The sequence below is a fragment of the Agrobacterium sp. rho-8.1 genome, assembly GCF_033957725.1.
Taxonomy (GTDB): domain Bacteria; phylum Pseudomonadota; class Alphaproteobacteria; order Rhizobiales; family Rhizobiaceae; genus Agrobacterium.
In genome coordinates this window covers 1,025,289-1,134,469 of the sequence record NZ_CP192788.1, presented here as the reverse complement: position 1 = coordinate 1,134,469, position 109,181 = coordinate 1,025,289, and the positions used below count along the sequence as shown (strand labels likewise).

Sequence of the window (109,181 nt, the reverse complement as noted above, 5' to 3'; positions counted from 1 at the left end):
CATTCGGCAACGGAAAGCGGTGGAATGGCACCGTGTATCGGCTTCCACTCGGTGATCGAAAGACCTGATTCCGTCAGACGTGTCGCCCCACCGACGAGCACGAGGCAGAACAGCGTAAACAGAACGACGCGCAGCCAGATGCGCAACAGGCGGCGGTTCTTTTCCTGCGTTGTCAGTGCCGCCGGGCGGTTCTGCTCGACAGAGGTTTCACCCTTACCCATCGTGTTCGTTTGCATTCCTGACACTCCACAAGTCTTATGCCTTGGTTTGCAACAACGAAACATGCAAAACAAGCCCTTATGCCGCCCTATCAGGCCTTAAAGCTTTGCGGCATGGGGTCGCGGCTGTATAGTGACGCAACGGATTCAGCAGACGGAAAACGGAATGCCCACGCGCCTGAAATCATTCATCGGAACCATCGTCATCATCTGTCTGGTGGTTCTTTATGCCGTGGTCGCAACATCGTTTGCCACGGCCGCACTGGCAACGCAGCCGTGGTGGGTGCACCTGGCGTATTTCATCGTTTCAGGTCTGCTGTGGATATTGCCCGCCATGTTCATCATCAAATGGATGGCTGGGCCGAAACAACAAAAATAGCTCTATGACACGCTTTTTGTGGGTGCGCGATCGGTCATCACCATAACGTCGGGGTAACCGATAGCCCGAAGCTGCACCAGTGCGGGTTCGGCCAGGGCTTCGTCCGGCGATGACACAACGATGTCGGCATCCACATATTTCAACAGCGTTGTTACACCCTCGATATCCGATGCTCCGAACTCCAGCAAAAGAGTGTCGTACGTATCCGCGAGGGCATGCAGCACCATGGTCAGCCGCTCGATGATCTTCACCGCCTGGACGGGCTGGGCGATGCCTTGTGGCACGATATGGGCGTTGGACAGCCGATCGTGATGGATCGTCTCACCGAAGGCCGTATCCCCGAACAGCAGATCCGCAAGACCTGGAAGGCCGGCCTGCGGTGACATCAATCGTGATGGACCACCCGACACCGTCATATCCACAAGCACGATGGAACGGCCAAGCTCAGCCATGGAGCGCGCCAGCATAACCGTGGCTGTGGAGCCATCGTCACCGCTGGGAGACAGGAAAGCGACGGCAGGTTTTGCACCGCGCATGGAAAGGAAATCCGCGATGTCGCTGACCGGAAGGCTGAATCGTTCCCGTGGCAGGGCGTCTGTGTCATCTGCGTGAGACATGTTGTCTTCCAAGTCATTTCCTAATGTGTTGGCGCCGCGGCACATTCCGTTGGTCACCGCGACTTTACGAGGTGCGGGTAACGCAAGCGTTAAACTTCTCGAACGCGACTATGATTACTAATGATTGAAAAATGAATCGCCACCTGTTTACGGGGCATTAACCATAAGGAGGGGATAACGGCATGAAGAAATGTATTTGGAGCAAGATTGCGGATGACGTTCGCTGCCCCACGTTTGATATCCGCATTGGTCGTTGCCTTGGCGACGACACTTGCAGGTTGTTCTGCGTACAAGCCGGCACCACGCGCTTTTAACGAGGCAGCGCTTCAACCCTATCACCTCGATAGTGGCGACCGTCTGCGCGTCAATGTGTTCGATCAGGCCGGACTGACAAATACCTACATCATCGATCAGGCGGGCTATGTTGCTTTTCCGCTCGTCGGCCAGGTACCGGCGCGTGGCAAGACCGTCGCCCAGCTCGAAGCGGCGATCGCACAGAAATTGCGCCAGGGTTTTCTCAAGAACCCTGATGTGACGATCGAGATCGATCGCTATCGCCCGGTTTTCGTCATGGGTGAGGTCGGCAGACCAGGCCAGTATTCCTACGTTCCCGGCATGACGGCCCAAAATGCCATCGCCATCGCCGGCGGCTTCACACCCCGCGCCAATCAGCTCGACGTGGACGTTACCCGAAAAATCAACGCCGAGGTTCTGACAGGCCGAATCATCATCTCTGGCCCCGTCATCGCAGGCGACACGATATATGTTCGCGAACGCTTCTTCTAAAATGCATCAACGGTCGTACCCGACGGATGCCACTCACCTCAAGAAGCTTTAACACGAGAAAGTTTACAGTCTGGAATGGGACCAAGCCAAAGGTTTCCAACCGACTTACAGTTGCGGGTAAACAGGTATTGCGTATCCCGCCCCCTTATTTGCTCGTCCGGAAAGGCCGGACTGAGGAACGCATGCACCAGGACCGCGTTTTAACGACGTGAAACCATGGTGCATGTGCTAGAGCAGGTGCATTCGACACGATGATGTTGACCTAAAGGGTTTATTAGTAAATTCTTTTGTAACCTGATATTCATTCGAGGCTTTGGAAAGACACGATGGACCAAGGTGGAGGCGAAAATAATCCCATTGATCTGAACGCGCTTCGCACGCAGCTTTTGCAAAAGTCGCAGTCGGCCGATGCGGCAGCCCGCGAGCCCGTTACCCTCAATCCGCTTGCCCTTCAGGTCGCCAACCAGCTTCGCTCCACCAGTCATTCTCCCAATATCGTCATAGGACAGCTGCGCCTTTTCGAATTCGTCATTTTGTCGCTCATCGGCATCTTCATCAACGCACTGGAGGCACCGCAGGAGTTCAGCTCTCAACTTGTTCTGGTGGCGATCTGTATCTGTACCAGCGCGTTTTCATCCATCTTATTGCTGATCACGGATTGCTATCAGCTTCCCATGCTGCGTCGCCCGGTGCAGACCATACCACGGGTTCAAGGCTCGCTTCTGGCTGCCTTTGCGTTGACGTTCATCATGATGATGACGTTTCTTCCAGCCACGGTCTATTCCTGGCAGACATCGGCACTTTGGTTCACTGTCAGCGCGGTCTTCATTCTCATCGAGCGGGTGATAGTCGGCCTGGCGATTCGCCACTGGGGCCGTAACGGCGTCATGGAACGACGCGCGGTCATCGTCGGCGGCGGACAAGCGGCGAAGGATTTGATTCGCTCCCTTGAAGATCACGACAATGATATCCGCATCTGTGGCATTTTCGATGACCGAAAAAGCGCACGGTCTCCCGAGGTCGTTGCCGGTTATCCAAAACTTGGCACTTTTGCCGAGCTTGTAGAATTTGCGCGTTTGACCAAGCTGGATATGCTGATCATTTCCATTCCCATGAGCGCCGAAGCGCGCATACTGGAACTCATTCGCCAATTGTGGGTGCTTCCCGTCGATATCCGCATCGCCGCGCAAGCCAACAAGCTGCGCTTTCGCCCCCGCTCCTACTCCCACATCGGAAATGTACCGATGCTGGATGTGATGGACAAACCTTTGCGTGACTGGGACTCAGTCGCCAAGCGGGTGTTCGACGTTTTTTTCAGCATTTTTTCGATACTGTTGCTCTGGCCCGTCATGCTGGGTGCGGCCATCGCTGTGAAATCGACCTCCAAGGGGCCCGTTCTGTTCAAGCAAAAGCGACATGGATTCAACAACGAGACAATCAATGTCTGGAAGTTTCGCTCCATGTACACCGAGATGAGCGACCCGACGGCCAAGAAGGCCGTAACCAAGAACGATCCCCGCGTCACACCCGTCGGTCGATTCCTGCGAAAATCGTCAATTGATGAGTTGCCGCAGTTATTCAACGTTCTGGCAGGTGATCTGTCCCTCGTCGGCCCTCGCCCCCATGCCGTGCATGCGCAGACGGGAGACCTGAAATACACCGAAGTCGTCGAGCATTATTTTGCACGTCATAAGGTTAAACCCGGCGTGACGGGCTGGGCGCAAATAAACGGCTGGCGCGGCGAGATCGACCATGGAGACAAGATTAAAAATCGTACGGCCTATGATCTTTATTACATTGAAAACTGGTCGTTGTTGCTTGATCTTAAAATTCTGTTTCTCACACCCATCCGTTTGCTGAAATCGGAAAACGCTTATTAGAATGCGGAACTCCTTACGAATTCATGCGTTTAGCACCCGCACATTTCTGCACAGGGGAAACATATGACACGATCCAACAGTCTCTACTTCATCATTGGCGCTCTGCTCATCGCCGTGGTCGGCCTTGGCGCTTACGTCTGGTACGAGGAAAGCAAGCCAAAGGGCGTCGAAATGAAGATCGGGCCGAACGGCGTCTCTGTACAGGAGAATTAAGCGCCTCCAGCTTCGCGCAGGTTGAGAAATCTAGACCGGTTTGTGTCAGGTATATTTCACCTCACACACACCGGTCTTTTCATGAGAGTGGACCATATCAATGCTCGCTTTCCTTCTGGAAGCGACAGCTCCGGCGCAGATGCATGCGACGAGCTGAGAATGAGGGACACCACACACTATGGTCTCCGGACTCGCCAATGCCGTCAAGCTCGTGTCAACCGAGCTTGCGTTGAAAGCCATTCACTCCCACGCCGCACTAGCGGTACACGCTGCCGAAAAAGTCGTCGTTGGTCTGCCTTTGCCGATCACGACGGACAAGGCCGATGTCGATACGACCGATATCGAGTTCACCGGCAATATCACCGACATTGTCTTCTTGAAAACTCTGAAGACGACGCTCATCGAGATGTCGGAAGATCCGACAAGCGCTTTCCAAGGACAGGCCATGCTGAAGGCAGCAGATGCCAGCGCCCTCAACATATTCGACCCAATCGAAGGCGTGGTCATCACAGCATGGGGCGGCAGCGCCACACAGAACGCCGCTGGCAAGATAGACGCCATCGGCTGGAGCCCTTTCCTCAAGCAGCACATCAAACGCGCGCAGGGAACGGCCTATGCAAAAGACGACAACGGCAGCTACATTGATCTCATATCCGGCGAAAGCGCCTATTTCAGCACCGTCGGCAACAAATATTACTATTTCACCTGGCCACAGTGACCAGACTGCAAAACTTGGTCAGCCCACGGGCTGGCCAAGGATTGCCAATTTCAAAACTTGCGTAAGACGATACCGATTTGAAGAAGGTATGGGGAATACCTTTAAGATAATGGTCGGAGCGGCGGGATTCGAACCCACGACCCCTTGACCCCCAGTCAAGTGCGCTACCGGGCTGCGCTACGCTCCGACACAGGAAAGGCGTTTATATAGATGGCAGTTCATGCGCAAGTGGAAAATCGCCGATAGGGGAAAACACCGCTCAGAATCGGCTGCTTTGGTCGCGAACATCGAGCCGATTAACGATGAAACGCACCTTTTTCAGTCTACTGGCGAAATTATACGCAAATATGTGGTTACCACATTGCCATCCCTGAAAAAGCATGTTTCTCTAATATTGCCCTTACGGAGGGGTAAAGGTTGAGACCCGCCATATGCTGGGTGGGACAGCGGCGGGTCTCCCATTTTATCGTATTTTCGATATCATCATCAGTTCATTACGGTTCAGATCACCTTGGGCGGAGCCGCAGGCGTGTTCATGGTGGTATATTTCCCATGCTCTATCTCGTTCCAGCTTCTGTCCATGGCGTAAGCTGAGGAAAGGTACGGGATGGAAACATGTCCGAACCGGATGGAGAGCTGTTGCTCTGCCGTCTCTTCATCCATGCCTGCGACACGATACATATAGATCGCGGATGCGAGACCCGTCCTGTCGGAACCTGACTTGCAGTGAATGAGGATGGGTTTTGGCGCATCGCGCATGATCTGCACCAGTTGAGCCACGCGCTCGGCACCCAGTTGTTTTCGTGCCGACATGCCAAAATTGATGTGCTCGACACCCAGCATCGCGGCTGTTGCCGTCTCTTCCCTGTACCACTCGGAATTTTCGTTCTCACCGCGCAGATTGATGATCGTCTTGATCCCGTTCGATTTCACATACTCGGCAAGCTGCGTTTCGCTTGGTTGACTGGAACGATAAAGCTGACCGGCGATCACCTCGTGAAAATTTCCAGAGATCTGCAGAACTCCGATGTAGATCAAGATTGCCGCTGCAGCGGAGATGAGTGGCAGAATTCCCCGAAACCAAAAATATCTTATCATCTGTCTTCCCTGTCTGTTGAGACAGGAAATGACCGGCAATACTGACATCACGCTGAACGCGACAGTGCGCGTCAGCCAAATTCTTGCGGTATCTAATGCGCGAGAAGGTAGATCGCGTACACGGCAATGAGCGCGCCGGCAGCGATGGCGGTGATCATGCCCAACCGTTTCTCGATAAAATGGCGGATCGGCTCACCGTACCGCTGCAGAAGGCCTGCGAGAAGGAAGAAACGGGCAGCGCGGGTGACGATGGCGGACATGATAAACACGCCGAGACTGATATTCGCGGCACCGGAGAGAATCGTGACCACCTTGATCGGCGGCAGGTGGGCAAAGCCCGAGGTTATCAGCAGCAAAAGGATGGTCTTGTAGTCCACCGAGGCCTTCATGTGCTCGAAGCTTTCCAGCTTGCCGTAGAACTCCAGCACGGGTTTGGCCAGGCTCTCAAATGCATAGTGGCCGAGATACCAGCCTGCAATGCCACCCAGCACGGAGGCCACCGTCGCCACGAGCGCGTAAAACATCGCCCGTTTCGGCTTTGCAAGAACCATGGGTATGAACAGGACATCTGCGGGCACGACAAAAATCGAACTCTCAACAAAGGCGATGATTGCCAGCCACCAGACAGCCGTCTTTCTGGCGGCGAGCGCCATGGTCCAATCGTAAATCTTGTTGAGCATCACAAGCCTCTCCGAAGGCGATTTGACCACATGTGAGGCCTATAGACACTGTTGCGGCGCAACATTGAGGCTGAATAAGGCGCCATATCATGCAATGCAACAAATGAAAAAGCCAAGCTCTTCCGCACACGGAGAGAAATCAATGCTGCAATGCAACCACAGGTATATTTTTCTTTGGTAAAATTTCGAATTTCAACGTAAACTTCGCGTTGGACGAACAGAGGAGGACACACTTTGTATTATCTTGGCTTGATAACAACGCTGAACCCCTTCGTTTTAGCAACGTTGCTGCTGGTCTTGCTGGCCGGGGCCTACAACGCGTGGGTATCACACCGATAAGGTGCCGTAAGACCGCTATTTTGTGCTTTTGAAAACTGCGTCTTGCCATAGGCACGCCATGTCATGGGTGTTATCAATTCCGGCATCAAAACAAATCCGGGATTACGCATGACGCAGAATTTTACCTTTACAGATACATCGGAAAGTCTCAGCACCGTGCTGCAAAAGCTGATCGGTCAGCTAAGCGGCAAAACGACGACTCTGCGCGAACTGATGGAAGCCATCGGCGAACAGGGACTGCTGTTGATGTGCGCCATTGCCTGCCTGCCTTTTTTGATTCCCGTTTCGATTCCGGGCGTCAGCACGATTTTTGGTGCGGCTATCGTCATGATCAGTCTCGCGATCACTCTAAACAGGCTGCCTTGGCTGCCGAAGCGTATTCTCGACAAGCAGATGGAGACGGCCCGTCTGGTCCCTGCGCTGGAAAAAGGCGTGAACATTGTTTCGAAACTTGATCGCTACATGCGCCCTCGCCTACCTGCTTTGACGGCGGGCGCCATCATGAGCCGCGTCAACGGCCTTGCGATCATGGCAGCTGGCATTCTCTTGATGATGCCCCTGGGTTTCGTGCCGTTTTCCAACACCCTGCCCGGTATCGCGATTCTTCTGTTTTCTGCCGGCATGATCCAGCGTGACGGCGCGACCGTTCTGGGTGGCTATATTTTCCTGGGTCTGACCACGATTTACTTCATCGCACTCGCCTACGGTGCCTTCTGGGCCGGACAGGGCATCAGCAACTCGCTTACGGGCGCGTGATGCCACCGCGGCGCGCTGCCTTGGCGCGCTGTCGGCGTGCCCACCATACAGAAAGCCGCCGACGCTTGCGACGCACAAAGGGTAAGTCCTGCGACAGCACCAGCAGCCCTAGCGGCACCATCCAGAACCCGAGGATCGGTAGAAAGCCCAGAATGCCGCCGATAACCAGTGCGGAGCCGATTAGGATGCGTCCAACCCGGGAACGCGGCATCGCCAAGCTCCACTTTCCGAGGTGAAGACGACCTGTTTTCGGGTGAAGACCAAACGTCATCGTGAATCCTTTTGCACAGGGACGGCACACAATAAGTTTTCTGGGACCGGCATGGCCCGGAAAATGGGGACTTCGGTGGATAAAACAAGGGGAATGCACTTTTTTTGAAAAAACCGCTTGGCAAATCGTGAAAGCATTTGTATTACCCCGCTCACACCGCGCCAAGCAGCGCACGTTCCCTGGTAGCTCAGCGGTAGAGCATTCGACTGTTAATCGACAGGTCGCCGGTTCGAATCCGGCCCGGGGAGCCATTTCATCTTGCAAGCACTTGATTTGCAAGATGAATTTCATACCGCTGAACAATTCCCCGCTTTGTTCCCCGCTTTTGGTAGATACCTTGTGCCTGTGGATTAAGAGTAGCTTTGCTTGCCCCTCTCGCCCGTCTGGGGGAAAACGAGGGTCGGGTAGGTAGGGGTAGAAAATGAGAAGAAAACTACAAGTCTTCGTTTCCAGCACGTTCACTGATCTGCAATTCGAGCGGCAGGCAGCCGTTCAGGCAATATTGAAGGCTGGCCACATCCCTGCCGGCATGGAACTATTTACTGCTAGTGATAAATCCCAATGGGAAATTATCAAACGGTGGATAGACGAGTCGGATGTCTACATGCTCATCCTTGGCGGTAGGTATGGCTCGATCGATAAAGACACTGGTCTTAGTTACACTGAGATGGAATACGATTATGCGGTTGAGCAAAAGAAGCCCCTGTTTTCGGTTGTTATAAAAGAAGAAGCTCTAGAAGCGAAAATTACGAAATTTGGATCTGCCGTTTTCGAAAAAGACGACCCGCAATCTTTGAAAAGATTCCGCGGAAAAGTGCTGAACACAATGTCAGCATTTTTTGAGGATGATCGCGACATAAAGCTCGCTATCCATGAAAGCCTCGGCGAACTCGGTCATCAGACAAATCTCGTCGGATGGGTGTCAGCATCAGAGATTGTCGATGCATCGGCATTGCATGCTGAAATATCTCGTCTCCGACTTGAGCTTGATAAAGCAAAACGCGCTAAACCTGCGCCCCAAAGGTCGACGAAAGATCAGTATTCCATCGAAGAGTTGGAGGAGACGCTTGAGCTTCTAAAGCTAACCGTTCTCGATGTTCCCGAAGATGCAGTTGGCAGACCTAATGTGAAAAGGGATTTAGCTGCGCTAATGAGCGCCTTTTCATCTCAACTGGTAAACGGCATTCCCCAAAATTGGGCCACTAGCCAACCCTATAAATTCCTCTATTTCGCAGTCTTTCCTAAATTAATTATTCACGGCCTAGCATCAAGCGAAAAGCCGGCAGGCAGCTCATATCGACGAAGTTTCCTAACAGACAAAGGCAAAAAGACGCTTGCGCTTATTGAAAAGCAGCGTCTTACAAAATCTGCGACTGAAACGAGCGAAAATAGCCCGCCAACTGGTGAGGTTGGCGGGCCTTAAGGTCTCCTCGGCCATTTGATTGCCGGCCAGCGCGCCGCAGTGTGTGAGCGGTGGTGTCGGGCTTGGTGAGCCGTCTGCGCGCTGGCCTATGGTGTTGGTGGAGCCCCTGACCCGATTCGAACGGGCGTCATCCTCTACGGCTTCGCGGGGTAGAAGACCCGGACCGATACAGGGGCGAAAGTTTTACTGGCGAATCATCTGCCATTCCTCGGCGCGAAACTTGATCAGCGCATCCAGCGCGCCTGCCACCGCTGGCACTTCGTCGTTATAAATGCCGTGGGGGCACTCAATCATAAGGATCGCGTGGCGAAGCTTTCCTGCTACGTCGGCCTCACATGTGACTGGTGCATTGATGATCGCTTCCGACACGATCCAATGCGCCGAGGTTATGTGGTCCATGGCCTCATCCGGCATTTCACCGCATCGGTCGCCGATGGTGTGCAGTTCCGCGAAGAGGCGCACCATGCGATTGATGAAGCTTTCTTCGGGCATGCCTTCGGCGTTCGCCGGTAATGTGTTATTTACCATGCTAGTGGTTCCCGTTTGATATATAGCGAATTTCGATATAGATAGCGATAAACGACATCATTAACCAAAGCAAGCGAAAATCGCTATGGCTAGCTATTTTTTGAGAAGTGGTATTTTCAGGTATGTTGACATCCTCACAATGCCGCGCAGCCAGAGCGCTTCTGGACTGGTCGCAACAAAAACTTGCCGATCAGTCGAACATCGGCAACGCGACCATTCGTAACTTCGAATCTGGCAAGTCGACTCCGCAGAACGCCACGGTCGAAGTTCTTCAACGGTGCTTCGAGCAAGCCGGCGTAAAGTTTATCGACGATAACCAGACATCAGCAGCGGGTGGACCAGGGGTCCGCCTCGCCTTATCACCGAAGCCAGAAGTTCCCGGCCCAGAGACCGTGCAGTATCCAGAGAACATGCAGCCCGATGCACCAACCGGCGCTGGTGGTTGACGGGTAGTTGATCTGCCGATAGCCTTCTACGGCGACCACCAACCGCATCACCACAAAGTGGAGACATCAACCAGCTTTCGGCACTCGTGCCGGCGGTAAACGGTTTTCTAGATGCATGGTGGTAGCGGTGCGCGTAAAGCTCAAAGGGCTGATGAGAATCAAAAAGACGCTCGCAAGCGGTAAGACCATCTACTATTGCTACGCGTGGCGAGGCGGACCGCTTCTCAAGGACAAAGTCGGCGCGCCTATTCAGCCCGGTTCTTCTGGACTAGAGGCGGCATACCTATCGGCCAAGCGCGAACGTTCCAATCCCCTGGCATTAAATTTGTCCGACCTGGTGACTCGCTACAAGAACTCGACGGACTTCAAGCAAACGAGCGCCTCGAACCAGCGTGACTACAGCAGGCATTTGGACGATATCCGTGACCGGTTTGGCTCTCTCACGTTGGAAGAAATACAGCGGCCGTTGACCCGCGGTGCATTTAAGGACTGGCGCGACGGGATGGCTGACAAGCCTCGTACTGCTGATTTTGCGTGGACGGTTCTGGCACGAGTGTTGTCCTTTGCAAAAGACCGAGGGTATCTGGTTCTGAACATCGCTGAGCGTGGAGGTCGAATATATCGAGCCGACCGCAGGGAGAAGATATGGACTGACGAGCAAATTAGTGCGTTTGAACACGCAAGCTCCGTAAGCTTGTTTCTAGCCCTTCAGATGGCTTTGTGGACAGGACAACGCAAAGGCGATCTGCTGGCCATGCGGTGGTCGCAGTATGACGGGCAAAACTTTCAGTTACGCCAGTCTAAAACAAAGACGCGCGTTATCGTGCCCGTGCATCATTCACTTCAACTGCAGCTGAAGCCAACTGCGCCAGCTGAAACCATTCTTGTGAACTCTCTAGGCAGGCCGTGGACAAAAGATGGATTCAATTCCAGCTGGTCGAAGGCAAAGATCAAGGCCGGCGTCACCGACCTTACCTTTCACGATCTCCGCGGTACAGCAGTGACCAGAATGGCTCTGGCAGGATGCACCGTTGCAGAAATCGCATCGATCTCCGGCCACAGTCTTCGCGATGTCGAAACAATTCTAGACATGCATTATCTCGGTAGCAGATCCGAGCTTGCTCGCAATGCAGCGCGGAAGCTAAACCGATATTACGAGACGTAGAAATGAGATCCTTGACTCTCCCACGCACCAGAACATAATAAGAACATCGATCAGCTATGCAGCCTTCCGTGATCGATCAAACGGATCAACGAGGAGATCAAAGTATGCGTCCAAGACCAGACGAGGCTGACGTCGCCGACTACATTCTGGATTGCCACAACGGTGACGCAAAGGCCGCGGTGAAGGCGATGCAGGATGAAATAGAACACCTTCAGCATCAGTTGAGTTTGGCTGTTGTTGCGATGGGCCGCGGTTACACGCGAGGATGGGTTCCGAGCGAAGAGCGCGATGCCGTCTGAGGGCTTTCCTACGCTCTCGTCGCTCAAAGACGACCTGATCTATGTGATGTGCCTCGATTGCGAACTACTGAAGCGGTTAGATTATGACGGACTCTTCCTCATGTACGAGGATGCGGATTTGGTTTCGCTCAACGGCCGAATTGCGAAGGACATCATCGAATGCCCGAAAAACATCGAGGGGTATCATAACAGGTGTAGGCTTAGATTTTACGAAGGCTTCGGCACGAAGAAGATCAAGTATGAAAAGCCTGCCTCCCCTCGGCTGGACTATTTGTGCAGTTGGGAAATCGTCGTCGGCAAGTGCCGCTATTGTGGGCACGTTTCTAATCTGGAACCTTGGCGCGTAAACAAGGTTACAAAGCCGGGAATGACTTTAGACGACTTAAAGCAGCGGCTTCGCTGCAAGAGATGCAATCGCAAGGGTGATGTCGAACTGACCCTCGCCAAACTTCCAAGGTGACGCATGTGTAATCTGTACCAGGTCCGCACCAATCAGGAAGCCATGCGTGACATCGTGGGTGTGATGTCAGAGCGCTTGAACATGCAGCCGGAAATAGAGGTGTACCCAGATCGCCCTGCCCCGGTCGTGCGCAACAAGAACGGTGAGCGGGAATTGGCTGAACTGACATGGGGTATGCCCACGCCGCCCAACAAACTCGGTGACAAACCAGACACCGGCGTTACCAACATACGAAACGTCACATCGCCACACTGGCGTCGGTGGCTGAAAGCTGAAAACAGATGCGTCGTACCATGGACGCGCTTTTGCGAATGGGAAGATACCAAACCCCGCAAAACAAAGCGATGGTTTGCCATCGATGACGCCGAACCCCTCGCCTTCTTTGCTGGCGTCTGGACAGATTGGAGTGGGACTCGCGGTTCCATGAAGAACCCGCGAGAAGGCGATCATGAGCTGTTCGCCTTCCTCACGACCGAACCAAACGCGATCGTGAAGCCGATCCACCCGAAGGCAATGCCGGTCGTGTTGACAACGAAGGAAGAGGTCGAGGTGTGGATGGCCGCCCCGTGGGATGAAGCGAAGGAGCTTCAAAGACCGTTGCCAGATGAGAGACTGATCCTTCTACCCATCGAAGTTCAACAGTCGCAAGGCTCGCTTCTGTGAGTGACGCCGAAAAAACCAGCGACAGCCTGCACGAGAACCACTACTGCTGCGTGCCTGAATGCAATAAGTGGGGCGGCTTCGGATTCGCTCGTAGCAAGGCAGAGCCTGTGCAATGGTGGTGCTGGGAGCACTATCCGCATAAGAAAACTCCATGACCGGAAGATACAGCTTTCTCTAAAACACAACTTTAGTTACACACGTCTGGGGAACTAGGTGGGGTCACTAAACATGAATAAAGCATTTCTCATAAATGCTGTCGCTCTCGCAGCGGTATCCGGCGCACAGGCTGCCGACGCTATCGTCGCTGCGGAGCCAGAGCCACTTGAATACGTTCGCGTTTGCGACGCTTTCGGCACAGGCTTCTTCTACATTCCTGGTACCGAAACCTGCCTGAAGTTCGGCGGTTACGTTAGAACACAAATAGATTTTGAAGATGATCTAGCGATAAAGAACAGAAAGACATTCACGCGCGCTCAGTTCAACATTGACACACGCACAGAGACCGAACTCGGCGCACTGCGCGGCTTCATCGAGTTCCGCGCTGATGCAGATAACAGCGACCCTTCGTTACCTTTCGAATTACGCCAGGCGTTCATCGAGCTTGGCGGCCTGCGCGTTGGAAAGTTCTACAGCTGGTGGGACGATGGCCTCTCTGGCGAAGCTGACGAACTGTCCACAAACGCACTCTTCAACTCCATTCGCTACACTTACGACGCAGGCTCTTTCTGGGCTGGCGTTTCAGTTGATGAGTTAGAGGGGAGTAGGCCTACGCTCTATGACGTGCAGATATTTGGAAGATTTGCGGGTTTCACCATCTTTAGTGCCGAGACAAAAGCGGAAGGAAATATAGGCGTCACTGTTGGCCTAGGAGCGGAACTTAATAATTCAAAATTCCAGCTGATCGGCGGCTATGACGCTGACCAGCAAGACGGTTCCGTTCGTTTAATCGGCACCACCGATATAGGCTCAGGAACCATTGGTATAGCGGGGCTCTGGGCATCAGGCGGTAACGCTTACTACTCTGAATCCGAGTGGGCTGTTGCAGCTGAATACGCAATCAAGGCGACCGACAAGCTGACAATCACTCCAGGTGCGCAGTGGTTTGGAAATACAGCGGATAACTTCAGCTTTGTGAATTCAATTAGCACAATATTTTCGCAGCCTATCGTCGGTCGCCGTGGCGACGAATTCTCCAGTCGCGACGCATGGACAGCTGGCGTAGCTGTCAACTATGAATTCACAAAAGGGCTGAACACAAAGGTCGCACTCAACTACAACGACGAAGACGACCGCGATAAGAAGCTAAGTGGTTTCGTTCGACTTCAAAGGTCATTCTGAACAAAAAAATACCCCGCCAACCTTTCGGCCAGCGGGGTTACGTCAGGTCGATCTGGTCGGCCTTGGCTTCGAAGCCTGATTTTCCACAATGCGATCGACGCGAACGGTCATGTGATCGACGGCCGCTTTCACACCGCTGATCGCATCCATGATCTGCTCTGTCGTCTCGCGCATACCGGCCTTCGTTATATAAGTCTCTGCCACATGAAGACGGTGTGACGCGAGCTCGTCGCGCGCAAGAGCTGCGAGGGCGTGTGCGGCCGAAGCTGTGCCTGTTGCGTCGGACCGGGCCGAGCTGATCTTCGCGTCCACATATTTCCACAAGCCGAAGAAAAAGCCGAACAACGCGATGAAGAACAGCGCAACAGCCATGATTTCAGGACCGCTCATGGCTTAACCCCGCAGAGCTTTTGCAGCTTTTCATTTCCCATGAGGATCTGACGCTTCGTCTCACCTGTTAGCGTGTCGCCAACAGACGGCCTCACCGGCTTCGCGATGGAGCAGTAGCTACCGCTTGTCACGCATCCACTTATCAAGGCCAGCGTCAACGCCAGCGTCGTCCATTTTACCAACTTCATTTTCGACTTCCCCAGCCCGCTTGATGGCCTTTGCATTCGCTGCGGCCTGTTCGTCTTTTGCCGAGGAGCGCCCTGCCCGTTGGCCGTAAAAAAATACGCCCGCGAGTATCGCGAGCGCTGTTCCGATGGTGGCAAAATAACCAGAAAGGCGGGACCAAAGCCCCGCTAGAAAAAGTGGCATGCTAGCCTCCCGATCTGATGCGCTGGACGAAGTAGACGAGACCGACGATGCCGCCCGCGATCATCAGTATCGCCAGTGCCCACTGGATAGGACCAGCGCCGGCGAAGATGGCACCCGCAGCCGACAGGAAGCCGCCGAGCGGACCCCATGCTTCTGGCTTCTTGAGAACTTCTGCAAGGCCAGTGTCCTGCACGCTGGCCTTTGCTTCCGCTTCGACCGGCGCGATGGTTGGAAGCGGCGTGACGTCGTTAGCCATCTTGAGTGCATTGCCGACCACACCGGCTTGCTTCTTGAACTTGCCGAGTGGGTCAACGCCGGTGACGCGGATAGTCCATCCTCTGCCGTTTACAGGGAAGCCGGTCTTCGCGTTCGTCAGGCTGCGCAGGTAGCGCATGCGCTCTTCGCAATAGTCGACGATCAACGCCTTGACGCCACCTGGATAAAACTGGACGCCGCCGATTGTCTGCTCGCCGATGTGTCCATCGATAATACCAGCGTACACCTTCTTCGCTTGCAGGACGGTCTGGAGCTTCTTTACGGCGGTCTGCGGCCCACTGTTCACGCCAAAGTCGAAGGCTGCGTAGTCCAAGCCAGAAGGCAGCAAATCACCACCAGCCTGAGTCCAATAGGACCGACGATAGATTTCGACTGCCTCGTCTCTGGTCATGGCCTTGACCTGAGCGGCCGTAACAGAAGTAACGCCTCGCGCTGCGGCAAGCGTCTTGTGCGTGATGCCGTACTTGGTAGGGCCGCCGCGGTCTGTCTTGACGTTAACGTACCCGCCTTCATGGCCAAACATCAGGTCAAGCGAGACGGCAAGATTTTCTCTAGCCATGCTTCTGGCTCCTTTCATTCAGGCAATCATGCAGACGCACGAAAGCCCTCCCCGGCTCGGAGATTTTGATGATTGGCATTGATTTTCCTTTTAGGGCGAACGACCTACGCAGATGGAACTGTGTCCACCAGGGGCGCGTTAAAATCGATCAATTGGAGATTGGGCCATGAAATTTTTTGTCACAGCGATTTGCCTCGCCTCGGTCGGCATCCTAAGCGGATGCGTAGACGGCACTGGCTACCGTGGCGGACCAGTGACCACGCGCGACCAGTCATGCGGTAACGGCCAGGATGATGTGTCTCATCCTTATGCCGGTCGTTGCGACTGGCGCCGTGAGAACGGTAGAGACTGGGCTAACAGCGGATCCCGCGACAGCGATTCTGTTTACGTCAGAGGTAGATAACAGATCGGATCAACCGCGTTTCGACCCAAATGCCCGCCATGCTAGTTGACTGCGCGCAATCAAGCGCCGCTGTACGTCGCGTACAGTCGCCATGGTGGTCTCCTGAGGTTTTGGGTGGGGTTAGTTCAGAGGCTCAAGGCCAGACGACTTGCGCCGCGATCTGTGCCGCTTCGACGGTTTCAGCGCCGCCAATAGCCTCTTTTGCTGTCTGGCGAGCACGCTCGATGGCACTGCCGATAACCGCCCACTGCGCATCCATAGTCAGGACAAGCAAAGCGATATCCTTGATCGTTTCGCCGTCGATACCAAGAGAAGCGGAAAGCATAGGATAATCGTCTGGCAGAGGATTATCTTCAAGAACGGCGCGTTTCGCCTCTTCCACCTTGCGCTGATAGGTCATTGCCTGACCAGCGCCGCCCGTGATGTATCGAAGACGCGCCGTTTCGGCCTCTTCATCAATCTGTGTTTTAAGGAGGCGCTTTATCTCTTCGAGGTCCGGCTCTGGAATGGCAAATGGAGGGATGGTATTTATCCGTTCGCGGCGACCGACTTCGTCAGCCGGTCCCATTTCCCATTCGTCCCAGATGCGGTAGCGGTCGCGGTTCGCCATGTCGTCAGGGACGAATGTTTTATTACCGTCTAGGATGATGATGATCATGCCGGTTTCTGTGTAACCTAGAACGTCCATCTTATAGCTCTCCGTTCACTGATATAGGTACGCCTACGGCTATACTGTCGCCTGCTGCTGCGGCGGTAATCAGGAAACGGCCTCCGGTAGGTCCACCAGCGATCAAGCTTATGGTTGCGTTGGCTATCGCACCGCCTGCTAACTGAGTCAAAGAAGGTGTTGTTCGCATGGTGACGGGCCAAAAAAGAGGTGTTTCCATAATGGAAAAACCGGGTGCAGGCCAGCGAGCAGTACCAAGTACCACAGCGTAGTATCTTTGACAAAGGGCCGTTTCCTGCTGAATGTTTCGTGCAGAAAACGGCGTGACATAATCTCTTTCAAATTGAGCAAGGGATAATGTGCCCATGTTGAATTCAACCGTGACATTTGCAGACCCATCGACAGATGCCAAAACCAAACCAGAAGCTCCATATGAACCCGAATTGATGCGACCTTGTGCCGTGCCAGACCATGAGAGAACATAGCTTCCCGGCTCGCCAGCGAACGCCAACGCTTCGATGACCTGCTGTAATGAACCAGCCGTGATATTTAGGGTTGTGACTCCGTTGTTTGTCGAGAAGGAGTAGGTGCAACCACTCGCACCGGCCTTCATACGGTCATGACCATAAGCACCAGCGGCCAACGTTACTGTGCCGCTAACGGCTCGCTGATTGATATTGAAGAGAGGGGTAATCAGCTTGTTCCTGAACTGGCCCACAGGGACTTGCCCTGCACTGCGAACTTCCGCAGCTGTCAGACCAACAATCGCCTTGCCAGTTACGGATCCAAAACCAGCCACCTGTTTTACTGTCACGCCACCAGCAGGACCAGAGACATCGCCGGTACCCGTCCCGTCCGTGCCTTTGGCCGCAGCCAACTGCCACCAAGTATTCGATGTCGTCGGAAGTGTCGGTGGTGCATTGCCAGTCGTGGCGACCTTGGCAATCCAGCTCGAACCGTTATCAAGAACCAGATCGTTCTTGGCGTAGGCCGTGCCAGCCGCATACGTGCCACGAGGGTTTGCAACACCAGCTGGGCCTACAGTTCCGCTGATGTAGAACGGCACGCTCCAATCGGCAGATGTGTTGGAGAGTTTCGTATAGAACGCAGATCGACCGTCTCCGATATCTGCAACGAGGACCTTGAAGCCTTTGGGCTGGGCATCATAGGCAGCGCGACCAGCAAGCGTTGGCACCTCGGCATCAAACTTAAATGCCTGAATGAGATCATCGACATCAATCAGGGTCGCTGTAGTGGCACCGGTGAAGAGAAGAACCTTATTTGCTGAAGGCGTTACGCTCGCCGTCGCAGCCAGCGCCGGGTTATTCAGCCGAGCTATGTACTCTGCCAGCCGCTGGGCGTTGGAAACGGTCTGCTGCCCCGGCTCCGTATCGTAGGTGATCCAGTATTCCTGACCGGAAGCCGTAGCCCCCGGCCAATCGAGCGCAAGCGTAATTTGCGTATCGCTGTCGATAGAGGCAACGGGAACCGCTATGCCGTTCGCGCCAAAGATACCAGCACGCAAGCCGCTGGTCTGCCATCCTGTCCCCGTTCCGGTCACAATGGCGCTGCCAGCGGTCACGGATGCCGTGCCCTGTGTGTAGGGTGTGGTCATGTTGGGTTTGCCTTAGTTGTTGCGGAATGCCATCGCGGAGAGGACCATTGCAGTCCAGTTGACAGCGCTCTCTGATGGAAGCCTCAGTCGCAGTACCGTAGACGCTCTGTTGGTCGGAACTGCGAAGGTTCTGAAAGCTGTATAATCGTTGAAATTTTGCCCACCGACAGCCGTATCTGATCTAGACGTGTAGATATTGGTTGAGCCGCCTCCCGTAACGTCATCGATGTAATGAGCACCAATAAGAGCAGCCTGAGATTGGTTCGCCTTACCGGTAGCGGAGTATTCCACTCTGATCAAAATTGGGTTGTTCGGGTTTGCGCGAACGCCATGGTCAATCGTCAACGATAGTTCCGCAAATCCTGGGGCATTATTGATCGCGGTTGATACTGACCTTATCCGGATCATGGAGCCGGGAACCATCTGCTCATCACCGATGAAGAGATTGGCGATCTGGGCTTGGCTGACCTGAAGGTTTGGAATCTTCACGACGCCGTTCTCTACTGCGAACACAGCCAGGTTCTGATCGCCGCTGATGATGACGAACTTATCAGCAAGGAAACCGACTTCAGATTTCAGAACACCGCTCACGCTTCGAAGCTGAATATACATCCCACTTTCGACAAAACCTGAACCCAGGTTTGCCCGCAGAAGAATGGCGAAGCGAGCAGTCACACCAGACGGTGCAGCAGTCGCCTGGAACATCACCAGACCATCGGCAAACATGCCGTTGAACGTGGCAGAAACGCCCGTGATCTGTTGCGCTAGAGCACCATCACCATTCACACGGGCCGTTGTCTCGGTAGCAATGAGAGCCGTGTTGCCTGATATCCCCGCCTCGACAGTGGTGAACCGCTGGGCAAGAGCTTCCGTTTCGGAAACACGAACCCTGATTTCCTCAGTTACTGCCGCATAGGCGTCACCCAAATCGGCCCGGATGCTTTCACGCTCTACCTGGCCGACCGCGCCCTCAAGCGAGAAGGCTTCACCTAACTCTTCGATGCGCAGCATGAACTCGCGCTGTGCATCGGCAATCAGCTTGATGGTGTCTTTCACGTCCTTGCCGAGGTTCTCCAGATTGGCAATGAGATCGCCACCGGCCTGAAGCGTGCGGAAGTTGGTGATACCAGATGGAGCGACTGAACGCCCGTTGTCCACAACCAGAACAGTGCGGACCTGCCAGTCTGTTTCCTGCGTAAGACCTTCCACGATACGAACGACGCTGATGTCAGAGTCGACCGTCTTGGTGAACACCTGTGTCGGCTGCGCGGCGGGCCAGTATTCGATCCGAACGGCAACGACAGAGATATCATCTATGGCGTCCCACCGAAGCTCGACAGCAGGAAGAAGCCCGCCTGCCTCGGACTGAACAACGGTTGGCGTGGCTGTGAAGTTCTGCACCTCTGCCAGGTACTGCGGAGGCGGCACAACGATGATGATGGGCGGGTTCGTGGCATATGCCGTTGGGTCAAAGACGCCATTGCTGATTTCCTGCAAGGCAACCGTGATATCCCGAACGCCATCGCTGTTGTGCGGACCGAGCGTGCGGGTCAGAACCTGATACGTGCGCGTGCCATGTTTGGCGCTTGCCCACGTGATCCAGCGACCTTCCTTCACAACGTCCAGAAAGCGTGGGTGGATGGTGATTTCAGCCGATCCCTGAAAACGAGCGCCACGAATGGCGATGTCGGCCAGCCGGTCAACCTGCTTTACGTTGGTCACAGCGCCGTAGGGAATAGCACTGGCAAGTGTTTCACGGTCTTCGGCTAGTGCGGACTGGTCGATGCGTGTTGCAGCATCCTTGGTCTCGTAGAAGTCGTCAGGAGAGACGTAGGATGCCGCAACGGTGTTGATGAGGTCGGTACGCTTGCGCTTTGCTGTGAACCGCTTTGGGGCGCCGATCTTGATATCATCGTCGGTGATGGTTGCAACAACGGCCTGCGGTGCGCCCGCAATCGGAAACTCGCCATCAACGCGCTCAACCCAAGACGCACATGCAGCCATAAGCAACGGCTGGAGATTGGAATCGTGGTTTGCGCCGGGGCCGTCCTTCGCGATCATGTGCGAGCGGTAACGATAATAGCCGTCGATGATCTCGTCTGCGATGTTTGCGGCCTGCGTCCATTCCGACAAAGGAAGGCGCGAGGCGCGAACGCCCTTGCCGACCATCAACTGATCGCCGTTGTAGAAACCCCGCTCCAGATTGTAGGCCTGCACGAATGGATTGTCGCTGTATTCCCATGTGGACTGGTCATTCCATCGATGCGAGCCGGATCCACCGACAGAGCTATCCTTGCGCCAGTCGTAGAGCGGTGCGCCCTTGACCTCGAATAGAAGCTGGGCAGGTGCAGCAAGGCCATTGCCCTGCTTGCGAAGGCCAGAGAAAACCACCGCATAAGCCACGCCCGCGCCACGGTGTGCCGCTGTCCATCGACCGGCAGGACGCGAGTTGGCAATCAGCGTTGGCTCTGCCTGCTGGTCCATGGTGCCGAAGTAGAATTTCACCCGCACGTCGTCGTGGCTGTCGCCGCTTGTGCCTTCGTTCGGGACAAGCCAGAAGCCGTTGGAATCCTGCTCTGTCAGCGTTCGCCACTGACCGTTATAGCGAACGCGAGGAACGCCCGTAATGCGAAAGCTGGCAAGCTCGTAAACGTCTTGAATATTGCGGCCGCCTGAACCGTAGTTGTTCCGAGAGACACGGCGACCAGCAAGACCACACGTGCCGAGGACAACTGTTCGCGGGTTGTTGACGCCATATTCGGTTTCGAGCTGTGCAGACGTGCTTGGGACTTTCTGCGCGAAAATCTTGTTGATGCCGAACGACGCCGCGATGGCGAATGCGCTCTGCGCCAAGCCCGCAAGAATACAGCCACCAGCCAACCACGAGCCTACAGCCGTGATCGCGCTTGCGATAAACGTAAAGAATGCCATGGAGCTATGCGCCTATCTTGTAAGCCTGCTCGATATCGGTGATCGAGAAAATTGAGACGCCGTGGGTCATCCGCACCACGAAGCCTGCGCTGGAGACGACACCGGCGAGATACCTGCCTTCAAAGACGACCACGCCCACGTCTCCGCGAACGGCTGAGAAGCGATTGACAGGTTCAAGGCCAAGGCTTTCGAAGAGAGCTTTGGCGTCTTGTCGAGTGGAGTGCAGGGTAACCCCAAGCATGGCCTCAATGGCCTCGCAGACAGCCACGACATCGCAATGCGCCTCGTCGGTTCGCTCGCTGCTGGCGATGATGGAAACAGCATCTTCCAGGCGTCTGTCCCAGCCATCAGACCGATCTGTTAAAGACAATTGTTCAGCTGGCGTGTAGTGGTCCCAACCTGGGTGGCCTTCCGGCCAGATCCAAACGTCTTCATCAGTCATTCGCTCACCAGCGCTTTCATGAAATGGGTTTCGACGGGTGCATAGCCACGACGGGTGTAGATGCGAGACACATCGTTGATGGCGAGAGACGCCATGCAGACCACGGCGCATCCCTGCTCTTTTGCCCATGCCTCGTAGGCATCCAGCATCTTGAGGGAACTGCGACCGCGCGCGTGTTCAGCGATGAACCAGACAGTTTCGTTTGCGCAAAGACCCGCGCCAAAGGGGTGATCGAACACACCGGCCATCAGCAGGCCTGACACACCGCTCGCATCTTCCAGAACCAGAACACATGACCGCGAGCCCTGCATGTGCGCGACAAACAGGGAGTGCGCCCGCGCCGGGTCGAATGGGAATGTCCAACTGGCGGCGGCGTGGCTTTGCCTCAGTAGATCGACAACCGCACCAGCGTCACTGTTTCGGGCTGGTCGCACGTCACTTCTGGCTGAACTCGACATTGAAGAATTCATTTTTCAGCCTCGCAGCGTGTTCGAAGAACATGTCACCAGGAGAGACCAGTTGCTGGTCTTCATGGCTGGCATATCGATAGCCTTCGCGGAAATTGTCGATCGCTTCGGTTTCGATGTTGGCCTCAAGCCACGCTTCGCCGTTTTCTTCGCGGTGATCGATCGTATCGACGTAGCCGTAGAAGGTCGGCTCTGCGTGCAGGAAGGCGTTGTTGTCGGGATCAAAATAGAAGTCGTACAGCGTGACCGGACGGCCCTTGTATTCTTCCTGTTCGATCAGAAGCAGCTTGTCGGGTGTGAGGCCGAAGTCGGAGCGCGCTGGCAACCGCATGGTGACCGGATTGGCCGATGTGCCGAGCGCAAAGGCGGGTTCATCAATCTCGATGATCGAATTGCCCTTGTAGGTCAGGCCGTTGTAGTCGAGCGTGCCTTTTCCAGAGAAGAACCCGTAGGTGCCGGTGCCAAATTCAAACTTGACACCGGACCCGATCTTCACCCTGCCCTCATTGAGCAGCTGCTGCAATCTTGTTGGGAAGGCCATTAGCGCGGCACCTCGATAAGGGTGAATGTCGCCGTTGGGCGGAAGTCATCAGGGCAATCGTAGCTGTCCGGCACCAGGCGCATATTCATGACCGGGTTCTTGAAGATGACGGTCGCACCTGTGGTAATGTAGGGCGGCAGGAAAGGCTCTATCTTGATGGCGATGGCACCCGCAGCGGCGGTCGCATCCTGCACGACGCGGACAATCACGTTGTAGTCGCCCTGACCGAACCCGATGAGGTCGCCCTCCATCAGCTGCAAGCCATTGGTCACGCCGCCGATGGTGAGTTGGTTGCCGGATATTGCCGTCAGAGTGCCATTGTCCAGAATGGCGGGCGCTGTTGGGTTGCCCCAATAGGCTTGCGGCAGACACACGTGCTTTGGCGTATAGAGCACCGTCACCATGCCGTCACGGCAGCGCGAAATGAACGCCTCAAGCTTCTGCCGATCGGCATTGCTCAAGGCCAGAACGCGCATAGACACCTGCCAGAACGGGTCGCTGGTTTCCATGAAGGAAATAGCCCGCTTGCCGTATCTTGACACGCTGGTGGAGCGCATGAGTTTAGGATAGGTCGGCCCATATCTCAGGCCGACCGGTAATGTTTCTGCCATGTGGTTTGGGCCTCTTAAACCTTGATGCCGCGTGGGCCGACTTGGCTCATGACTTTCAGCGTGTTCGCCGCGAATTCGCGTTGGGACTTGGCCAAACCAGCCTCAAGTCTGGCGACCGCCGCTTGGTCCGCGCCGCGTGCGTCGATCACCGGTGAGTAGTTGATGACCGGCGCGGCATTGCTGTTTGCAGCTTTCATGGAAGGCAGAGAAGGCACAGAGACACCAACCGCACCGCCGTTCGCGTAGCCTTTGCGCATAGCCTCTACAGCGCCAACGCCACCAGCCATCGCGACATCGCGCTGCGACCAGACAACCTCGCCTTTGTGGACAATGCCCGCAGGTTGGTTCTTCCCACCTGAACCGGTGTAGCCACCATCGGCAAAGCCAAGAAGCTTGAAGAAGCCAGTCATCCATCCATTGCTGCCCGTAGCTGACTTGCCTCCGAATATGTTGTCGAACGCGCTGTTGAGCATCAAGTCGGCAAATTTACTTGCCAATCCCTTCAATGCCTCGCCCAAGCTTTCGGCGCCGGTCACAACATTGGCGAATCCAGATTTTGCTGTGTCGTAGAAATCGCGAGCACTGCTTTCCGCTTGCTGTTGGTTTTCTGCAACTTTCCTAAGCTCTTCGGACTGCTTAGCGTAAGCCGCCGCCTCGGCCTCGATTGCAGCTACCTTGTCAGGCGACAACTGGATGCTCTCGAGGTCTTTTTCGCCCTTTTTCCGAGCCTCTTCACGCAGATCGGCAAGCGCTTTTTGCTCCAAGTCCAATGCGGCACGACGCTTGGTCTGCTCCTCATTGGAAAGTCCGATGAGGTCCATCTCCTGGCGCAAAGCTTCCGTTCTATCACGGATAGCTTGCAAGTCTTCGGTGAAACGGTCAGAGGCATTTTTGGCCGGGGTCTTTGCCTTCTTTGGGGTGCCGAAGCCACGATTTTTAGCACTATCAAGATCAGAGGGACGGCGCTCTGGGGTGGGTCCAACCTCCGGCGTCATAAACCCAGGGTTCTGTATATTATCTGCCCAAGGGTCTGCGTTTGTCTCAAGCTGGCGAGTGCTGGGATTATAGCTCCGCCACGTTGTGACGTCAGTCATTCGCGACGCAGCGTCGTTCACTTTCTGCACGTTGCCGGCTGCGATAAGCGCTGAAGATGCTAGATCGTCGAAATTGGCGGCGAAATTGCTTACTGAGGTCATCCCAGTGGTGTTAATTGCGGATGCCAGAGCCGTCTGCACTCGCTCGACTTCAGCGGTTTCTAGCTTTCCAGTTTTCGCGGCCTCAGCGAAGGCATCGAACGCATCCTGAAGGTTTCTGATGACATCGTATGACAGTCCGAAATCTTGCAACCGCAATTGCATATCAAAGAAAGCGGTCTCGGTGGCTTCAACTTCTTTTCGAACGTCTGCCAGCGTATTGTCGTTTAAGAGCTGTACGCCCTTCTTCAGATCGGCACCGTCTTGTGCGCGCTTCAGTTCATCGGCATATTCCCGCAACGCAGGAACGGCTTCGCCCCAACGTTCCGCGACCGCAGAAATGAGGGCAGCCTGCTCCTTTAGAACCTCAGCAGACTTGTCGCCTTCGCTCATCACCGTGCTGAAGTATTGAAAAGCGGCTGTCCCCGCCGCTATTACACCGATGGTCACGAGCGACAATGGCGAGATCACTGATGCGAATGCAGCAGCAAGTCCCTGCCCTACGCCTTGTCCAGAATCTTTGATCTGCTGCAAGACGGCAGACAGCTGCGTGCCCTGCTGCAAGGCGATCTGGATTGGCGACATTCCCATAGCCGCAGTGACGCCAATATCTTGGAACTGTGCAGCAATGTTAGCGGTATTGAAGCTGTTACCGCTGCTCGTGGTGACAGTAGCCTTGATTGCGGAATTTCTACCCTTGATCGCCGCTGTAGATGCCAAGGCGGCTTGTCTCTCACGCTGGATAGCGGCAGTCATCTCATTGGCGGAGATGGCTCCTACTGCATGCGCCTGCCTGATCTCAGAAACCGCATTTTTGTAACTTGTGATGGTCGAAAAAAGAGGGCTGTATTTGGACCGAAGGCGATCAAGCTCTTTTTGCTGATCAGCAAGGGCTCCGTTCCATTCTTTTGCGGCGGAAATGCCTATACCCACCATGCTGTTGATGCGCTCTTGCATCGACGATGTGAGGGATGAATTGATCGACTTGCCAGCTGACGCAAATCTCTTTTCAATTCCGCTGGAAGTCTGACCGACATCGGATACCAACCTATTCAGCGCACGCTTTACGGTTGCGAGGTCGGTACTGATTGAGATAATCAGGTCATCGCTATTGTTACCGGCCAAGTCGGTTTTCCTAACGTGAAAAAGCCCGCCGAGGCGAGCTTGGAGGTGCGCGAGTGTTGAATGTTTTGGGGAGGTGTCGCGCGGTTTGGCCGGCGATCGGCTTTTACTTAGCCACGTCTTGCTTCGGCTACGCGCAAGTGCATCAGGCCCCCGACATCCCCAATCCTAGGGACGCCGAAATTGTGAAACTGGAGCGGTGCAAAGATTCACTAAGCCAGTTGTATGCGTGGCAACTGGGTGATGCCAAACGGCTGCGAGAATGGTGCCGTCAAAACGGTTACATCACCTATCGACAGCAGCTAGAGGCTGAGCGGTGAACCACCCGCCTAACCGCCGTATTTTTTAATGAGATCGTCAAGCTGGTTTTCCGAAGGAGGCTCGATCTCTTTTTTGGCTCCGTTCGCCTCTGACCACCCGTGAGCAGCCAGGATAAACTCGGTCAGGGTCGCAGACCAGAACGTCTGGGGCATCCATCCAAGACCTCCGAACGCAACCTTCTGCCAGTCACGCCATGGAAATGGCTGTTCTACGCCGCCTTTTCCACGGCTCCTTCGTTTCCCAATTCATCCTCGTCGAAATGATGGGACAAAGAATCGGAAATAGCTTTAGCTACGGCACCGAAGTGTTTGAGCTTCAGAACGCCAATTGCTTTGCCCTTGTCGCCCCTTACAGTGAGCAAATCCAGCGCCGCAACTGTGGCTGCGGGCTCGACGCCAGAGAGGCGAAGAAAAAGGTCTGACATGCTCTTGCACGAAAGCCGCGTCGAGACGGCGGCTAGGCCGCCCATCTCAGCTGCGATGACAAGCGGGACATTGCCGACCCACAATTCGACTTCGCCTCGCGCGCCGTTCACCTCTAGTGGAAATGGTTTTTCGGTCAATTAAGCCTCCGCAACAAAGGCCAGTGGACCAGCAGCAACGAATGTTGCCGAGAAGTCCATATTGCCTTCCATCTCACCGCTGAATTCGAACTCAGAAACGAACCAAGATCCAGTATAGGTGCCAAGACCTGGGACGATGACCTTTGCATTGAACTTGGTCGCGTCGTTGACGTGCACCATAAATGCAGCGGTTTGCGCACTCTTTACAAACTTACCGGAGCCCGAGAAGGTGCGGTTTTTGATACCAGGATCGGCCGTCTTTTGCGGAGTAGCAGCCGGATTGACACAGTCTGGGATCGTCGTGTCGACTTCGTTTGCCGACATGTTGAAGCTGCGGGTTGTCAGGCCGCAAAGGTTGGAGAATACTTCTGGATCGTCGCCATCACCGGTCTGGATGAGTAGCGTACGACCAATCTGTTGACCGTCGGCCATGATTGAACCTCAATGATTTTGGGATTGGATGGCCGTCAGGCCGGTGTTTCGATGCGGGCGATGAATTCAACGACGCCATGCGTCGTAACGTCATCGGGGTCTTTCATCGTGCGAGAGCCCCAGCGCGAGAGCGATATCAGGCGATGAGATGGTAGCATCAAAGGCGCTCTATCAAGTGCTTTGACGATCTCGTACATGATGTCCTTCAGCTCCTTGAAGCCTCCGGAATATTGCGACCAAACGTGGATCGTCGCGTATATCGTGTCGGACGTGACGCAACTGACATCAGCAGGTTTCACGTCACCTTCGCCATATTCAATATAGGGAAAAGGCGCGTTGGTGGGTGGTCGGTCGTAAATGCGTTGTCCGACTAGCGCGGTGAGCGTAGGACGACCCTTCAATCTGGCGACGATTACGCCTTGCAATTCTAGATCAGGGCTGGCCATTACTTTTTCATGGCCTCCCTCACGCCGCGCATCACAGCATCATTGATCCGCTTCTTTGCGCGCTCGCGAAAAGAACGCCAGATTGGAAAAATATGCGGTTGAGCCTTTGTGCCTGGGTGCATTCGCGCACCCTCTGTCTGCTTCTTACCCAAAGGTGTACCACCACCCTTGGCGGTGTTGTGCGGACGAGTGCCAAACTCCAGAAAATGCCATATCCAAGACGCAAATATCCCAGTGGCGTCAGGGTCTTTGCTAGCCGACGTGCCAACCATTGCTTTCGCGTTCGGTCGATCCGAGATGCGCGCGCCTTGAATGGATGCCGAATAATCACCTGCTGAGGTGCCGGTGCCTATCGGCGCTCGGTCGGAGATAGCCTCGGCCGCTTCATTGGCGATCTGGAGTTTCGCCTCAGCCGCGTATTGGTTGGCCTTGGGCGCAATATCATTCAGCTTTTTGGTGAGCGCTTCGCGGCCTAGTACTTTGGCTTTGATCACGACGCTTCCCCCTGCACCACGAGCAGTTCAATCCACTCGTTACGCTCATCGATGTTGACCGCAGTCTTGATTGCGTAGAGCACACCGGTGCGCTTGTTCCGCGCCCGCCATGCTGGCGTGATGGAGCGCGTGCGATCGTTGCTGCGAACAGTCATGGTGAATGGCTGCAAACCTTGCAGGCGGCTGGCTATGACCGATTCCGAGCCCACACGCGGCTCAAGTCTGGCAGCTTCCACAAACGACTCCTGCCAACCTACAATCGTGCCGCCATACCCATCGTCACCCTCGACCTCAGCCTCAAAGCCGATGCGCTCACTGAGCGATCCCGCCCCGGCTCTTTTGCGTTTTGGCATTCGGGCGATCCTCGGTGGGTTCGGCAGTATTGGCTGCTATCGCAGCCGCTGCGCATTTGCGCGTGACGTTGTAGAGTCCCACCGGGTAGGCGATGGTGAAGCCCGGTTGGCGCCAGTCAAAAGGAGCATGGAAACGTAGCCACATCATCGTCCACCGGTGCGCGCCAGACGCGCCAAGGAGCCAGAAGCATGCGCACAGCGCGTGGCAGAACGGCGTCGCCTGTCGCCTTTGGATCGGGTTCACGAACCTCGTAGAGATCGCCGGTCACAAGCAGGATTGCCGAAACAATGGCCGGTGAAGCGGCTATGCCGTCATCTGCGGTTGGCGTTGCACCGATGGCAACGACTTCGCGATCCAGATACTCGGTGATGATGCTCTCGGCGGCATCGCGGTAAATGCCAATCTCCGCGTCCTCATCGGTATGCATGACGCGGAGATGTTTCTTGACTGTTTCCAGATCGACGATTGGCATATCAGGCCGCCAGAACTGCGGCCGTCGACGAGCTCAGAACGCTGACCTTACCGGCCAAACTTTGAGCTCGCGTGCGAACGCGGACTGTTTTGCCCACATCTTGCGAGCGAGGAACGAACGTCAGTCCGAAAGCACCAGGCACCTCAAAGCCGCCGACAATCCACTGCCTGTCGATAGTCGGAGTCGGCGTGCCAGTGAATGTGCCAGAGCTGGCCGTTAAGGTTTGCCCTACCTGCGCCGTGCCTGTGATGGCCGGGGCAACGGTATTGGCTGGCGCAGCGGGGTTTGTCACCCCACCGATGTAGCTGGCAAAACGTCTTTTACGCTGTTTCGTTGTCAGCATCTGTCTTGTCCTTTTTCTTCGTCGAACGAACGGAAGAGATAGGCTCGACAGGTTCTGGGTCGGCTGGGGGCTCAACCTTCTTTGCGTCGTCAGCAAACGACACAAGGCCAAGAGCCTTCAATGAATTCGCTTCACCACGCTCAACCGGGAATGGGTCGCTGTCAGCGGTCTTCAGACCAGAGCCGTTGTCGAACGTCTTGAGCGGCTTAACTTCGATGTAATCAGTCATATTCGCCTCCTAGCGAAAGCGGGGCGTCCGAAGACGCCCCAGATTAATTAGGCGGCGGCAACAGGACCGGTCACGAAGGCTTCGGGACGATAAACCGCCAGAGCCAGACGCTCTTCAGCGCGTATTGTGAAAAGATTCCGTTCGAAGTCGTCCACGTTCTCGCTGGAGAGCAGTACTTCGATGTCCATACGGTCGAAAATCTGTGCAGCGTAGGAGAACGCACCAGTCAGGAACTGGCCGGCTGCCATTGCCTGGGTCGAAACGACCGGCAGGTTCCAGAGAGTTGGCGTCAAGGATCCCTGCGGATTACCAATGATGTAATTCTCACCAGCGTCCTTGGTCAGTTCGATTTTGGTCCAGTCGATCGGGTTCAGAACAAACGCGGTCGCAGGATACTCGGCGAGAACGACCTGCAGGATAGCGAGGCGAAGGCGGTCGATGCTTGTGACAGCTTCTGGCGTGAACGCTGGCGCGAAAGCGGTCGCCTGCGGGACCAAACCAGCGATGTTCTGGCCAGTGCCCGAACCGTTCAGCAGCTGGTTTTCTTCGGCGAAGCGAAGACCGTAGCGCGCGCGACCGTCGATGTAAGAACGAAGCGCAGGCGCGTCATCCAGAATCTGGCGGCTGGCTTTGAACAGATGTGCGATCGTGCGAACCGGCGCGGCCGCCATATCGAACGTCAAATCCGAATATGGTTTGAGGGTCGCTTCTGCCACAGGTGCTGCGGCGTTCGTAAACCCGGTTTCCTTGACATACTCGACGTTGTTGGAAGCGGTCTGGCCAGGCAGGATAAGATCGCGGATCGTCATCTGGCGCTCAGGAAGGCCAAAGATTCCAGGAACACGAGCGCCGGGTACAAGAGAGGTGCCAGGCGAGCGGCCTGCGCCGACGGTAGTATTGGCGGTCGTAATTGCAGCGCGGTCAGCTTTGACCTTGATCAGTCCTCGATACGAGGAGTCAAACGACTGAGATGCTGCGGACTCAACAACGAGATCACCCAGAGATTTTTCATCAGGGTCGCCACCGGTGCGCTCACGTGCGGCGCGCTTCTCCATGTCGGAAAGGCGGGTCGTGACGTCGCCGAGTTCAGAAAGGGCCTTGTCGGTCTTTTCCTTCAGCTCCGCCGAAACTTCGCCGTTGGCGGCAAGCTTCGTGGTAAAGTCGGTGGCGAGATTGCCGACCTGCTCCTTGATGGATGCGAGGGACGCGCCAAGTTCGCCAATTTTTTCTGCTAGTTCGGCCATGAAAGGCTCCTTACTGAATGAGGGGTGTTTTTGCTTCGGCGATAAGCCGGTTAATGGCTGCCAAAGCAGCAGCATCCGTCTCGACGTCAGGAGCCCCCTGACCATCTTTGAGGTAGAGCCGAGCGGCCCGCTCTGCCTCAGAGCCCGACAACCCCATCAGTCCCCTGATACCGTTTTCGAACTCGCGTTTTGTGATCTGTTCGCCAGCCGTCATCTTCGCGACCAGCGTTTGTGCGGCATCCGCCTTAGCGGCGTTAGCAGCCTTGATGCGCTTCACCGGCGCAGGCTCTGCGTCCGCGCCATAGCGGGCCAAGGTCTCGTCAAGTGTGGCAACACGGTCGACCATGCCTCGGTCCATGAGGGCTTCTGCGTAGAATACGCGCCCCTGACCGTAACCATCCTCGACCTTGCTGACTGTCACGCCGCGCCCTTCGGCGACGGCCGCGACAAAGCGATTGTAAGAGCGGTTCACGCCGTCCTGCACATGTGCCAGCGTGTCCTTGCCCATAGGTTCGGTTTCGTTGCCCTCGACCTTGTGCTTTCCGGCTGAAATGTACGTGCGTTTGATGCCGCGCTGCTCGAGGGCAGACGACAGATCGTCGTGCGCGGTGTAGACTCCGATCGAACCGGCACGGCCGGAAGGCGTGACGACAATTTCGGCGGTCGAAGCCGCGATCCAATAAGCCGCGCTTGCCGCAAGGCTGTTGACCTGCGCAATGATCGGCTTTTCGCCACCACGTAGCTTGCGGATTTCAGTGGCGAGCTCATCGGTGCCTGGCACAGTGCCGCCGGGGCTATCGATATCGAGCACGACAGCCTTGATGTCTTCGTTTGAAAGCGCCTTGTGCAGCGATCTCTTGATGCCGGCATAGGACGTGCCGCCGCTCATCGCGGAAAACAGGTCCATCTTGTCGGCCAAAACCCCGTATACCGGGATAATTGCCACGCTGCCGCTGGATTCTGCGATTTCCTTGGCTCGCTCCTCGTCGATAGAGGCGGCAAACTCGGACGAAAAAAGCTTTTCACCTTCGGCTCGAGCGACCAAAACATCAGCCAAAACGCCCAGTTTTTCGCGCTGAATAGCCCAAGGTTCGGCCAGAAAGGCCGAAATCAGGTGTTCAAATTTCATGATTTTCCCTTATGCAGCGCGTGCTGCTGGCGTTTGTGGCGCGTTGTCGTTGGCCTGACCAACCTTATCGAGCGGGGTCATGGTGCCGTTGACGATTGCCTTCTCGCCGCCGTCGACTGGAGCCTTGTTCTCGTAGGAACGAGCCTCGTTTGGCGTGTAAATGCCGTTGGTGACCATCTTCGACAGGAATTCTGCCCTCGCCGTGCTGTCGCCGCGAAGCAGGCCTTCCATGTTGAATTTCACGATGGTCGTCTTGCGCGTTTTCTCGTCGAGCAGGTCGCGGTACACAGCAGATTCAATGCTTTTGACCAGCGGCCCAAGGCAAGTCTTGATGAACTGCAGGATCAACTGCTCGATGCCGCTGCCCCAAGTCGTCGTGCCGTTCGAAGCATGACCGATCATTACCGGTGGAACACCAAAAATTCGGCAAATCTGCTCTACGTTGAACTGGCGCACCTCGAGCATCTGCGCGTCTTTTGGATTGATCGTCAGCTGCTGGTATTTAAGGCCAGCTTCCAGAACTGCGATCTTGCCAGCCTTGTCCGAGCCAGCAAATTGACCGAGAATTTCTCCGAGCTGAGCTCGCTGTTCTTTCTTGAGTATCTGGTCAGACGAAAGAACGCCTGCGACCTGCATGCCATTGGCAAACATCTTGCCTGCGGTCTTTTCACCCGCCAGAGCATTGCCAACGGTATTGCGAACCACGCCGATCGGAGACATGCCGCGATCACAGCCAGGCAAGACAGCGCCACGGACGTGGAACATCTTGTCTTCGGCGATCCTGCGCTTCTTGCCGTTCTCCGTTACCTCGTAGTATCGCGCATTGCGGCTATCGCGGCAGACGTTGACGGACAGCGGCGGCAGCGGATTGAGAGCCACCAACTTGCCGCCGTTCAGCTTCTTTTCGGCGAAGAAATTGCCGTCGAGGCACAAGCACAAAACGACCATGGCCCAGAAATCCGAGGCGGTGTCGTCCATGTTCGGCATGTCGTGGAGCAGATCGTAAAGCGGCGATGCCTTGTCCACCGTAACGCCGTCGTCTTTGTAGACGTTGCACGGCAGCATGATCACTGCGTTCCGGATCAGATTGACGCACGCCCACACAGCATCAAGCTGAAGCGCCGTTTCAATCGTCACGCTTTCGCCGGAGGTCGTGCCTAGGCCGAAGAACCCGCGCCAGAACTCACCGTCGGTGAGTTTGATGGGTACTCCGCGCCATCTATCGAAGAGACCCATTAGATCACCATAACCATGTTGTTGATGAAGTCGTCCATGTCGCCGGTGTCGCTGACCTCGTAGGTGCCAGCCATCGCCGTTGCCATCGTCAGTGCCACCGCGCCGTCGATGCGACGCTCGCGATTGTGCTTCACCAGTTTTCTGTTGCCCGATGGGTCTGTCTTGACGGTCGCATTCATCATGCACATCGTCAGTACCGGATGATCACCGTGAGCGAGATTACCGTTGAGGATGGTGCTTTCCAACTCGCGCAATGCTGGCGACATCGACTGGAACCCCTGCCCGAAAGGCTGGAATACGGCATCGTCGCCATCGAGCTGATCCTCTGTGAAGCCAGCCTTTTGCAGCCATGGCTTCAGATGTCGGAAGTTCCACCGGTCGAACGCAATCTTGCGGATATCCATCTCTTCGAACTGGTCGCGCAGGTAATGCGCAACGAACTCATAGTCGACTGTCTTGCCTGGCGCGGCTTCAAGGTGTCCGTCCTTGTGCCAGATGTCGTATGGCACGCGGTCGGCCTTTGCCTTGGCGCGTATGCCATCGCCTGGCAGCCAGAACGTCGGCTTCACATGCCAGATGGTCTTGCCATCCTGCTGCTTCGGAGCCATCAGCACCAGAGCAGTTAAGTCGCTCACCTCAGAAAGGTCGAGCCCGCCAAAGACAGGAAGACCATCAAAGTCCACAACTCGAGCGTTACACGCTCGCCAAATAGCCGGAGAGACAAACGGTGCATTGGCATCGATCCTTTGGTTGAGATGGAGCCAACGAAAACTGGCTTCCTCGGTCGGCATGCGTGACGCGCGCTCGGCGTCATCGCGAACCGATGAAACAGATTTGAATATTCCAAGCGCCGGGTTAGCAGCCTTCCACGCATCCTCATCGAGGACGTCGCAATCAGGATCCGCCGTGTAGAGGTGCGAAACTGTGCGCGGCGCCTTGGATGTCTCCGCGTCGTCCAGCCATCGCGAGAACAAGTCTCCGTCTGTAGCTGCCTGCGTCGAAATGGCGAAGATCATCGCCTTGTCGCCGTACGCGCCCTGCGATGTTACAATTGCCTCGACGAAATCGTCGTGCGGGCCTTTAATCTGGCCAACCTCATCAAGGATGGCGACAAGTGGCGAACCACCGTGCGCGCTCTTGGCCTCGGCCGAACTGGCTCGGTAGACGACGTTCTTGCGCAGCCCTACGATCATCTTGCCCGACGGCACGATGCGGTAAAGCCCTTTGAGCTGCGGCGACATCATCAGCATCTTGCTGGCGTAGTTGAACACCTCAGCAGCCTGGTCGCGGGATCGAGCGCCAGACATAATGCGGCTATTTGGGAACGCTTCCGGCCCAATGACGTGGCCGAGCAAAAGACAAGCGATTGTCGCTGTCTTAGAATTCTTACGCGCAATAGACAGATATGCGCGCGACGTACCGTTGGGGTTGTCGTAGACCGACAAGATGAAAGCGACTTGGAAGTTCAGCAGTTTGATCGGCTGGCCTACGAGCGCACCCTCTGGCACTACGAGATAGGTTTCGATGAAGCGGCACATCTTCTCGCCGCGGGTAAGCTCCAACGTAGGCAGCGTACGCCAATCGCGCAGAACCGGTATCGGGCCGCACTTGATGGCGCCGACCACGGCATCTGAAAGCATTACAACCTCAATCAGGCTAGCAGGTCATCATCCGTGCTCGCACCTGCCTCAATCTCTTTTGCGGTGTCGCGTCGCTTCGCTGAGTCCCTCGCCTCGCCTTGGATGGCTCTGGCGTGTAGCGCCAGCGATCGGCGGAAGGACAGGATGGACGATGCGTGCATCTGCACGATGGATTTACGCGGGTTCGCTAGCGGCGTGCCTTTCTCGCTATATGCGACGGCACCCTCGCTGCGCAGCAGGTCTTGCTCACGCACCAAGTCTGCCATCGTACGAGCCAGCATTGCTGCTATCTCAAGCTGGTGGGCGGACCATTCGGCGCGGGCGTATTCTGCGATAACGTTCTTGAAGAACGGTACGTCGCCCTCGTCGAGAGGGACGTTTTCGGGAAAGGTGATTTCCTCAATAGCCGCAGATGCAATCCTCACGGCCTCGGCCACGCTATCTACGCGGCTCTTTTTGTCAGACATTAGAAATCCCCTCGCGCGTGCTTGCGCGCACACACGCGATGCCGCCACAAAATCATCACGTTTCATTCAGCGGGCATTCACGAAAATGAGAGCTAAGTGGCTCATCACAAAGGAGTCGTTGAAATGCGCAAGTTAATCTTAGGAGCGGGTATCATTCTAACCGCGCTCATCGGCAGCGGCGCCAACGCCATGCCTGTTGGCAAGCCCTCTGCACCTGCTGCATCCGTCGTGCATGACGTAGACTATGCCTGCGGACGTGGTTTTCGTCTGTCTCCACGCGGATATTGCCGACCCGTTGGACCGCCACGGCACGTCGAACAACGGTGGGATCGTCGCGATCGCTGGCATGACCGCAGAGAGTGGCGAGATCGCCGCGATCAAAGAGAATGGCGTGGCCATCGCGATCGCCGCGACCGCTGGTAAACGCTCTAGGCCCGCTTAACGGCGGGCCTTTTTCGTTCGTCCTCATCGAAAAAACTGTGTTTGGATTAACGTTGCATTCCCCCGACGGTCCCTGGCCGGGTCGATCGTCGACTTTGCGACCACCCCCATATTATGGCTGATGTCAACTTCTACTTCATATATAAATCAATCACATCAGATACTTATCAATATATCTTCGAGCGTTAAGTCAACTCCATCGGATACCCATCAACACCAATGACCACAGTCTGCTGGCCTCGCTCAATGCGAGCCTTCAATGTGTCGTGGCATGGAGCGCACAACGATTGCAGATTGGCCGGGTCGTAGAACAAGTCCTGGTCACCCCTGTGCGGCTTGATGTGGTCACACGTCGTTGCCTCGGTCACATCCTCAATAGCTAAGCAGAAGCAACACAGCGGCTCAGCAGTAAGCTGTGCCTCCCGCAGTCGCCGCCATCTGGCAGTCTTGTACATGCGACGGTAGAGAGCGGCTTCGGCTGAGCGGCCGTAGGGTTTGGGCATTGTGTGGCACCCTCAAAGCGTGCATTCTCGCGTATTGGAATGTACATCTGGGGGAATGTGATGAACGAAGCGATGACTGCGTACGTAGCAAAGCTAACAGCGGACTTAGAGGGCTATCGAAAGATTGAAGACTCCATGCGAAGCGGCGCCATGAAATCGTTCGAACTTTCGACATCAGGAGTTAAAGTCGATCAGACGCAAGAGCGCATTGCGGACTATGAGCGCATGATAACAACTCTCGAAGACCTGATTGCAGACATCAAAGCAGGAAAGTTCGGCTGAAGCTTTGGCATATGCCTGCCCATCCGATGTTGCGTGCGTGGGTTAATATGAAGACGGCAGCGACGATTGGATCGGTCATGTGTCACAAGGCCTTAATTTAGCGATTGAATGTTCTCCTTCCCCGTGCATTGCTTGCAGACGGCAAGGGTGAAGTAGGGGTGTGGGAATGGGAACTGAAAACGATCATCTTGATAAGGAAACTGGCTTGTCAGTCGCTCTCACAGAGAGCGGTGTAGAAGCAAAAGCTAAGTCAAGAACTATCGCTGCCATTGATCGATTGGGTGGTAACCTATTGGAGCGATTGAATATTCTCCTTGAACCAAAGATCTCGCGTGAAAGAGCTAAAATTGAAGGCGAGGCAAAGATCATCTCCGCCGCCGCCGAGCGCGCTATCAAGCTTATAGGCTCGGACAACGAATTCGCCGCTCGGGCACTTGCAAGCGAATTCGGTAACGCCGTTCGCAAGCAGATCAACAAAGATGCTGTAATCGAGACCGCCCTTGAAGACCTGCGTGCTAACCCACCAACGGACAGCCAGGCCGAATCAGACCCAGAAGAATTATCTGAGGAATTCTTGTCGCGCTTTGACGACTACGCGTCTGGGGCGTCAAGCGAGCAACTTCGCGAACGATGGGGTCGCGTATTGGCTAGCGAGATCAGACATCCTGGCAATTTCTCTCGGGCCGTACTTCGTGTGATTGATGAAATCGACCCTAGAACGGCCGGGATTTTTGAGGAGGTCTGCGAAAACCGGGTCCGTGACATGCTGTTGAAGCCACTAACCGGTGAGCTTCATTTTGACGTTAACAAACGACTTGTTGAGGCGGGGTTAGTTGTTGAATCGGGGCTAGGGCACATGAACTCCTTCTCCGCAACAGAGTTACAGGACGGCAGACCTATTTGGTTTATGGCGCTGGGAAAGATGGCTGTCGCATTTGACCGCTCGAAAACTGTTTCCTCGGGTCGAGGGGGGATCATCTCAATGAATTCCGGTGCGCTTTCCGTTCCTGTGTACGTGCTAACTTCAGTCGGATTAGCAGTTAGTGCGATCCTCGAAGACAAGAGCGAACAAGCGGCTCACCGTTTTGTGGACAAGTTGAGATCAGAGCATCCCGACGTGGTGATCTTCGCCCGGCGAGAAGGATTTTCGGATTTCGAAGTGTCGGAGGGAGAATTTCCTGAAAGGACAGATACGCCTGCTGCCTAATCAAGTTGGTGAAATTGTGGGGAAGTGTTTTGCTTCGTTGTTTCCGCATCCCGAAGGTTCGCGGGAGCGACCCGCTAAGCTGAAAGCGGCAGGGAGTGTGCATAGACACTCAACCTGCCGCACGACTGCCGTGACGCTGCGGAGGAGGCGCGCATCAAGGCAATGGGGATAGTTACGCCCGGTTCATCTCTGACCGAGCGTCTGTCGCAACATCAGTGCGTCCAGAACAGTTTGGGGCCTTTCGACCCCTTCACTGTAATAGGTGGATGAGTGGAATTTTTCTTCCCCTCACATCTCAGCGGCATATGTCGCCAATGCCAGCGCACGCTCAAAATTATCGTTTGCCGCCCTCAAGAGTGAGCGTCCTGCATCAACCGCGTGACGTCCCTTGTACCCACGAGCTTCGCCGAGTTGCGTCAGGCTCTTGGCCTCCATTGCATCGGTTAGGATTTTTACGTCACCTTCAAGCATGCTCCCGAGTGCGTATTCGAACTGCTTCTTGTTCTCGCTCTCAACGGCTATGTCTTCCCACGCCTGCGAACCAGATTCCCCGTTCTTGCCTTTGCGTCCTGCAAGGAAAAGCTGCCGAAGCGCCGTTGGGCCATAAGGGAAGCCGTCAGGGCATTTCTTGATGTCTGGCATGACCGAAGTGTTCTCGATCGCTTTCGCGAGCATGGCTCGGGCTTCCGCTTTCGATGTGATGATCCGGTCCTTGGAGCGATCCTTGCGTTTCGGCCGCTTGCCAGTCTTACCTGTCACCATCCATCGATAGTGGGCATTGCTGCCGGTCTCGTCGATCTCAGCGCCTTTGTCGCGGGCCGACTTCTCATTGCATCCGAGCATCGATCCGAGGGGCATCCGGATATCCGCATCCACAGCCTCGCCGAACACAAGCTTTTGCCCTTTTTCCTTTTGCGTGCCATCACTGAAACGTAGAGACCCTATCCTCACAATGCATCGGTGCCGCTTGCCATCATCGTCGACATGCGTTCCGTATTCGACCGATCCGCCCGTGGGGATAGCGTGGATTTCTCGCTTCTTGCCTGAGGCGTCCACCATGGACGGTTCTGCGCGTTCGCGCATCTCGATTTTCGCCACCGATTCCATGATCAATGAAACACGTGGTTCGAACTGCACTTCGCGCTCATTGCCGAAGCCATCCTCTGGCGGCACGTTGTCATTGGCAGGCACGATTGACCAGTTGGTCGCCAACGCGCTGAAACCCTTCATCTTGACCCCTGCGCCTTCTGCCACGCCCGCAGGCCTGCTACGGAATGCTAGAAGACCGCTCATAGCTCCCAAGCCGCGATGCCGCGGTGCTTCCGTTTTGGGCTTCTTGCCAAAAATTTCGCTGTCATTCGCCGGCGCTGTCTTGCGCCATTTTTCCACTGCTGCGCGGTGCTCCTTTGTGCTGCGGACTGGCGCATCACTTTGCTCAACTAGGGCGGCCTCTCTGCGCTTAAAAAGTACGCCAGGAAACATCGGCGATAGGTAATGTCCTGCTGGAATTTTCATGATCGGCTCCATCGTGGCTTCGGATCAGGGATTGCCCGTACTGCTTCACTCGATGCTGTCGGCTGGCCGCCCTCATCTTCGAAGAGCATCGCCGCCTTTTCTCGAGCCCGATTGAAAGATTTCAAGCAACCGGCTTCGGCTTCTCGTAACGATATCGACGTTGGGATATTGGCCTTCAGAGTTAGGTACGCTTGCCTCAGCTTGTCGCGCTCCTTGATGGCTTCCGCCAGACGGGCATCTACGTGGCTCCGTGCGCTTAACGCTGCCGCACGCTCCTTTTCCTCAACATACGAGCTCACGCTGTCACGCTGGAACTTCAACGCTTCCCCGATCATATCTTCTCGGACGCCTGGTATGTCCGAAGCGCAGTGGTGCGCGATGACGCGCCTACAATAGTCATTAAGTGGTTCACGTTTGCCCCGCGCCACTCGTTGCAACAATGGATGCATTGTCCCTCCAATTCGTTCGAAGGTATATTAGGGTTTTTGTTCGGAAAAAGCCGGGACAGAGGTGAAATAAATTTCCCGATGTTTGATTATGCTACATATTGGTTGCAACATCGACTTGCGAAAAGGCTCTCCACATGACCGTCTGTATCTCGATCAGTAGACGAATGCAGGACGAGCTTGAACAACTACTGCGCCCAGTGTCGGAACAAGGCTATATCATCAAGCACATGGTGGCCCTTGTCGATCATCGGCTTAAGGTCGAGATTAGAGCAAATGAGCATCCGCCACCTCATTTTCACGTCATATATGATGGCGAAGATGCAAGCTTCACCCTAGACACATGCACCCGACTAAAGGGTGTTCGAGGTCTTGAGCGGCACGAGAGAGTAATTCGCCTTTGGTGGCAAAAGAATAAAGCTGCCCTTGCGGTTAGGTGGAACGAGTGCAGGCCAGAAAACTGCCCGGTCGGCACCGTGGAGGTTCCTCAATCCAAATGAGAAATGTACTTTGGACTACGAGACTTTTCTTTATCATCCATACGGGGAATGGCGTTCCCACCGCCTTTCCCCTACGTAGTAGGGGCAATCGCTGGGAATGTAGGAACGTCAACATTTTCAATAACTTAAACCGTTCCCAGAAAGCTTGGGAACGCTGGGAATGGGAACGTGTTATTGAACAAAAACAATGACTTATTGTTCCCATTCCCATGGGAACGTCCGTTCCCAAGAAGTGCTGGGAACGGTTTCTGTTGTGTAAGTAAAACATAGAACTGGTGAAATCTGGGAATCGAGGTTTGAGTGCAAACAGAGCTCACCTCGTGGACATAGCCGACCCTTACTCCATCAAACGGAGTGATGCATCACCCGAAAAATCAAATTCTATGCGGATTTCCCCAATCCCGGGTACGGGCACGGGTACGAAGTAGTCAGCCAACGCCAAAAAGTCACCAAAAATCGAAGATCCGTCAATGAACATCCGCGACTTCACATATACACTAACCTGGACATCCAAACCCATTGAAACCGCATCTCCGAACATTTGCGGAAGAACGGTTCCGCGCTTCACCTGAATCTCTTTTGTAGACTCAAAGATCGAAGGGTTGTCAGGGTCTGATGAAAGGAATTTATCCTCAGTTAGAAAAACAATTTGGTCAAAGCCAAGTAGCTTCATAGCGTTGTCGTTACCAACGGTCGCACCGATAAATTGAATATCTGCAGTAATGCGACCCTCGCTGTTTCTGGCGATTGTCCCGTCACCAACACGTAACTCGAAGTCATCACGCAGACTGGTCAACTGCTTGTCGACATCTCCAAGAAGCGGACGCGCTTGCTCAGTGATGTCGGCGTCGCCTAGCATAATGCGGTATGACCACTGCTGCTGACTGTACTTCCCGTCGCGTATCCTTATTTTTGATCCTCGGTTATTCGCAAGTTTAAGATCAAGGTCGTAAGTACGTCTACTAAGGCGTCCCAAATTAGAAGGAGAGAGTATGTTTTCAACTCTGTGAAACTCCTCGTTGATCTCATTGATATCTAACGATACTAGAGGGTCATTTTCAAACGCTGACAAAGTCTCATAAATCCGCAATTCTCTCCCGTTGCTGACCATGAAATACTGAGCGCGGACTTCTGCGTGAGCAGCGTACGAGTGAGCTTGCTCAAGTTCCTCTCTTGTAAGGTCAACGTTAGCGGCCTTAGCCTCGATAACGAATGAGCCGCCTCGGCCAAGCAGCCCGGCCCTGTAGTCGGGCTTGCCCAAAGGTACGTCTTTTTTCTTATTCTTCCGGCCTATGTAGTAATATGGATAGCTCAACTGTTCTTCTAGTCTCAGATAAGTGCCATCGGTGTCCATATAGCCGAGCTCGCGAAGAACAGGATCGATTATGTGCATCCGCACCTCTGCCTCATTGAACGTATTTACTTCCTTCTTCGCTCTATCGGAAATTGGTTTCATTTCTCACTTCTCGAATAACTTAACGTCCGCAACTAAAATACTAATTTACCAGATAAAGTTCAGCAAGATTAAATATAATTTTGCGTTGGCGACCTGCGCATTGCGCATCTGCCGGGCAGAGCTGTGCAGGTGTGAACGCCCAGCAAGTGCACAGATAATGCACGGATAAAATTTCCCTATACGGGCGGTATCAGGGGTTGTATTTGTAAGTGGCGTGGGTTGTACACAAGGTAACAATATTTCTAATTGGGCTTCGAACAACGACAGCTGTGTAAAACCGCACATGACTGGTTGGCAACCGATACCAAAAGTTTAATTATCTCGAACTAAAGCAATTCTAGGGAGAGATCCAATTAGTATCTCGGCTGATTTCGCAGACTTCTTTCAGAGTATCTCAATCAATAACGCTGACACAATTTCTATGCGGTATGGCGAAGTCACTCGAGCGCTGAATCTAGAGTTCAGGGGCACTGATAATCGCGTGGCGAACAACATGCAGGTTGGCTCTTATGGTAGACACACCGCCATCAGAGGCATATCGGACTTGGATATGCTATATGTCATGCCTGCCAGCGCATGGGATGATTACAAGGATGGCGGACAATATAAGTTACTTAAACGAGCCGCGGACGCAATCAGATCTCGTTATTCGCGAACGAAAGTTTATCCTGACATATTGGTAGTGGTTGTTGAGTACAGCAACTTCAAAATAGAGGTTCAGCCAGTCTTCGATGATGGTAATGGTCACTACCTATACCCTTACACACGAAATGGCGGAACTTGGCGTACAACCAAACCCCGTCCTGAGTTGCTGGCCACAGCCGACGTCGATAAAGATAAGAATGGTAATCTTAGACGCCTAGCAAAGCTCACCCGCGCATGGAAAAATAAACACGGTGTCGCGATGGGTGGCCTTCTAATCGATACGCTTGCGTACAACTACTTGCGAACCACCGACGAGTTTGATGAGACAAGTTTCGGCGGATGCGCAAATATGATCACGGGTTTTCTTGAGTATTTAAGCAATGAACAGGACCACGACAGATACCATGCCCTTGGCAGTGGACAACATGTGAAGGTTCACAAAAAATTTCAGAAAAAAGCTTCGAAGGGATTAAAGATTGCGCAAGACGCATTAGCTGCAGGCGAGACTGCAAGCGCAAATAACTATTGGCGCGCTCTGTTTGGACGGGCGTTCCCCGTTGCTCAAACAAATATTGCCGAAAGTGCTTTGGCTAAAAGCAGTTCATCAAACCCTATGCGTCATGAGGATTTTGTTGAGGATATTTTTCCAGTCGATGTCCGCTACGCCATGCGTATCGAGTGTGAGGTTTCTCAATCGGGTTTTCGAAGCTTCTTAATGAGAGCAAATAAAGCGACGCGACTAAGCCGGTTTATCGAAAAAGAGAAAAATCTTCGATTCTTCATAGGCACCCATACCATCAAAGGCGATTTTAAAGTCTACTGGAAGGTATTAAATCGAGGTTCGGAAGCTATTAGACGGGACATGGTGCGCGGTCAGATTGAACTCGGCACGCCCACGAAAATTGAGCACTCATCATTCCGTGGTGAGCATGTGGTTGACTGCTACGCTGTCCAGAACGGCGTAGTCATTGCGAAAGATCGCATACACGTTCCCATCACTGAAGGGTCTCAATAACATGGGTAAGGACGAGTTGCTCAAAACAATTGCTGAAACCGGTTACAATATCGGTTTCGGTGCTAGAAAAACGTTTGCCACTTTAGATATCGCAGAAAAAGGCCCTGGCTGGATCGGGCTGATTTCATTCGCAGTCGGAACATTTGCACTATTCGTCGACGAATTATCGGCGAAGATTCCCTCTGCGATCCTGTTAATCGCTGGTGTCGCATCGCTTTACATGGGTTTCTATAGAGCAAGCGACTACGAACCGACGGCTAAACACCTGCTAACACTGCAGAACAAACTGAGAGACCTTTATCGCTCCGTGAAAGATGGCGCAAATCTGACGCAATCGCAAGCCGAGCTACAGCTGATTGAGCAAGAGTTTCACTCAATCACAGTGAGCAAACAGATTTTCTTGAGCGACTGGTATGCTCATTACAAATTCTTTGCTCAGACGCAAATCGGCTGGATGGATGAGCAACTGAAGTTTAAGTTCTGGAGGGATATGATACCTCTATCAGCTAAGATGATTATCATATCCTTGACCGTTGGGTTACTTGCAGCCTTGGCGTATTATCTTATGAAAAATAACTTCAGTCTCATGTGTTAAACAAAAAAGGCCGGGGCGAAACCGCACCGACCTTCCTGTCGCTTGTCATCTTCTGCCAGTACATCCGTGGTCAGTGCGCAAGCTGCTTGAGTCAAATAACGCCATTCGGCAGGTTCGGTTCCGCAGTGAGCCCCTAATTAATACCTAGAGCCTCACTGCGTCTATTCTACTTACGATACGCTAGGCCTCCCCAAACGCGACCCTCGTCACGGTGACGACCGCCGTGTACAGCACCGATATAAGCTGCCGCTGCAGCTACGATTGTGGATGCTGCCAAGAGGAATGCTGTGAGAATACCAGTTATCCGGGCTTTCTCGGCCGCGTCTGCGGCTGCAGTCTTGGCGTCTTGGACTGTCTTTTCGGCTTGCGCTGTCAGCTCGGCAATCTTCTTTTGAGCTTCATCGACGCGCTGTTGCGCTGCCGCACGAACTGCCTGAACACGCTCCACTGCCTGGTTCACGCGATTCTGCGCATCTGCCTGAGGAATGCCTGTGCGGGCAGCGATTTGGTTTGCCATCCATGCCTTGTCCGCATCGGCAATCTCGCCTGTAGACAGCAGGTTGCTGAGTATGCTGCCAGCTTGGCGCTGAAAGTCACCATTGTTCGGATCGGCATTCGCTGCGAGCGTATCAGTCCGCAACAATGTGTCTGTGAAGTAGTCGATTGGGTTGGCTTTGAGACCCTGTGGCAACGATTGCTCAATGCTTGGGGATGCAGCCTGACCAGCGCCCTGTGCGATACCACCAACTGCATTACCCGCGCCCGACACGACGCCACCAGCCAGCTGCCCCGCTCCTTGCGCCGCGCCACCTACAGCAGAGCCCGTAGCCTCGACTGCTGTCTGAGCGACACTTCCGACTGCCTTCACGCCTCCCGAAACTACGCTGAGCGCCAGAAAGGCGGATACCACCGTGCCGATTCCCCACACGACCAAACCATTTATTCCGTCACGGGTTGTCCGTTCATCACGGGTTACGGAATCGCCGACTGGGCGTCGCATGCGGCCGGTGATGTAACCGCCAAGCATGTATGACGCCACCATGGACAGGACTACGAAAAGGCCAGTGATAATGAGCCATGTGATGCTAACTTCGCCGCCGTTGTCGGCAGATATTGCGTTTAGACCCAATCCGCCAGCGAAAGCAGTGAGTACGGCCACAGTGCCAGACGCGATAGCCGTACCTGCAAAAATTGCAGGCCAGTCGACATAGCTGCGGTTCGGATTGTCAAATGTTGAATCAACCATCAGCGTAGCCCCAGAAGCGAGAGAACGAAAAGAACGACTACGACTAGTCCCACCAGATAAATGATCGAGTTCATGAGGGCCTCCCTACAAGAACCGCCTACAACTTCGCAAGCGGCAGATTTATATCCTCCGAGCACAAGTGCGCTCGGAGCGATAACTATCGATTTGGCAAAAGGTTCATTCGAGAATGCGAATATACGCACCTTGCTGTCTTCTTTCAGAGTATACTAATCAAGCAGCTCTGCCGGAACCTTGCCACCGTTCTCAGACAACTTCTTGAGGAGCGCCTTGTGAAGCCACGTGTTCATTGCCGCGGATCCGTCGGCCTCGCCAGTGTAGCCCAGTTCGTGGGCTAGCTCCTTACGCTCAGCAAGGCTGGCGTCCATTCCAAGAGCTTTCATCAAGTCGGTGATGGAGTGTTTCCAATCCAGTTTCTGACCGCTGCGCTTTACAGCTGCATCGAGCTGCGATGCCACATCGACTGGCTGGCTCGGGCTTGCCGAATTTGGGGCAGATGGCACTGGTGCAGAGGCGCCGGACGTAGTTGGGACTGCTTGCCCAGCGCCACCCACTGGTGGTGCGGTCGTTGCTGCGGGCTCTGGTACGGACGACGGTGCAGGTGTTGGCTCTGCTGCTGATGGCGACGCCTGGTCAGCATGGGCTGATCCGCCGAAGATAGCGTCCCTGATCTTTCCGAAAATGCTCATGGTGTTCTCTCCCGTTTGATTGTTCGCAAAGGTGAACGGGTTGGACTCGGGAACGTTCCTAAGCAAAAACTAAAAAGCCGCCAGTCCCGCAATGCCGACGGCTTAATCAGTAACTAGGAAAGGGCGGCCACTCGACCGCCCGCCCCATCTTCTCAAATCCGCACAGCCCCCGTCGTGAAAGTCCCCAGTCCTGTCGCGAAGTAACCGCCAGGTACGTCCAGCCATTTGGCTGTCTTCTCACCTTTGGCAGCAGTTTTCACGATCTGCTTGCCATTAAGGGCGGCATCGACAAGATTGTGAAGGCGGGCCTTCGCGAGATTTCTAAGGTCGTCTGGGAGCCGTTCCCTCATTTCATAGACGCCGCTTGCGCCGCTCTTGGTGAACGGGGAACCAGCGTTGGCTGCAGCTTCAATGGTGACCACCAAAGCTCCAATGAGATCGCCCGTCGGCGGCGTCGACGAACCGAGCAGTGCCGTTTTGTCGACGAGAAGGCCGTGCTCGTTTCTAACGTAAGTCGATATGATCCGCCTCGCAGCACCGTTCGCTTTCACGACCCCACCCAAGACCACCTTGCCTGGCGCGAACTCAGTGCCTACCTCCTTGCAAACGCGCTTCGCGCGCGCGTCATCCGCTGGCCACATGGCGTATGCCAAACGAAGGCCGTCGACCAATGCCGTGCTGCCGCGAATGCTATCGCGCGCATCGCCGAGCGTCTCTATCGGTTTCTGGGTTTTGCGCATGTGGTGCGCAACAAGTACGGTCGCGCCAGTCTCAGTAGCTAGGCGCGACAAAGACGTGCAAACGAACTGTCCAGCTGCTGGATCTTCGTTGAGTGGAAGGTGCGCAAAGCTCGCCAGCGGGTCGAATGTCACCAATCGGAGATCATCGATCTTCGACAGCTGATCACAGATGCGGCGATAATGATCAGTCTCTAAGAGACCATGACGTCTGTCCTCTTTCCAGAACGCTTGTGCTCCGCCTACGGAAGGCAACGGAACGACGATCATCTTCGCACCCAATTCCGTGAACCGATCCTCTTTGCGATCGAGGGCGGCTATGCGTCGGTGAACTTCGCCGGCATCGTCCTCGCTAGTGATCATTACGGAAGTCCCGCGTGCCAGCACCTTCCCTCCGAAGAGCGGCGTGTCGTACATGCTGGAGCCGAAGGAAACGCGTCGGTGCAGTTCAAGCATCGCGTACGACTTCCCGGTGTCGCCCATGGCAGAGACCATTCCGGGAACGCCTGTAGGCATCACGCCATCGACGAGATATTCCACCTTCGGAGGCTCACCCTTGAAGCGATCGACTGTCCAATCGAAAATAGATAACGCGGGTTCGGTAGGAACGTTATCATTTGCTACCACCGGCCGAACTGGTGCTCTGCCGTCGAGCGTTGTTAACGCCTCCGTAAGAACGACCTTGGGATCGCCAGCGCCATCGAACTTCACGCGGCTCATGAAGTTGCCGCCATAGACGATAGATCCTTGCCCGTGGTCAGGGTGGATTACTTTATCTCCCACTTTCCAAGGGCCACCATATCTGGTCTGAATGGGCGCACTTGTCTCAGGCGGCGGCGATGTTATTGGCGGTAATTTGGCCACGGGCGACTTCCCTCACTGCAATCTCAGCAAGGCGATCAGCGATCGCCGGTTCCATTGTGACGGCAGAACCGCCCGCTGTAGAAGGGCCGAACACTCTCAGCCCCTTCTGTGATTGAACAAGCTTAAGGCCGTATGCTCTTATGCCAGGTGCGATCTCGGCATCGAACCGCGCAAGGGTGTTGCCGCCGTCACTAGGACGGCGGAGAGATAGAATTTTCATGCAGCTTCCTTCAGATCGGCGAGCGTTCGCGCTTCAAAGGCAACTTTCCACTCATCAAGCGTGAGGCCGGTATTGCCTTCATCGTCGCTCACGCCACCCAGTGGATCGATAAGCGCTTCATAATTGTCGAGAAGGTCGCCGTCAGTCGCGAAGAAAGGGAAGTTTCCGCTCGGGCACACACGCCATGCGATGATTGACCGGATGCGGTAGTAAAATTCGCCCTGATAGTAGTCGACGAACACCGCGGCATGGCCGGGGTTTGCTGGCACTATGGGATAGAAGTTATCCTCGATGTCGCCCACGACCTCGACGGTCTGATCTCCTCCCGTGGAAAGAAGGATCCTAGTCAATCCGTTACGAAGATGTTGATGCTGAACGACGTGCTCGGAATTGATGGTCAGGCCTTCAGTTGTGCAAATTGATGGCATGGTTGTCTCCTCTTGGTGGCGTGGTTGGTTGGTGTGTAGGGGTTAAGCCGCTGCGTATTCCTCTGGGAAAGTGCGCCTCTCCGCTGCTGCCACGATGTGATCCTCTACGCGAGAGACCGCGCCGGTAAGCCACAAACGTCCGGCTTCCGTCCTAGCTTCTTCATGTGTCTCCCAATAACTGACGTTCGCGTCACCGTAGTCGTGTTGGACCTCAAAAGGCCTTCCGCTTTCACCACCACAAACGATCGCAAGATTGTCGATCCCGCACTTTTCGGTCTCTGCAAAACGGATAATTTGCGTGATGGTCATTCCTTGTTCTTGAGTCATAGTCTCTCCTCCGCCGGACGCGCCGGACGTTACAGTTGTTGATTATGTTGGGTGTTGGGGTGCTTAGGCCGAAGCCCTCGCGTTAATTCTGGAATGTATCCAGTCCTTGACCTCGGCTCGAACGAACGCGACCCGCCGCTCCCCCAGTTCGACTGCGACTGGGAACCTGCCCTCAGCGCGGTAACGGTTGAGCATTGTCCTGCTCATGGACGTGATTTTGCATGCGTCATTCAGCGAAATGAGCGCAGGTATATTATCGTTTTCGTGTTGCAACGTGGCGTCTCCTCGATGCAGGACAGAATCCTGACGTTAAATGGAACGATGAATTTGTTTGAGAAGTTCGGTGTCGGCTAAAGCCGATAGGGTTTATTCCTGCGGGAAAGCCGCTGCTGCGTCGCTTCATGGTCTTCCGGCAAGGCCAGCCATGCAGCTCGGGCACCACCCCGAATTTGTTGCGACCACCACAATCACAACGATCAATCTGTATACCGCTTTTACAAATTAGTCAATATTGTCAATAGAGATACGAAGACCAGTCTTGCATGAGCGCCCTCCTCCGCTCTAGCGCATCTGATCGCGCATACGACCGTTCAACAGCGTCACCAACCGCGTGTGCAAGGCTGGCCTCGGCAATCTCGCGTGGCGCAAGCGCGACCTCTGTAGCCCAATCGCGGAACGTCGACCGGAAGCCGTGAACAGTGTACGCGCCACCACCCGCCGATTTTAGCGCCTTGGCCAGCGACATGTCTGAAAGAGGCTTCTTGTCTCGGATCCCAGGAAAAACAAGATCATTCACTGCGCGGGCTTTCATTGCCGTTAGAATGGCAATCGCTTGACTCGAGAGCGGCACTCGATGCGCCTTTCCACCCTTCATACGGCCGGCTGGAATGCTCCAGACCTTATCTTTTAGGCTCACCTCCGACCAGACAGCGCCTCGTGTCTCTCCGGAACGAGCGGCGGTTAGAATAGTGAATTCAAGCGCCTTCGCCCCGACGCCTATGACATTGCTCAATTTCTTCAAGAATTCTCGGGCGTCCAGATAAGGCATAGCGGCGTGATGACCCTCACCTGAGACTTTGTCAGGCTTGTGCAAGACGTGTTCTAGGTTGCCTTTCCACGCGGCCGGATTTTCACCGGAGCGATGACCTTCGACCTTGGCAGAGTCAAGCACGCGCTCAATGGTCTCGCGCAACTTTTCAGCCGTTTCTTGCTTCTCGCCCCATACCGGTCGCAGAGCAGCTAAAACGTCCGACACACCTATTTCAACGATCGGTTTGTTCCGGATAGTCGCGGCATGGTTGGTTAGCATGTTGCGCCATCTGGCCTCGGTCTTCGCACCGCGCCACCGACCGGCCTTCACCGCGGCGTCTACATAACTGTCAGCATACTTTCCGAAGGTCACGACGTCAGCGCGAGGAGATTGGTCCGTGCGTTTCTTTTCGATGGGATCGATACCCTTGCGAACGAGATCGCGAGCGCTTCGCGCTATGTCCCGAGCCTCTGCGAGCCCGACTTCGCGCAGTGGACCGATGCCCATCTCCCGACGTTTGCCGCCGAATGTGTAGTTCAGGATCCAATATCGATTGTCGCCTCTCTTGATGAGGTACAAGCCGCCGCCGTCGCGTAGCTTCACAGACTTGCTTGCCGCGATGCTCTTAACGGTCAGCATATTAATCGTATGGCTCCCCATCGATTTCTTCCCCGCAATCTTCCCCACTTTAGTGGTGTTGCAGTAATGGATGAAGCGTTCGTTATGGTCAAGTGGAGAGCTATAGAATCCAAATAGATATAGAATTCAGCTGGTTAAGTTTCCCTATGGTTTCCGCCATGGTCACCATCAAATCTCCGGCCCGGGGAGCCATTTCATCTTAAGTGAATGAAATGATTTAAGACACAGCGTCAAGCATGTGGGCTTTTGCTGCATATTATTCCAGAAAATGGCTTTAGCCTTCCGTGATTCTGGCCACCTCAGATTTCAAGCCTACCTCAGTCCAAATGGGCTTAAGCCTCACCGCTTGTGAGGCCTCCAAAGACACCGCGTCTTGATCCAGCTAAGCATGAGAAAAAAGCGCCGCCTTTTCTGACGACGCCCTTTTGAAATTTCTCGCGCTCAATGCTTCTTCTTGGCTACACCGCCGGACACGGTTGTCGATGTAGACGAAACCGGGTCACTTGCTGGAAAACTGTCTTCCAGTCCCTCTTCCAGATCTTTGTCTTCGCTGTCGTCGCCGTGGGCTTCACGCTCCTGTTGGAGCGACTCCGCTGCGGGTGACTGTCCCTGAGAATTGAGCTCTTGCTCGGCTTCGGCCCAGTGCCGCTCGTGCTCACCTTCGCGGTGGCCATCACGTTCCCAGTTCTCATATGCCTTTTTGCGGATTTCAGATTCACGATCAGTCGTCACGGCGTTTCTCCCTTACTATGATGAGGAGGAAACATTGCTGCGTGATATTTTGTTCCTGAAACGGCGGACAAACGTTAACGGAACCTCACGGGTCCGGGCGTCGTTAATACGGTAACCAAGGAGATCCATGATGGACGAGAAACGCTCAAAGCCCCTCGATATTAATGACGATGACGTCGCAGACTTCGAAACCGATCGCGAGCTTCACGGCAAGCCGGACGAAATCGGCGCAGACGAAACCACAAATTTGCGGGCGATGCGTCAGGCTGCGCGCCAGCACGAGGACGCCTTCATTGTGGCGACCGATCTGGAAGACGACGATCAGCGCGACGCTGCTCCCGGGACGCGAGAGCAGCCATAGGCGCCCAGCAATCTTTAGCGACGGACTGAAACAATAGACTTTCGGCTGAAGTTGGAGACTTGCACCCGGCCGGACTGGTTACCGCCCAAAATCTGGGCGGTGCCGCTTCCAAGGCTTTTCAAGATACCGGCATGGTAACGCTTTCCGGTTCTGACAACCACGACATCGCCGGGTTTTGCACTGCTGGTTGGCACGGCGTATCCGAACGACGTCCAGGACTTGGCAAAACCAGATGATTTGGGCGGCTGGCGGCCTGACTTGGTGGCGACAGCGCTCAAAAAATGCCCGCACCAAGGCGTTTTTCGGGGATTGACCCCCATCAGCGCCTTCAGTGCTTTTGTATTTTTGCCTTCATGAAGTCCGGAATATTGTTCGGCTTGATTGAGCATGCCAGCGGATGAAGGTGTGGTGAAAGCTGTGCAAAACGCAGCAGCCAGAATGAACGCAGTAAATTTCAAATTCTCGGCCCTTTAGAAATGCGCAAGGGATATCTCGCCCCTGGAATACCTATGCGCACATTCGCAGTCTCCTGCCGGTAGCCGCTGCAGTCAAATGCTGCGCGGTGCCAGCAATTGTCGATCTATGCCTGCAATTTAGCGAGAATTTGACGAGAAATTGGCGAAAATTAGAACAATTTTTCGGAAATTTGTTAATACTTTAGAATTTTTGATGTCACCTCAACTTAAAAGAGTACGTTTTACCAGAAACGAAACACCAACCCGGAGCCGTGCTTCGGGTGGGTGAAGATGTGCGCAATAAAAAGGATCAGGATGCAAGCCGATGGGCATCGACAAGGCAGTGCGCGTCGCGACTGGCCTCTACGAAAGCCGTGCGTGCAATTTCTCCCGCCACGCTGCCCAGCAAAGACGCGCGGCAAAGGCGAAGCGCCTGCTCGTATACTTTTCCGTGACGGCTCGGCCACTCATGTTGCAAAAAATCAAAGGCTTCATAAACGCCATTGAACGTTCTTGGGGCACCATTTTCCAGAGAGATAACCACCGGGGTCTCCCATTTCACGTCGTTGAGCATCATTGATTGGACTTCCATAAGCAATTAACCCGCCACTAACGTTGAGCCCGGGATATGGTTCCTCTGGAATCGGTTTCAAGAGACAAAACTTATGCTCTGAAAGCGATGTTATTTTAGGGCTTTACTATACGGCCTTTGACGGAACAATGCTCCTCAACAAACATTGAGTCACACGTGAACAGAGTGCCCCATGACCGACAAGAAAAAAGCTGTTATCCTTTGGTTTCGCAAGGACTTGCGCCTTTCGGACAATCGTGCCCTCAGCGCCGCAATCGACCATGGCGGGCCCATCATTCCCTTGTATATCCGTGAAAATGACGGTGATTCGTGTGGCGCTCTTGGAAACGCTCAGGCGTGGTGGCTTCACCATTCGCTGGACGCCCTTTCTGTAGCCCTCGATCAGCTGGGCAGCAAGCTTGTCCTGGCCTCTGGTAGCCCTGAAACTGTGCTTGAACGTATCGTCAAAGACACAGGCGCGGACGCGATTTTCTGGAACAGGCGATACGATCCGGACGGGATGAAAACCGATATCCATCTCAAGTCTGACCTGCGAGAGGGTGGTCTGACCGTCGAAAGCTTTGCGGGTCACCTGCTCCACGAACCCTCCAAACTCAAGACGAAGACCGGCGGTCCCTATCGGGTTTATACCCCCTTCTGGCGCGCCATCGAGGGCGGCGAGGAGCCAGCTGAGCCGCTTTCTGCACCTTCGAAATTACCCTCCCCAACCAGTTGGCCAAAATCCGACGCGCTTAAGAGTTGGGATTTGCTCCCCTCCAAACCGAATTGGGCAAAGGAGTTTTCCGATATCTGGACGCCCGGGGAAGCTGGTGCCTTGGAAAATTTGGAGCACTTTATCGAAGATTCGCTGAAGGGGTACGAGGAAGGCCGTGACATTCCGGCTAAGGACGCAACATCCCTGCTTTCGCCGCATTTGGCGATGGGGGAAATATCACCGGCGCAGGTTTGGGACGCGACACGTGGCCTTTCTTCGAACATCGCCTCGAATGATCTCAGTCGTTTTCGCAAGGAGATCGTCTGGCGCGAGTTCTGCTACCACCTGCTTTTTCATTTTCCACAGCTGGACGAGAAAAACTGGAACGCGAATTTCAACGCTTTCGAGTGGAAGAACGATGAGGTGAAATTTACAGCTTGGACCAAAGGCATGACCGGCTATCCGATCGTGGATGCCGGTATGCGCCAGCTGTGGCGACATGGCGTGATGCACAATCGTGTGCGGATGATCACGGCGTCCTTTCTCATCAAACACCTGTTGATCGACTGGCGGAAAGGCGAAAAGTGGTTTCGCGATACGCTTGTCGACGCCGACCCGGCGTCCAATCCCGCCAATTGGCAGTGGGTGGCAGGCTCTGGTGCTGACGCCTCGCCTTTCTTCCGGATTTTCAATCCGATTCTTCAGGGCGAGAAATTCGATCCGGACGGCGAATATGTCAAAACATTCGTGCCCGAGCTTTCTAAACTCGATAAAAAGTTCATTCACAAACCCTTCGATGCACCGAAGGAAGCCCTGCTGAGAGCGGGTATCGAGCTTGGCAAAACATACCCACTCCCTCTTGTGGATCATAGTGACGCGAGACAGCGCGCGCTTTCCGCTTACTCCGACCTGAAGAAACACGGATAAAATCGGGCATAGGCAAAATTTTGCGCATCGACCCCATTCACCGGAAGATATTTCCTTGTCACAACGCGAATAGACAAAGAGAAAACGGCATCTCATTCGCTGACCGTACGAAAAGGCCTGATCATGACCATTCATAGCTCTGTGCTGACCGCAATCGGCAATACGCCCCTCCTCCGCCTCAACGCGGTGTCGGAGGAGACAGGATGCGAAATTCTTGGCAAGGCCGAGTTCATGAACCCCGGTCAGTCGGTCAAGGATCGCGCAGCGCTTTACATTATTCGTGATGCGGAACGGCGTGGCCAGTTGCGTCCCGGTGGCACCATTGTCGAAGGCACCGCTGGCAATACAGGTATCGGTCTGGCCCTGGTTGCCAACGCCTTGGGTTACAAGACGGTCATCGTGATTCCCGAAACGCAAAGCCAGGAAAAGAAGGACGCGTTGAAGCTTCTAGGCGCGCAGCTCGTGGAAGTACCGGCCGCTCCCTACTCCAGCCCGAACAATTACGTGAAGGTTTCCGGCAGGCTGGCAAAACAACTGGCTGCAACGGATCCGAACGGCGCGATCTGGGCAAACCAGTTCGACAATATTGCCAACCGTCAGGCTCATATCGAAACGACGGCACCGGAAATCTGGGACCAGACGGACGGCAAGGTGGATGGCTTTATTTGTGCCGTCGGCTCTGGCGGCACACTGGCAGGCGTCGCCGACGGTCTCCGTGATTTCAACCCAGACATCAAGATAGGTCTGGCCGACCCCGAAGGTGCCGCACTGTATGAGTTCTACCACAACGGCACGCTAAAATCCGAGGGTTCGTCGATCACAGAAGGTATCGGCCAAGGCCGCATTACCGCCAATCTTGAAGGTTTCGAGCCGGATTATTCCTATAGGATCTCGGATGCCGAAGCGCTTCCAATCGTGTTCGATCTCGTGGCCAAGGAAGGGCTTTGCCTCGGTGGCTCCAGCGGAATCAACATCGCTGGCGCAATTCGGCTTGCCCGCGACCTCGGTCCGGGGCATACAATTGTCACCATTCTTTGCGACTACGGCAACCGCTACCAGTCGAAGCTTTTCAACCCGGATTTCCTGCGGTCCAAGGGTCTTCCCCTTCCCGCCTGGCTGACGGAGAAAACACAGATTTCGGTGCCGTACGAAACTGTTTGAGGTCAATGCCCATATGCCTGTGAATGCCCTGTTTCGTGACGACTTCTCTCTTTCCACGTGCGAGGCAGTGGTAACGGCGGTTCATGAAGATGGCGGCATAGAACTGGATCAAACCTGCTTCTATGCCACATCAGGCGGCCAGCCGGGCGACACGGGCTTATTGGAAAGGGCAGACGGTTCGAAGATCCAAATTGCCGTCGCCAAACATGGCACCGACAAAAGCATCATCATCCATGTCCCTACCGAGGGACAAGCTTCCCCCGCGGTCGGTGAAAAGCTGACGCTTCATATAGATTGGCCACGCCGCTACAAGCTCATGCGGATGCACACTGCCTGTCATCTTCTGTCAGTGGTTTGCCCCTGGCCGATTACAGGGGCTGCCGTCGGCGAAGACGAATCGCGCGTCGATTTCGATATGTCCGAAACCATCGACAAGGACGAGGTCACAGCCAAGCTGGTGGCGCTCGTTGACGAAAACCATCCGGTGTTCTTGAAATGGATCACCGACGAAGAGCTTGCCGCCAATCCTGATATTGTCAAATCCAAGAATGTCCGCCCGCCGCTGGGTCTCGGGCGCGTCAGTCTGGTCTGCATTGGCGAAAACTCTGCGGTTGACAGCCAGCCCTGCGGAGGCACTCATGTGGCAAGCACGCAGGAAGTCGGCGATATCCACATCGCCAAAATTGAAAAAAAGGGCAAGGAAAACCGTCGCTTCCGAATTCGTTTCGGCAAGCCCGGCGCATCCGCCTGATGTCTGGGAGAAATAGAGTGAGCACGGACAAAAGCCGTTTCGTCGTTTCGGCGGATTGGGTCGAGCAGCAGCTCGGAACCCCGCATTTTCGTCTAGTGGATGCCTCCTGGTATCTTCCTGCGCACAAGCGCAACGGCAGAGAAGACTATGTTGCCGGTCACATTCCCGGGGCGGTGTTTTTTGATCAGGACAAGATTGCCGATCACGACACGGGTCTGCCCCATTCTCTTCCCTCGCCCCAGTTCTTTGCTGAACAGGTCGGCGAGCTTGGTATCGGCGAAAGCGACACGATCGTCGTTTATGATGGTCCCGGTTTCTTCTCTGCACCGCGCGTTTGGTGGATGCTGCGGGTAATGGGTGCCGACAAGGTTTATGTCCTCGATGGTGGCCTGGATGGCTGGAAGGCGGCGGGCAAGTCTTTGGATACCGGCGTGACAGAGGTCGAGCCTGCAACGTTCGACGTGCACTTCAAGCCGAAACGCGTCACATCGTTTGCAGCGATGCGGTCCATCGTGAACAGCGGCAACGAGCAGATTGCCGATGCCCGCGGTGCAGGACGTTTCACCGGCGAAGAGGCTGAGCCGCGTGCGGGAATGCGTTCCGGCCATATGCCCGGCGCGCGCAACCTGCCCGCAACTGCTTTTTCCGAGAACGGCCACTTCAAGGATCTGCCGACTATCCGCAAGATGATCTCGGATGCGGGTATCGATCTGTCGCAACCCATCGTGACCAGCTGTGGTTCGGGGGTCACGGCGGCAGTCATCACGCTTGCGCTGGAATCGCTTGGGCATGCCGACAATTCGCTCTATGACGGTTCATGGGCCGAGTGGGGCAGCAAGGAAGATACCGCCATCGTCACCGGTCCTACAGAACCGACAGAGGAACAGCCGCAGGGACCCATCAAAGCACATGTCACTCAGCTGGAAATGACATCGGCCCCGAAGGTCAGCCTGCCTGTGCCGGTCAATATTCAGACCGCCATCATGCGCACCACGGATATTCCGCTGCATTTCTACCGCTATCTTTATTGGCGTGTGGGCAAACGCTGGCACTGGCATAAACGCATGCGCATGAGCGACGCTGAGCTTTCCGCCACCTTGCGCGACCCCGCCAATTCGGTGACTGTACTTTACATGAACGGTGCGCCTGCGGGTTTCTTCGAGCTGCACAAGCTGGATTCCGATGTGACCGAGCTTACCTATTTCGGCCTGATGGAAGAAGCGATCGGTGCCGGTGTCGGCAAATGGTTTTTGCTTCAGGCTCTTTATTCCGCCTGGCAGGACAACCCGAAAAAGATCACCGTGTCCACCAACACACTCGACCATCCCCGCGCACTTCAGCTTTACCAGATGATGGGTTTCTCGCCCGTCAGCACCTATGAGACATGGGTCGAACCGCTGACGGACACAGAATATCTGGAAATTTCCAGACGTGGGTAACCCGCTTGCCGTTATCCTCTGCCTTTCAGAGGATAACGGTTGAGAATAAACTCATAGCTCCTGCCCCAGGTTTACCGCTGTCGGAATTTCCTGGGCTGGGCCGCTTTCCTTTTCGCTGCCACCGGCGGAAAGATGTCCGGCGATCAGCTCGCCGTGAAACTTTGCGATCTCGTAGCAGTAGGTGATCTCGCGCTTTTCCTCTGACCAGTAGATATCGGGTCGTCCGCAACTGCGCGCCGTCAACTTGACGTCTCCCTTGAGGCGATAGCCGTCGAAGCTACGGGCGATCAGGTCGAGAACCTTGGATTCCTTGACGATGGTCGCGTAGATATCCAGGAACGGATCGCGCACCGGCTCGTAGTTTGCGACAAACTTCGTTGTTCCGGCCTTCGCTACATAAGGCTTCAGCGCCTCGTTCCAGCGAGAAACGGTTTGTGGATAGGCGGTTTCGCAAGCCTTCCAGTCATCCTTTGGAAGCCCCATCATGTCGGCCAGGTCACCATAGCCGCCAGCATCTTTGCCGACCATCAGGCAGGCCATCTGCCGGTCGCGTGTCGTGTTTGGCAACAATGACGAGTGCCGCGGAGTATCGTGCTCCGGCAGGGCTTGCGCCGAGCGGGCCAGATACCAGCTGTCGGTTGCGTTGACGATGGCAGTATCCAGCCACTCTTCGTTTGCTTCGAGCATCATGGTCGCCGCCAGTTGATCGGCGCCGTCTTTTCCGGCTTCCATCTGAGGGAGAGACAAGTCGGATATCAGCATGCGCGAAGCTTCATGGTAGAGGCCGAAAATGGCATTTCCGATCACGAAGTTGACTGTTTGCTGCAATTGCTCGTCGGAAAGATCGTCCAAGGCGGGCGCTGTTTGCGCGTGGGCTGCAGGTGAAATAAGCGAGAAAACGGTGACCAGAGATACGGTGATCAACCTGCGCAGCATGGGCATGAACTTTCCAGAAAGAGGATGTTCGATTGATTGCCACACTCAACGGCACAAGCAATGGGGTGGTTGCCTCCAGAGGCAAGAAACGGGTGGATACACGCATGTTTGAAGAGCATAGCGACAATCGAGCAACGCAAAGGAACCGCTATGACACAGATCGTTTTTACCGCCATGACTGCAGATGAGGCAGATGCCTTCCGCCTCGACAAACTGGATGCCTATGGCCAAAAACCGGAACGCTCGATCGTATCTGGGACCCTTCCCTGCCGGGCCTGCCTCGGGCAGATACGCGACGGCGAAGCCGCGCTTCTGCTGGCCTACCGCCCTTTTCCAAGCCCACAACCCTATGCGGAGACCGGCCCGATCTTCATTCATGCCGAATCATGCGGCGCTTACGCAGCGCGGGAGATATTGCCGCCCATGCTCGACAGCACCGATTATATCGTACGTGGCTACAGCTCCGACAATCGCATCGTCTATGGCACTGGTGCAGTGACCCTGACGAACAAAATTGCCGAGCGTGCCAGCGAGCTTCTGACGAGAGACGACATTGCCTACGTGCATGTTCGCTCGGCGCGCAACAATTGCTATCAATGCAGGATCGAGCGCGCTTAACGTCCCATTCCCGGTCATTTTAAGGAATATTCTAAACGGTCATCAAATCTTCCATGCGATTTTGGCAAGATTGGAACAGGAGGGGAACGATGACCGGCAATCTCAGCATGACAAATAGAGGCGCAAACCGCAGCAAGACCCGCATCTACGGGACGGTTCAATATTTCACTCAAACGGTAGAGGGCCGCGTGGTCGATCTTTCGGCCACCGGCATGGCGCTGGAGCTCGAAGGACCCTTTGCCGTTGCCAAGGGAAGCCGCGTGACCGTGCAAAGCGACGACCTGGGCTTTATCGAGGGAACGGTGCAATGGCAGCAAATGAACCGGCTTGGCCTGCAATTGCAGCTTTCCACCAATACGTTGGCACAGTTCTCCTCCTATTTCCGCTTTTTCCATGAAGAGGTGAAGCCGACCTTAGCAGGATAAAATAATTTACCGGACGGTTTAAAATCCGGGACAAGTCATATGCCCGTCATTTTGATGATGGACTCCTCTGGAATTCGTTTTACGCTGCCGTCATTTCGTACACTCAGAATTTCATCGAGGAGTTTCCATGTCTTCGCTTATCGGCCTTCATCCCATCACGCGACGTTCCCTGCTGGGCGGCATTGCGGCGTCTTCGGCGCTTGTCATGCTGCATCCGTTCGCAGCCCGCGCGCAAGGCAACCAGGCGCATCTGCGCATCATGGAAACGACCGACATTCACGTTCATGTCTTCCCGTATGATTATTATGCAGACAAGCCGAACGACACGCTGGGTCTGGCGCGCACTGCCTCCATCATCGACAGCATCCGCGCAGAAGCCGGAAACTCGATGCTGGTCGATAATGGCGACTTTCTTCAGGGTAACCCGCTGGGCGACTACATCGCCTATGAGCGCGGCATGAAGGCTGGGGACAAGCACCCTGTTATCAACGCCATGAACATACTGGGTTACGATTGCGGCACGTTGGGGAACCACGAGTTCAATTACGGTCTCGATTTCATGTTCAACACGCTGGGCGGGGCTGGTTTTCCTTATGTCTGCGCCAACCTGACGAAAGGCCAGCTCGCGTCAGATCCCAAGAAGGACGATCTCTTTTTCAAGCCCTACGTCATCCTCGACAAGCAGATCAAGGACGGCTCAGGCGCGACCAGCACCGTCAAGGTCGGCATCATTGGCTTCGTACCGCCGCAGATCATGATGTGGGACGCCAAGAACCTCGAGGGCAAGGCACAGACCCGCGACATCGTCGATGCTGCCAAGGCGTGGGTGCCGGTGATGAAGGAACAGGGCGCCGATATCGTCATCGCCCTCTCCCATTCCGGTATCGAAGGCAAGGGCCAGAGCGATCGCATGGAAAATGCCTCGCTCTATCTGGCTGGCGTCAAGGATATCGATGCGGTCTTCACAGGCCACCAGCATCTCGTCTTCCCCGGCCCCAAGACATGGGACGGCATTGAAGGTGCCGATCCGGTCAAGGGCACGCTGATGGGCAAACCCGCCGTCATGGCCGGGTTCTGGGGCTCGCATATGGGGCTCATCGACCTGTTGCTGGAAAAGGACGGCAAAAGCTGGAAGATCGTGGATTTCACTACTGAGGCGCGCCCGATTTCCCACCGCGATGAAAACCGCAAGATCGTCGCGGATGTGAAGGACAAGCCGGAGATCATCGCTGCCGTCAAGACGGATCATGAAGCGGCGCTGGCCTATGTCCGCCGTCCCGTTGGCAAGACATCCGCACCGCTCTACTCCTATTTTGCGCTGGTGGCGGATGATCCCTCCGTGCAGATCGTTTCCAACGCGCAAACCTGGTACATCAAGGATATGCTCAAGGAAGGCCAGTACAAGGATTTGCCGGTGCTTTCGGCGGCAGCTCCGTTCAAGGCAGGCGGTCGTGGCGGCTCGGATTACTACACCGATGTCCCCGCCGGTGACATCGCCATCAAAAACGTGGCCGATCTTTATCTCTACCCCAATACGGTCCAGGCCGTGCTGATCACCGGCGCGCAGGTGAAAGACTGGCTGGAAATGTCGGCCGGCATGTTCAAGACGGTGGAAGCCGGTTCCAAAGACGCACCATTGCTCAACACTGATTTCCCGTCCTACAATTACGATGTCATTGACGGTGTGACCTACCAGATCGATGTTTCCAAGCCGCCGAAATTCGATAAGGACGGCAAAGCGATCAACCCGGAAAGCAACCGTATCGTCAATCTCCAGTTCGGTGGCAAGCCGATCGACCCGGAGCAGAAATTCGTGGTGGCGACCAACAATTATCGCGCCAGCGGTGGCGGCAAGTTCCCCAATATCGGCTCCGACAAGATCATCTTCGTCGCGCCGGATACCAATCGCGATGTCATCGTGCGCTACATCATCGCGCAGGGCACCATCAACCCATCGGCAGACGATAACTGGTCCTTCGCGCCGGTTGCCAACACCACGGCGGTTTTCGAAACCGGACCGAAGGGGCGGCAATTCGCCAAGGATGTAAAGGGCGCAAAGATCGAGGAAGCGGGCGACGGGTCTGAAGGCTTTGCGAAGTTCCGCCTGATCCTCTGATGCCAAAGCAAGAGAGGCGTATTCTGCGTGATATGCCTCTCGCTCTCGCAGATTTTACCGTTCGGTTTGTATTATCTTAGAAGTCCTAGATCTTCGTCGCAAATCCGCCGCGGGACGAGCGCCAGATCATGGCAATATTTTTTCTCGTTACGGAAAACTTTTCTGCCACTCCGCACGTAATGGGTATTGAATAGCTGTTCTTCCGATCTGACTCCGCAGGAGGTTTTCATGCCCGCTTATCATCCGCCCCGCATTCCGTTTTCAGATGTCACGCCCCGCGACGTCTACCTGTCGCGCCGCCATTTCCTTGGCGCTGCTGCGGGTATGGCAGCCTTGGGTTTGACCGGACGCGATGCCATCGCATCGCCGCTGACGGCCAAGCCCGGCGCCTATAAGCTGGATGAAAAGCTGACGCCGCTGGACGCTGTCACGAGCTACAATAACTTCTACGAATTCGGGACGGGCAAATCCGACCCCAAGGAAAATGCCGGAAATTTCAAACCGACACCCTGGACGGTAAAAGTGGACGGGCTTGTCGGCAAACCACAGGAATTCGGCATCGAGGACCTGATGAAATATCCGCTGGAAGAGCGCACCTATCGCATGCGGTGCGTCGAAGGCTGGTCCATGGCCATTCCCTGGATCGGGTTTTCACTCTCGACCCTGCTGGACAAGGTTGAGCCGCTGGGCAGCGCCAAGTTCGTTTCGTTCGAGACGGTTGTCAGACCGGAAGAGATGCCCGGCCAGAGCGGCCTATTCCAGCCGCTGGAATGGCCCTATGTCGAGGGATTGCGCCTGGACGAAGCACGACACCCTCTGACCATCCTTGCCGTGGGCCTCTATGGTGAAACCCTGCCGAACCAGAACGGTGCCCCGATTCGGCTTGTCGTGCCATGGAAATATGGTTTCAAAGGCATCAAGTCGATTGTCCGCATCTCCCTGGTAGAGAAGCAGCCGGAAACGACGTGGAAGAACTCCAATGCCCGTGAGTACGGCTTCTATTCCAACGTCAACCCGAAGGTGGACCATCCGCGCTGGAGTCAGGCGACAGAACAACGCATTGGTGAAGGCGGCTTCTTCAGCACGCAGCGCCGGCCAACGCTGATGTATAATGGCTATGACGACGTTGCGAGCCTTTATACCGGACTGGACCTGAAGGCGAATTATTGACCATGGTGCTTGCCCTTTCGCTCCCGTCACTGCCCAAGCGTTATCAACCCGGAGCGATCTGGGCGCTTTATGCTGTCGGCCTGGCTCCCGGTGTCTGGTACTTTTATCTGGCATCCACCGGCGGGCTGGGCTTCAACCCGGTCAAGGAATTCGAACATCTGCTCGGCATATGGGCGTTGCGCTTCTTATGCCTCGGGCTGGTCGTCACGCCTCTGCGCGATCTGTTCAATATCAATCTCATCGCCTACCGACGGGCGCTGGGCCTGATCGCCTTCTATTACGTTCTGGCCCATTTCGCCGTCTACATCGTGCTCGATCGCGGACTGGTCTTCAGCTCCATTCTTTCGGATGTTCTCAAACGCCCCTACATCATGTTCGGCATGGCGGGGCTCGTGATGCTCATTCCGCTGGCGCTCACCTCCAACCGCTGGTCGATCCGCAGGCTTGGCTCCCGCTGGAACACGTTGCACAAACTCTCCTACTTCATCCTGATCGCTGGCATCCTTCACTTCGTGCTGGCGCGCAAGTCGCTGACATTGGAGCCGGTCTTCTATATATCCGTCATGCTCATCCTGCTCGGCTACCGCTCGATCCGGCCAATGATCATGGCGCGCAAGAGAGCCCGCAAAGCGGCTATGTCTTCCAGAGCCGCGCTTCGATAAGCGCGACCAACACGACGCCAGCGATGTAGCAGCCGATATTCCAAAGCGAGAACACGCGCCCCAGCAGCAGGGCTCCAACCGCTGTTTCCCGAAAGGCATCCAATGCCGGAAAATGAACCAGGCGTATCAGTTCCACAGTTATGGCTACGATGCAGGCCACGACGATCGCGCCAAGCCTGTGTTTGGCTTGAAAAAGGCTCGCGACGAGCAGGTAGATCATAGATCCCCACAAAACCGAGCCGCCATATTTTACAATGATGAATGGCAGGCCGACTTGGTAGCCATAGCGGCGTAACACCAGCCCGACCAAAATGATCCCGCAGGCGAATGCCAGAAGCGCAGGTGGACGGGAATAATAACGACTGTACCGGCTTGCCATCATGATGTTGCTTTATTTCCGATTGTTATAGACATGCAATCTCAACGAGCAGCAGGACGCCGGATGTGAGCACCGAAACCGCCTACCCCGCAAGCCGTCAGTCCTCGCTCGATGCTTTCTTATGCGATGTCCAGCCTTGGGGCGAGTTGAAAGGCGCGAGGCGCTTTATCTTCGAATTTCTCTATTTCGGCATCAAGGAAGCAAGGGCCTGCCTCTTTGCAGGCCTGTTTTTCATCTCGATCTTTCTGGTACCGCGCGAGGGCATTCTCGGCCTGCCCCGCTATGACGTGCTATTGGTGATCGCGCTGGCAATACAATTCTTCATGATCTGGAGCAAATTGGAGACGCTGGACGAAGCAAAGGCCATCTTGATGTTTCATCTCGTAGGTTTTGCGCTTGAGGTGTTCAAGACATCCGGCAGCATCCAGTCCTGGTCATACCCGGACTTCGCCTATACGAAGGTGCTGGGCGTGCCGCTGTTTTCCGGCTTCATGTATGCTGCGGTGGGAAGCTACGTTATCCAAGCGTGGCGGTTGCTGGACGTTCGGATCAAACACCATCCGACCTACTGGATGGCGACCCTGATGGGAATTGCCATCTATCTCAATTTTTTTACCCACCACTACATCGGTGACTATCGCTGGTATATCGCCGCCTGCGCCATAGGCCTCTATGCCCGGGCCACCGTCATCTACCGCCCCTACGATCGCGATCGGAAGATGCCGTTGCTGCTGTCCTTCATCCTGATCGGATTTTTCGTGTGGCTGGCTGAAAACATATCCACCTTCTTCGGTATCTGGAAATATCCCAACCAGTTGGGTGCCTGGTCGGTCGTTCACGTCGGCAAATGGAGCTCGTGGTCACTGCTCGTCATCATGACATTTTCCATCGTCTCGCATCTGAAGCACATCAAAAGCAGGATTTCCGTGCCAGAATGAGTTGATTGGCCGCCATGAGGGAGCCCCGACGCGTTGAACGAAAGCTCAACAGATGGAGCATCGCTCTTTCAGTTCTCGGCCATACTCTCCTCTGCATCGGATGGTACCTCATGCCCTCGCCCTCACCCATTTCCGTCGGTCAAGAAGACAGCATCAACGTGCAAATCGTCAGTTCGGGACCAATAGAAGCGCGGCAAAAGCCGGTTGCGCCAAGTTTAGCCATCGAAGAACGCCCTGACATACCAGATCGCAAAAGCGACCATCCGACAGATTCCGGAAAGATTATCGAGCCGGCCGAAGCAATCACCCCTGAGCCACCTGTCATTCACCATCGAAACGACGAAACGACATTCGTAAAACCTTCCAAGATGCTATCGGAATCCGTTCTTGCAGATCATCGCAGCAGCCAGGCCAGACAAGCGTTGAAACAGCTGGCGCCAGCGGAGCAGGTCGAACAGCTCTGCAATCTGGAGGCAATGGCGCAGGTTGGTGCTTGGAACAAAGAGCTCCGGCCTGACCGGATCGTGGCCTATGCCATGGCCGACACCAAGATATCAGGCAGCGATTTCATTGCTGCCGGAGCGGCGCTGCACAGCAAGCGCGATTGGTATCGACTTGTCTTCCGGTGTCATCTGACGCCAGACAAACAGCACGTTAACGCCTTTGAATTCCGCTTGGGGGATGAGATCCCAAAGGAAATCTGGGCAGAGCACAATATTCCGGATGAAGATGGCGCGTCGGATTGAGCGGCGGGCACAACTGTCGACAGGCCCTACTCTGTTAAAAGAATCTATCCAAAGACGCACTGAAACAATCAAACCCGTCTCGGAAAATTCATGGCAGAACTGAGTATGCCCGGCATCACCATCGAACCGTTAAGAAACCAGCACCGAGATTGTTCAAAATATGCGCAAGCCGTGCCTATGGAAGTGATAGACGAGTGGAAGCCTTTCCATTTCAATCAAGGGCGATACCGCACGAGACACCTGTAACTCGCTTCATTTTGTCGACAGCTCAGCCGCCAATCATAATGGTTTTGCTCGTTGGAACGAAGACAGGAACGATCCTTTCAACGGGTGGAAATATGAGCAAATACTCCCTTGCCGGATTATAGGTCGTCTGCCGCACTAAGCCCTCGTCTTTCCAATGGCCTATGGTTTCCGAACCCAATTTAATCTCCCCATTTTTTGGTATAACCACACCCGTACGGGCACCCATAGAAGATGCATCCATCGCGGCGGAACGGGTAAATGTATCGGTAGATGGCGCCTTGGCATTCTCGGATGCAATATGGAGGAGTTGCGTATCTCGCCGTTCTTGGGGATGCCATTTATAGCGCTTTAAGCAAAAGGCGGACACACGGTGCTGCTTGTAAACCCCGGTTCCACTTGAGCCGAGGTAAATCCACAAGAGAGAGAGGCCACCGGTTGTATTTTTCCAGTCGTTATTTGCGAACATCGTTTGTTTCACCTCAACATGTCCATCATATGGACCCGGTGATGGTCCGTAATCTTTCTTGAAATCAACAGGACTGTTCTGAGGGGGGTCGGCATATTGGCGTAAATTTGATTTTAAAAAGTCTTCAAGCGATATGTCATCCTTTCGCTTGAGCATTTTATATACGCTTTCCGCTCTGTAGATTTGCGCTCCTACCCTTGAGTTAAACTCTTTTGTAACGCCCCCATCTTGCTGAAAGAGTTGGTTCAACGGCAAATTTTTGCTGGTTCCGGTACCTGAGAGGAAATGGGCAAGGTTCTTGCTTGCCAGAGTGTCTTGTCCTCCCAATGTTTTTAGAGAGTACCACGCGAGGCGCAAAAACTCCTGATCCTGGTAGGTCTGGTTATGTATGGAAGCCGTGTGAGTCAAATTCCAAGAGGCCCAGACATCAAACCGCGATCGAAATCCCGAATTGGCCCCACTTATCTCCTCGTCGCTCACCGGACGTGCCATTGCTATCTTCCTCACCGTTGATGAATCTGGCGAAGACCGAGCGATGAAATGTGCGTGGCCCGGTCCGCCAACATGACCACAAACGAAGCATCGTGATAAAGTTCGCCTGATATCAGAAAAGCATTTCCCATATATTCTTCAACCAAAACGGGCGCAATTATGTCCGATGGTCAGAAATAAGCAACCGAGCCATGAAACGTCTCTGCAAAATCATCGTAGGCGGGCCTTAAAACGCAAAGAAGCCGGATGATCGCTCATCCGGCTTCTTTTAATGATGACCGACGCTTTTCAGCGTCCGTTTTATGCGGCTTCGGCTTCTGCAGCAACGCGAGCCTTGTCAGCCTTGCCCTTGGCGTCAACGTCGCGCTCAACGAATTCGATGACAGCCAGAGCCGCATTGTCGCCCTGACGATAGCCAGCCTTCATGATGCGAAGGTAGCCGCCGTTGCGGGTTGCGTAGCGTTCAGCGATCGCATCGAACAGCTTGCGAACGGCGTCCTGATCCTTGATCTGCGACAGCGCCTGACGACGAGCGTGCAGGTCGCCGCGCTTGCCGAGGGTTACGAGACGCTCGACGATCGGACGGATTTCCTTCGCCTTTGGCAAAGTCGTTACGATCTGCTCATGGGTGATGAGCGAAGCAGCCATGTTGGCAAACATTGCCTTACGGTGGCTGGCAGTTCTATTGAGCTTGCGGCCTGAATTTCCGTGGCGCATTGCTATTCTCCTTTATGCAGGTTCCTATCCGGACCTGCCGTTTCCTGGCACATGCAGGCAACCTGTCTCTTAAGACGGCGCCTGTTGTTTGACGGGGAAAGGCAGTCTTTAGAGGGCCTGCCTTCTTATTGGTTAATACTGGTCTTCGTAGCGCTTCGCGAGATCTTCGATGTTCTCCGGTGGCCATGCGGGCACTTCCATGCCGAGATGCAGACCCATGGAAGCGAGAACTTCCTTGATTTCGTTGAGCGACTTGCGACCAAAATTCGGCGTACGAAGCATTTCGGCTTCGGTCTTCTGAATGAGGTCGCCGATATAGACGATGTTGTCGTTCTTCAGGCAGTTGGCCGAACGAACGGACAGTTCCAACTCGTCGACCTTCTTGAGAAGCGCCGGGTTGAATGCCAGTTCGGTCACAGATTCTTCTTCTGCTTCCTTCTGCGGCTCGTCGAAGTTGACGAAGACGCCGAGCTGGTCTTGAAGAATGCGAGCGGCGAAGGCAACGGCATCTTCGCCGGAAACCGAACCGTTGGTCTCGATCGTCATGATCAACTTGTCGTAATCAAGAACCTGACCTTCACGGGTGTTTTCCACCTTGTAGGACACTTTTTTGACCGGAGAATAAAGGCTGTCCACCGGAATAAGACCGATAGGTGCATCTTCAGCGCGGTTACGATCTGCAGGCACATAGCCCTTGCCGTTGTTGACGGTGAATTCCATGCGGATTTCAGCGCCCTCGTCCAGCGTGCAGATAACGTGGTCGGGGTTGAGGATTTCGATGTCGCCAACCGTCTGGATATCACCAGCGGTTACCGAACCTGGACCCTGCTTGCGCACGACCATGCGCTTGGAATCGTCACCATCCATCTTGATGGCGATTTCCTTGATGTTCAGAACGATATCCGTCACATCTTCCCGAACGCCGGGAATGGAGGAGAACTCGTGCAGAACGCCATCGATCTGTACCGCAGTCACAGCGGCGCCACGCAGAGACGACAAGAGAACGCGGCGAAGCGCGTTACCGAGTGTCAGGCCGAAACCCCGTTCAAGCGGCTCGGCAACCAGAGTTGCCTTTGTGCGGCTGGAAGAGGTAAACTCGACCTTGTTCGGCTTGATCAGTTCCTGCCAATTCTTTTGAATCATCTTTAAACCTTCCGTTCGCCGCCACCATCCAATCGTGGCGGACCGAGCATGATCACCGAGAGGAACTTAACGTTCATCGGAGGGTTTTAAGCGTCGGAAGACCGGTCAAGCCGGCAACCCCCACGCCGATTACGCGAAAATTCCGCCAAACCGAAGGTAAGGCGGAACTCCCAAACAGAAACGCGTTAGACGCGACGCTTCTTGCGCGGGCGGCAACCGTTGTGCGGGATCGGCGTCACATCGCGGATGGACGTGATCATGAAACCGGCGGCCTGCAGAGCGCGAAGAGCAGATTCACGACCGGAGCCCGGACCGCAAACTTCAACTTCCAGCGTCTTCATGCCGTGTTCCTGAGCCTTCTTGGCAGCGTCTTCAGCAGCGATCTGGGCAGCAAACGGTGTCGACTTGCGCGAACCCTTGAAGCCCTTGGCACCAGCAGACGACCAGGCAATTGCGTTGCCCTGCGCGTCGGTGATGGTGATCATCGTGTTGTTGAAGGTCGAGTTGACGTGCGCAACGCCCGTCGTGATGTTTTTACGTTCGCGACGTTTAACGCGAGCGGCTTCCTTAGCCATGGTATACCTTTCCTTGATCTCTGCACCGCCGTAACACCAGCGGCTACACCAGCAATCAGCCTCCTAGAAGCCTTTCGCCAAACTCAGAAAGGCTGGTGCGGCTTGCACCAGCCCTCCCTCTCCGGAAAACCGGAAGATTACTTCTTCTTACCTGCAATCGCCTTCGCTGGACCCTTGCGAGTACGAGCGTTGGTGTGCGTGCGCTGACCGCGTACGGGCAAGCCGCGGCGGTGACGCAGACCACGGTAGCAACCGAGGTCCATAAGACGCTTGATGTTCATCGAAGTCTCACGACGAAGATCACCCTCGACGCGATAGTCGCGATCGATTGCTTCGCGGATCTGAAGGACTTCAGCGTCCGTCAGCTGATGAACGCGCTTCTCAGCCGGAATACCGACCTTTGCAACGATTTCCTGCGCGAATTTCGTGCCAATCCCGTGGATATAGGTCAAGGCGATAACAACGCGCTTAGCCGTTGGGATGTTGACGCCAGCGATACGTGCCACGTCTATTCTCCTTGCGTTCCAGTTGCCATCCGGCAAGTGGTGCTTTCATTTGAGCGGCACGACTGCCGCCAGTTCAAAATTCGTGTTCGTCACAAGTTAAAACGACCGAACTCGGACTTTCCTTCCCTAAAGGAAAATCCGCGCCAGTCGCTTGGGTTGTCGCGAGTTGGCGCGGTGTAACGGAATCGGTTCAAAAAAGCAACCGGGGCCGTTAAGATTCTTTAGTTATGCGCAACAGAGGCTGCGGAGGCGCGTTCTTTTTCAAGAACACCTTCGATCGCTGCGGTGACAACGTCCACATGGGCCATGCCATCGAGTACCACGAGATCGCCCTGGCCGTGATAGTATTCCGACAATGGAGCGGTCTTTTCGCGGTATTCCGATAGACGTTTGCGGAAAGATTCCGGATTGTCGTCCGAACGGACCGTACCACCAGCTGCAACCGTCTCTGCCACGCGGTTTTCGATTCGGCGCACCAGCGCCTCCTCGTCTACCTTGAGCTCGATGACAGCATCGAGATCGATACCCTTGTCACGCAGGTTTTCACCCAGCGCTTTCGCCTGCGGAACGGTCCTGGGGTATCCATCCAGGATAAACCCCTTGGCACAGTCCGCCTGCTCTATGCGTTCGGAAACGATCTGATTGACGATATCGTCAGATACGAGACCACCCGCGTCCATGACTTCCTTGGCGCGTTTGCCAATTTCAGATCCGTCGCTGACCGCAGCTCGAAGCATGTCGCCGGTCGACAGTTGTGGAATGCCATACTTATCCGTCAGGCGCTTTGCCTGGGTGCCCTTGCCTGCACCCGGTGGTCCCAAAAATATCAGTCTCATCGTCCCCTCTTTCCTCCACGCAGTTTCGATTTCTTGATCAGCCCCTCATACTGTTGGGCAATCAGGTGACCCTGAATCTGTGCAACAGTATCAAGAGTTACACTGACTACGATCAAAAGCGAAGTACCACCAAGGGCTAATGGTATACCCGTCCGCGCGATCAGCGTTTCGGGAAGAATACAGACGAACACGAGATAGATGGCACCGACGACGGTGATTCTCGTCAACACGTAGTCGATATATTCAGCCGTACGCTCACCTGGACGAATGCCGGGAATGAAGCCACCATGCTTCTTCAGATTGTCCGCCGTATCCTTCGGATTGAAAACGATCGCCGTATAGAAGAAGGCAAAGAACGCAATCAGGAGGCCGTAGAGCAACATGAACAGCGGCTGGCCGTGTTGAAGCGACGCAATGATGGTCGTCGCCCAAGGCGGCAGGTTCGTACTGTTCGTGAAGCCCGCTGCGGTCGCTGGCAGAAGCAGCAGCGACGATGCGAAGATTGCGGGAATGACGCCAGCCGTGTTCAGCTTCAACGGCAGGTGCGACGTATCGCCCTGGAACATCCGGTTGCCGACCTGTCGCTTTGGATACTGGATCAAAAGACGACGCTGCGCGCGCTCCACGAAGACGATCAGAGCGATGACGCCAATGGCAACCACGAGTACGGTCAGAATCACGGGTGTCGAGATGGCACCCTGACGACCAAGCTCGAGCGTACCGGCAAGTGCCTTGGGAAGACCCGCGGCGATACCTGCAAAGATGATCAGTGAAATACCGTTACCGATACCGCGCGATGTGATCTGCTCACCGAGCCACATCAGGAACATCGTGCCGCCGAGCAGCGTGATGACGGTGGAAACGCGGAAGAACCAGCCTGGATCGACGACGAGCCCTGCCCCGCTCTCAAGTCCGGCTGCAATGCCGTAGGCCTGCAACGTTCCGAGAAGCACGGTGCCGTAACGCGTGTACTGGTTGATGATCTTGCGGCCCGCTTCGCCTTCCTTTTTCAAGGCTTCGAGCGAGGGCACGACGGAGGTCATGAGCTGCACGATGATCGATGCGGAAATGTAGGGCATGATACCGAGCGCGAAAATCGCCATGCGCTCTACCGCGCCGCCCGCAAACATGTTGAAGAGACCGAGAATTCCGTTGGCCTGCCCCTGGAAGGCGCGTGCGAACGCTTCCGGGTTCAAACCTGGAAGCGGAATATGCGTGCCAAGGCGATAAACGAGAAGTGCGGCAAGGGTAAACCAAAGACGCCTTTTCAGATCTTCAGCTTTCGCGAAGGTCGAAAAATTCAGGTTTGAGGCCAGTTGTTCCGCTGCTGAAGCCATAAATTTCTCCGCATGACCCTTGTCCAGCGGCACGGAAACCGGCAATTCCGGAAAAGGTCTAAAAGATACTGGTTCAAAAACCGGGCTTCGGACGGATCACGGCTTTATCGCCGATCATCATGCCTCACCCTTGTTTTCGTTCGTCCGTTTCGCATTCCGCTGAACGCTTGCGAACTGTGAGGCTCTCCCCGCGAAACGAACGCATCGCTTGAGAGTATTCGCTTAATCCTCGTTTAATCGATTAGGATTCAAAGGCTTATGCGACTTCTAGAGCAAACGCCCGGAGTGAAACACACCGGGCGTTCATTGTCTTATATTACTCTGCGGCTTCGGCTGCAACAACCAGAAGCTTGATGGAACCACCAGACTTCTCGATTTTTTCAACAGCCGTCTTGGAAGCGCCGGCCACTTCGAAGGAAACCTTCGTCGTCAGCTCGCCATCAGCCAGGATGCGAACGCCGTCCTTGAGGCGACGGATGACACCGGCAGCCTTGAGAGCAGCAGCATCTACCGTCGACTTTGCGTCCAGCTTGCCTGCATCGATGGCGGCCTGAACGCGGCCGATCGAAACTTCTGCATACTCGGAAGCGAAGATGTTGGTGAAGCCACGCTTTGGCAGACGACGGTAGATTGGCATCTGGCCGCCTTCAAAGCCGTTGACGGCAACGCCTGAACGAGCCTTCTGGCCCTTGACGCCGCGACCACCGGTCTTGCCCTTACCGGAACCGATACCGCGACCTACGCGGATACGATCCTTGGTGGAGCCTTCGTTGTCTTTAATTTCATTGAGTTTCATGATGACTTCCTCCGTCTCACTTCTCGTCTACGACGCGAACGAGATGCTGGACAGCACGGATCATGCCGCGAACAGCTGGCGTATCTTCCAGAGTGCGCTGACGGTGCATCTTGTTGAGACCCAGGCCGATCAGCGTCTGGCGCTGAACCGCAGGGCGGCGAATGGGGCTGCCGATCTGTTCGACCGTAACAGTCGTCTTGGCTTCAGTAGTCTTCTTGGCCATGATACTGCTCCTTATTCTTCAGCAGCGTTGCCGGAAGCGGCGCGGCGTGACTGAAGGGTCGCATACTTCAGACCGCGCTGTGCAGCGACGTCCTTAGGATGAACCTGGTGCTTCAGAGCGTCGAACGTTGCGCGAACCATGTTATATGGGTTCGAGGAACCGGTCGACTTGGCGACGACGTCATGAACGCCGAGCGTTTCGAAAACAGCGCGCATCGGACCACCGGCGATGATACCGGTACCAGCCTTTGCAGAGCGCAGAAGAACCTTGCCAGCGCCGTGACGACCATTGACGTCATGGTGCAGTGTACGGCCATCGCGCAGCGGTACAAAGATCAGATCGCGCTTAGCGCTTTCCGTTGCCTTGCGGATCGCTTCAGGCACTTCACGAGCCTTGCCGTGACCAAAGCCAACGCGGCCCTTCTGGTCGCCGACAACGACGAGAGCAGCAAAACCGAAACGACGGCCGCCCTTCACAACTTTAGCAACGCGGTTGATAGCTACCAGCTTGTCAACGAATTCGCTATCGCGCTCTTCGCGGTTCTGGCGGTCGTCGCGAGAACCTCTTTTTTCCTGTGCCATTGTCCTTGTCCTTTTTCTTTTACGGGTGGAACGGCAAACGAAAAGACCATCGGCTTCATTGCTGAAACCCGCATGGTCCGGTGAAAACCTGCCCGGATATTACCCGGGCAGGTAAAAGATTAGAAGTTCAGACCGCCTTCGCGGGCAGCTTCAGCCAAAGCCTTGATACGGCCGTGGTAAATGAAGGCGCCGCGATCGAATACGACATCCTTAACGCCAGCCTTGCCGGCGCGTTCGGCAACGAGCTTGCCAACCGCGGCCGCTGCTGCAACGTCCGCACCCGTCTTCAAGGACGAGCGCAGACCTGTATCGAGTGTCGAGGCAGACGCGAGCGTCTTACCGGCGACATCATCGATGACCTGAACGTAGATGTTCTTCGACGAGCGATGAACCGACAGGCGCGGGCGACCGTTGGCAACCGCCTTAATCTGGCGGCGCACGCGGCTCGCGCGACGTGCAAGTGCTTCTTTCCTGCTAGCCATTTCGCGTGATCCTTACTTCTTCTTGCCTTCTTTGCGGATGATCCGTTCTTCAGCGTACTTGACGCCTTTGCCCTTGTAGGGCTCGGGACCACGGTATTCGCGGATTTCCGCGGCAACCTGACCGACCTGCTGCTTGTTGATACCCGAAACGATGATTTCCGTAGGCTTCGGAACGGCAATCGTGATGCCTTCCGGAGTCTGGTAAACCACGTCGTGGCTGAAACCGAGTGCCAGCTGCAGGTTCTTGCCCTGCATGGCCGCACGATAACCAACGCCGTTGATTTCGAGCTTGCGTTCGTAGCCGTCCTTGACACCCTTAAAGATGTTCTCGACCATCGTGCGGGACATGCCCCACTTGGAACGAGCTTCCTTGCTGTCGCTGGACGGTGTCACGGACACCGCGTTATCTTCCAGTTTAACCTGGACTTCGTCATTGGCGACGAAGAACAGTTCACCCTTAGGACCCTTGGCAGTAATCTTCTGGCCGTCGACAGTGGCCGTCACACCTGCAGGAACCTGAACGGGCTTTTTACCGATACGAGACATATTTCTATCCTGTCTGTCCGTTAAGGAGATCCTTGCTCAGTCTTAGAAGACGGAGCAAAGAACCTCGCCACCAACGTTCTGTTCGCGAGCCTGGTGATCGGCCATCACACCCTTCGGAGTCGAAAGGATAGTGATACCGAGGCCGTTCGCAACCTGCGGAATGGACTTGACCGAGACATAAACTCGGCGGCCCGGCTTGGAAACGCGGCCGATCTCACGGATCACGGACGCGCCTTCGTAGTACTTCAGTTCGATTGTGAGTTCGGACTTGCCGTTCTCAAAATCAACCTTCGAATAACCGCGAATGTAGCCTTCAGCCTGAAGCACGTCGAGAACGCGTGCGCGCAGGCTGGATGCCGGTGTGTTGACCGAAGACTTGCGACGGGCTGCACCATTGCGGATTCGGGTGAGCATATCACCCAACGGATCAGTCATTGTCATGTGCCCGTCTCCTTACCAGCTGGACTTGACAATACCCGGCACCTTGCCGGAATTGCCCAACTCGCGAAGCGCAATACGCGACATCCCAAGTTTGCGGTAGAACGCGCGCGGACGGCCCGTTACTTCGCAGCGGTTGCGGATACGCGTCTTCGAGCCGTCACGCGGCAGCGAAGCGAGCTTCAGGGTTGCCTGGAACCGCTCTTCAATCGGAAGGGACTGGTTCATGACAATTGCCTTGAGGGAGGCACGCTTGCCAGCCTGTGAGGCAACCGTCTTGCGGCGGCGCTTGTTCTTTTCAACTGCGCTTGTTTTCGCCATATCGGAGTTCCTTTTCTACGCTCGTCGTTACGGTTACTGACGGAAAGGGAAGTTGAACTCTGTCAAAAGAGCCCGTGCTTCGTCATCCGAGTTTGCCGTCGTGCAAACGATGATGTCCATGCCCCACATCTGATCAACCTTATCGTAGTTGATCTCTGGGAACACAATGTGCTCCTTGATGCCCATGGCGAAGTTGCCACGGCCGTCAAAGCTCTTGGGGTTCAGGCCCCGGAAGTCGCGAACGCGCGGAAGCGCGATGTTGACCAGACGATCAAGGAATTCGTACATGCGGACGCCACGAAGTGTAACCTTCGCACCGATCGGCATGTGCTCGCGAACCTTGAAGCCCGCGATGGAATTGCGAGCCTTGGTGATGACTGGCTTCTGACCGGCAATAGCTGCCAGATCGCCAGCAGCGACCGTCGGCTTCTTGGAGTCAGCGGTTGCTTCACCAACGCCCATGTTGATGACGATCTTGTCCAGCTTGGGGATCATCATCACGTTTGCGTAGGAGAACTTCTCCTGCATTGCGCCACGAATACGGGAAACGTATTCAGCCTTGAGACGCGGCTCGTACTTGGACTCAGCCATCGATCACTTCTCCCGAACGCTTGGCCACGCGGACCTTCTTCCCATCGACAACCGAGAAACCAACGCGAGTTGGCTTGCCATCCTTATCGGCGATGGCGAGGTTGGAAATGTGCAAGGAAGCTTCCTTGCTGATGATGCCGGCTTCCTGGCCCTGGGTCTGGCGCTGGTGACGTTTCACCATGTTGACGCCACTCACAAAAGCCCGGTCTTCTTTCGGCAAGACCTGTGTTACTTCGCCGGTACGGCCCTTGTCCTTACCGGTCAATACGACAACCTTGTCGCCTTTACGAATTTTCTGCATCGCTATCGCTCCTTACAGTACTTCTGGAGCCAGCGAGATGATCTTCATGTGGTTCTTTGCGCGAAGTTCGCGTGGAACCGGTCCGAAGATACGGGTGCCGATCGGCTCTTTCTTGTTATCGATAAGAACGGCTGCGTTGTTATCGAAACGGATGACGCTGCCATCAGCGCGGCGGATGTCTTTAGCGGTACGCACAACAACCGCCTTCATCACGTCGCCCTTTTTAACGCGGCCGCGCGGAATGGCTTCCTTGATCGAAACGACAATGATGTCGCCAACGGAAGCATACTTGCGCTTCGAGCCGCCCAGCACCTTGATGCACATGACACGACGTGCGCCGGAATTATCCGCCACGTCGAGGTTTGTTTGCATCTGAATCATGTCAGGTCGCCTTCTTGTTGTTACCGGACCGGTTGGGCACGTTTAGCAAACAGCCCCCTGTTCCAGCTTATGAATGTCTCTGTTTTCGCGCGGAATAATCGTGACAGGGTGGTTTCCTAACGGACCTTCCGTGCGCATCAAAGCAAAAGAACGCCCGTGAACGAGCGTCCTTGCGCTGCTTCATACAGACTTCCGCGCATATAGCAAGACCTGCGCGAAAATCAGTTGAAATTATGCCTGGGCGGAAACAACCGTCCAGCGCTTATCCTTGGAGATCGGTGCGCATTCCTCGATGGAAACGACATCGCCGATCTTGAATTGGTTGTTCTCGTCGTGCGCCTTGTATTTTTTCGAACGACGAACGGTCTTCTGAAGCAGCGGGTGAGCGAATCGACGCTCAACACGAACTACAACGGTCTTCTCGTTCTTGTCGGACACAACGACGCCCTGCAGAATGCGTTTAGGCATATTATTCTTCCTTTAGGCCTTGGCTTCTGCCGCCTTCTGGCGGGCAATGGTTTTCACGCGGGCGATGTCCTTGCGGACTTCGTCGATGCGCGAGGACTTTTCCAGCTGGCCGGTTGCCTTCTGAAAGCGCAGGTTGAACTGCTCTTTCTTCAGGTCGGCAAGCTTGTCCTTGAGCTGATCGGCGCTGAGGCCGCGAACGTTTTCGGCTTTCATGGTGCCTGCTCCTTACTCTGCGATGCGCTGAACGAAGCGCGTCTTAACCGAGAGCTTGGCAGCGCCGAGACGAAGCGCCTCGCGGGCGATCTCCTCGGAAACACCGTCGATCTCGAACATCATACGACCAGGCTTGACCTTGCATGCCCAGTATTCAACAGAACCCTTGCCCTTACCCATACGAACTTCGGTCGGCTTCGCCGTGACCGGAGTGTCTGGGAATACGCGGATCCACACACGACCAGCGCGCTTCATGTAACGTGTGATCGCGCGGCGGGCCGCTTCGATCTCGCGTGCGTTAACGCGGTTCGGTTCCTGCGACTTCAAGCCGAATTCACCGAATGCCAGGTCAAAGCCGCCCTTGGCCACACCTTTAATGCGACCCTTAAACTGCTTACGGTACTTAGTACGCTTTGGCTGCAACATTTTCTAACTTCTCCGAGCTTATCTTTCGCCAGCGTCAATCAAGCGTTCTCGCGGCGACGGTCGCCACGATCACCGCGCTGCTCACGGCTTGCCGGACCCTGTGCATCACCTTCGAGCCCACGACGCTCGGAAGCCATCGGATCGTGCTCAAGGATTTCGCCCTTGAAGATCCAGACCTTGATGCCGCAGATGCCGAATGCAGTCGTGGCTTCCGCCACACCGTAGTCGATGTCTGCACGCAGAGTGTGCAATGGAACGCGACCTTCGCGGTACCATTCGGTACGAGCGATTTCAGCGCCGCCAAGACGACCACCGCAAGTGATCTTGATGCCTTCGGCGCCAAGACGCAGTGCGGACTGAACAGCACGCTTCATGGCACGGCGGAAAGCCACACGACGTTCGAGCTGCTGAGCGATCGACTGTGCAACGAGTGTTGCGTCGATTTCCGGCTTGCGCACTTCAACAATGTTGAGGTGCGTTTCAGACGCAGTCATCTCGGAAATCTTCTTGCGAAGCTTTTCGATGTCTGCACCCTTCTTGCCGATGATCAGACCCGGACGAGCCGAGTGAATGGTCACGCGGCACTTCTTGTGCGGACGTTCGATGATGACCTTGGCGATGCCAGCCTGCTTCAATTCCTTGATCAGGTAAGCACGGATCTTCAGGTCTTCGTGCAGAAGCTTGCCGTATTCGGCTGTGTCTGCATACCAGCGGCTATCCCAAGTGCGGTTGATACCGAGGCGGAAACCGATTGGATTGATTTTCTGACCCATTATGCGGCCTCCCCTTTTTCTTCCACTTCACGAACGACGATCGTCAAGTGAGAGAACGGCTTTTCGATGCGCGATGCACGGCCACGGCCACGAGCGTGGAAACGCTTCATGGTGATGGACTTGCCAACATAGGCCTCGGCGACGACGAGAGCGTCGACGTCGAGGTCATGGTTGTTTTCCGCATTTGCGATGGCCGATTCCAGCGTCTTCTTGACGGTGGCGGCAATCCGCTTGCGAGAAAACTCGAGCTCAGCGAGAGCGCGATCGACCTTTTTACCACGGATAAGAGCGGCAACTAGGTTAAGTTTCTGGGGGCTGACGCGAAGCGTACGGGCAATGGCCTGAGCCTCATTGTCCTTCAGCCGGCGTTCGGTCTTAGCCTTCGCCATGATTACTTCCTCTTTGCCTTCTTGTCCGCACCATGACCGTAATAGGTCCGGGTCGGAGAGAATTCACCGAACTTGTGACCGACCATGTCTTCGTTGACAGAGACGGGTACATGCTTGCTGCCGTTGTAGACGCCGAATGTCAGACCAACGAACTGAGGCAGGATCGTGGAGCGACGGCTCCAGATCTTGATCACTTCACTGCGTCCGCCTTCGCGTACCTTCTCAGCCTTAGTGAGAAGATAACCGTCAACAAACGGACCTTTCCATACTGAACGAGCCATTTGAGAGTTCCTCTCTTACTTCTTGCGCTGATGGCGCGAACGCATGATGAACTTGTCGGTCGACTTGTTGGAGCGAGTCCGCTTGCCCTTTGTGGGTTTACCCCACGGAGTCACCGGATGGCGACCACCAGACGTACGACCTTCACCACCACCATGCGGGTGATCGACAGGGTTCATCACGACACCGCGAACGTGAGGCTTCTTGCCGCGCCAGCGTGAACGACCGGCTTTGCCGTCGTTGATGTTGCCATGATCGGCATTCGAGACAGCACCGATCGATGCAAGGCAGGAACCATGCACCAGACGCTGCTCACCGGAGTTCAAGCGAAGGATCGCCATCCCTGCATCGCGACCAACGAGCTGAACATACGTGCCGGCGGAGCGGGCAATCTGACCACCCTTGCCTGGCTTCATCTCGACGTTGTGGATGATCGAACCGACTGGAATGTACTGAAGAGGCATTGTGTTGCCTGGCTTCACGTCCACTGCCTTTTCGGAGGCGATCACCTTGTCACCGGCAGCAATACGCTGTGGCGCGAGAATGTAAGCCTGTTGGCCGTCCGTGTATGTCACGAGCGCGATGAATGCGGTGCGGTTAGGGTCATATTCCAGACGCTCGACCGTACCTTCAACGTCGAATTTACGACGCTTGAAGTCTACCAGACGGTAGGTCCGCTTGTGACCGCCGCCCTGAAAACGAACGGTGATCCGGCCCTGATTGTTACGGCCACCCTTCGAGCTGAGGCCCTCTGTAAGAGCCTTTACCGGCTTGCCCTTGTAGAGCGAAGACCGGTCCACGATAACCAGCTGACGCTGGCTTGGCGTGGTCGGATTGAAACTTTTCAATGCCATTGTATTTGTTCCCTTTTGGGTCTTTGCCCGCTTGGGCCTAACCTTTTAGAGTCCGGTGGACACGTCTATGGATTGACCTTCGGCCAGCGTAATGATGGCTTTTTTGACATCCTTACGCTTACCAGCGAATCCACGGAAACGACGAGTCTTACCCTTGCGGATAAGCGTGTTCACTGCCGTGACCTTGACGCCGAAGAGTGCTTCGACTGCAGCCTTGATTTCAGGCTTCGAAGCGTCCTTGGCGACGTTGAATACGACCTGGTTCTGTTCAGAGACCAGCGTCGACTTTTCCGTGATCGAAGGAGATACGATCACATCGTAGTGGCGAAGATCCGTCATTTGAACCGCTCCTCAAGGGCTTCAACCGCAGCCTTGGACAGCACGAGCTTGCCGCGGCGCAGGATGTCGTAAACATTGATGCCCTGGATCGGCAGAACGTCCACATTCGGGATGTTCTGGGCTGCGAGCTTGAAGTTTCCATCAAGTTCAGCGCCACCGATGACGAGAGCGTTGGTCAGGCCAAGCGTTGCGAAGTGGCCGAGCAGGCCCTTTGTCTTCGCATCGGTCGCAACGAGCTGATCGACGATGATCAGTTCTTCGGACTTCAGCTTTGCAGACAAAGCGTGACGCAGTGCAAGCGCACGAACCTTCTTCGGAAGATCATGTGCGTGGCTGCGAACGACTGGGCCGTGGGCCTTGCCGCCGCCGCGGAACTGCGGTGCGCGAGCCGAATGGTGACGAGCGCGGCCCGTACCCTTCTGCTTGTACATCTTTGCACCCGTACGGGAAACTTCCGAACGGTTCTTGGTCTTGTGCGTTCCCTGCTGCTTCTTGGCAAGCTGGTAACGAACCATGCGGGCCAAGATGTCCTGGCGTGGGTCGAGGCCGAAAATTTCGTCCGACAGGGATACCGTGCCGGCGTCTTTTCCCTCGAGGGTTTTGACGTTCAATTCCATGATGAGGCTCCCTTACTTCGCTGCCGACTTAACGGCGTCGCGGACGATGATCCAGGAACCCTTGGAACCGGGAACGGCGCCCTTCACGAGGATCAAACCGCGACCCTCATCAGTCGAAACCACTTCCAGATTCTGGGTGGTGACGCGTGTGCTGCCCATGTGACCAGCCATGCGCTTGCCCTTCCAGACCTTACCGGGATCCTGGTTAGAACCCGTCGAACCGTGAGCACGGTGCGATACGGAGTTACCGTGCGACGCGCGACCACCACCGAAGTTGTGACGCTTCATCGAACCGGCAAAACCCTTACCGATCGTCGTGCCGGTAACGTCTACCAGTTGGCCTGTCTGGAAATGATCTGCGGTCAGTGTTGCACCGACGTCGATGAGGTTTTCGGGGGAAACCCGGAACTCAACGAGCTTTGCTTTCGGCTCGACGCTGGCAGCGGCAAAATGACCGCGGAGTGCCTTTGTCGTATTCTTGACCTTGGACTGGCCTGCACCGAGCTGAACTGCGGTGTAGCCATTCTTGTCTTCTGTGCGCTGGGAAACAACTTGTACGTTGTCCAAACGCAGTACCGTTACTGGGATATGCTCACCGGCGTCATTATAGACCCGAGTCATACCCACTTTCTGTGCAATCACACCTGAACGCATTGGTTCAATCCTCTTGCGAGCCTTGAAGGGAGAACCCTCTGTGGCCTTTGTTAAGGAGTTCCCTTCGACATCTCACGACGTTTCCGGTCTCCGGATTGGAAGTCGTTGGATTGCTCCACGTACCTTCCTTGTTATATCGGCCCTTACTTTCGCAAGGTCGGGCCGAGGTCTTAGAGCTTGATTTCGACGTCAACACCAGCAGCGAGGTCGAGCTTCATCAAAGCGTCAACGGTCTGTGGCGTCGGGTCTACGATATCGAGAAGACGCTTGTGCGTCCGCATTTCGAACTGCTCACGGCTCTTCTTGTCAACGTGAGGAGAACGGTTGACGGTAAACTTTTCGATGCGGGTGGGCAGTGGAACCGGGCCGCGAACGCTGGCGCCGGTGCGCTTGGCGGTCGACACGATTTCACGGGTAGAGGCATCGAGGATCCGGTGATCAAACGCCTTGAGGCGGATACGGATATTCTGGCCGTTCATTCGTCTTGTCCTTGTTCTTTGTCTTTGCAATTCCGCACGCGGAAATACATGAACCTGTTGATCGTGTCGCCGCAGATTTTCAAAAATCAAGAGGAATGCAAACCGCATCCCAATCATTTCGGTAGTCTGTAAAGTTGAATCACCGGGTGTCGCGACGTACTGCGAATCCAACTGGTGAGTGTGAGTGCGCGTTTACGCGCTTTCACTGAATTTTTCAAGCCTTAAAAATGCAACGATACAACGCTTTTTATAAAACGTTCGATGGCGGTGTTTTTCACACCGCCATCGAACCCGATCACACAGCAGGGAACCCCCTGCTCTCTTCGCGGCGGTGCGAGAGCACCGCCTGCTTTTATTACTCGACGATCGAAGCGACGATGCCGGCGCCGTTCACGAAACCGCGCTTGCGCGCCGTTTCGTTACTTTGAGTGCCGTCGGCAGGCTTTCGCCATCGCTAACGATTGTTATTCAACAATCGAAGCGACGATGCCGGCGCCGACGGTACGGCCGCCTTCGCGGATCGCGAAGCGCAGCTTTTCTTCCATCGCGATCGGAACGATCAGTTCGACTTCAACAGTCACGTTGTCGCCTGGCATAACCATTTCCGTACCTTCTGGAAGCGAAACGATACCGGTCACATCCGTCGTACGGAAGTAGAACTGTGGACGGTAGTTCGTGAAGAATGGTGTATGACGACCGCCCTCTTCCTTCGTCAGAATGTAGGCTTCTGCGATGAACTTCTTGTGCGGCTTGACAGAACCTGGCTTGCACAGGATCTGGCCACGTTCAACGCCATCGCGCTGCACGCCACGGATCAGCGCGCCGACGTTGTCGCCAGCCTGGCCCTGATCGAGCAGCTTGCGGAACATTTCAACGCCGGTCACAGTCGTCTTGGTCGTGGCGCGAATGCCGACGATTTCAACTTCTTCACCAACCTTGACGATACCGCGCTCAACGCGACCCGTGACAACCGTACCACGGCCCGAGATCGAGAACACGTCTTCGATCGGCAGCAGGAATGGAAGGTTGATGGGACGCTCAGGTGTCGGGATGTAGGCATCAACAGCCGCCATCAGTTCACGGATCGCATCTTCGCCGATCTTCTTGTCCGAGTCTTCCAGAGCAGCAAGAGCAGAGCCCTTGACGATTGGAATGTCGTCGCCCGGGAAATCGTAGGACGACAGAAGTTCGCGAACTTCCAGTTCTACCAGTTCCAGAAGCTCTTCGTCGTCAACCTGGTCAACCTTGTTGAGGAACACAACGATCGCAGGAACGCCAACCTGACGGGCAAGCAGAATGTGCTCGCGGGTCTGTGGCATCGGGCCATCGGCGGCCGAGCAGACCAGGATCGCGCCGTCCATCTGGGCAGCGCCGGTGATCATGTTCTTCACATAGTCGGCGTGGCCGGGGCAATCGACGTGCGCGTAGTGACGAGCAGGTGTCTCGTATTCAACGTGTGCCGTCGAAATCGTGATACCGCGGGCCTTTTCTTCCGGTGCAGCGTCGATCTGGTCGTACGCCTTGAATTCGCCGAAATACTTCGTGATTGCAGCAGTCAACGACGTCTTGCCGTGGTCAACGTGACCGATCGTGCCAATGTTGACGTGCGGCTTGTTGCGCTCAAACTTGCTCTTTGCCATTCGTGGCTCTCCATTCCTGTCCCGTAAAGGGAATAAACTCTAAATTTCGTTTGGGGCGTACCCCGATCACTTCTGACCGGAGTACTTTGCCTGGATTTCCTGAGCAACGTTGCTTGGAACCGGCGAATAGTGATCGAAGGTCATCGAGTACTGTGCGCGACCCTGAGACATGGAGCGCAGGTTGTCGACGTACTTGAACATGTTGGCCAGTGGGACATGCGCGTTGATAACAACGGCAATGCCACGGCTTTCCTGACCCTGGATCTGACCGCGACGCGAGTTCAGATCGCCGATAACGTCACCGACGTAATCTTCAGGTGTCACGACCTCAACCTTCATCATCGGCTCGAGAAGCTGTGCACCAGCCTTCTTCGCTGCTTCACGGAAGCAGGCACGCGATGCGATTTCGAACGCCAGAACCGAGGAGTCGACATCGTGGTAAGCGCCGTCGATCAGTGTCGCCTTGACACCGAGCATCGGGAAGCCGGCGAGAGGACCGGACGACAGAACGCTTTCGATACCCTTCTGAACGCCTGGGATGTATTCCTTCGGAACAGCACCACCAACGACCTTGGATTCGAACTTGAACTCTTCGCCATCAGGATTTGGTTCGAAGATGATCTTAACACGAGCGAACTGACCGGTACCACCGGACTGCTTCTTGTGTGTGTAATCTTCTTCGTGCTGACGCGTAATCGTTTCACGGTAAGCAACCTGAGGAGCACCAACGGTAGCTTCAACCTTGAACTCGCGACGCATACGGTCAACGAGAATGTCGAGGTGAAGTTCGCCCATGCCAGCGATGATCGTCTGACCGGATTCTTCATCCGTCTTAACGCGGAACGAAGGATCTTCAGCAGCCAGACGGTTGAGCGCGAGGCCCATCTTTTCCTGGTCGCCCTTGGTCTTCGGTTCGATGGCGATCTGGATAACCGGCTCAGGGAATTCCATACGCTCGAGGATAACCGGCTTCAGAGGATCGCAAAGCGTATCGCCTGTAGTCGTTTCCTTGAGGCCAGCCAGCGCAACGATGTCGCCAGAGAAGGCTTCTTCGATGTCTTCGCGGGAGTTGGAATGCATCTGGAGCATACGGCCGACACGCTCGCGCTTGTCCTTGACCGTGTTCAGAACCGATGTGCCCTTTTCGAGCTTGCCGGAATAGATGCGTGCGAACGTGAGCGAACCAACGAATGGGTCGTTCATGATCTTGAACGCAAGCATGGAAAGCGGCTCGCTGTCGTCAGGATGACGCTCGATGTCGAGTTCGGTCTTGAAGTCGATGCCCTTGATCGCAGGAATGTCCAGCGGCGAAGGCAGGTAATCGCAAACGGCGTCGAGAAGTGGCTGAACGCCCTTGTTCTTGAATGCAGTACCGCAGAACATCGGGTGGAACTTCACGTCGATGGTACCGCGGCGAACGAGTTCGCGGATCTTGTCGTTATCCGGCATGTCGCCGTTCAGGTAGGCTTCCATTGCTTCTTCATCGATATCGACGACCTGTTCGATCATCTTCTCGCGATATTCAGCAGCCTTTTCCTTCATGTCGTCAGGAATCTCAACGACGTCCCACTGAGCGCCGAGCGATTCGTCGCGCCAGATCAGAGCGTTCATTTCGATCAGATCGATAACGCCCTTGAATTCGGTTTCTGCACCGATCGGGAGCTGCATGACGACAGCGATGGCGCCGAGACGGGTCTTGATCATTTCTACCGAGCGGTAGAAGTCAGCACCGGTCTTGTCCATCTTGTTGCAGAAGATCATACGCGGAACGTTGTACTTCTCAGCCTGACGCCAGACGGTTTCCGTCTGCGGCTCTACACCGGCGTTGGCGTCGAGAAGTGCAATCGCACCATCGAGAACGCGCAGCGAACGTTCAACTTCAATCGTGAAGTCAACGTGGCCGGGGGTGTCGATGATGTTGAAACGGCGCATCTTGCCATCGCGACCCTTCCAGAAGGTCGTGGTCGCAGCAGAAGTGATCGTGATGCCACGCTCCTGCTCCTGTTCCATCCAGTCCATCGTGGCTGCGCCATCATGAACTTCGCCGATCTTGTGCGACTTACCAGTGTAATAAAGAATACGCTCGGTCGTCGTCGTCTTGCCGGCGTCGATATGCGCCATGATACCGAAATTGCGGTAGTCTTCGATTTTATATTCGCGAGCCATAACGGACTGCCTCTCAGATCGGTTAGATTACCAGCGGTAATGCGAGAATGCACGGTTGGCGTCAGCCATCTTGTGCGTGTCTTCGCGCTTCTTGACTGCAGAACCACGGTTGTTCGCAGCGTCCATGAGTTCGCCAGACAGGCGATCAACCATGGTTGTTTCATTGCGCTTGCGCGCAGCAGCGATCAGCCAGCGGATCGCGAGAGCCTGACGGCGCTCTGGACGAACATCGACCGGAACCTGGTATGTTGCACCACCAACGCGGCGCGAACGCACTTCAACGTGCGGAGCAACGTTGTCGAGGGCCGAATGGAAAATGCCGAGTGGCTCTGCCTTGGACTTGCCCTGAACGACGTCGAACGCGCCGTAAACGATGCTTTCTGCGACCGACTTCTTGCCGTGAAGCATGATGGCGTTCATGAACTTGGTAACGATCAGATCGCCGAACTTCGGGTCCGGATTGATCTCACGCTTTTCTGCACTATGGCGACGGGACATATTCTTGTCTCTCAATTGTTAGGGACGCTTTACCACGCGGAGAACCTCGCGCAGCGCCTGAATTTGTTTGAACCCGAATTACTTCGGACGCTTCGCACCATACTTGGAGCGGCGCTGCTTGCGGTTCTTGACGCCCTGGGTATCGAGAACACCACGGATGACGTGGTAACGAACGCCCGGCAAGTCCTTTACGCGGCCGCCACGGATCATGACAACGGAGTGTTCCTGAAGGTTATGACCTTCACCTGGAATGTAACCGATGACTTCAAAGCCGTTGGTGAGGCGGATCTTGGCAACCTTACGAAGAGCCGAGTTAGGCTTCTTAGGGGTCGTTGTGTAAACGCGTGTGCAAACGCCGCGCTTCTGTGGGTTTTCCTGCAGAGCAGGAACCTTATTACGCTTTACCTGTGCCTGACGTGGCTTGCGGATCAGCTGGTTTACGGTAGGCATATAACCATCCCTTGCAAAAACTACTTTAGCCACCCTCACGGATGGCGGTTATACCGTTTCCGGCAACGACGCACGCATAGCTTCATGCATAAATCGTGGCCCTATCCGTTTTTCGACGGATGGACCACCAAGAGCAGAGGACGTACATCCTACGTCTTGCATGCAACAATCGTGTCTCGTACGTGTTTTTGGACCCTTGTTTGAGGCAATGTCTGGAACGAGTCGTTCCAGAAAGCCAAACCTCACATTGGTTCCGATGGCGGGCGTACTACTGTTTTACCCCGCTTTCGTCAAGGGCGATTCAACATTTAGTCCCCGCGCACGCGCCCTGAACGCCTTTGGCATACAGGATTTCGAATGGCTCTAACATAATGCTCCTCCCCGTGCACGCTTTTCCCAATCTGGCCTTTGGCTTTTGCAAAAAGCCGTCTATTGATTCCCTCAAGGCGAACGCTCGCGCCACCGCCAGGCAATTATAACCAGAAAAGGAATCGCGTCATGATTACAGAACCAGACAACGACAACGGACGCGACGATCCCATGGTCTTCATCGTCATCGGCAAGGCCTATGAGCGTGAAGGCGACGAAGGCATCGATATCCACGTCATCCTCAAGGCACCCGATGACGACAGCGCCGTGCGAGAAGCCCTGAACGCGCTCTCCGAAGAAGGCTTCCTCGAAGCCGACCTGGACCAGATCGGAATGCTGACCGACATTCCCGACGAGGAGCCCCATGCGTCGGCCTATCAAGGCGCGCTTGAAGGTGAAGTGGCGATTATCAGGTTTGCCTAAGAAAGAGCCTTTGTTTATCGAGCGGCAATAATAGCTTTTATGTACGGTGGAGTTCTGCATTGGAGGACCCCGAGAGCAAGAGCGGGCGTCGGATGATCCTGTCCTGTTTGGCGATCGGGTTCTTCCTGGCGTCGCCGGCTCTGTCTCCTGAAGGCGAACCGCACATTTTGCGTGTTCGCATAGGGCAAAGCGTCGGCGACTTCATGGCCGTCAATAATCTGAAGAAAGAAGACGCCGAGAATTTCGGTCCACTTACTATCCCAGTAGACCGCCTGGAAGACTGGATGTCGATTTCCTTCGATCGCGCTTCAGCAATCTTTCGTTATGAAGATGGCATATTCGGATTTGATTTGCCGCCGGGACAGAGCATGTCAATCGGTCAACATGGCGGCACAATCACCGACATTTTTGTTTCGGCAGACTCAAACGATCATCATTTCAAAAAGATTGATCCGACCGCCCGAAAGCTGTTGGACAACCTTATCCGTAATGGATGGAAACCTATAGATCTTCATTTTCCTAAGCACGAATTGGACACTAATTCTTCTGATGGTACCATTTACTACGGAACATTAGCTGCCTCTTCAGGTAACCAATTGTCTGTCCGTTTACGGACATATCTCGACCCGCCATTCTTTATAATGCACGTCGAAATCCGTGGGCCCGATGATTTGTTCGAAAGACGATCTGATGTGGTAGCAGCGCGGCGATTTGCGTTGAAAGACAATCCCGAGAAATCAACCTTGCGTCTTTGGCTACAAGATCAAGACTGGTCGCCAGAAGAGCTCGGCATGAAGCAGGTCGATGTTATCAACCCGAAATGGAGCCCTAATAGTCCGACATCAGGACGGCGGATCTTTAAACGGTGGCAAATGCCCGATGGCACAACTGAGCCTACATTCCGATGACACATTACAAATTTGAGGCTCCGGCTCAGCCAAGCGTCTGCAACGGACCAGACGGGTTTCTAGGCGAACTCTGCCTATCATCGCCAAGCAATTGTCGACTAATATTCAAAGCGAATACTCATGTGCATTGATAGACTGCGGTTACGGCTTCAAACCGGCGCGCAAGTAAATCCTCGCGACGCATCATAAGATATGTCGCTCCGTCGCCGCTAAGATCGTGGTGCATTAGCCCTGTTCCTGAAAAATACTCACCTGCCCATGAAAACAGGTGCCGTACCTCGTCGTCGCCAGGTTCAAAATAGCGCGAGCGGTCCCGCCTGAAGCCCACCTCCGGGTCTTGCTGGATAGGTTCCGGCCATCCCCCAAGACGATCACCAAACGGCGCGGTATTTTTATCCGTCACTTCATCGACAGAAGCGATGTCCGCGGTGTTCGAATGTTTAAGGACGGACCACATCGCCGAACGATTGACGACCGGACTGTTCAACCAATGATTAGGAATCGTCAGTAGGGAATAGGGCTCCAGGGCTTCACACATTTGCTGCTCGGCAAAAGGTAAGCTTGGATCTTTTGCATCCGAAAGAGTAATCAACTCCTCTGGCGGGTCATGACGCACCAGATCGATGGCATCGTTGATATACAGAATTTGGTATGCCTCGTCCGCTCCAGCCGCCGTAATGTCTTCGAAGACATAAAGCATGCCGCGGTCTGGCAGATCGATGTCAAACCCGGCTTGCAACGCCATGACATCCAGATCGAGTTGGGCAAAAAACGCTAGGGGGAACACCTTGCTAACTGCCCGCCGCCACAACGAACTGTAGAGTGAGCCGTTATATTTGACCGACTCTACAATGCCCGGTGATGGCGACCAGGATGGTCTTGTCGGCCAAGCCATTCTCTTGGGAATATCTGGACATCCCCCAATTTTACTCGCCCCTAGAGCTAAAGACTTATCCGGCTTCTGACGGCGTACGAACTCGATGGCCGGCTTGACCGTTGCCAGTATCTGCCGCTCGTATTGCGCCAGATTGGCATCGGCCAGTACCCGACAGATATCGTCCTCATGACGAAAACCTCGCATCGATTGCTCCTATTTCGACAACGCTCGGGTTGATCCGAGCGTCTTGCAAAGGCCACAAGCCAACGCCACTGCAGGAAAACGCATAGTTACGAAACGATCAACAAAAAAACGCCCGGATCACTCCGGGCGTTTTTCACTTAAACCAGACCGGGCCTCTCACGAGGCCCCTGCCCTAACAACCGTTACTCGGCCGCTGGAGCCTTGTCTGTCATGTCCTGCAACATCTGGTTTGCGGAAGACGAGCCCGTGCTCTTCTTGCGCTCTTCGATGATGAGTTCGTCGCGGCCCGTCGCGATGCGGCGGATCTGGGTCATGGTGCCGCCAGTACCGGCCGGGATGAGACGGCCGACGATGACGTTTTCTTTCAGACCCTGCAGCGTATCCGTCTTGCCGGCGATTGCAGCTTCCGTGAGAACCTTCGTGGTTTCCTGGAACGAAGCAGCCGAGATGAACGATGGCGTCTGCAGCGATGCCTTGGTGATACCCAGAAGAACCGGGTCGCCGTAGGATGGCTTCTTGCCTTCGTCGATCAGGCGGTCGTTGTTGTCTTCCATCTCGATGCGATCAACGCTATCACCCACGATGTAATGCGAGTCACCTGCATCGGTGATTTCCACCTTCTGCAGCATCTGACGCACGATCACTTCGATGTGCTTGTCGTTGATGACAACACCCTGCAGGCGGTAGACTTCTTGGATTTCGTTCACGAGATAGGAAGCCAAAGCTTCCACGCCCTTGATCGCCAGGATGTCGTGCGGTGCCGGGTTACCATCGAGAATGTACTCGCCCTTCTCGATGTAGTCGCCTTCCTGAAGGTGGAACGGCTTGCTCTTCGGGATCAGGTATTCGACTGGTTCGACTCCATCTTCCGCAGGCTCGATCTGAACGCGACGCTTGTTCTTGTAGTCGCGGCCCAGACGGATCGTACCATCGATTTCGGCGATGATAGCGTGATCCTTTGGACGACGCGCTTCGAAGAGTTCGGCAACACGCGGCAGACCACCGGTGATGTCCTTGGTCTTGGCGCTTTCCAGCGGAGAACGCGCAAGCACGTCACCCTGGAAGACCTTCAAGCCGGGCTCTACCGACAGGATGGCATCAACCGACAGGTGGAAGCGGGCTTCGCTACCACGAGCAAGCTTTGCCACATTGCCGGATGCATCCTTGATGACGATCGCAGGCTTGAGATCAGAACCGCGTGGCGTGGAACGCCAATCGATAACCTGACGCTTGGTGATACCGGTGGATTCGTCGGTTGCTTCCAGAACGGAAAGACCGTCGACCAGATCTTCGAAGTGAACAGTCCCTTCCACTTCCGTCATCATTGGACGTGTGTAAGGGTCCCACTCAGCAAGACGCTGACCGCGCTTCACCTTGTCGCCATCATCCACGAACAGCTTGGAGCCATAGGCTACACGCTGCGAGGAACGCTCGACGCCACGCTCATCAAGAATGGTGACGGACATGTTACGGCCCATCGCGATGAGAATGTTGTCTGAGTTGCGCAGGCTGTTGCGGTTCTTGATCTGGATCGTACCTTCATACGACGCTTCCAGGAACGACTGGTCGACCACGTTGGCCGTGCCACCAAGGTGGAACGTACGCATGGTCAGCTGTGTGCCCGGTTCACCGATGGACTGCGCGGCGATAACGCCCACCGCTTCGCCCATGTTGACCGGCGTACCGCGTGCAAGGTCACGACCGTAGCAGACGCCGCAAACACCGACCTGAATTTCGCAGGTCAGAGCAGAGCGGATGCGAACGGACTGGATACCGGACTTTTCAATGATCGCAATATCGGCTTCGTCCATCAGCTTGCCAGCCTTGACGATGTTCTCGCCAGTCACCGGGTTGTCGATGTCATCAAGTGCGGTACGACCAAGAATACGTGCGCCAATCGAAGCAACGACCTGACCGGCATCGACGATGGCAGTCATGGTGAGGCCCTTATCGGTGCCGCAATCCACAGAGTTGACAATGCAATCCTGCGCCACGTCAACGAGACGACGTGTCAGGTAACCCGAGTTCGCCGTCTTCAAGGCCGTGTCTGCGAGACCCTTACGGGCACCGTGGGTCGAGTTGAAGTACTCGTTAACGGTCAGACCTTCCTTAAAGTTGGAGATGATCGGTGTTTCGATGATCTCACCCGATGGCTTGGCCATGAGGCCGCGCATACCACCCAGCTGACGCATCTGGTTCGGCGAACCACGCGCACCGGAGTGGGACATCATGTAGATGGCGTTCATCGGCTTCTGACGACCTGTCTCCGGATCGAACTCGACAGCCTTAATGCGGGCCATCATGTCTTCAGCAACCTTCTCGGTCGCCTTGCCCCAGGCATCAACGACCTTGTTGTACTTTTCGCCCTGAGTGATCAGGCCGTCATTGTACTGCTGTTCGTATTCCTTCACCAGGGTTTCGGTATCGCCGACGATCTTCACCTTGGTTTCAGGAATGATCATGTCGTCCTTGCCGAACGAAATACCGGCGCGGCAGGCATGGGTGAAGCCGAGCTGCATGATACGGTCGCAGAAGATGACCGTGTCTTTCTGGCCGCAATGACGGTAGACCGTGTCGATCATCTTGGAGATGTTCTTCTTGGTCATTTCCTGGTTGCAGGTCTCGAACGGCACGTTGACGTTCTTCGGCAGAAGTTCGCCGATGAGCATGCGGCCAGGCGTCGTTTCATGGATCTTCGAGACCGGCTTGCCATCGGCATCCACAGTCTTGAAGCGGCCACGGATCTTGGCATGCAGCGTCACGACCTTGTTTTCCAAAGCGTGGTGCAACTCGCCGAGATCGGAGAACGCCATGCCTTCGCCCGGCTCGTTCTGGTTCATGATCGACAGGTAGTAGAGACCGAGAACCATGTCCTGCGACGGAACGATGATCGGCTGACCGTTGGCAGGGTGCAGGATGTTGTTGGTGGACATCATCAGCACGCGTGCTTCCAGCTGCGCTTCGAGCGACAGTGGAACGTGAACAGCCATCTGGTCACCGTCGAAGTCGGCGTTGAAGGCCGTGCAGACGAGCGGATGCAGCTGGATGGCCTTACCTTCGACCAGCATGGGTTCGAAAGCCTGGATGCCCAAACGGTGCAGCGTCGGTGCGCGGTTCAACAGAACGGGATGCTCGCGGATAACCTCGTCGAGGATATCCCAGACTTCAGGCTTTTCTTTTTCGACAAGCTTCTTGGCCTGCTTGACGGTGGAGGAGTAACCCTTCGCATCAAGGCGGGCATAGATGAACGGCTTGAACAGCTCAAGCGCCATCTTCTTGGGAAGACCGCACTGGTGCAGTTTCAGTTCAGGACCGGTCACGATAACAGAGCGGCCGGAATAGTCGACGCGCTTGCCGAGAAGGTTCTGACGGAAGCGGCCCTGCTTGCCCTTGAGCATGTCGGAGAGCGACTTCAGCGGACGCTTGTTGGCACCCGTGATGACGCGACCGCGACGACCGTTATCGAACAGCGCATCGACGGATTCCTGCAACATGCGCTTTTCATTGCGGATAATGATGCCAGGCGCACGAAGCTCGATCAGGCGCTTCAAACGGTTGTTACGGTTGATGACGCGGCGATAGAGATCGTTCAGGTCGGACGTCGCGAAACGGCCACCATCCAGCGGAACCAGCGGACGCAAATCCGGTGGAATGACAGGAACGACCTTCATGATCATCCACTCGGGACGATTGCCTGATTCCATGAAGTTCTCAACGATCTTGAGACGCTTCATGAACTTCTTCTGCTTGAGATCAGACGTGGTCTCGGCAAGATCCGTGCGAAGGTCGCCCGCGATCTTTTCGAGGTTCATCGAAGCCAGCATTTCGTAGATGGCTTCAGCGCCGATCATGGCCGTGAACTGATCTTCGCCGAACTCGTCGACGGCAATCATGTACTCTTCTTCGTTCAGAAGCTGGTTCTGCTTCATCGAAGTCAGGCCAGGCTCGGTCACGATGTAGTTTTCGAAGTAGAGAACGCGCTCTACATCTTTCAGCGTCATGTCGAGCAGTGTCGAGATACGCGAAGGCAGCGACTTCAGGAACCAGATGTGGGCAACGGGTGCAGCGAGCTCGATATGGCCCATGCGCTCACGACGAACGCGCGACAGCGTGACTTCAACGCCGCACTTTTCGCAGATGATGCCCTTGTACTTCATGCGCTTGTACTTGCCGCACAAGCACTCATAATCCTTGATCGGTCCAAAAATACGCGCGCAGAACAGACCATCGCGTTCAGGCTTGAACGTGCGATAGTTGATTGTTTCTGGCTTCTTGATCTCACCGTAAGACCACGAGAGGATCTTTTCCGGGCTCGCAATCGAAATCCGGATGGAATCGAAGTGCTGCGCCGGTACCGACGGGTTGAAAAGGTTCATGACCTCTTGGTTCATGCCTGTCTCCTTAGGGGTTTGGCCCCTTGCTTGCATCTGGCGCGGTGCTGTGCCGGTCACCGACCAATGCCTAAAACATGATTAACCGCAAAATGCGGCGGAAGTTTCTACCCTCAAAGCCAAGCTTTTCGGGCGAAACAAGCAGGCACCTTTTAAAGTGCCTGCCCTTCGTGTTTCTTATTCCGCCGCGTCAGGAAGTTGATCCGCCACGTTGGCTTCGTCGAGCTTGGAGTTTTCCAATTCGACGCTGAGACCCAGCGAGCGCATTTCCTTGACGAGAACGTTGAAGCTTTCAGGAATACCGGCTTCGAACGTATCGTCACCACGGACGATTGCTTCGTAAACCTTGGTGCGGCCCGCCACGTCATCAGACTTGACGGTGAGCATTTCCTGCAGCGTGTAAGCGGCGCCGTACGCTTCCAGAGCCCAGACTTCCATTTCCCCGAAGCGCTGACCACCGAACTGCGCCTTACCACCCAGCGGCTGCTGGGTCACGAGCGAGTAAGGACCGATCGAGCGAGCGTGGATCTTGTCATCGACAAGGTGGTTCAGCTTGATCATGTACATGTAGCCGACGGTAACCTTACGGTCGAAGGTTTCACCGGTACGACCATCGTAGAGAACAGACTGACCGGAGTCATGGAGACCGGCTCTCGTCAGCATTTCAGCAACGTCGGGCTCATGCGCGCCGTCGAAGACCGGCGTTGCAATCGAAACGCCCTTCCTGGACTGCTCGGCCAGACGGATCAGGGATTCGTCGTCGAAGTGGGCGACTTCATCCTTCGCCTCGGAGGCATACACTTCCGTCAGCTCGCGCTTCAGGTCCGTGATATCCAGCGACTTGTGATACTCGTCGAGCATATCGCCGATTTTCTTGCCCATACCGGCGCAAGCCCATGCGAGATGCGTTTCGAGAATCTGACCGACGTTCATGCGCGAAGGCACGCCCAGCGGGTTCAAGCAGATGTCGACATGCGTACCATCTTCCAGGAACGGCATATCTTCGACGGGCACGATACGCGAGACAACGCCCTTGTTACCGTGACGGCCAGCCATCTTGTCGCCTGGCTGGATCTTGCGCTTCACAGCAACAAAGACCTTGACCATCTTCATGACGCCAGGAGGCATTTCGTCGCCGCGCTGAACCTTCTCGACCTTATCCATGAAGCGCTGTTCAAGGCGCGACTTGGACTCGTCGTACTGACCGCGAAGCGCTTCAAGCTCGGACTGAGCCTTCTCGTCTTCCACGGCAAACATCCACCACTGCGAGCGGGGATATTCGGAAACGACAGCGTTTGAAAGTTCAACGCCCTTCTTGAAGCCCTTTGGACCGGCAATGGAAACCTGTCCGCGCAGCATCTCGATCAGACGACCGTAGACGTTGCGGTCCAGAATGGCCTGCTCGTCATCACGGTCCTTGGCAAGACGCTCGATTTCTTCACGCTCGATGGCCATCGCACGTTCGTCTTTTTCGACGCCGTGACGATTGAACACGCGAACTTCAACGACCGTACCAAACGTGCCCGGAGGCATGCGCATGGAGGTGTCGCGAACGTCGGACGCCTTCTCACCGAAGATGGCACGCAGAAGCTTTTCTTCCGGCGTCATCGGGCTTTCGCCCTTCGGTGTGATCTTGCCGACGAGAATATCGCCTGGCTGAACTTCCGCACCGATGTAGACGATACCGGCTTCGTCGAGGTTCTTCAGCGCTTCTTCCGAAACGTTTGGAATATCGCGCGTGATTTCTTCAGGACCAAGCTTGGTGTCGCGGGCCATCACTTCGAATTCTTCGATGTGGATGGACGTGAACACGTCGTCTGAGACGATGCGCTCGGACATCAGGATCGAGTCTTCGTAGTTGTAGCCGTTCCATGGCATGAACGCGACAAGTGCGTTGCGGCCAAGTGCCAAGTCACCGAGGTCGGTCGAAGGACCGTCAGCGATGATGTCACCCTTGTTCAGAATGTCACCGACTGAAACCAGCGGACGCTGATTGATGCAGGTGTTCTGGTTGGAGCGCTGGAACTTCTGTAGGCGATAGATATCCACACCGGACTTGCCAGCATCGAGATCTTCCGTCGCACGAATAACGATACGGGTCGCATCCACCTGGTCGACCACGCCACCGCGACGCGCCGCAATGGCAGCACCGGAGTCGCGTGCAACGATCGGCTCCATGCCGGTTCCGACGAACGGAGCCTCGGCACGAAGAAGCGGAACGGCCTGACGCTGCATGTTCGAGCCCATGAGAGCGCGGTTGGCGTCATCGTTTTCGAGGAACGGGATAAGCGCCGCAGCAACGGAAACCAGCTGCTTTGGAGACACGTCCATCAAGTTGATGTTGTCACGCGGCGCCAGCATAACTTCGCCAGAGTGACGGCAAACAACGAATTCGTCAGAGAACGAACCGTCCTTTTCCATCGAAGCGTTGGCCTGAGCCACGTAATACTTCGCCTCTTCCATCGCGGAGAGATAGATCACTTCCATCGTGACCTTGCCGTCGATGATCTTGCGGTACGGGCTTTCGATGAAGCCGTACTTGTTGACGCGGGCAAAGGTTGCGAGCGAGTTGATCAGACCGATGTTCGGTCCTTCAGGCGTTTCGATCGGGCAAATACGGCCGTAGTGCGTCGGATGAACGTCGCGCACTTCAAAGCCTGCGCGCTCGCGGGTCAGACCACCCGGTCCAAGAGCCGAAAGACGGCGCTTGTGGGTGATTTCCGAGAGAGGGTTCACCTGGTCCATGAACTGCGACAGCTGCGAGGAGCCGAAGAATTCGCGAACAGCAGCGGCTGCTGGCTTTGCGTTGATCAGATCCTGCGGCATAACGGTGTCGATTTCGATCGAGGACATACGTTCCTTGATCGCACGTTCCATGCGCAGCAGACCCAGACGATACTGGTTCTCCATCAACTCACCAACGGAGCGAACACGACGGTTACCGAGGTTGTCGATATCGTCGATCTCACCCTTGCCGTCACGCAATTCGACCAGCATTCTGACCACGGCCAGAATGTCTTCCTTGCGCAAGGTGCGCACGGTGTCTTCTGCATCCAGGTCGAGACGCATGTTCATCTTCACGCGGCCAACTGCGGAAAGATCGTAACGCTCGCTGTCAAAAAACAGCGACTTGAACATGGCTTCGGCCGAATCCATGGTTGGCGGCTCACCCGGGCGCATGACGCGGTAGATGTCGAACAGAGCTTCCTGACGGTTCTCGTTCTTGTCTGCAGCCAGCGTGTTGCGGATGTAGGCGCCAACATTGATGTGGTCGATATTGAGGATCGGGATTTCGTCGAAACCGGATTCCTGGATCAGCTTCAGCGTCTTCTCGTCGATTTCGTCGCCGGCTTCGAGATAGATTTCGCCTGTCTCGTAGTTGACGATATCTTCGGCAAGATAGTTGCCATAGAGATCTTCGTTGCTTGCCTTCAGGAACTTAAGTCCCTTATCCGACATCTGACGGATCAGGCGTGGGGTCAGCTTCTTGCCGGCTTCGACAACGACTTCGCCCGTGTCGGCGTCAACCAGCTCGGTGATGGCCTTAGCGCCCTTCAGCACATCCGGCTGATACGGGTAACGCCAGCCTTCGCCGTCGCGCACATAATTTGCCTTGGTGTAGAAGGTCGACAGAATTTCTTCGCCGTCCATGCCAAGCGCCATCAGAAGCGATGTTGCTGGCAGCTTGCGGCGACGGTCGATACGCGCGTAGACGACATCCTTCGCGTCGAATTCGATATCGAGCCACGAACCGCGATACGGAATGACGCGGGCAGCGAACAAGAGCTTGCCGGACGAATGGCTCTTGCCCTTGTCATGGTCGAAGAACACGCCCGGCGAACGGTGCATCTGCGAAACGATAACACGCTCCGTGCCGTTGACGATGAATGTGCCATTGTCTGTCATGAGCGGCATATCGCCCATGTAGACAGACTGTTCTTTGATGTCCTTGACAGACTTCGCGCCTGTATCCTCGTCGATATCGAACACGATGAGGCGCAGCGTCACCTTGAGGGGCGCGGCGTAGGTCAGATCGCGCTGACGGCATTCTTCCGTGTCAAATTTGGGTGGTTCGAATTCGTAGGACACGAATTCGAGCATGGAAGCGCCCGAAAAGTCGGTGATCGGGAACACGGACCTGAAGACCGCGTTCAATCCTTCGTCCGGACGCCCACCTTCGGGCTCCTTGACCATGAGAAACTGGTCATACGAAGCCTTCTGAACCTCGATGAGGTTTGGCATTTCCGCTACTTCTGGAATTTTGCCGAAAAACTTGCGTACGCGCCTGCGACCGTTAAACGAAAGGGTCTGAGCCATCGTCGCTCCTTTAAAATTGCATCCGGGCCTGCAACGGACGGGAACCGCTGGCCAGTCGATCCCGTCAATCCAATGGGTGTCTTCAATCTCGTTTCACGTCCCGAACAGTAAGGCCGGATTGCCTGTACAGCGCGGTTCGAAACCATTCTCTTGAAGAACCCATTACCCAAAAGCCATTTTCACGCGGCTTTTGGGTAAAAAGTTCGGTAGAAATGATATCAGGAGACGGCGCGAACGCCGCCTCCCGAAACATTCCAAGATTACTTAACGTCAACCTTGGCGCCAGCTTCTTCAAGCTTCTTCTTAAGGTCAGCAGCTTCAGCCTTGGAAACAGCTTCCTTGACAGCCTTAGGAGCACCTTCAACGAGGTCCTTAGCTTCCTTCAGGCCGAGACCTGTGATTGCGCGGACTTCCTTGATGACGTTGATCTTGTTTGCGCCAGCTTCAACGAGGATAACGTCGAATTCTGTCTTTTCTTCTTCAACAACAGCAGCAGCGCCGGCAACAGCAGCAGCAGCAACTGGTGCAGCAGCAGAAACGCCCCACTTTTCTTCAAGAAGCTTGGAAAGCTCAGCAGCTTCCAGAACTGTCAGAGCAGAGAGGTCTTCAACGATCTTTGCGAGATCAGCCATGTTATAGTTCCTTTAATTCGGTTCGAACCGGTTTGAATAGTTACAGCGAAAAACCGCCTTAAGCGGCTTCGTCCTTCTTTGAGTAAGCCGAGAACACGCGAGCAAGCTGGCTTGCTGGTGCTGCAACAACCGTAGCGATGCGCGTTGCAGGAGCCGCAAAGAGGCCCAGCAGCTTGCCACGCAGCTCGTCCAGCGAAGGCAAGGTCGCGAGCGACTTGACTGCATCTGCGTTGAGCGTGGTTGTTCCCATGGCGCCGCCCAGAACAACGATCTTGTCGTTGGTCTTTGCGAAATCCATGACGACTTTCGGAGCAATCATAGGGTCAGTGCTGTATGCAATCAGCGTCTGTCCCTTGAAGAGATCGATGATCCCTTCCGACTCCGTACCCTGAAGAGCGATCTTGGCCAGGCGGTTCTTCGCGACCTTGACGGTGCCGCCAGCAGCACGCATTTTCGAACGAAAATCGTTCATCTGCGCAACTGTGACACCGGCATAGTGGGCCACGACAACTGAACCAGAAGCCTTGAAGACTTCATTCAGCTCCGTGACGAATTCGCGTTTTTCCGCTCTTTCCACTGTCTGTCTCCAGTAGATGAGAACACATTGAACTGTGAACCCATCGGGTTTGCCTTTGCCTCAAGAGATTTCGTTACCAAAATCTCAAGCGACGCTTGAGGATCCTGTCCCCCGCTCTGTCGCCGCAAACGGCTTCAGGCACAGGCACATCAGGTTCGAACCGGATTATTAAGCATCCTTGGATGCGAAAATCCGGGCCTTACCCGTCTCATGCAGGCTGAATGATTAAGGCCTAAATCCCGGAGGAAATGAGCCACCTACAATCTCGGACAGGAGTTCCAGGTCTCCCTGGAAATTTCCGACCCTTGCGAGCCGGAAATCTGTGTTGCCGCGCCTTTTTCAAGACGCGGCGAATTCTTTAAGCTGTAACCGACGAAGGCTCGATGCGCACGCCTGGACCCATGGTCGAGGAGATGGCTACGCGCTTGACATAGTTGCCCTTGGCGCCAGCTGGCTTTGCCTTGATGACGGCGTCAGCGAAAGCCTTGATGTTTTCTTCGAGTGCCTTGGCATCGAAGGAAGCCTTGCCAATACCTGCGTGTACGATACCGGCCTTTTCGACGCGGAATTCAACAGCGCCGCCCTTGGAAGCCTTAACGGCTCCAGCAACGTCCATCGTAACCGTACCAACCTTGGGGTTAGGCATCATGCCGCGTGGGCCGAGAACCTTACCAAGGCGACCAACGAGTGGCATCATGTCAGGAGTTGCGATCACGCGATCGAAGTCGATCTTGCCGCCCTGAACGATTTCCAGCAGGTCTTCTGCACCAACGATGTCTGCGCCGGCAGCCTTGGCTTCGTCAGCCTTGGCGCCGCGAGCAAAAACAGCAACGCGAACGTCGCGGCCTGTGCCGTTTGGCAGGTTTACCACGCCGCGAACCATCTGGTCTGCGTGACGTGGATCAACGCCGAGGTTCATCGACACTTCAACAGTCTCGTCGAACTTGGCGATAGCCCGTTCCTTAACCATCGAAATGGCGTCGGTCAGGACATAAAGGGACTTTGGATCAACGCCTTCGCGGATCTTCTGTACGCGTTTTGCAAGCTTTGCCATGATCAACCCACCACTTCCAGGCCCATAGCGCGGGCAGAGCCCTCAACCATAGCCATTGCGCCTTCGATGTTGGCTGCATTCAGATCCTTCATCTTGGCTTCGGCAATTGTCTTGACCTGAGCCTTGGTGATGGAGCCGACCTTGGCGCCCTTACCAGGCGTCTTGGAACCAGCGGTGACCTTTGCTTCCTTCTTCAACCAATATGTCATTGGCGGCTGCTTCATGACGAAGGTGAAGGACTTGTCCTGGTAATAAGTGATGACGACCGGGATCGGCATACCCTTTTCCATTTCCTGCGTGGCGGCATTGAACGCCTTGCAGAATTCCATGATGTTAACGCCACGCTGACCAAGCGCCGGGCCGATTGGCGGGGACGGGTTTGCCGATCCTGCCTTGACCTGAAGCTTGAGCTGGCCTGCAACTTTCTTAGCCATATCTCTCTGCCTTTCAAATCGAACCGGTTTCCCGGCTCATATGCCGGATGAACCGGCGGCTGTGGTTGCGTGGTACGACATCTGGCCCGGCTAGAGCCAGAAAGTCTTCCACGCGGCTTTGCGGACTGAGCCGCTTCACATCCAACTAAAACAGGCTGTTGCCCGTTTTACATGATGTGAAATATGAAGGGCACCAGGGCACCCTTCAAAACTTTATCAGACTTTTTCGACCTGAGCATATTCAAGCTCGACAGGTGTTGCGCGACCGAAGATCGACACTTCCACCTTGAGCCGCGAACGCTCTTCGTCAACGTCCTGAACGACACCGTTGAAGGACGCAAACGGACCATCCGAGACGCGAACCTGCTCGCCGACCTCGAAGGAAACGGAAGACTTCGGACGCTCGACGCCCTCCTGAACCTGACCGAGAATACGGTCCGCTTCGGAGTCGGGGATCGGAACAGGCTTATTGTCCGAACCCAGGAAGCCCGTAACCTTGGGCGTATTCTTGATAAGGTGGTAAGCCTCATCAGTCAGGTTTGCGCGCACCAGCACGTAACCTGGAAAGAACTTGCGCTCACTATCGACTTTGCGACCACGACGCACCTCGACGACCTTTTCGGTCGGAACGAGAATTCTCTCAAAGAGGTGATCCAGGCCCTTTTGACGGACCTTTTCCTCAATCGACTCGGCGACTTTCTTTTCGAAATTCGAATATGCCTGAACGATATACCAACGCGCTGCCATCTTTACTCTCCGCTCAATTCGTTACCGGCCAAAGCTCAGAACGAGACTGAGCAACCAGCCAATGAGCTGGTCAGCCGCAAAGAAGAACAGTGCCGCAAATACGACCATAACCAAAACCATGGCCGTGGAAATCATCGTCTCGCGGCGCGACGGCCAAGTGATCTTCGACGTTTCGGCGCGAACCTGCTGCAAAAACGTAAACGGATTGGTTTTGGATGCCATTGACTGCCCACGCAATTACGGCACGTAAAGCCGAAATAATCGGCCCCACGCACCGCGTGTCTATTTTGTCCTACATAAACACCGATTCCCTCTTTAACAAGAGAAAAACGACATTCGGCGAATTTCACCGGTAAACCGGCACCTCACATGCCATGCAGCGATGCCCCGCGCTTGCGAATGAGGATGGCAGGGGCAGTAAGGCTCGAACTTACGACCTGCGGTTTTGGAGACCGCCGCTCTACCAACTGAGCTATACCCCTAAATCAGAACATATCGACAAAGGACTTTGCCTCTATCGTTGTTCGTGACGCTCGTTTAAGGCTACGAATCTTGATTGGCAAGTGTTTTTTTTGCTATTCACATCGCAGCGAAAAACAGAGTGGATCAGCCTGTTTTCATTTTCACGGCATTCAACAAGGGGACTATCATGCTCCAGGCGGCCAACACACCGGAACCTCGGGCATTCGAAGCATTGCTTGGACGGTATGGCAACATTGCCCTTATCGCGAACAGTGAGAGCGTTAATATTGAGACCATTGTGGATGCCCTCCCCACCGATACGCTTTTCGTGTTCTTCACCGGCTGCGCAAAGGTTCTAAAAGCACCCTTTCAGCGCGACGCCATCCTGTGTCACCGGATGGTGGCAGGTGGAAAACGATTCCTGAAGTCGCAGAAGCACTTCGACAGTGCCCATAGCTTTTTCCCCGATGGCCTGAAGACAGAGATCGGTATGCTTGCCGACAAGGCCAGCATCGAGGCGACCAGGCCGACGTCACCGCGATCAACCGATCTCGTTCCGCACCTTGTTGATTTCGATTACATGTTCGACAGTTTCTACCCAGCGGGACGCATGCCGACGACGGGCTTTGCTCTGGCGATGTGGCTCATCGAGACGCTGCCAAACGCGAAGGTCGTGCTGTGCGGGTTCACCGGTGTCGCTGGGACCCAGTTCAATATGTATGAAGAGCACGACTGGACATTCGAGCAGACGGTCCTGCATCTTTTTGCCAAGAGCGGCCGCATCGTCCGGCTGCAGGAAAGCAATGCGGCAGCCTCCCAAAACTGGCTTTCCAATGTTGCCAATCGGTTTCCCGAATTCGATCAGGGAGAGATTGCGCTGGCCGCAGCCCAGGTGCTTGGCAATCGCTTCACAGGGTTGGAAAGAAGAGTTTCCAAGCTATGGGATCAAACCAAATGGCAACGGCAGATCAAGCGCGTCCTGTATCTGTTCAAACGGAAATAGTAGGGGTGAATGCGCCGTAGGGCGCACTCACGGTCGTCGCGATCAGGCGCGCTGGACGACTGACAACACGCGCTCGCGCGTTGCGAACCACTCTTCAGCATAATCGTCGTCTTTATATTCGTCGAAATACGGCCCACCATCGGTGAAGTGGACATTGTCAGCCTGCTCATTGTGCTCGTATTCATTGACGAGCCAGTTCCATGTCTTCGGAATTTCGCCGATCAGGTCTTCCGATTCCAGCCACTTGAACTGGTGCAGCTCCAGCCCTGTGGCCGTGTTGACATAGTCCTTCGTCAGGGTTTTGCACTTGGCATTGTTAAAGAGAATGAAGCTGGACCAGTTCTTTTTTTCATATTTCGTCTGGGTCTGACCCAGAAACTTGGTTTCAACCTTCGGCACATAGTCGTGCTTCACGCACATCGCAGCATAACGGTCATCGCGCAGCTCCCAAAGCTTGGCAATATCGGTGCGCATCAACATGTCGCAATCTGCAAAGATCGCCCATCCCTCGAAGTCGCACAGATACGGCACCAGGAAACGCGAAAAAGAAAACTCGGTGGACTGCAACTGATTGCGTTCGCGCGTGAAAACGCCCTCGAGATTGTTCAGCGCGATCGGCATGAACTCAACCGGAATAGAGCTCTTCTCCTGAATGCTCTGGCAAAAGACATGGTAGGCAACGACTTCCTTGCTGTCGAAGCCGATAAAAATACGTGCCTTGTCGGTCATACTGACTCCCATCAATACCATAAATGAGTGTTCTTACCGCGAGATTTTCAGACCCGCGGTGAATCGATATTCGATAGCGGAAACTATACGAGAATAGTCGACAATATAGAGGCAGATGCCTGAAAACGTGCCCTTTTGAGCGAATAAACACCGATTTTAAAAGGATGTGTTTTGCAAAATAAAAAAACCCCGCCATCTCTGGCGGGGTTCTGATCTATCCCTTGCGGGAAAAAATTATTCAACAATCGAAGCGACGATGCCGGCGCCGACGGTACGGCCGCCTTCGCGGATCGCGAAGCGCAGCTTTTCTTCCATCGCGATCGGAACGATCAGTTCGACTTCAACAGTCACGTTGTCACCTGGCATAACCATTTCCGTGCCTTCTGGAAGCGAAACGATACCGGTCACATCCGTCGTACGGAAGTAGAACTGTGGACGGTAGTTCGTGAAGAACGGTGTATGACGACCGCCCTCTTCCTTCGTCAGAATGTAGGCTTCTGCGATGAACTTCTTGTGCGGCTTGACAGAACCTGGCTTGCACAGGATCTGGCCACGCTCAACGCCATCGCGCTGCACGCCACGGATCAGCGCGCCAACGTTGTCGCCAGCCTGACCCTGATCGAGAAGCTTGCGGAACATTTCAACGCCGGTGACAGTCGTCTTGGTCGTGGCGCGAATACCGACGATCTCAACTTCTTCACCAACCTTGACGATACCGCGCTCAACGCGACCCGTGACAACCGTACCACGGCCCGAGATCGAGAACACGTCTTCGATCGGCAGCAGGAACGGCAGGTTGATGGGACGCTCAGGTGTCGGGATGTAGGCATCAACAGCCGCCATCAGTTCACGGATCGCATCTTCGCCGATCTTCTTGTCCGAGTCTTCCAGAGCAGCAAGAGCAGAACCCTTGACGATTGGAATGTCGTCGCCCGGGAAGTCGTAGGATGACAGAAGTTCGCGAACTTCCAGTTCTACCAGTTCCAGAAGCTCTTCGTCGTCAACCTGGTCAACCTTGTTGAGGAACACAACGATCGCAGGAACGCCAACCTGACGGGCAAGCAGAATGTGCTCGCGAGTCTGTGGCATCGGGCCATCAGCGGCCGAGCAGACCAGGATCGCGCCGTCCATCTGGGCAGCACCGGTGATCATGTTCTTCACATAGTCGGCGTGGCCGGGGCAATCGACGTGCGCGTAGTGACGAGCAGGTGTCTCGTATTCAACGTGTGCCGTCGAAATCGTGATACCGCGGGCCTTTTCTTCCGGTGCAGCGTCGATCTGGTCGTACGCCTTGAACTCGCCGAAATACTTCGTGATCGCAGCAGTCAACGACGTCTTGCCGTGGTCAACGTGACCGATCGTGCCAATGTTGACGTGCGGCTTGTTGCGCTCAAACTTGCTCTTTGCCATGTGAATTGCTTCCTGTGAACGTGAAGTCGTTTCCCCGGCGAACCGGTTTGGTGTCGCCGTTTAAGGCTTTGCAAGCGAATGCGCAAGACTTAATTGTGAGCGCACCTGCTGCGCTAGCCAAAGCGACGTGATGGGCTGCATATGGTGCGCCAACACCGTATCGTCAACGTCATTCCATAGATGGATGGCTGTATGATCGAACACGGACTCTTTACGAAGATGTGATTCCTGTCATATTGACCCCCGGGCCGTGCTGTGGGGACAGGCGGCCGCTGGCCTACAGGCCTCGATCGCATATCCGCCGTTCAAGCCGTCTTCTCCCGCGGCACAATTCTCATCCGCTTCGGGATACACCATGGAAATCTTTACTGCCGCCGGTTTTACGGCGTTTCTTCAAGTCATTGCCATCGACCTCGTTCTGGCAGGCGACAACGCCATTGTGATCGGCCTCGCTGCAGCGGGCCTGCCAGCGCATATGCGCCGGAAAGCGATCCTCGTCGGCATCATCGCTGCTACCGTTCTGCGTATCGCTTTCGCCGCCGTCACCGTCCAGCTTCTTGCGATCGTCGGCCTCCAGCTTTTCGGTGGTTTGCTTCTGGCTTGGGTTTGCTGGAAAATGTGGACGGAATTGCGCGCACAAAAAGACGCAGCAGGTGAAGTTGAGAATCAACAGGCTGATCTGACAAAGGGCAACAAGACCTTCGCTCAGGCCGCCCTTCAGATCGTCATCGCCGATGTTTCCATGTCGCTCGACAACGTGCTTGCCGTCGCTGGCGCTGCACAAGACCACGTCACGGTGTTGATCATCGGACTTGTCGTCTCCATCGCGCTCATGGGTCTCGCAGCCAATTTCGTTGCCAAGCTTCTACACCGGTATCAATGGATTTCGTATGTCGGCTTGCTTGTCATCGTCTACGTGGCACTCAATATGCTCTATCATGGCGCCGTCGAGGTCTGGCCTTACGTTCAACCTTATCTCAGCTGAACACGATGAACCTTCGCTATCAAAATCCCGGAAATCCCGTATTTCCGGGATTTTCATTTTGAGTGACCAGCTAAAATCGCCGCCAATTGCGCAATATATAGTCACGCGCACCGGAGGCCTTAAAAATCGCCCATAGCTTTTAATGGTTGCCGTCAGCTTAAGGCAAGCATAAGCAGCCATGACTTTGGACAGAATAATAATGATAAAGGTTGTCTGAACAATGGCTTATGATTGGTCCGGCGGGCGTGTCCGTCAGTATCGCCGGTTGAAACTCGCAGTGGTTGTCGCCGCTGTCTTTCTGGTCACATTGCTTATCAGACAATTCTGGAGCATCTGAGTTCTCAGCAACACCGCACCTGCGATCAGGACGCAGAAGACCTTATATCTTCATGTGCTCTGGAGGGTCGTTACCGGCGCGTTTCCATTCGATGCATCGGCATTGGTCGGACACGGGCTGTCGAAGACCACGCCGCTAAACAGCGTCGCAACGCCGTCGACATAACGATAGCACTTGCCGACTTCGGTAATTTTCGCAAAAGATTCGCCCCGGCGAATGCGGTAGACCATTTCGAACGGTTCGCCTGAAAGAACGGAATTCTTGATTCCTTGAACCACATGTGGCTGGTCGTCTTCATGGATGAGCGGCATCATGCGTTCGACTGGCAATCCGGCATCAAGCTCTTCCGGATCGAAGCCCATGATCATCGCGAAAGCTTCATCTGCCCAAAACAGGTTCTGCTGAAGATCCCAGACGTAAAATCCACCAAGGCTCATCGAGACGTAACGTTGCAAAGGTGCGCTCTCAGTCATTTTCAATCCTGGGTATTTTTTTAGACAATAAGCATATTTTGAGGTATCTGGAAACCGCAAAATGAGGCGGAACTGTGTTTTTTTAGTGAAGCGGTGGAATGGCTGATTTGTTCCGATGCGCTCGTTTTCTCTTAACCTCGAGAGCAATGAGAGTTACGCTCAATGGATAAGCGTGCTGATACCGTTCGGAGGCGGTCGAAGTCCCGGGTCGCTCTGAAGATTCGGCAACTACGCGGCGACCAAGACCAACCGCCGCCACAGACGCCGGTATGGGTTTGGAAGCGGACATGAAGCCGCCGAATTGGGACAATGAACCACATAAAACATAAGTGACGGGATTCGCTGCCAGTGGCTGAGATTGTTGGAGCGGGTAGCGGGAATCGAACCCGCGTATTCAGCTTGGAAGGCTGCTGCTCTACCATTGAGCTATACCCGCGGTGGTGAGTTCGATCCGTGCAGAATGGTGGAGGAAGTTGGATTTGAACCAACGTAGGCTGAGCCAACGGATTTACAGTCCGTCCCCTTTAACCACTCGGGCATTCCTCCAGTATTCTGCGAGGATCAAGCGACCAAGCTTAACCAGATTTCCGAGGGCGGCGCGTTGCCGCTTCGTCGTCTGTGGCCGCGTATATGACTGCCCTCGCCGCGTCTGTCAACACGATGTGTAACGAAATTCCGGGAAAAATGCGTATGAAGTCATAGGCCTGTGGATTACCAAAGAGTGTCGCCTGAAGACGATCCGCAGTTTCCTTTAAAGCCGCTATCGAAACATGTGAAACCGCAGATCGGAACGCAAGCGAAGCGGTGCGGGGGACTGGTGCTGGCGCATTGCTGACGATATAAGACAGCATGAGCAAAGACGATCCCAACGAAAAATCCACTCGCGACACACACTATGCAACGCTGCGCCGTCAGGTTCGCGATGCCAAGAGAGAACGCGGCGAAATTCCCACTCCGGCTTTTCAGAAGCGCAGACCTCGCGGTGGCGACGACTGGAAGGCACCGCAATTGGCACCTGATCAGGTCCATCTTTATGGTCTGCACACGGTTCGCGCCGCCCTTGCCAACAAGGAACGCCAGATCATCAAGCTGTCGGTGACCATGAACGCGCTGGCGCGTCTGGAAATCGGCTCGGCGGAAGAACAATCGTTCCCGGTGGAGATGGTGTCCCCGCAGGATATCGACAAAGTTCTCGGTCCCGATGCCATTCATCAGGGTGTGATGCTGGAGACCAGACCCCTACCCATGCGCAAGCTTTCTGCGTTGAAGGGCAGCCCGCTTATTCTCGTGCTGGATCAGGTAACCGACCCCCATAATGTCGGCGCCATCATGCGCTCGGCCGTTGCCTTCAATGCGGGCGCGCTGATCACCACGATGCGTCACAGCCCGACCGAGTCGGGCGTCCTGGCAAAATCCGCGTCCGGTGCGCTGGAAATGATCCCCTATATTCAGGTCACCAATCTGGCCGACGCGCTGGGCGAGTTGCACAAGCTCGGCTTCACCTCGATCGGCCTGGACTCGGAAGGCCCTGCCCCCATCGAGCAGACATTCAGCGGTGACAGGATCGCGCTGGTTCTCGGTGCGGAAGGCAAAGGCTTGCGTCAGAAAACACGCGAGACCGTTTCTGCATTGGCACGGCTGGATATGCCGGGCGAGATCAAGTCGCTCAATGTATCGAATGCAGCGGCCATTGCGCTCTACGCGACTGGTCAGTTTCTGGCCAAAAAATAAGACCTGCCCCACCAATCCTTCTCTTGGAGAACCAATGCCAGACATGATCAAACCGACCGGCGAACTCACGCTTCGCACACTTGCCATGCCAGCGGACGCCAATCCGGCAGGCGATATCTTCGGTGGTTGGGTCATGTCGCAGATGGACTTGGCAAGCGGCATTCGTGCCGCTGAACGGGCGCGCTGTCGCGTGGTGACGGCAGCGGTCAAGGAGATGGCATTCGAACTTCCCGTCAAGATCGGCGATACCATGTCCATCTACACGGAGATTACCCGTGTCGGACGCACCTCGATCACGCTCACAGTTGAAGCCTGGGCGCAACGGTCTCGCTACGACGCGCTTGAGAAGGTCACAGCCGGTACATTCATCATGGTCGCGATGGATGAGCACGGAAAGCCTACGCCCATTTCGAAGGCGTGACCTGAGGACAGATGTCAGCCTCTTCAGACCTTGAGATAGGCTGACGATCTCTCGAAGCTGAGCCCCGGAAACACACTGTTTGTGAGCGCGTCCGCACCCACATCGAATTGCCTGTACAGCATGGCCGCGGCAAGTTCACGCACGTCACCGGTCGGCATCAGATCCCTGTTGTCGAGGAGGTTGCCGTCCGAAAGCCCTGGCCAGTTGCCCAGCACGCGACCGCCATCGATACCGCCTCCTGCGAGAATCGCCAGACCGCCGGTGCCGTGGTCTGTTCCGCCAGTGCCGTTTTCGCGCACCGTGCGTCCGAATTCCGTCATGGCCAGCACCACTGTCT

129 protein-coding genes and 6 tRNA genes (2 of these 135 cut by a window edge) are annotated in these 109,181 nt (G+C 55.0%); 38 read left to right on the top strand and 97 right to left on the bottom strand.

Features of this window, described 5'->3' with window-relative positions; genetic code table 11:
- Window positions 1–221 carry the 5' end (the start) of a COX15/CtaA family protein gene (locus RMR21_RS05760; RefSeq protein WP_498670083.1) on the bottom strand. 883 nt of this gene lie to the left of the window's left edge, so 221 of the gene's 1,104 nt are visible here — the first part of the coding sequence; its start codon is at window positions 219–221; its stop codon lies off the left edge, out of view.
- A gap of 163 nt (window positions 222–384) precedes the next feature.
- Here RMR21_RS05760 and RMR21_RS05755 point away from each other — a divergent pair, with 163 nt between their 5' ends.
- A complete protein-coding gene (locus tag RMR21_RS05755; protein WP_498669731.1) occupies window positions 385–597 on the top strand; it encodes a DUF2842 domain-containing protein in 213 nt (70 codons plus the stop codon).
- A gap of 2 nt (window positions 598–599) precedes the next feature.
- Here the strand turns inward: RMR21_RS05755 and RMR21_RS05750 are convergent, their stop codons facing one another.
- Entirely contained in the window at window positions 600–1,214 is a 615-nt protein-coding gene (locus tag RMR21_RS05750) for a tyrosine-protein kinase family protein (protein WP_498669730.1), read from the bottom strand.
- A 213-nt stretch (window positions 1,215–1,427) separates the two neighbouring features.
- Here RMR21_RS05750 and RMR21_RS05745 point away from each other — a divergent pair, with 213 nt between their 5' ends.
- From RMR21_RS05745 to RMR21_RS05730, 4 genes are all read left to right on the top strand, one after another.
- Window positions 1,428–2,000, top strand: a complete 573-nt coding sequence (locus tag RMR21_RS05745) for a polysaccharide biosynthesis/export family protein (protein ID WP_498669729.1) — start codon at window positions 1,428–1,430, stop codon at window positions 1,998–2,000.
- 326 nt (window positions 2,001–2,326) lie between these two features.
- On the top strand, window positions 2,327–3,880 hold the full coding sequence (locus tag RMR21_RS05740) for an undecaprenyl-phosphate glucose phosphotransferase (protein ID WP_498669728.1): 1,554 nt from the start codon (window positions 2,327–2,329) through the stop codon (window positions 3,878–3,880).
- 63 nt (window positions 3,881–3,943) lie between these two features.
- Window positions 3,944–4,093, top strand: coding sequence for a hypothetical protein (locus tag RMR21_RS05735; RefSeq protein ID WP_498669727.1), 150 nt, complete (start codon window positions 3,944–3,946; stop codon window positions 4,091–4,093).
- Between the two features lie 178 nt (window positions 4,094–4,271).
- Window positions 4,272–4,811, top strand: a complete 540-nt coding sequence (locus tag RMR21_RS05730; protein WP_498669726.1) for a hypothetical protein — start codon at window positions 4,272–4,274, stop codon at window positions 4,809–4,811.
- Window positions 4,812–4,921: 110 nt separating this feature from the next.
- On the opposite strand, the gene RMR21_RS05725 is transcribed toward RMR21_RS05730, so the two are convergent.
- The 3 genes from RMR21_RS05725 to RMR21_RS05715 form a co-directional block, all read right to left on the bottom strand.
- A tRNA-Pro gene (locus tag RMR21_RS05725) sits at window positions 4,922–4,998 on the bottom strand.
- Between the two features lie 314 nt (window positions 4,999–5,312).
- Complete coding sequence (locus RMR21_RS05720; RefSeq protein WP_498669725.1) at window positions 5,313–5,909, bottom strand: dual specificity protein phosphatase family protein; 597 nt, start codon at window positions 5,907–5,909, stop codon at window positions 5,313–5,315.
- Window positions 5,910–6,001: 92 nt separating this feature from the next.
- On the bottom strand, window positions 6,002–6,589 hold the full coding sequence (locus RMR21_RS05715) for a YqaA family protein (RefSeq protein ID WP_498669724.1): 588 nt from the start codon (window positions 6,587–6,589) through the stop codon (window positions 6,002–6,004).
- Window positions 6,590–7,036: 447 nt separating this feature from the next.
- Between RMR21_RS05715 and RMR21_RS05710 the strand changes: the two genes are divergently transcribed.
- On the top strand, window positions 7,037–7,684 hold the full coding sequence (locus RMR21_RS05710) for an exopolysaccharide biosynthesis protein (protein ID WP_498669723.1): 648 nt from the start codon (window positions 7,037–7,039) through the stop codon (window positions 7,682–7,684).
- Here the strand turns inward: RMR21_RS05710 and RMR21_RS05705 are convergent.
- Window positions 7,671–7,955: a hypothetical protein gene (locus RMR21_RS05705; RefSeq protein WP_498669722.1), complete on the bottom strand. Its 285-nt coding sequence runs from the start codon at window positions 7,953–7,955 to the stop codon at window positions 7,671–7,673. The genes RMR21_RS05710 and RMR21_RS05705 overlap by 14 nt on opposite strands.
- Before the next feature lie 176 nt (window positions 7,956–8,131).
- Here RMR21_RS05705 and RMR21_RS05700 point away from each other — a divergent pair.
- Window positions 8,132–8,206 (top strand) — tRNA-Asn (locus RMR21_RS05700).
- Between the two features lie 170 nt (window positions 8,207–8,376).
- The gene (locus RMR21_RS05695; RefSeq protein WP_498669721.1) at window positions 8,377–9,378 is read left to right on the top strand and encodes a DUF4062 domain-containing protein; all 1,002 of its coding nucleotides are present in this window, start codon (window positions 8,377–8,379) and stop codon (window positions 9,376–9,378) included.
- 98 nt (window positions 9,379–9,476) lie between these two features.
- On the opposite strand, the gene RMR21_RS05690 is transcribed toward RMR21_RS05695, so the two are convergent.
- A tRNA-OTHER gene (locus RMR21_RS05690) sits at window positions 9,477–9,554 on the bottom strand.
- 7 nt (window positions 9,555–9,561) lie between these two features.
- On the bottom strand, window positions 9,562–9,906 hold the full coding sequence (locus RMR21_RS05685; RefSeq protein WP_498669720.1) for a hypothetical protein: 345 nt from the start codon (window positions 9,904–9,906) through the stop codon (window positions 9,562–9,564).
- Window positions 9,907–10,028: 122 nt separating this feature from the next.
- Between RMR21_RS05685 and RMR21_RS05680 the strand changes: the two genes are divergently transcribed.
- The 6 genes from RMR21_RS05680 (at window position 10,029) to RMR21_RS05655 (ending at window position 14,277) form a co-directional block, all read left to right on the top strand.
- On the top strand, window positions 10,029–10,352 hold the full coding sequence (locus RMR21_RS05680; RefSeq protein WP_498669719.1) for a helix-turn-helix domain-containing protein: 324 nt from the start codon (window positions 10,029–10,031) through the stop codon (window positions 10,350–10,352).
- Window positions 10,353–10,467: 115 nt separating this feature from the next.
- The gene (locus RMR21_RS05675) at window positions 10,468–11,517 is read left to right on the top strand and encodes a tyrosine-type recombinase/integrase (protein ID WP_498669718.1); all 1,050 of its coding nucleotides are present in this window, start codon (window positions 10,468–10,470) and stop codon (window positions 11,515–11,517) included.
- Between the two features lie 104 nt (window positions 11,518–11,621).
- On the top strand, window positions 11,622–11,816 hold the full coding sequence (locus RMR21_RS05670; protein ID WP_498669717.1) for a hypothetical protein: 195 nt from the start codon (window positions 11,622–11,624) through the stop codon (window positions 11,814–11,816).
- Complete coding sequence (locus RMR21_RS05665; protein WP_498669716.1) at window positions 11,806–12,276, top strand: hypothetical protein; 471 nt, start codon at window positions 11,806–11,808, stop codon at window positions 12,274–12,276. Before RMR21_RS05670 ends, RMR21_RS05665 begins: the two co-directional genes overlap by 11 nt.
- A gap of 3 nt (window positions 12,277–12,279) precedes the next feature.
- Entirely contained in the window at window positions 12,280–12,939 is a 660-nt protein-coding gene (locus tag RMR21_RS05660; RefSeq protein WP_498669715.1) for an SOS response-associated peptidase, read from the top strand.
- 228 nt (window positions 12,940–13,167) lie between these two features.
- On the top strand, window positions 13,168–14,277 hold the full coding sequence (locus RMR21_RS05655; protein WP_498669714.1) for a porin: 1,110 nt from the start codon (window positions 13,168–13,170) through the stop codon (window positions 14,275–14,277).
- Between the two features lie 42 nt (window positions 14,278–14,319).
- Here RMR21_RS05655 and RMR21_RS05650 read toward each other — a convergent pair whose 3' ends face one another.
- From RMR21_RS05650 to RMR21_RS05530, 25 genes are all read right to left on the bottom strand, one after another.
- Entirely contained in the window at window positions 14,320–14,667 is a 348-nt protein-coding gene (locus tag RMR21_RS05650) for a hypothetical protein (protein ID WP_498669713.1), read from the bottom strand.
- A 117-nt stretch (window positions 14,668–14,784) separates the two neighbouring features.
- On the bottom strand, window positions 14,785–15,036 hold the full coding sequence (locus RMR21_RS05645; protein WP_498669712.1) for a hypothetical protein: 252 nt from the start codon (window positions 15,034–15,036) through the stop codon (window positions 14,785–14,787).
- Window position 15,037: 1 nt separating this feature from the next.
- The gene (locus RMR21_RS05640) at window positions 15,038–15,871 is read right to left on the bottom strand and encodes a glycoside hydrolase family 108 protein (RefSeq protein ID WP_498669711.1); all 834 of its coding nucleotides are present in this window, start codon (window positions 15,869–15,871) and stop codon (window positions 15,038–15,040) included.
- 536 nt (window positions 15,872–16,407) lie between these two features.
- The gene (locus tag RMR21_RS05635) at window positions 16,408–16,962 is read right to left on the bottom strand and encodes a hypothetical protein (RefSeq protein WP_498669710.1); all 555 of its coding nucleotides are present in this window, start codon (window positions 16,960–16,962) and stop codon (window positions 16,408–16,410) included.
- 1 nt (window position 16,963) lies between these two features.
- A complete protein-coding gene (locus RMR21_RS05630) occupies window positions 16,964–18,556 on the bottom strand; it encodes a hypothetical protein (protein WP_498669709.1) in 1,593 nt (530 codons plus the stop codon).
- Between the two features lie 12 nt (window positions 18,557–18,568).
- A complete protein-coding gene (locus tag RMR21_RS05625) occupies window positions 18,569–21,487 on the bottom strand; it encodes a phage tail tip fiber protein (RefSeq protein ID WP_498669708.1) in 2,919 nt (972 codons plus the stop codon).
- A gap of 4 nt (window positions 21,488–21,491) precedes the next feature.
- Window positions 21,492–21,929: a DUF6950 family protein gene (locus RMR21_RS05620; RefSeq protein ID WP_498669707.1), complete on the bottom strand. Its 438-nt coding sequence runs from the start codon at window positions 21,927–21,929 to the stop codon at window positions 21,492–21,494.
- Window positions 21,926–22,387 (bottom strand): GNAT family N-acetyltransferase, encoded by a 462-nt coding sequence (locus RMR21_RS05615; RefSeq protein ID WP_498669706.1) that lies wholly within the window; start codon window positions 22,385–22,387, stop codon window positions 21,926–21,928. The genes RMR21_RS05620 and RMR21_RS05615 overlap by 4 nt, the downstream gene beginning before the upstream one ends.
- Window positions 22,365–22,937, bottom strand: a complete 573-nt coding sequence (locus RMR21_RS05610; protein ID WP_498669705.1) for a hypothetical protein — start codon at window positions 22,935–22,937, stop codon at window positions 22,365–22,367. Before RMR21_RS05610 ends, RMR21_RS05615 begins: the two co-directional genes overlap by 23 nt.
- Window positions 22,937–23,548 (bottom strand): hypothetical protein, encoded by a 612-nt coding sequence (locus tag RMR21_RS05605; RefSeq protein WP_498669704.1) that lies wholly within the window; start codon window positions 23,546–23,548, stop codon window positions 22,937–22,939. Before RMR21_RS05605 ends, RMR21_RS05610 begins: the two co-directional genes overlap by 1 nt.
- A gap of 14 nt (window positions 23,549–23,562) precedes the next feature.
- Window positions 23,563–25,866 (bottom strand): phage tail length tape measure family protein, encoded by a 2,304-nt coding sequence (locus RMR21_RS05600; protein WP_498669703.1) that lies wholly within the window; start codon window positions 25,864–25,866, stop codon window positions 23,563–23,565.
- 326 nt (window positions 25,867–26,192) lie between these two features.
- Entirely contained in the window at window positions 26,193–26,336 is a 144-nt protein-coding gene (locus tag RMR21_RS05595; protein ID WP_498669702.1) for a phage tail assembly chaperone, read from the bottom strand.
- Between the two features lie 56 nt (window positions 26,337–26,392).
- Window positions 26,393–26,746, bottom strand: a complete 354-nt coding sequence (locus tag RMR21_RS05590) for a hypothetical protein (protein ID WP_498669701.1) — start codon at window positions 26,744–26,746, stop codon at window positions 26,393–26,395.
- Window positions 26,747–27,178, bottom strand: a complete 432-nt coding sequence (locus RMR21_RS05585) for a phage tail tube protein (RefSeq protein ID WP_498669700.1) — start codon at window positions 27,176–27,178, stop codon at window positions 26,747–26,749.
- Window positions 27,179–27,213: 35 nt separating this feature from the next.
- Window positions 27,214–27,624, bottom strand: a complete 411-nt coding sequence (locus tag RMR21_RS05580; RefSeq protein ID WP_498669699.1) for a DUF3168 domain-containing protein — start codon at window positions 27,622–27,624, stop codon at window positions 27,214–27,216.
- Window positions 27,624–28,118, bottom strand: a complete 495-nt coding sequence (locus RMR21_RS05575; protein ID WP_498669698.1) for an HK97 gp10 family phage protein — start codon at window positions 28,116–28,118, stop codon at window positions 27,624–27,626. Before RMR21_RS05575 ends, RMR21_RS05580 begins: the two co-directional genes overlap by 1 nt.
- Window positions 28,115–28,471 carry a phage head closure protein gene (locus RMR21_RS05570; RefSeq protein ID WP_498669697.1) on the bottom strand — a complete coding sequence of 119 codons (357 nt, stop codon included), beginning with the start codon at window positions 28,469–28,471 and terminating at the stop codon, window positions 28,115–28,117. The genes RMR21_RS05575 and RMR21_RS05570 overlap by 4 nt, the downstream gene beginning before the upstream one ends.
- A 116-nt stretch (window positions 28,472–28,587) precedes the next feature.
- Window positions 28,588–28,944 carry a head-tail connector protein gene (locus RMR21_RS05565; RefSeq protein WP_498669695.1) on the bottom strand — a complete coding sequence of 119 codons (357 nt, stop codon included), beginning with the start codon at window positions 28,942–28,944 and terminating at the stop codon, window positions 28,588–28,590.
- 1 nt (window position 28,945) lies between these two features.
- A complete protein-coding gene (locus tag RMR21_RS05560) occupies window positions 28,946–29,287 on the bottom strand; it encodes a hypothetical protein (protein WP_498669694.1) in 342 nt (113 codons plus the stop codon).
- On the bottom strand, window positions 29,265–29,516 hold the full coding sequence (locus tag RMR21_RS05555) for a hypothetical protein (RefSeq protein ID WP_498669693.1): 252 nt from the start codon (window positions 29,514–29,516) through the stop codon (window positions 29,265–29,267). Before RMR21_RS05555 ends, RMR21_RS05560 begins: the two co-directional genes overlap by 23 nt.
- 47 nt (window positions 29,517–29,563) lie before the next feature.
- The gene (locus tag RMR21_RS05550; RefSeq protein WP_498669692.1) at window positions 29,564–30,760 is read right to left on the bottom strand and encodes a phage major capsid protein; all 1,197 of its coding nucleotides are present in this window, start codon (window positions 30,758–30,760) and stop codon (window positions 29,564–29,566) included.
- A 10-nt stretch (window positions 30,761–30,770) separates the two neighbouring features.
- A complete protein-coding gene (locus RMR21_RS05545; protein ID WP_498669691.1) occupies window positions 30,771–31,889 on the bottom strand; it encodes a S49 family peptidase in 1,119 nt (372 codons plus the stop codon).
- 9 nt (window positions 31,890–31,898) lie between these two features.
- Window positions 31,899–33,125, bottom strand: coding sequence for a phage portal protein (locus tag RMR21_RS05540; RefSeq protein WP_498669690.1), 1,227 nt, complete (start codon window positions 33,123–33,125; stop codon window positions 31,899–31,901).
- Window positions 33,125–34,765 carry a terminase large subunit gene (locus tag RMR21_RS05535; protein WP_498669689.1) on the bottom strand — a complete coding sequence of 547 codons (1,641 nt, stop codon included), beginning with the start codon at window positions 34,763–34,765 and terminating at the stop codon, window positions 33,125–33,127. The genes RMR21_RS05540 and RMR21_RS05535 overlap by 1 nt, the downstream gene beginning before the upstream one ends.
- Before the next feature lie 11 nt (window positions 34,766–34,776).
- Window positions 34,777–35,232: a terminase small subunit gene (locus RMR21_RS05530; protein WP_498669688.1), complete on the bottom strand. Its 456-nt coding sequence runs from the start codon at window positions 35,230–35,232 to the stop codon at window positions 34,777–34,779.
- A 123-nt stretch (window positions 35,233–35,355) separates the two neighbouring features.
- On the opposite strand from RMR21_RS05530, the gene RMR21_RS05525 reads away from it, so the two are divergent.
- Window positions 35,356–35,655 carry a GCG_CRPN prefix-to-repeats domain-containing protein gene (locus tag RMR21_RS05525; protein ID WP_498669687.1) on the top strand — a complete coding sequence of 100 codons (300 nt, stop codon included), beginning with the start codon at window positions 35,356–35,358 and terminating at the stop codon, window positions 35,653–35,655.
- Window positions 35,656–35,858: 203 nt separating this feature from the next.
- Here RMR21_RS05525 and RMR21_RS05520 read toward each other — a convergent pair whose 3' ends face one another.
- A complete protein-coding gene (locus RMR21_RS05520; protein ID WP_498670082.1) occupies window positions 35,859–36,128 on the bottom strand; it encodes an HNH endonuclease in 270 nt (89 codons plus the stop codon).
- Window positions 36,129–36,236: 108 nt separating this feature from the next.
- Here RMR21_RS05520 and RMR21_RS05515 point away from each other — a divergent pair, with 108 nt between their 5' ends.
- Both RMR21_RS05515 and RMR21_RS05510 read left to right on the top strand, forming a co-directional pair.
- A complete protein-coding gene (locus tag RMR21_RS05515) occupies window positions 36,237–36,458 on the top strand; it encodes a hypothetical protein (protein WP_498669686.1) in 222 nt (73 codons plus the stop codon).
- Between the two features lie 166 nt (window positions 36,459–36,624).
- Window positions 36,625–37,665 (top strand): DUF2806 domain-containing protein, encoded by a 1,041-nt coding sequence (locus tag RMR21_RS05510; RefSeq protein ID WP_498669685.1) that lies wholly within the window; start codon window positions 36,625–36,627, stop codon window positions 37,663–37,665.
- 288 nt (window positions 37,666–37,953) lie between these two features.
- On the opposite strand, the gene RMR21_RS05505 is transcribed toward RMR21_RS05510, so the two are convergent.
- Entirely contained in the window at window positions 37,954–39,180 is a 1,227-nt protein-coding gene (locus RMR21_RS05505) for a hypothetical protein (RefSeq protein ID WP_498669684.1), read from the bottom strand.
- 583 nt (window positions 39,181–39,763) lie between these two features.
- Here RMR21_RS05505 and RMR21_RS05500 point away from each other — a divergent pair.
- Entirely contained in the window at window positions 39,764–40,126 is a 363-nt protein-coding gene (locus tag RMR21_RS05500; RefSeq protein ID WP_498669683.1) for a DUF4160 domain-containing protein, read from the top strand.
- A 337-nt stretch (window positions 40,127–40,463) separates the two neighbouring features.
- Here the strand turns inward: RMR21_RS05500 and RMR21_RS05495 are convergent, their stop codons facing one another.
- Window positions 40,464–41,582: a type I restriction enzyme HsdR N-terminal domain-containing protein gene (locus RMR21_RS05495; RefSeq protein ID WP_498669682.1), complete on the bottom strand. Its 1,119-nt coding sequence runs from the start codon at window positions 41,580–41,582 to the stop codon at window positions 40,464–40,466.
- Window positions 41,583–41,916: 334 nt separating this feature from the next.
- Here RMR21_RS05495 and RMR21_RS05490 point away from each other — a divergent pair, with 334 nt between their 5' ends.
- Both RMR21_RS05490 and RMR21_RS05485 read left to right on the top strand, forming a co-directional pair.
- Entirely contained in the window at window positions 41,917–43,242 is a 1,326-nt protein-coding gene (locus tag RMR21_RS05490; RefSeq protein WP_498670080.1) for a nucleotide-binding domain-containing protein, read from the top strand.
- A 1-nt stretch (window position 43,243) separates the two neighbouring features.
- Complete coding sequence (locus RMR21_RS05485) at window positions 43,244–43,837, top strand: SLATT domain-containing protein (RefSeq protein WP_498669681.1); 594 nt, start codon at window positions 43,244–43,246, stop codon at window positions 43,835–43,837.
- A 166-nt stretch (window positions 43,838–44,003) separates the two neighbouring features.
- Here the strand turns inward: RMR21_RS05485 and RMR21_RS05480 are convergent, their stop codons facing one another.
- The 9 genes from RMR21_RS05480 to RMR21_RS05440 form a co-directional block, all read right to left on the bottom strand.
- Complete coding sequence (locus RMR21_RS05480) at window positions 44,004–45,083, bottom strand: ATP synthase subunit B family protein (RefSeq protein WP_498669680.1); 1,080 nt, start codon at window positions 45,081–45,083, stop codon at window positions 44,004–44,006.
- Between the two features lie 227 nt (window positions 45,084–45,310).
- A complete protein-coding gene (locus tag RMR21_RS05475; RefSeq protein ID WP_498669679.1) occupies window positions 45,311–45,790 on the bottom strand; it encodes a DUF3597 domain-containing protein in 480 nt (159 codons plus the stop codon).
- A gap of 152 nt (window positions 45,791–45,942) precedes the next feature.
- A complete protein-coding gene (locus RMR21_RS05470; protein WP_498669678.1) occupies window positions 45,943–47,310 on the bottom strand; it encodes an AAA family ATPase in 1,368 nt (455 codons plus the stop codon).
- Between the two features lie 43 nt (window positions 47,311–47,353).
- The gene (locus tag RMR21_RS05465; protein WP_498669677.1) at window positions 47,354–47,611 is read right to left on the bottom strand and encodes a hypothetical protein; all 258 of its coding nucleotides are present in this window, start codon (window positions 47,609–47,611) and stop codon (window positions 47,354–47,356) included.
- Window positions 47,608–48,039 (bottom strand): hypothetical protein, encoded by a 432-nt coding sequence (locus tag RMR21_RS05460; protein ID WP_498669676.1) that lies wholly within the window; start codon window positions 48,037–48,039, stop codon window positions 47,608–47,610. Before RMR21_RS05460 ends, RMR21_RS05465 begins: the two co-directional genes overlap by 4 nt.
- 42 nt (window positions 48,040–48,081) lie before the next feature.
- A complete protein-coding gene (locus RMR21_RS05455) occupies window positions 48,082–48,366 on the bottom strand; it encodes a hypothetical protein (protein ID WP_498669675.1) in 285 nt (94 codons plus the stop codon).
- A gap of 63 nt (window positions 48,367–48,429) precedes the next feature.
- The gene (locus RMR21_RS05450) at window positions 48,430–48,561 is read right to left on the bottom strand and encodes a helix-turn-helix transcriptional regulator (protein WP_498670079.1); all 132 of its coding nucleotides are present in this window, start codon (window positions 48,559–48,561) and stop codon (window positions 48,430–48,432) included.
- Window positions 48,562–48,880: 319 nt separating this feature from the next.
- Window positions 48,881–50,056, bottom strand: coding sequence for a tyrosine-type recombinase/integrase (locus RMR21_RS05445; RefSeq protein WP_498669672.1), 1,176 nt, complete (start codon window positions 50,054–50,056; stop codon window positions 48,881–48,883).
- 420 nt (window positions 50,057–50,476) lie between these two features.
- Window positions 50,477–50,767, bottom strand: a complete 291-nt coding sequence (locus RMR21_RS05440) for a DUF2934 domain-containing protein (RefSeq protein ID WP_498669671.1) — start codon at window positions 50,765–50,767, stop codon at window positions 50,477–50,479.
- Window positions 50,768–50,894: 127 nt separating this feature from the next.
- Between RMR21_RS05440 and RMR21_RS05435 the strand changes: the two genes are divergently transcribed.
- Window positions 50,895–51,128, top strand: a complete 234-nt coding sequence (locus RMR21_RS05435) for a hypothetical protein (protein WP_498669670.1) — start codon at window positions 50,895–50,897, stop codon at window positions 51,126–51,128.
- Window positions 51,129–51,142: 14 nt separating this feature from the next.
- Here the strand turns inward: RMR21_RS05435 and RMR21_RS05430 are convergent, their stop codons facing one another.
- A complete protein-coding gene (locus tag RMR21_RS05430; protein ID WP_498669669.1) occupies window positions 51,143–51,586 on the bottom strand; it encodes a TIGR02594 family protein in 444 nt (147 codons plus the stop codon).
- A gap of 307 nt (window positions 51,587–51,893) precedes the next feature.
- Window positions 51,894–52,160 (bottom strand): DUF982 domain-containing protein, encoded by a 267-nt coding sequence (locus RMR21_RS05425; RefSeq protein WP_498669668.1) that lies wholly within the window; start codon window positions 52,158–52,160, stop codon window positions 51,894–51,896.
- Between the two features lie 187 nt (window positions 52,161–52,347).
- Between RMR21_RS05425 and RMR21_RS05420 the strand changes: the two genes are divergently transcribed.
- The 4 genes from RMR21_RS05420 (at window position 52,348) to sseA (ending at window position 57,147) form a co-directional block, all read left to right on the top strand.
- On the top strand, window positions 52,348–53,796 hold the full coding sequence (locus RMR21_RS05420) for a cryptochrome/photolyase family protein (RefSeq protein ID WP_498669667.1): 1,449 nt from the start codon (window positions 52,348–52,350) through the stop codon (window positions 53,794–53,796).
- 123 nt (window positions 53,797–53,919) lie between these two features.
- Window positions 53,920–54,957 carry a cysteine synthase A gene (locus RMR21_RS05415; protein ID WP_498669666.1) on the top strand — a complete coding sequence of 346 codons (1,038 nt, stop codon included), beginning with the start codon at window positions 53,920–53,922 and terminating at the stop codon, window positions 54,955–54,957.
- Between the two features lie 13 nt (window positions 54,958–54,970).
- Complete coding sequence (locus RMR21_RS05410) at window positions 54,971–55,708, top strand: alanyl-tRNA editing protein (RefSeq protein ID WP_498669665.1); 738 nt, start codon at window positions 54,971–54,973, stop codon at window positions 55,706–55,708.
- Window positions 55,709–55,725: 17 nt separating this feature from the next.
- The gene (gene sseA, locus RMR21_RS05405; protein WP_498669664.1) at window positions 55,726–57,147 is read left to right on the top strand and encodes a 3-mercaptopyruvate sulfurtransferase; all 1,422 of its coding nucleotides are present in this window, start codon (window positions 55,726–55,728) and stop codon (window positions 57,145–57,147) included.
- Between the two features lie 51 nt (window positions 57,148–57,198).
- Here the strand turns inward: sseA and RMR21_RS05400 are convergent, their stop codons facing one another.
- Entirely contained in the window at window positions 57,199–58,089 is an 891-nt protein-coding gene (locus RMR21_RS05400) for a DUF4344 domain-containing metallopeptidase (RefSeq protein ID WP_498669663.1), read from the bottom strand.
- Window positions 58,090–58,233: 144 nt separating this feature from the next.
- On the opposite strand from RMR21_RS05400, the gene RMR21_RS05395 reads away from it, so the two are divergent.
- From RMR21_RS05395 to msrQ, 5 genes are all read left to right on the top strand, one after another.
- The gene (locus RMR21_RS05395) at window positions 58,234–58,701 is read left to right on the top strand and encodes a DUF1203 domain-containing protein (RefSeq protein WP_498669662.1); all 468 of its coding nucleotides are present in this window, start codon (window positions 58,234–58,236) and stop codon (window positions 58,699–58,701) included.
- 89 nt (window positions 58,702–58,790) lie between these two features.
- A complete protein-coding gene (locus tag RMR21_RS05390) occupies window positions 58,791–59,126 on the top strand; it encodes a PilZ domain-containing protein (protein WP_498669661.1) in 336 nt (111 codons plus the stop codon).
- A gap of 127 nt (window positions 59,127–59,253) precedes the next feature.
- Window positions 59,254–61,242, top strand: a complete 1,989-nt coding sequence (locus RMR21_RS05385) for a bifunctional 2',3'-cyclic-nucleotide 2'-phosphodiesterase/3'-nucleotidase (RefSeq protein ID WP_498669660.1) — start codon at window positions 59,254–59,256, stop codon at window positions 61,240–61,242.
- A 228-nt stretch (window positions 61,243–61,470) separates the two neighbouring features.
- A complete protein-coding gene (msrP, locus tag RMR21_RS05380; protein WP_498669659.1) occupies window positions 61,471–62,412 on the top strand; it encodes a protein-methionine-sulfoxide reductase catalytic subunit MsrP in 942 nt (313 codons plus the stop codon).
- A 2-nt stretch (window positions 62,413–62,414) separates the two neighbouring features.
- A complete protein-coding gene (gene msrQ / locus RMR21_RS05375; RefSeq protein ID WP_498669658.1) occupies window positions 62,415–63,074 on the top strand; it encodes a protein-methionine-sulfoxide reductase heme-binding subunit MsrQ in 660 nt (219 codons plus the stop codon).
- Here the strand turns inward: msrQ and RMR21_RS05370 are convergent.
- On the bottom strand, window positions 63,046–63,456 hold the full coding sequence (locus RMR21_RS05370) for a ribosomal maturation YjgA family protein (protein ID WP_498669656.1): 411 nt from the start codon (window positions 63,454–63,456) through the stop codon (window positions 63,046–63,048). The two genes, msrQ and RMR21_RS05370, sit on opposite strands and share 29 nt — an antisense overlap.
- 62 nt (window positions 63,457–63,518) lie before the next feature.
- Between RMR21_RS05370 and RMR21_RS05365 the strand changes: the two genes are divergently transcribed.
- Entirely contained in the window at window positions 63,519–64,391 is an 873-nt protein-coding gene (locus RMR21_RS05365) for a DUF817 domain-containing protein (RefSeq protein WP_498669654.1), read from the top strand.
- A 110-nt stretch (window positions 64,392–64,501) separates the two neighbouring features.
- Window positions 64,502–65,137, top strand: coding sequence for a DUF930 domain-containing protein (locus RMR21_RS05360; protein WP_498669652.1), 636 nt, complete (start codon window positions 64,502–64,504; stop codon window positions 65,135–65,137).
- 268 nt (window positions 65,138–65,405) lie between these two features.
- On the opposite strand, the gene RMR21_RS05355 is transcribed toward RMR21_RS05360, so the two are convergent.
- From RMR21_RS05355 to rpsL, 32 genes are all read right to left on the bottom strand, one after another.
- Window positions 65,406–66,341, bottom strand: a complete 936-nt coding sequence (locus RMR21_RS05355; protein WP_498669651.1) for a hypothetical protein — start codon at window positions 66,339–66,341, stop codon at window positions 65,406–65,408.
- A 300-nt stretch (window positions 66,342–66,641) separates the two neighbouring features.
- Window positions 66,642–67,058, bottom strand: a complete 417-nt coding sequence (gene rplQ, locus RMR21_RS05350; RefSeq protein WP_498669650.1) for a 50S ribosomal protein L17 — start codon at window positions 67,056–67,058, stop codon at window positions 66,642–66,644.
- A 132-nt stretch (window positions 67,059–67,190) separates the two neighbouring features.
- Window positions 67,191–68,201 carry a DNA-directed RNA polymerase subunit alpha gene (locus tag RMR21_RS05345; protein WP_045230760.1) on the bottom strand — a complete coding sequence of 337 codons (1,011 nt, stop codon included), beginning with the start codon at window positions 68,199–68,201 and terminating at the stop codon, window positions 67,191–67,193.
- A 185-nt stretch (window positions 68,202–68,386) separates the two neighbouring features.
- Window positions 68,387–68,776, bottom strand: a complete 390-nt coding sequence (gene rpsK, locus RMR21_RS05340) for a 30S ribosomal protein S11 (RefSeq protein ID WP_174152672.1) — start codon at window positions 68,774–68,776, stop codon at window positions 68,387–68,389.
- Between the two features lie 137 nt (window positions 68,777–68,913).
- Complete coding sequence (gene rpsM, locus RMR21_RS05335; RefSeq protein WP_067643674.1) at window positions 68,914–69,282, bottom strand: 30S ribosomal protein S13; 369 nt, start codon at window positions 69,280–69,282, stop codon at window positions 68,914–68,916.
- A gap of 221 nt (window positions 69,283–69,503) precedes the next feature.
- On the bottom strand, window positions 69,504–70,118 hold the full coding sequence (locus RMR21_RS05330; protein ID WP_498669649.1) for an adenylate kinase: 615 nt from the start codon (window positions 70,116–70,118) through the stop codon (window positions 69,504–69,506).
- Window positions 70,115–71,455 (bottom strand): preprotein translocase subunit SecY, encoded by a 1,341-nt coding sequence (gene secY / locus RMR21_RS05325; RefSeq protein WP_498669648.1) that lies wholly within the window; start codon window positions 71,453–71,455, stop codon window positions 70,115–70,117. The genes RMR21_RS05330 and secY overlap by 4 nt, the downstream gene beginning before the upstream one ends.
- Window positions 71,456–71,771: 316 nt before the next feature.
- On the bottom strand, window positions 71,772–72,251 hold the full coding sequence (rplO, locus tag RMR21_RS05320; RefSeq protein WP_498669647.1) for a 50S ribosomal protein L15: 480 nt from the start codon (window positions 72,249–72,251) through the stop codon (window positions 71,772–71,774).
- A 16-nt stretch (window positions 72,252–72,267) separates the two neighbouring features.
- Window positions 72,268–72,474, bottom strand: coding sequence for a 50S ribosomal protein L30 (gene rpmD, locus RMR21_RS05315; protein ID WP_045230765.1), 207 nt, complete (start codon window positions 72,472–72,474; stop codon window positions 72,268–72,270).
- A gap of 11 nt (window positions 72,475–72,485) precedes the next feature.
- Window positions 72,486–73,055, bottom strand: coding sequence for a 30S ribosomal protein S5 (rpsE, locus tag RMR21_RS05310; RefSeq protein ID WP_045230766.1), 570 nt, complete (start codon window positions 73,053–73,055; stop codon window positions 72,486–72,488).
- A 119-nt stretch (window positions 73,056–73,174) separates the two neighbouring features.
- Window positions 73,175–73,537: a 50S ribosomal protein L18 gene (gene rplR, locus RMR21_RS05305; protein WP_498669646.1), complete on the bottom strand. Its 363-nt coding sequence runs from the start codon at window positions 73,535–73,537 to the stop codon at window positions 73,175–73,177.
- A 12-nt stretch (window positions 73,538–73,549) separates the two neighbouring features.
- Window positions 73,550–74,083, bottom strand: a complete 534-nt coding sequence (gene rplF, locus RMR21_RS05300; protein ID WP_183897653.1) for a 50S ribosomal protein L6 — start codon at window positions 74,081–74,083, stop codon at window positions 73,550–73,552.
- 42 nt (window positions 74,084–74,125) lie between these two features.
- Window positions 74,126–74,524 carry a 30S ribosomal protein S8 gene (rpsH, locus tag RMR21_RS05295; RefSeq protein WP_042618522.1) on the bottom strand — a complete coding sequence of 133 codons (399 nt, stop codon included), beginning with the start codon at window positions 74,522–74,524 and terminating at the stop codon, window positions 74,126–74,128.
- 12 nt (window positions 74,525–74,536) lie between these two features.
- Window positions 74,537–74,842, bottom strand: coding sequence for a 30S ribosomal protein S14 (gene rpsN, locus RMR21_RS05290; RefSeq protein WP_498669645.1), 306 nt, complete (start codon window positions 74,840–74,842; stop codon window positions 74,537–74,539).
- 33 nt (window positions 74,843–74,875) lie between these two features.
- Window positions 74,876–75,433, bottom strand: a complete 558-nt coding sequence (rplE, locus tag RMR21_RS05285; protein ID WP_174152667.1) for a 50S ribosomal protein L5 — start codon at window positions 75,431–75,433, stop codon at window positions 74,876–74,878.
- Entirely contained in the window at window positions 75,426–75,734 is a 309-nt protein-coding gene (gene rplX, locus RMR21_RS05280) for a 50S ribosomal protein L24 (RefSeq protein WP_498669644.1), read from the bottom strand. Before rplX ends, rplE begins: the two co-directional genes overlap by 8 nt.
- A 12-nt stretch (window positions 75,735–75,746) precedes the next feature.
- Window positions 75,747–76,115: a 50S ribosomal protein L14 gene (gene rplN / locus RMR21_RS05275; RefSeq protein WP_003495199.1), complete on the bottom strand. Its 369-nt coding sequence runs from the start codon at window positions 76,113–76,115 to the stop codon at window positions 75,747–75,749.
- A 231-nt stretch (window positions 76,116–76,346) separates the two neighbouring features.
- On the bottom strand, window positions 76,347–76,583 hold the full coding sequence (rpsQ, locus tag RMR21_RS05270; protein WP_045230771.1) for a 30S ribosomal protein S17: 237 nt from the start codon (window positions 76,581–76,583) through the stop codon (window positions 76,347–76,349).
- A gap of 12 nt (window positions 76,584–76,595) precedes the next feature.
- Window positions 76,596–76,796, bottom strand: coding sequence for a 50S ribosomal protein L29 (rpmC, locus tag RMR21_RS05265; protein ID WP_498669643.1), 201 nt, complete (start codon window positions 76,794–76,796; stop codon window positions 76,596–76,598).
- Between the two features lie 12 nt (window positions 76,797–76,808).
- On the bottom strand, window positions 76,809–77,222 hold the full coding sequence (gene rplP / locus RMR21_RS05260) for a 50S ribosomal protein L16 (protein WP_042618528.1): 414 nt from the start codon (window positions 77,220–77,222) through the stop codon (window positions 76,809–76,811).
- Between the two features lie 38 nt (window positions 77,223–77,260).
- Complete coding sequence (gene rpsC / locus RMR21_RS05255; RefSeq protein WP_498669642.1) at window positions 77,261–77,995, bottom strand: 30S ribosomal protein S3; 735 nt, start codon at window positions 77,993–77,995, stop codon at window positions 77,261–77,263.
- Window positions 77,995–78,384 carry a 50S ribosomal protein L22 gene (gene rplV / locus RMR21_RS05250; RefSeq protein WP_067643706.1) on the bottom strand — a complete coding sequence of 130 codons (390 nt, stop codon included), beginning with the start codon at window positions 78,382–78,384 and terminating at the stop codon, window positions 77,995–77,997. The genes rpsC and rplV overlap by 1 nt, the downstream gene beginning before the upstream one ends.
- Window positions 78,385–78,386: 2 nt before the next feature.
- A complete protein-coding gene (gene rpsS, locus RMR21_RS05245) occupies window positions 78,387–78,665 on the bottom strand; it encodes a 30S ribosomal protein S19 (protein WP_067643709.1) in 279 nt (92 codons plus the stop codon).
- Window positions 78,666–78,680: 15 nt separating this feature from the next.
- Window positions 78,681–79,517, bottom strand: a complete 837-nt coding sequence (gene rplB / locus RMR21_RS05240; RefSeq protein ID WP_498669641.1) for a 50S ribosomal protein L2 — start codon at window positions 79,515–79,517, stop codon at window positions 78,681–78,683.
- Between the two features lie 45 nt (window positions 79,518–79,562).
- Window positions 79,563–79,856: a 50S ribosomal protein L23 gene (locus RMR21_RS05235; protein ID WP_042618531.1), complete on the bottom strand. Its 294-nt coding sequence runs from the start codon at window positions 79,854–79,856 to the stop codon at window positions 79,563–79,565.
- Window positions 79,853–80,473, bottom strand: a complete 621-nt coding sequence (gene rplD, locus RMR21_RS05230) for a 50S ribosomal protein L4 (protein ID WP_045230776.1) — start codon at window positions 80,471–80,473, stop codon at window positions 79,853–79,855. Before rplD ends, RMR21_RS05235 begins: the two co-directional genes overlap by 4 nt.
- 12 nt (window positions 80,474–80,485) lie before the next feature.
- Window positions 80,486–81,127, bottom strand: coding sequence for a 50S ribosomal protein L3 (rplC, locus tag RMR21_RS05225; protein ID WP_042618533.1), 642 nt, complete (start codon window positions 81,125–81,127; stop codon window positions 80,486–80,488).
- A 170-nt stretch (window positions 81,128–81,297) separates the two neighbouring features.
- Window positions 81,298–81,606, bottom strand: a complete 309-nt coding sequence (gene rpsJ / locus RMR21_RS05220; RefSeq protein ID WP_003507767.1) for a 30S ribosomal protein S10 — start codon at window positions 81,604–81,606, stop codon at window positions 81,298–81,300.
- A 464-nt stretch (window positions 81,607–82,070) separates the two neighbouring features.
- Window positions 82,071–83,246, bottom strand: a complete 1,176-nt coding sequence (tuf, locus tag RMR21_RS05215) for an elongation factor Tu (protein ID WP_498669628.1) — start codon at window positions 83,244–83,246, stop codon at window positions 82,071–82,073.
- A gap of 66 nt (window positions 83,247–83,312) precedes the next feature.
- Window positions 83,313–85,412, bottom strand: a complete 2,100-nt coding sequence (gene fusA, locus RMR21_RS05210) for an elongation factor G (protein ID WP_498669640.1) — start codon at window positions 85,410–85,412, stop codon at window positions 83,313–83,315.
- Window positions 85,413–85,439: 27 nt separating this feature from the next.
- Entirely contained in the window at window positions 85,440–85,910 is a 471-nt protein-coding gene (rpsG, locus tag RMR21_RS05205; protein ID WP_045232852.1) for a 30S ribosomal protein S7, read from the bottom strand.
- Window positions 85,911–85,988: 78 nt separating this feature from the next.
- Window positions 85,989–86,360, bottom strand: coding sequence for a 30S ribosomal protein S12 (gene rpsL / locus RMR21_RS05200; RefSeq protein ID WP_042618537.1), 372 nt, complete (start codon window positions 86,358–86,360; stop codon window positions 85,989–85,991).
- A 498-nt stretch (window positions 86,361–86,858) separates the two neighbouring features.
- Here rpsL and RMR21_RS05195 point away from each other — a divergent pair, with 498 nt between their 5' ends.
- Complete coding sequence (locus RMR21_RS05195) at window positions 86,859–87,152, top strand: transcriptional regulator (RefSeq protein ID WP_498669639.1); 294 nt, start codon at window positions 86,859–86,861, stop codon at window positions 87,150–87,152.
- A 59-nt stretch (window positions 87,153–87,211) separates the two neighbouring features.
- A complete protein-coding gene (locus RMR21_RS05190) occupies window positions 87,212–88,060 on the top strand; it encodes a hypothetical protein (protein WP_498669638.1) in 849 nt (282 codons plus the stop codon).
- A gap of 118 nt (window positions 88,061–88,178) precedes the next feature.
- Here the strand turns inward: RMR21_RS05190 and RMR21_RS05185 are convergent, their stop codons facing one another.
- The 10 genes from RMR21_RS05185 to RMR21_RS05140 form a co-directional block, all read right to left on the bottom strand.
- Window positions 88,179–89,141, bottom strand: a complete 963-nt coding sequence (locus RMR21_RS05185; protein WP_498669637.1) for a DUF1963 domain-containing protein — start codon at window positions 89,139–89,141, stop codon at window positions 88,179–88,181.
- 182 nt (window positions 89,142–89,323) lie between these two features.
- Complete coding sequence (gene rpoC, locus RMR21_RS05180; RefSeq protein ID WP_498669636.1) at window positions 89,324–93,532, bottom strand: DNA-directed RNA polymerase subunit beta'; 4,209 nt, start codon at window positions 93,530–93,532, stop codon at window positions 89,324–89,326.
- A 177-nt stretch (window positions 93,533–93,709) separates the two neighbouring features.
- Window positions 93,710–97,849, bottom strand: a complete 4,140-nt coding sequence (rpoB, locus tag RMR21_RS05175; RefSeq protein WP_498669635.1) for a DNA-directed RNA polymerase subunit beta — start codon at window positions 97,847–97,849, stop codon at window positions 93,710–93,712.
- A 260-nt stretch (window positions 97,850–98,109) separates the two neighbouring features.
- A complete protein-coding gene (gene rplL / locus RMR21_RS05170; RefSeq protein WP_498669634.1) occupies window positions 98,110–98,481 on the bottom strand; it encodes a 50S ribosomal protein L7/L12 in 372 nt (123 codons plus the stop codon).
- Window positions 98,482–98,539: 58 nt separating this feature from the next.
- On the bottom strand, window positions 98,540–99,058 hold the full coding sequence (gene rplJ / locus RMR21_RS05165) for a 50S ribosomal protein L10 (RefSeq protein ID WP_067643748.1): 519 nt from the start codon (window positions 99,056–99,058) through the stop codon (window positions 98,540–98,542).
- Window positions 99,059–99,416: 358 nt separating this feature from the next.
- Entirely contained in the window at window positions 99,417–100,112 is a 696-nt protein-coding gene (rplA, locus tag RMR21_RS05160) for a 50S ribosomal protein L1 (protein WP_498669633.1), read from the bottom strand.
- Between the two features lie 2 nt (window positions 100,113–100,114).
- Window positions 100,115–100,546 carry a 50S ribosomal protein L11 gene (rplK, locus tag RMR21_RS05155; protein WP_498669632.1) on the bottom strand — a complete coding sequence of 144 codons (432 nt, stop codon included), beginning with the start codon at window positions 100,544–100,546 and terminating at the stop codon, window positions 100,115–100,117.
- 216 nt (window positions 100,547–100,762) lie between these two features.
- Complete coding sequence (gene nusG / locus RMR21_RS05150; protein ID WP_498669631.1) at window positions 100,763–101,293, bottom strand: transcription termination/antitermination protein NusG; 531 nt, start codon at window positions 101,291–101,293, stop codon at window positions 100,763–100,765.
- 21 nt (window positions 101,294–101,314) lie between these two features.
- Window positions 101,315–101,515 (bottom strand): preprotein translocase subunit SecE, encoded by a 201-nt coding sequence (gene secE / locus RMR21_RS05145; protein ID WP_174152655.1) that lies wholly within the window; start codon window positions 101,513–101,515, stop codon window positions 101,315–101,317.
- Between the two features lie 184 nt (window positions 101,516–101,699).
- Window positions 101,700–101,775: transfer RNA gene (locus tag RMR21_RS05140), tRNA-Trp, on the bottom strand.
- A gap of 167 nt (window positions 101,776–101,942) precedes the next feature.
- On the opposite strand from RMR21_RS05140, the gene RMR21_RS05135 reads away from it, so the two are divergent.
- Window positions 101,943–102,758, top strand: coding sequence for a hypothetical protein (locus RMR21_RS05135; RefSeq protein ID WP_498669630.1), 816 nt, complete (start codon window positions 101,943–101,945; stop codon window positions 102,756–102,758).
- Window positions 102,759–102,800: 42 nt separating this feature from the next.
- Here the strand turns inward: RMR21_RS05135 and RMR21_RS05130 are convergent, their stop codons facing one another.
- Window positions 102,801–103,487: a glycosyltransferase gene (locus RMR21_RS05130; protein ID WP_498669629.1), complete on the bottom strand. Its 687-nt coding sequence runs from the start codon at window positions 103,485–103,487 to the stop codon at window positions 102,801–102,803.
- A 234-nt stretch (window positions 103,488–103,721) separates the two neighbouring features.
- On the bottom strand, window positions 103,722–104,897 hold the full coding sequence (tuf, locus tag RMR21_RS05125) for an elongation factor Tu (RefSeq protein WP_498669628.1): 1,176 nt from the start codon (window positions 104,895–104,897) through the stop codon (window positions 103,722–103,724).
- Window positions 104,898–105,252: 355 nt separating this feature from the next.
- On the opposite strand from tuf (RMR21_RS05125), the gene RMR21_RS05120 reads away from it, so the two are divergent.
- Complete coding sequence (locus RMR21_RS05120; protein ID WP_498669627.1) at window positions 105,253–105,882, top strand: TerC family protein; 630 nt, start codon at window positions 105,253–105,255, stop codon at window positions 105,880–105,882.
- Between the two features lie 387 nt (window positions 105,883–106,269).
- Here RMR21_RS05120 and RMR21_RS05115 read toward each other — a convergent pair whose 3' ends face one another.
- From RMR21_RS05115 to RMR21_RS05105, 3 genes are all read right to left on the bottom strand, one after another.
- A complete protein-coding gene (locus tag RMR21_RS05115; RefSeq protein ID WP_498669626.1) occupies window positions 106,270–106,692 on the bottom strand; it encodes a PAS domain-containing protein in 423 nt (140 codons plus the stop codon).
- A 362-nt stretch (window positions 106,693–107,054) separates the two neighbouring features.
- Window positions 107,055–107,128: transfer RNA gene (locus tag RMR21_RS05110), tRNA-Gly, on the bottom strand.
- 25 nt (window positions 107,129–107,153) lie between these two features.
- Window positions 107,154–107,238 (bottom strand) — tRNA-Tyr (locus RMR21_RS05105).
- Between the two features lie 303 nt (window positions 107,239–107,541).
- Here RMR21_RS05105 and RMR21_RS05100 point away from each other — a divergent pair.
- Both RMR21_RS05100 and RMR21_RS05095 read left to right on the top strand, forming a co-directional pair.
- Complete coding sequence (locus RMR21_RS05100; protein ID WP_498669625.1) at window positions 107,542–108,423, top strand: TrmH family RNA methyltransferase; 882 nt, start codon at window positions 107,542–107,544, stop codon at window positions 108,421–108,423.
- A 34-nt stretch (window positions 108,424–108,457) separates the two neighbouring features.
- On the top strand, window positions 108,458–108,844 hold the full coding sequence (locus RMR21_RS05095; RefSeq protein WP_498669624.1) for an acyl-CoA thioesterase: 387 nt from the start codon (window positions 108,458–108,460) through the stop codon (window positions 108,842–108,844).
- A 23-nt stretch (window positions 108,845–108,867) separates the two neighbouring features.
- Here RMR21_RS05095 and RMR21_RS05090 read toward each other — a convergent pair whose 3' ends face one another.
- Window positions 108,868–109,181, bottom strand: partial view of a DUF1501 domain-containing protein gene (locus RMR21_RS05090; RefSeq protein ID WP_498669623.1) — the end only. It continues 868 nt past the right edge of the window; only the last 314 of its 1,182 coding nucleotides appear in the window; its start codon lies beyond the right edge, outside the window — the gene reads right to left on this strand; it ends in the stop codon at window positions 108,868–108,870.

What these genes read in the sequence shown, in the direction of transcription:
- RMR21_RS05505 (WP_498669684.1), bottom strand. Translation starts at nt 39,180, where the DNA reads ATGAAAATTCCAGCAGGACATTACCTATCGCCGATGTTTCCTGGCGTA.
- RMR21_RS05520 (WP_498670082.1), bottom strand. Translation starts at nt 36,128, where the DNA reads ATGTACAAGACTGCCAGATGGCGGCGACTGCGGGAGGCACAGCTTACT.
- RMR21_RS05605 (WP_498669704.1), bottom strand. Translation starts at nt 23,548, where the DNA reads ATGGCAGAAACATTACCGGTCGGCCTGAGATATGGGCCGACCTATCCT.
- RMR21_RS05185 (WP_498669637.1), bottom strand. Translation starts at nt 89,141, where the DNA reads ATGCGAGGTTTTCGTCATGAGGACGATATCTGTCGGGTACTGGCCGAT.
- RMR21_RS05675 (WP_498669718.1), top strand. Translation starts at nt 10,468, where the DNA reads ATGGTGGTAGCGGTGCGCGTAAAGCTCAAAGGGCTGATGAGAATCAAA.
- RMR21_RS05420 (WP_498669667.1), top strand. Translation starts at nt 52,348, where the DNA reads ATGACCGACAAGAAAAAAGCTGTTATCCTTTGGTTTCGCAAGGACTTG.
- RMR21_RS05115 (WP_498669626.1), bottom strand. Translation starts at nt 106,692, where the DNA reads ATGACTGAGAGCGCACCTTTGCAACGTTACGTCTCGATGAGCCTTGGT.
- rplR (WP_498669646.1), bottom strand. Translation starts at nt 73,537, where the DNA reads ATGGCTAGCAGGAAAGAAGCACTTGCACGTCGCGCGAGCCGCGTGCGC.
- rpsJ (WP_003507767.1), bottom strand. Translation starts at nt 81,606, where the DNA reads ATGAACGGCCAGAATATCCGTATCCGCCTCAAGGCGTTTGATCACCGG.
- msrP (WP_498669659.1), top strand. Translation starts at nt 61,471, where the DNA reads ATGCCCGCTTATCATCCGCCCCGCATTCCGTTTTCAGATGTCACGCCC.
- RMR21_RS05425 (WP_498669668.1), bottom strand. Translation starts at nt 52,160, where the DNA reads ATGATGCTCAACGACGTGAAATGGGAGACCCCGGTGGTTATCTCTCTG.
- RMR21_RS05730 (WP_498669726.1), top strand. Translation starts at nt 4,272, where the DNA reads ATGGTCTCCGGACTCGCCAATGCCGTCAAGCTCGTGTCAACCGAGCTT.
- RMR21_RS05635 (WP_498669710.1), bottom strand. Translation starts at nt 16,962, where the DNA reads ATGGACGTTCTAGGTTACACAGAAACCGGCATGATCATCATCATCCTA.
- rpsE (WP_045230766.1), bottom strand. Translation starts at nt 73,055, where the DNA reads ATGGCACAGGAAAAAAGAGGTTCTCGCGACGACCGCCAGAACCGCGAA.
- RMR21_RS05615 (WP_498669706.1), bottom strand. Translation starts at nt 22,387, where the DNA reads ATGTCGAGTTCAGCCAGAAGTGACGTGCGACCAGCCCGAAACAGTGAC.
- RMR21_RS05565 (WP_498669695.1), bottom strand. Translation starts at nt 28,944, where the DNA reads ATGCCAATCGTCGATCTGGAAACAGTCAAGAAACATCTCCGCGTCATG.
- rplV (WP_067643706.1), bottom strand. Translation starts at nt 78,384, where the DNA reads ATGGCGAAGGCTAAGACCGAACGCCGGCTGAAGGACAATGAGGCTCAG.
- RMR21_RS05680 (WP_498669719.1), top strand. Translation starts at nt 10,029, where the DNA reads ATGTTGACATCCTCACAATGCCGCGCAGCCAGAGCGCTTCTGGACTGG.
- RMR21_RS05500 (WP_498669683.1), top strand. Translation starts at nt 39,764, where the DNA reads ATGACCGTCTGTATCTCGATCAGTAGACGAATGCAGGACGAGCTTGAA.
- rplB (WP_498669641.1), bottom strand. Translation starts at nt 79,517, where the DNA reads ATGGCATTGAAAAGTTTCAATCCGACCACGCCAAGCCAGCGTCAGCTG.
- RMR21_RS05655 (WP_498669714.1), top strand. Translation starts at nt 13,168, where the DNA reads ATGAATAAAGCATTTCTCATAAATGCTGTCGCTCTCGCAGCGGTATCC.
- RMR21_RS05620 (WP_498669707.1), bottom strand. Translation starts at nt 21,929, where the DNA reads ATGACTGATGAAGACGTTTGGATCTGGCCGGAAGGCCACCCAGGTTGG.
- rplD (WP_045230776.1), bottom strand. Translation starts at nt 80,473, where the DNA reads ATGGAATTGAACGTCAAAACCCTCGAGGGAAAAGACGCCGGCACGGTA.
- msrQ (WP_498669658.1), top strand. Translation starts at nt 62,415, where the DNA reads ATGGTGCTTGCCCTTTCGCTCCCGTCACTGCCCAAGCGTTATCAACCC.
- RMR21_RS05345 (WP_045230760.1), bottom strand. Translation starts at nt 68,201, where the DNA reads ATGATTCAAAAGAATTGGCAGGAACTGATCAAGCCGAACAAGGTCGAG.
- RMR21_RS05585 (WP_498669700.1), bottom strand. Translation starts at nt 27,178, where the DNA reads ATGGCCGACGGTCAACAGATTGGTCGTACGCTACTCATCCAGACCGGT.
- rpsL (WP_042618537.1), bottom strand. Translation starts at nt 86,360, where the DNA reads ATGCCTACCGTAAACCAGCTGATCCGCAAGCCACGTCAGGCACAGGTA.
- RMR21_RS05555 (WP_498669693.1), bottom strand. Translation starts at nt 29,516, where the DNA reads ATGACTGATTACATCGAAGTTAAGCCGCTCAAGACGTTCGACAACGGC.
- RMR21_RS05370 (WP_498669656.1), bottom strand. Translation starts at nt 63,456, where the DNA reads ATGATGGCAAGCCGGTACAGTCGTTATTATTCCCGTCCACCTGCGCTT.
- rplQ (WP_498669650.1), bottom strand. Translation starts at nt 67,058, where the DNA reads ATGCGCCACGGAAATTCAGGCCGCAAGCTCAATAGAACTGCCAGCCAC.
- rpoC (WP_498669636.1), bottom strand. Translation starts at nt 93,532, where the DNA reads ATGAACCAAGAGGTCATGAACCTTTTCAACCCGTCGGTACCGGCGCAG.
- secY (WP_498669648.1), bottom strand. Translation starts at nt 71,455, where the DNA reads ATGGCTTCAGCAGCGGAACAACTGGCCTCAAACCTGAATTTTTCGACC.
- RMR21_RS05545 (WP_498669691.1), bottom strand. Translation starts at nt 31,889, where the DNA reads ATGAAATTTGAACACCTGATTTCGGCCTTTCTGGCCGAACCTTGGGCT.
- RMR21_RS05710 (WP_498669723.1), top strand. Translation starts at nt 7,037, where the DNA reads ATGACGCAGAATTTTACCTTTACAGATACATCGGAAAGTCTCAGCACC.
- rpsN (WP_498669645.1), bottom strand. Translation starts at nt 74,842, where the DNA reads ATGGCGAAAACAAGCGCAGTTGAAAAGAACAAGCGCCGCCGCAAGACG.
- RMR21_RS05630 (WP_498669709.1), bottom strand. Translation starts at nt 18,556, where the DNA reads ATGACCACACCCTACACACAGGGCACGGCATCCGTGACCGCTGGCAGC.
- RMR21_RS05745 (WP_498669729.1), top strand. Translation starts at nt 1,428, where the DNA reads ATGACGTTCGCTGCCCCACGTTTGATATCCGCATTGGTCGTTGCCTTG.
- RMR21_RS05550 (WP_498669692.1), bottom strand. Translation starts at nt 30,760, where the DNA reads ATGGCCGAACTAGCAGAAAAAATTGGCGAACTTGGCGCGTCCCTCGCA.
- RMR21_RS05705 (WP_498669722.1), bottom strand. Translation starts at nt 7,955, where the DNA reads ATGACGTTTGGTCTTCACCCGAAAACAGGTCGTCTTCACCTCGGAAAG.
- RMR21_RS05410 (WP_498669665.1), top strand. Translation starts at nt 54,971, where the DNA reads ATGCCTGTGAATGCCCTGTTTCGTGACGACTTCTCTCTTTCCACGTGC.
- rpsK (WP_174152672.1), bottom strand. Translation starts at nt 68,776, where the DNA reads ATGGCTAAGGAAGCCGCTCGCGTTAAACGTCGCGAACGTAAAAACATC.
- RMR21_RS05460 (WP_498669676.1), bottom strand. Translation starts at nt 48,039, where the DNA reads ATGCCATCAATTTGCACAACTGAAGGCCTGACCATCAATTCCGAGCAC.
- RMR21_RS05400 (WP_498669663.1), bottom strand. Translation starts at nt 58,089, where the DNA reads ATGCCCATGCTGCGCAGGTTGATCACCGTATCTCTGGTCACCGTTTTC.
- rplK (WP_498669632.1), bottom strand. Translation starts at nt 100,546, where the DNA reads ATGGCTAAGAAAGTTGCAGGCCAGCTCAAGCTTCAGGTCAAGGCAGGA.
- RMR21_RS05540 (WP_498669690.1), bottom strand. Translation starts at nt 33,125, where the DNA reads ATGGGTCTCTTCGATAGATGGCGCGGAGTACCCATCAAACTCACCGAC.
- RMR21_RS05475 (WP_498669679.1), bottom strand. Translation starts at nt 45,790, where the DNA reads ATGAGCATTTTCGGAAAGATCAGGGACGCTATCTTCGGCGGATCAGCC.
- RMR21_RS05510 (WP_498669685.1), top strand. Translation starts at nt 36,625, where the DNA reads ATGGGAACTGAAAACGATCATCTTGATAAGGAAACTGGCTTGTCAGTC.
- RMR21_RS05355 (WP_498669651.1), bottom strand. Translation starts at nt 66,341, where the DNA reads ATGGCACGTCCGGTGAGCGACGAGGAGATAAGTGGGGCCAATTCGGGA.
- RMR21_RS05360 (WP_498669652.1), top strand. Translation starts at nt 64,502, where the DNA reads ATGCCCTCGCCCTCACCCATTTCCGTCGGTCAAGAAGACAGCATCAAC.
- RMR21_RS05485 (WP_498669681.1), top strand. Translation starts at nt 43,244, where the DNA reads ATGGGTAAGGACGAGTTGCTCAAAACAATTGCTGAAACCGGTTACAAT.
- rpsC (WP_498669642.1), bottom strand. Translation starts at nt 77,995, where the DNA reads ATGGGTCAGAAAATCAATCCAATCGGTTTCCGCCTCGGTATCAACCGC.
- rplL (WP_498669634.1), bottom strand. Translation starts at nt 98,481, where the DNA reads ATGGCTGATCTCGCAAAGATCGTTGAAGACCTCTCTGCTCTGACAGTT.
- rpsS (WP_067643709.1), bottom strand. Translation starts at nt 78,665, where the DNA reads ATGGCTCGTTCAGTATGGAAAGGTCCGTTTGTTGACGGTTATCTTCTC.
- rplX (WP_498669644.1), bottom strand. Translation starts at nt 75,734, where the DNA reads ATGCAGAAAATTCGTAAAGGCGACAAGGTTGTCGTATTGACCGGTAAG.
- RMR21_RS05120 (WP_498669627.1), top strand. Translation starts at nt 105,253, where the DNA reads ATGGAAATCTTTACTGCCGCCGGTTTTACGGCGTTTCTTCAAGTCATT.
- RMR21_RS05735 (WP_498669727.1), top strand. Translation starts at nt 3,944, where the DNA reads ATGACACGATCCAACAGTCTCTACTTCATCATTGGCGCTCTGCTCATC.
- rpsH (WP_042618522.1), bottom strand. Translation starts at nt 74,524, where the DNA reads ATGACAATGACTGATCCGTTGGGTGATATGCTCACCCGAATCCGCAAT.
- RMR21_RS05455 (WP_498669675.1), bottom strand. Translation starts at nt 48,366, where the DNA reads ATGACTCAAGAACAAGGAATGACCATCACGCAAATTATCCGTTTTGCA.
- rplE (WP_174152667.1), bottom strand. Translation starts at nt 75,433, where the DNA reads ATGGCTGAGTCCAAGTACGAGCCGCGTCTCAAGGCTGAATACGTTTCC.
- RMR21_RS05395 (WP_498669662.1), top strand. Translation starts at nt 58,234, where the DNA reads ATGACACAGATCGTTTTTACCGCCATGACTGCAGATGAGGCAGATGCC.
- RMR21_RS05570 (WP_498669697.1), bottom strand. Translation starts at nt 28,471, where the DNA reads ATGCCAAAACGCAAAAGAGCCGGGGCGGGATCGCTCAGTGAGCGCATC.
- tuf (WP_498669628.1), bottom strand. Translation starts at nt 104,897, where the DNA reads ATGGCAAAGAGCAAGTTTGAGCGCAACAAGCCGCACGTCAACATTGGC.
- RMR21_RS05715 (WP_498669724.1), bottom strand. Translation starts at nt 6,589, where the DNA reads ATGCTCAACAAGATTTACGATTGGACCATGGCGCTCGCCGCCAGAAAG.
- rplA (WP_498669633.1), bottom strand. Translation starts at nt 100,112, where the DNA reads ATGGCAAAGCTTGCAAAACGCGTACAGAAGATCCGCGAAGGCGTTGAT.
- RMR21_RS05685 (WP_498669720.1), bottom strand. Translation starts at nt 9,906, where the DNA reads ATGGTAAATAACACATTACCGGCGAACGCCGAAGGCATGCCCGAAGAA.
- secE (WP_174152655.1), bottom strand. Translation starts at nt 101,515, where the DNA reads ATGGCATCCAAAACCAATCCGTTTACGTTTTTGCAGCAGGTTCGCGCC.
- RMR21_RS05385 (WP_498669660.1), top strand. Translation starts at nt 59,254, where the DNA reads ATGTCTTCGCTTATCGGCCTTCATCCCATCACGCGACGTTCCCTGCTG.
- RMR21_RS05530 (WP_498669688.1), bottom strand. Translation starts at nt 35,232, where the DNA reads ATGTCTGACAAAAAGAGCCGCGTAGATAGCGTGGCCGAGGCCGTGAGG.
- RMR21_RS05435 (WP_498669670.1), top strand. Translation starts at nt 50,895, where the DNA reads ATGATGGACGAGAAACGCTCAAAGCCCCTCGATATTAATGACGATGAC.
- RMR21_RS05515 (WP_498669686.1), top strand. Translation starts at nt 36,237, where the DNA reads ATGAACGAAGCGATGACTGCGTACGTAGCAAAGCTAACAGCGGACTTA.
- RMR21_RS05610 (WP_498669705.1), bottom strand. Translation starts at nt 22,937, where the DNA reads ATGGCCTTCCCAACAAGATTGCAGCAGCTGCTCAATGAGGGCAGGGTG.
- RMR21_RS05535 (WP_498669689.1), bottom strand. Translation starts at nt 34,765, where the DNA reads ATGCTTTCAGATGCCGTGGTCGGCGCCATCAAGTGCGGCCCGATACCG.
- RMR21_RS05135 (WP_498669630.1), top strand. Translation starts at nt 101,943, where the DNA reads ATGCTCCAGGCGGCCAACACACCGGAACCTCGGGCATTCGAAGCATTG.
- rpmD (WP_045230765.1), bottom strand. Translation starts at nt 72,474, where the DNA reads ATGGCCAAGAAGACTACTGAAGCCAAGACGACTGTTACGGTCGAACAG.
- RMR21_RS05670 (WP_498669717.1), top strand. Translation starts at nt 11,622, where the DNA reads ATGCGTCCAAGACCAGACGAGGCTGACGTCGCCGACTACATTCTGGAT.
- RMR21_RS05750 (WP_498669730.1), bottom strand. Translation starts at nt 1,214, where the DNA reads ATGTCTCACGCAGATGACACAGACGCCCTGCCACGGGAACGATTCAGC.
- RMR21_RS05740 (WP_498669728.1), top strand. Translation starts at nt 2,327, where the DNA reads ATGGACCAAGGTGGAGGCGAAAATAATCCCATTGATCTGAACGCGCTT.
- fusA (WP_498669640.1), bottom strand. Translation starts at nt 85,412, where the DNA reads ATGGCTCGCGAATATAAAATCGAAGACTACCGCAATTTCGGTATCATG.
- RMR21_RS05695 (WP_498669721.1), top strand. Translation starts at nt 8,377, where the DNA reads ATGAGAAGAAAACTACAAGTCTTCGTTTCCAGCACGTTCACTGATCTG.
- RMR21_RS05450 (WP_498670079.1), bottom strand. Translation starts at nt 48,561, where the DNA reads ATGCTCAACCGTTACCGCGCTGAGGGCAGGTTCCCAGTCGCAGTCGAA.
- rpsQ (WP_045230771.1), bottom strand. Translation starts at nt 76,583, where the DNA reads ATGCCTAAACGCATTCTGCAGGGCGTCGTTGTGTCCGACAAGAACGAG.
- RMR21_RS05650 (WP_498669713.1), bottom strand. Translation starts at nt 14,667, where the DNA reads ATGAGCGGTCCTGAAATCATGGCTGTTGCGCTGTTCTTCATCGCGTTG.
- RMR21_RS05390 (WP_498669661.1), top strand. Translation starts at nt 58,791, where the DNA reads ATGACCGGCAATCTCAGCATGACAAATAGAGGCGCAAACCGCAGCAAG.
- RMR21_RS05235 (WP_042618531.1), bottom strand. Translation starts at nt 79,856, where the DNA reads ATGACGGATCTTCGCCACTACGATGTGATCGTATCTCCTTCGATCACG.
- RMR21_RS05720 (WP_498669725.1), bottom strand. Translation starts at nt 5,909, where the DNA reads ATGATAAGATATTTTTGGTTTCGGGGAATTCTGCCACTCATCTCCGCT.
- rplN (WP_003495199.1), bottom strand. Translation starts at nt 76,115, where the DNA reads ATGATTCAGATGCAAACAAACCTCGACGTGGCGGATAATTCCGGCGCA.
- RMR21_RS05095 (WP_498669624.1), top strand. Translation starts at nt 108,458, where the DNA reads ATGCCAGACATGATCAAACCGACCGGCGAACTCACGCTTCGCACACTT.
- RMR21_RS05560 (WP_498669694.1), bottom strand. Translation starts at nt 29,287, where the DNA reads ATGCTGACAACGAAACAGCGTAAAAGACGTTTTGCCAGCTACATCGGT.
- RMR21_RS05495 (WP_498669682.1), bottom strand. Translation starts at nt 41,582, where the DNA reads ATGAAACCAATTTCCGATAGAGCGAAGAAGGAAGTAAATACGTTCAAT.
- rpmC (WP_498669643.1), bottom strand. Translation starts at nt 76,796, where the DNA reads ATGAAAGCCGAAAACGTTCGCGGCCTCAGCGCCGATCAGCTCAAGGAC.
- RMR21_RS05100 (WP_498669625.1), top strand. Translation starts at nt 107,542, where the DNA reads ATGAGCAAAGACGATCCCAACGAAAAATCCACTCGCGACACACACTAT.
- RMR21_RS05625 (WP_498669708.1), bottom strand. Translation starts at nt 21,487, where the DNA reads ATGGCATTCTTTACGTTTATCGCAAGCGCGATCACGGCTGTAGGCTCG.
- RMR21_RS05755 (WP_498669731.1), top strand. Translation starts at nt 385, where the DNA reads ATGCCCACGCGCCTGAAATCATTCATCGGAACCATCGTCATCATCTGT.
- RMR21_RS05595 (WP_498669702.1), bottom strand. Translation starts at nt 26,336, where the DNA reads ATGCCCCAGACGTTCTGGTCTGCGACCCTGACCGAGTTTATCCTGGCT.
- RMR21_RS05665 (WP_498669716.1), top strand. Translation starts at nt 11,806, where the DNA reads ATGCCGTCTGAGGGCTTTCCTACGCTCTCGTCGCTCAAAGACGACCTG.
- nusG (WP_498669631.1), bottom strand. Translation starts at nt 101,293, where the DNA reads ATGGCAGCGCGTTGGTATATCGTTCAGGCATATTCGAATTTCGAAAAG.
- RMR21_RS05445 (WP_498669672.1), bottom strand. Translation starts at nt 50,056, where the DNA reads ATGGGGAGCCATACGATTAATATGCTGACCGTTAAGAGCATCGCGGCA.
- rpsG (WP_045232852.1), bottom strand. Translation starts at nt 85,910, where the DNA reads ATGTCCCGTCGCCATAGTGCAGAAAAGCGTGAGATCAATCCGGACCCG.
- RMR21_RS05330 (WP_498669649.1), bottom strand. Translation starts at nt 70,118, where the DNA reads ATGAGACTGATATTTTTGGGACCACCGGGTGCAGGCAAGGGCACCCAG.
- rpoB (WP_498669635.1), bottom strand. Translation starts at nt 97,849, where the DNA reads ATGGCTCAGACCCTTTCGTTTAACGGTCGCAGGCGCGTACGCAAGTTT.
- RMR21_RS05640 (WP_498669711.1), bottom strand. Translation starts at nt 15,871, where the DNA reads ATGGCTAGAGAAAATCTTGCCGTCTCGCTTGACCTGATGTTTGGCCAT.
- rplO (WP_498669647.1), bottom strand. Translation starts at nt 72,251, where the DNA reads ATGAAACTCAATGAAATTAAAGACAACGAAGGCTCCACCAAGGATCGT.
- rplP (WP_042618528.1), bottom strand. Translation starts at nt 77,222, where the DNA reads ATGTTGCAGCCAAAGCGTACTAAGTACCGTAAGCAGTTTAAGGGTCGC.
- RMR21_RS05660 (WP_498669715.1), top strand. Translation starts at nt 12,280, where the DNA reads ATGTGTAATCTGTACCAGGTCCGCACCAATCAGGAAGCCATGCGTGAC.
- RMR21_RS05645 (WP_498669712.1), bottom strand. Translation starts at nt 15,036, where the DNA reads ATGCCACTTTTTCTAGCGGGGCTTTGGTCCCGCCTTTCTGGTTATTTT.
- rplC (WP_042618533.1), bottom strand. Translation starts at nt 81,127, where the DNA reads ATGCGTTCAGGTGTGATTGCACAGAAAGTGGGTATGACTCGGGTCTAT.
- rplF (WP_183897653.1), bottom strand. Translation starts at nt 74,083, where the DNA reads ATGTCTCGTATCGGTAAAAAGCCCGTTCAGGTTCCTGCAGGTGTGACG.
- RMR21_RS05580 (WP_498669699.1), bottom strand. Translation starts at nt 27,624, where the DNA reads ATGGCCAGCCCTGATCTAGAATTGCAAGGCGTAATCGTCGCCAGATTG.
- tuf (WP_498669628.1), bottom strand. Translation starts at nt 83,246, where the DNA reads ATGGCAAAGAGCAAGTTTGAGCGCAACAAGCCGCACGTCAACATTGGC.
- RMR21_RS05465 (WP_498669677.1), bottom strand. Translation starts at nt 47,611, where the DNA reads ATGAAAATTCTATCTCTCCGCCGTCCTAGTGACGGCGGCAACACCCTT.
- RMR21_RS05480 (WP_498669680.1), bottom strand. Translation starts at nt 45,083, where the DNA reads ATGGTTGATTCAACATTTGACAATCCGAACCGCAGCTATGTCGACTGG.
- RMR21_RS05415 (WP_498669666.1), top strand. Translation starts at nt 53,920, where the DNA reads ATGACCATTCATAGCTCTGTGCTGACCGCAATCGGCAATACGCCCCTC.
- RMR21_RS05130 (WP_498669629.1), bottom strand. Translation starts at nt 103,487, where the DNA reads ATGACCGACAAGGCACGTATTTTTATCGGCTTCGACAGCAAGGAAGTC.
- RMR21_RS05525 (WP_498669687.1), top strand. Translation starts at nt 35,356, where the DNA reads ATGCGCAAGTTAATCTTAGGAGCGGGTATCATTCTAACCGCGCTCATC.
- RMR21_RS05195 (WP_498669639.1), top strand. Translation starts at nt 86,859, where the DNA reads ATGATTACAGAACCAGACAACGACAACGGACGCGACGATCCCATGGTC.